A 115,343-nucleotide genomic window follows, 5' to 3' on the forward strand; every position below is an offset into this window, starting at 1 on the left:
ACAAGCCTATTTTTAAAAATAATTTCTGACTGCTCACCTTTTAATCATTGCGCCGTTTTTTGCCGCGTTTTGATGGCTTCCGGCAGCTTCGCAAGGCTATCCACCACCCAATCCGCTGCTCTTTCCGCCTCTTCGGTCACCGGTTTTCCAGAACGCACCAGCACTTTAGTGCCCACGCCAGCGGCCTGTGCCGCCTGCATATCTTCCAGTTTATCGCCGATCATATAAGAAGCGGCCATATCGATGTGTAGATAGTCACGCGCAGAGATCAGCATCCCAGGTTGCGGCTTGCGGCAATCGCAGCGCTGGCGAAACTCGTCCACCGCCCCTTCCGGATGATGCGGGCAATAATAGATGCCATCCAGATCAACGCCGCGATCGGCCAGCGACCAGTCCATCCATTCGGTCAGGGTTTCAAACTGGGCTTCAGTGAACTTACCGCGAGCGATGCCGGACTGATTCGTCACCAGCACCAGCGCGAAGCCCATTTCTTTTAATTCGCGCATCGCGTCAATCACGCCATCGATAAAGTCAAACTGGTCAATCTCATGAACATAGCCGTGATCGACATTAATAGTGCCGTCACGGTCGAGGAAAATAGCGGGCAACGATTTAGCCACCGGTAGAACTCCTGCATATAAAGTAATGCGCGTAGTATCGCATGTTTCTTTCTATGAGAAACAACTCATCGCGCACAGCAGATTGATTTAGACGTCTGGATGCCTTAACATCCATTTCATGTACGGTCATCCGCCGTATCTGGCAAAACAAAATGCCACGGCTCACTCTCATACGATAATAAATAGCTAATGATCAAACTTTCGAATATCACCAAAGTGTTCCAGCAGGGGAACCGCACCATACAGGCGTTGAATAACGTCAGTCTGGACGTTCCCGCCGGGCAAATTTATGGCGTGATTGGCGCCTCCGGCGCAGGCAAAAGTACGCTGATTCGCTGCGTAAACTTACTGGAGCGCCCCACTCAGGGCAGCGTTCTGGTTGATGGACAAGATTTAACGGCGCTTTCCGAGTCGCAGTTGACCAAAGCCCGCCGCCAGATTGGCATGATTTTCCAGCACTTTAATTTGCTCTCTTCGCGCACCGTTTTTGGCAACGTTGCGCTGCCGTTAGAACTGGATAACGTTCCGCGTGAGGAAGTTAAACGCCGCGTCACTGAACTGTTGGATTTGGTTGGTCTGTCTGAGAAGCACGACGTCTACCCGGCTAACCTGTCTGGCGGTCAAAAGCAGCGTGTTGCTATTGCCCGCGCGCTGGCCAGCAATCCGAAGGTACTATTATGCGATGAAGCCACCAGCGCGCTGGATCCGGCGACTACCCGCTCTATCCTCGAACTGCTGAAAGACATTAACCGTCGTCTCGGTTTAACCATTCTGTTGATCACGCATGAAATGGATGTGGTTAAACGCATCTGTGATTGCGTCGCCGTGATCAGCAACGGTGAACTGATTGAGCAGGATACGGTGAGCGAAGTGTTTTCCCATCCGAAGACGCCGCTGGCCCAGCAGTTTATTCAGTCCACCCTACATCTGGATATTCCCGAAGATTACGCCCAGCGTTTGCAACCTACTGCGCAGGCAGACTCAGTGCCGCTGCTGCGTCTGGAATTCACCGGCCAGTCAGTGGATGCGCCGCTGCTGTCCGAAACCGCGCGTCGTTATAACGTCAATAACAACATTATTAGCGCCCAGATGGATTACGCTGGCGGAGTGAAATTCGGGATCATGCTGGCCGAAATGCACGGCACTTCCGGGGCAACGCAGGCGGCTATCGCGTATTTGCAGCAACATCATGTAAAAGTAGAGGTTCTGGGTTATGTCTGAAGCAATGATGTGGTTGCTGGTTCGCGGCGTATGGGAAACGCTGGCGATGACGTTTGTTTCCGGCTTCTTCGGCTTTGTGCTGGGCCTGCCGGCGGGCGTACTGCTGTATGTCACCCGTCCGGGTCAGATTAATGAGAACGCCAGCGTTTATCGCGTGTTGTCCGCGCTGGTGAATATCTTTCGCTCCATCCCGTTCATTATCTTACTGGTGTGGATGATTCCGTTTACCCGCGCCATTGTTGGCACATCTATCGGCCTGCAAGCGGCGATTGTTCCACTGACGGTCGGCGCTGCGCCGTTTATCGCGCGTATGGTCGAAAACGCCCTGCTGGAAATCCCGTCGGGGCTGATCGAAGCGTCGCGCGCGATGGGTGCCACGCCGATGCAGATTGTTCGCAAAGTACTGTTGCCGGAAGCGTTGCCGGGTCTGGTTAACGCCGCCACCATTACGCTGATTACCCTGGTCGGCTACTCCGCCATGGGCGGCGCGGTAGGCGCGGGCGGTCTGGGGCAGATCGGCTATCAGTACGGTTATATCGGTTATAACGCTACGGTGATGAATACAGTATTAGTATTACTGGTCGTTCTGGTGTATCTCATTCAAATCTCCGGCGATCGTATCGTCCGGGCTGTCACGCATAAGTAACGAACACAACATCTAAAGAGTAAGGAATCGCTATGTCTTTCAAATTAAAAACTTTCGCAGCAGTAGGCGCGTTGATTGGTTCTCTGGCGCTGGTTGGCTGTGGTCAGGAAGAAAAAGATCCCAACCACATCAAAGTAGGCGTGATTGTCGGTGCGGAGCAGCAGGTTGCTGAAGTCGCTCAGAAAGTCGCAAAAGAGAAATACGGTCTGGACGTTGAGCTGGTGACCTTCAACGATTACGTGCTGCCGAACGAAGCGCTGAACAAAGGCGATATCGACGCTAACGCCTTCCAGCACAAACCGTACCTCGATCAGCAGATCAAAGACCGTGGTTATAAACTGGTTTCTGTGGGCAACACCTTCGTTTACCCGATTGCCGGCTACTCTAAAAAAATCAAATCTCTGGATGAACTGCAGGAAGGGGCGCAGATCGCAGTGCCTAACGATCCGACCAACCTGGGCCGTTCCCTGCTGCTGTTACAGAAAGTGGGCCTGATCAAACTGAAAGATGGCGTGGGTCTGCTGCCGACCGTACTGGACGTGACTGAGAACCCGAAAAACCTGAAGATTGTTGAACTGGAAGCGCCGCAGCTGCCACGTTCTCTGGACGATGCGCAGATTGCTCTGGCCGTGATCAACACCACCTACGCCAGCCAGATCAACCTGACGCCGGCTAAAGATGGCATCTTCGTGGAAGACAAAGATTCCCCGTACGTGAACCTGATCGTGACGCGTGAAGACAATAAAGACGCAGAAAACGTGAAGAAATTCGTTCAGGCCTACCAGTCTGACGAAGTAAACGAAGCCGCGAATAAAACCTTTAACGGCGGCGCTGTTAAGGGCTGGTAATTCGTTTCTTCAATAAGTACCACATAAATATTCAGGACGGGCACACGCCCGTCTTGTTATTTGTTCAGGCACCTGATTCAATAACCTACGATTTAATTATGATTGAGGATAAATTATGCGTGCTTTACCGATCTGTTTGCTGGCACTCATGGTGAGCGGCTGTTCAATGATAAGCAGATCCCCTGTTGAACCTGTCAAAAGCACGGCAGCCCCGGCAAAAGCCGAGCCCGCGAAGCCGCAGGCCCCACGCCCTGCCCCCGTCAGAATTTATACCAACGCGGAAGATCTGGTCGGCAAGCCGTTCCGTGATTTAGGTGAAGTCAGCGGCGAGTCATGCCAGGCGTCGAATCAGGACTCACCGCCGAATATCCCTACCGCACGCAAACGCATGCAAATTAATGCATCAAAAATGAAAGCCAATGCCGTATTGCTGCACAGCTGTGAAGTGACCAGCGGTACGCCGGGTTGCTACCGCCAGGCCGTTTGCGTGGGTTCAGCGTTAAAAGTCTCGGCCAAATGAGTCAGTTCTGCCTCGAGCAGATAGGCGTTATTCGTTCGCCCTATAAAGAAAAATTCGCGGTCCCCCGCCAGCCGGGTCTTGTCACCAGCGGGGGCGGCGAACTGCATCTTCTCTCCCCTTACAACAACCCTGACGCAGTGCGTGGTCTGGAAGCGTTCAGCCATATCTGGGTGGTGTTTATTTTTCATCAAACCATGGAAGGCGGCTGGCATCCTACCGTGCGCCCTCCCCGGCTTGGCGGTAATGCACGGATGGGCGTGTTCGCGACCCGTTCCACTTTCCGCCCTAATCCGGTTGGCATGTCGCTGGTTTCGCTGGAAGGGATCCGCTGCCATAAAGATGAGGTGATACTGCAATTAGGCGGTCTGGATCTGGTTGACGGCACGCCGGTCATTGATATCAAACCCTATCTGCCGTTCGCCGAAGCACTGCCGGATGCCCGTGCAGGCTACGCCCAACAGGCACCCGACGCCGCGATGGCGGTCTATTTTACTGATGACGTGCAACATCAAATCCGCCAACTTGATGCGCGCTATCCTCGCCTGGAACAGTTTATCCGTGAAGTTCTGGCTCAGGATCCGCGTCCGGCCTATCGTAAAACGGAAGATCCCGGTAAAACCTACGCTGTCTGGCTGCTGGATTTCAACGTCCGCTGGCGCGTAACCGATACGGGTTGCGAAGTGTTTGCGCTCGAAGCGCGTTAATTTCGCACCCTTCTCTTTTGGCAATCCGGCCTCGCTGGTAAACTAATTCACTTTACTTAAGTCAGGCCATTTGCCTGTATCTGAACCATCTAATGGAATCGTAATAATGCGTACTAGCCAATATATGCTCTCCACTCTGAAGGAGACACCCGCCGACGCCGAGGTTATCAGCCATCAGCTGATGCTGCGCGCCGGGATGATCCGCAAGCTCGCCTCCGGGTTATATACCTGGCTGCCGACTGGCCTGCGCGTCCTGAAAAAAGTCGAAAACATCGTGCGTGAAGAGATGAATAACGCCGGTGCTATCGAGGTGTTGATGCCAGTGGTTCAGCCAGCAGACCTGTGGGAAGAGAGCGGGCGTTGGGAGCAGTACGGCCCGGAATTATTACGTTTAGTCGATCGCGGCGAGCGTCCGTTTGTCCTCGGCCCGACTCATGAAGAAGTCATCACCGATCTGATCCGTAACGAACTGAGCTCGTATAAACAGCTGCCGCTCAACTTCTTCCAGATCCAGACCAAATTCCGTGACGAAGTTCGTCCGCGTTTCGGCGTGATGCGTTCGCGCGAATTCATCATGAAAGACGCTTACTCTTTCCATACCTCGCAGGAGTCGCTGCAGGCGACGTATGACGCCATGTACGAGGCGTACAGCAAAATCTTCACCCGTATGGGTCTGGATTTCCGTCCGGTTCAGGCGGATACCGGCTCTATCGGCGGCAGCGCCTCGCACGAGTTCCAGGTGCTGGCACAGAGCGGCGAAGATGACATCATTTTCTCTGATACTTCCGATTACGCCGCCAACATCGAACTGGCTGAAGCCGTTGCGCCGAAAGCGCCGCGCGCGCCAGCGACCCAGGAAATGCATCTGGTCGATACGCCGAACGCGAAAACCATCGCCGAGCTGGTTGAGCAGCATAACCTGCCGATCGAGAAAACAGTGAAAACCCTGCTGGTGAAATCAGTAGAAGGCAGCGCTTATCCGCTGGTCGCGCTGTTAGTGCGTGGCGACCATGAGCTGAACGAAGTTAAAGCAGAGAAGCTGGCCCAGGTGGCGAGCCCGCTGACCTTCGCAACCGAAGCGGAAATCCGCGCGGTGGTCAATGCAGGCCCTGGCTCACTCGGCCCGGTGAATATGCCGATCCCGGTGGTTATCGACCGTTCCGTGGCTGCAATGAGCGATTTCGCCGCTGGCGCCAATATCGACGGCAAACACTACTTCGGCATCAACTGGGATCGCGATGTGGCGACACCGGAAGTGGCGGATATCCGCAACGTAGTGGCAGGCGATCCAAGCCCGGACGGCCAGGGCACACTGCTGATCAAGCGCGGTATCGAAGTGGGCCATATTTTCCAGTTAGGCACCAAATATTCCGAAGCGCTGAAAGCTTCCGTTCAGGGCGAAGATGGTCGCAACCAGACGCTGACCATGGGTTGCTACGGCATCGGGGTGACGCGCGTAGTGGCTGCTGCGATTGAACAGCACCACGACGAGCGCGGCATCGTATGGCCGGACGCCATCGCGCCGTTCCAGGTAGCGATCCTGCCGATGAACATGCATAAATCTTTCCGCGTTCAGGAACTGGCCGAGAAACTCTACAGCGAGCTGCGCGCGCAGGGTATTGAAGTACTGATGGACGATCGCAAAGAACGCCCGGGCGTGATGTTTGCGGATATGGAGTTGATCGGTATCCCGCACACCGTGGTGATTGGCGACCGCAACCTCGACAGCGACGAGATCGAATATAAGTATCGTCGTGAAGGCGAAAAGAAAATGATCAAGACCGGTGAGATAGTGAATTATCTGGTCAGCCAGATTAAGAAGTAAACCTGACGCCCTGCACCCGCAGGGCGTTTTTTTAGCGGCGATTACTCATCGCAATCCGCACCAGGCTTGAACGCGCCAGCGTTATCCGCCACCAGCGTTTTCTGCATTGCCCCGCTATCCGGATTAGCCTGCAACACGAAATGCGCTTCGATATGCAGCAGCACCGGTTTCATTTCCCCTTGCTGCACGGCAGCAAACCCCCGCTCCAGTTGTGCGTTATTTACCACCGGGAAACGTTTACCGGTGACGCAGTCTGTGAACACCGCTGCATCGGCCATATAAAAATACATGCCTTTCATCGCCATCGGCGTGGCGGGCAGCGTGGCGTTAGAGGGCTTAAGCGTGTAGTTCAGCTGCGATTCAATGGGGTTGCCCTCGCGATCGAGCATCTCGAGGTTTTCACCCTTCACGCGAAAATAGAGCTTTTCACCGTCAGTATCGGTGAGCACCAGCCTGTCAGCGGTCCGCGCCCATTTCCCCCATGACGCGAACTGGGTCGGCTGCGGCGCGCCCAGGTAACGCTGGTTCATCACCCAGGTACCGTCTTTCTCCAGAAACAGCGAAGTGTCGATACCTGCGCAATCGGCACAGGGCAGCAGGCCGCGAAAGCTTTGCTGCATCGCTTTGGCTTCCAGCGGCTGGACGGCCTGTAATGGCTGGCTCTCGCTGCGGTTATTACAGCCGATCAATAAAAACACCCCGCAGGCGATGGCGGCGGAGATAAGCGGAGTTTTTGACATCATATCCCTGATTTTCATTGTTATTTGCCTCAGTTAGTCTGACGTGCGGCGGATTTTCGCCCGTAGCGCTTTGGTGGTAGATTTTTGCGCTTTCGACGTCAGGCGTCTCTCTTTTGACGCACGTGTGGGTCTTGTTGCTTTTCGATGCTTTTGTTCAGCAGTAAGTTCCCGTACCAGCGCAATAAAGCGAGCAAGCGCGGCTTCGCGATTCATTTCCTGGCTGCGGTACTCCTGCGCTTTGATGATGACGATCCCTTCCGCAGTAATTAAATGGTGACTGGCTGCCAACAGACGCATTTTATAACTCTCCGGCAGGCTGGAGGCGGCGATATCGAAGCGCAAATGGATCGCCGTCGACGCCTTATTCACATGCTGTCCGCCCGCGCCCTGGGCGCGTATCGCGCTGAAGGTAACTTCATCATCGGGTATAGAAACGGTACGCGAAAAAACAATCATTCGGGCAGATGCCAGTTATCCAGAGTAATTTCCAGATTATTCTCACCTTCCGACAGCCAGATCAGTCCATCCTGCAGCGTAGCCTGTATCACCATGCTGCGCGACGCCAGGGCGCTCAGCTTCGCCAGTTGCGCATCATCCAGATACCAGATGGTCAGATTATCGTAAGTGCGGAACTTATTCTGGTTCTGCTGCCGCCAGATGTCTGCCGCCCGGCGGTTGTAGGTAAACAGCGCCACCTGGGCCGCCTGACTACAGGCTTTTTTCAGGCGTCGCTCATCCGGCAGGCCGAGCTCGATCCACAAATCGATACCCAGATAGTCGTTGCGCAACCACAATTCGGGCTCCTCTTCCGCGCTGAGTCCACGGGTAAACTGCAGGCGCTCGTCGGCGTATTTGATCCACGCCAGCAGGCGCAGCATCAAACGCTCCTCCGTTTCCGACGGATGACGCGCCAGCGTCAGGCTGGCGTCCAGAAACTGGTTTCTGTCCATGTCGGCAACATTCACGGTTGCTTTATAAATCGTTGCTTTTAAAGCCATAGGTCCCCCGAAAGACATTCGGCGGCTATTGTAGCGAAATTAGCGCGCCCGCGCCCGCCTCACCCGCCGCTTCGAACAGAATTCCCTGCTATGGCTGTTAATGCCGCCAGAGCGAGTATGGTATAGTCACCTTGCTAAACAGAGTTAATATTCGTAGGCTTAGACTTGCATCCCACGATTCAGTCTGTAGTCAGGACTCTGACAGGAGGGCATGTGGAAAAGTATTGTGAGTTAATACGCAAGCGATACGCCGAGATCGCCAGCGGTGACCTGGGATACGTTCCCGACGCGCTGGGTTGCGTATTGAAAGTATTGAATGAAATGGCTTCAGATGAAGCCCTTTCTGAGTCGGTCCGGGAAAAGGCGGCATATGCCGCCGCGAACTTACTGGTGAGCGATTATGTCAATGAATGAAACTTATCAACCCATCAATTGTGATGACTATGACAATCTCGAACTCGCCTGCCAGCATCATCTGGAATTAACGCTGGAATTGAAGAGTGGGGAAGTACTGAAGGCGCAAGCCAACGATCTGGTTTCTCGTAAAAACGTCGAATATTTGATCATCGATGAAGCCGGCACCTCACGCGAAGTTCGCCTCGACAAAATCGCCAGCTTCAGCCATCCGGAAATTGGTACCGTGGTGGTTAGCGAAGGCTAGCGCACAATTCATACAACGAGGGCAGCCTGATGGCTGCCCTTTTTTATGGCTTCTGGCTGGCGTAATACGCTGCCAGGTTATCGATATCTTCGTCAGATAAACCGCTGACATAGGCTTTCATCACTTCCGCCTGGCCACCGCTGCGCTCGCCTTTTTTATACGCGTGCAGGGAGTGCGCCAGATACTCCTCATGCTGTCCCGCCAGGTTCGGATACAGCGGAACAGAGACATTGCCCGTCGCGCCATGGCAGGACACACACATCATCGCTTTTTGCTCCCCCGCTTTCGGGTCGCCTTTGGCTAAAACCGGCAGGCTACAGGCCAGTAAGCCTACTAAAACCGCACTACGCATCGTCATTGTTATTCTCCTTTCTGCCAGTCGATATGCCAGCATGCATGATCCTGAGCCTGCCCCTGACGCGTAACGAAAATGCCTGGAGCGGCAATTAATTGCTCACCGTAAAACAGCAGCGGCGTGGTATCGCGTCGCCAGGGCGGCACGGACAGCTCCTGCCACAACTTCTTAAGGCTTCGGCTGCGCTCGCGCCCGACGATGTGCCAGTTGCCAGGCGCATGAAAGCGCACCGAAACCTGTTCATCCTGCTCTGGAGCCCGAACAGCATAGCCTGTCTGCGCCACGCGTAATATCCCTAATTCGAGTGGGAGCTTTAACGGCGCATAGGGCGACGGCCAGGCAATCACCTGTTTTCCCGGCACGGCCTGACGTGCGATCCACCATAGCTTCCCTTGATAGCGCCGCACGTCATACGCGCCGATTTGCAGGCGCGGCGCAGCGTCTTCCCGGCTCAGCGCGACTTCCTGCCAGATCCGTTCCAGCATGGCGCGCGACGGCGGCGGCGCATCCAGTTGGGTGAGCCAGCGGCGCAATAGCGCATTGCGGCGGATTTGGCTTATCTCATGCAAAGGCGCAATTGTCAGGCTACCCTCCGGCGTCACCAGCGAGGCCAGTTCGTCAGTTAACAGTTCATCCAGCAGGGCTTCCTGCTCGCCGCACAGCGCCGCGCTGCGGGCAACGCTACGGGCAAAGTGCGGCCAGCGGGCCTGAAGCAGCGGCAGAACGCGCAGGCGCAGGAAGTTACGATCGTAGCGATCGTCCTGATTGCTGTCGTCGTCGATCCACGCAAGCTGGTGCGCATTAGCATAGGCTTCAAGCGCTTCACGAGAGGTATTTAAAAGCGGGCGAACCAGAACATTATCCCCAAACGGCAGGGTTTTCGGCATCGCCGCCAGACCTGCAGGCCCGCTGCCGCGCTTGAGCGCCAGCAGCACCGTTTCGCACTGATCGTCGAGATGCTGCGCCGTGACCAGCGCCTCGTCCGGCTGGATTATCTGCGCAAAAGCGGCATAGCGCGCGGAACGAGCCTGCGCCTCAATACCCGATCCATCGTTTGGCAAGCTAACGCGAATAACCTCCAGCGGCACTGTCCAGCGCTCGCAAATCGCCTGGCAATGCGTCACCCACTCATCGGCAAAGGCGCTAATACCGTGATGAATATGCACGGCCCGCAGCTGGAGATCGTGCTGCTGGCGCAGATCCGCCAGTTGGTGCAGCAGCACGGTGGAATCCAGCCCGCCGCTGAACGCCAGCAGCACTTTGCGATAGTGACTATCCCACTGGATCATTCCTCATACAGCTCCAGCGGCAATCCATCGGGATCGTTAAAAAAGGTGAAGCGCTTATCGGTGTAAGGATCGACGCGGATCGGCTCGCAGGGAACGCCCTGCTGTTCCAGATGCGCCACCGCGTTATCCAGATCCGCCACGCTGAAGGCCAGATGGCGCAGCCCGCAGGCTTCCGGGCGGCCTGGCCGCCTGGGAGGGAACGGGAACGAAAACAGTTCGATGACGTATTGCCCGTTCAGCGCCAAATCCCCTTTCCAGGAATCCCGCGCTTCGCGATAGGTTTCGAACTGGAGAGTGAACCCCAGAATATCGCAGTAAAACGCCTTACTGCGCGCATAATCAGTCGCGATAATAGCGATGTGATGAACCTTTTTTAAACCCAGCATACATTCTCCTTGTTGGCGTTAAGCCTTCGCGCCATCGCTACTGTTTTAAAACTCTGACCCGGTAAATGCCATCTTCGCCGAGCTTCGCGCCATGAATATCGGTTTCGAAACCCGGATAATGGCGGCCAATCGAGCAAAGCATCAGCAGAAAATCGAGCACCGCGCGGCTTTCCTGCGTCACCCGCTCACCAGGCATCACCAGCGGTACGCCGGGAGGATACGGCAGGATCATGTTGGCGGAAACCCGATTAATCAGATTATCCAGCTCCACGGTTTCGATATTGCCTTTCACCTGCTGCTGATACATCTGATGCGGCGTAAGCTGCATTTCCGGCAGGACATCGAACGCCCTGAGCATCAGTTGCGGCAGGTCGTGCTGTTTGATCAGCCGATGAATGCCCTGCGCCAGATCCTGAATACGCATATTGCGGTAAAAGTCCGGATCTTCAGCATACAGATCCGGCAGCATGTTTTTCACCCGCAGGTTTAAATCGTAGGCGCGTTTGAATTCCATCAGCCCACGCAGCAGCCCCATGGCGCGGGTTTTGTCGATGCCGATGCTGAACAGAAACAGCAGATTGTACGGGCCGGTTTTCTCCACCACCACGCCGCGTTCATCGAGAAACTTCGCGACCAGCGCAGCAGGAATGCCCTCTTCCGCCATATTGCCGTGTTCATCCATGCCCGGCGTCAGGATGGTGACTTTCACCGGATCGAGGAACATATGGTTTTCATCGGCATGGGTAAAACCGTGCCAGTCTTCGCCGGGGGCAATCGGCCAGCAGTCCGCTTCTTCAATCGCCTCGGGCTGCCAGATATCGTAAAACCAGCCGTCGGCCTCTTCACGCAGCCGCTGGACTTCTTTACGGAAATGCAGCGCGCGCTCCACCGATCGGTTGATCAAGCGCTTACCCGGATTACCGCGCAGCATCGCCGCCGCGGTTTCAATGGACGCCACCAGCGGATAGCTCGGCGAGGTAGTGGTATGCATCATATAGGCTTCGTTGAAGGTTTCTTCGTCGTAGTCGCCTTTAATATGGATCAGCGCGGCCTGGGAAAAGGCCGCCAGCATTTTGTGGGTCGACTGGGTTTCGAAGATCACTTTGCCCGGCGTGCGTTCGCCGCTCATACCGCCCTTGCCGCTATAGATGGGATGAAAATGGGTATAGGGCACCCAGGCGGAATCAAAATGAATCGACGGCACCTCGAGAGTCTGTTTGATCCAGTTGGTGTTATACAGCAGGCCATCGTAGGTGGAGTTGGTGATCACCGCGTGAACCGGCCACTGGGCGTCAGGCGTCTCACGCACTTTTTGGGCGATAGCATCGCGGGAAAATTCCCGCTTCGGAATGCCGCCGAGAATGCCCAGCGCGTTACGCGTCGGCTTCATCCACAGGGGGACAATGTCGCTCATCATCAGCAGGTGGGTCAGGGATTTATGGCAGTTGCGATCCACCAGCATAGTACTGCCGGACGGCGCGGCGTACATGCCGACAACTTTATTCGAGGTAGAGGTGCCGTTGGTCACCATATAGCTTTGTTCAGCGCCAAAGGTGCGGGCCACGTACTCTTCGGCCTCCAGATGCGGGCCGGTATGGTCAAGTAGCGACCCCAGTTCGGTCACTGAAATAGACACGTCGGATTTGAGCGTGTTGCCGCCAAAGAAATCGTAAAACAGGCAGCCCACCGGGCTTTTTTGGTAAGCCGTCCCGGCCATGTGCCCCGGAGTACAGAAAGTATATTTCCCCTCGTGGACATATTTGAACAGCGCCCGGGTAAACGGCGGCGTAATGTTATCGATATATTCATCGGTGTACTGACGAATACGCTGGCCAATATCCTCAGCGGCGCCCAGACCATACTCAAAAAACCAAATCGCCATGCGCATCTCATGCGCGCTGACGTCCATGGTTGAGTGAGTATTGATAAAGGCGTACAGCGGCAGATATTCATTAAGCTGATTAATATCGCTGCACAACTCGATACCGTGCTCGTCCCAGTCGAAAACCACTCCGCAAATACGCGGGTTATGTTCAATCAGCTTCAGGAGATCGAGATTGTTCTTTGGCCAGATTAACTGAAAGCCCTGTCCTTGCAGCGCCTGTGCCAGTTCCTGCATCGGCTCGTCTTTATAGAAGACCCCCTGCGGCCCCATGATGGCAATAATATTCAACACTCACCTCCTGGCAAAAAATTCATCCTTAAGCATAGTTTACGCATCCTGTCCGCCAGGCGGCGAATAAAAAAAGGGCCGCTTACGCGACCCTTTTCAGAATGTGTGACTCGCCCATCAGGCGTAGCCATAGCTCATCAGACGCTGATAACGACGATCCAGCAGTTCATCTTTGCTCAGTACATCGAGATCCGCCAGATCTGCCAGCAGCTGCGCTTTGAGGGATCCCGCCATCGCTTCCGGATTACGGTGCGCGCCGCCCAGCGGCTCCGGGATCACGGTATCGATCAGCTTCAGCTCTTTCAGACGCGGCGCGATAATGCCCATCGCATCGGCGGCAATCGGCGCTTTGTCAGCGCTTTTCCACAGAATAGACGCGCAGCCTTCCGGCGAAATCACCGAATAGGTGCTGTATTGCAGCATATTGACTTTGTCGCCCACGCCAATCGCCAGCGCGCCGCCGGAACCGCCTTCACCGATCACGGTGCAGATGACCGGCACTTTCAGGCGCGACATTTCACGCAGGTTGCGCGCGATAGCCTCGGACTGGCCGCGCTCTTCCGCGCCCACGCCCGGATACGCGCCCGGGGTGTCGATGAAGGTGATAATCGGCATGTTAAACCGTTCAGCCATTTCCATCAGACGCAGCGCTTTGCGGTAGCCTTCCGGCGCCGGCATACCAAAGTTACGACGGATCTTCTCTTTGGTTTCGCGGCCTTTCTGGTGACCAATGACCATCACCGGCCGATCGTCGAGACGCGCAATGCCGCCGACGATAGCTTTGTCATCCGCATAGGCGCGATCGCCAGCCAGTTCGTCGAAATCGTCGAAAGCTAAACGCAGATAATCAAGGGTATAGGGGCGTTGTGGATGGCGCGCCAGCTGCGCAACCTGCCATGCCCCCAGGTCGGCGAAGATTTTACGCGTCAGTTCTACGCTTTTTTCACGCAGACGATGCACTTCTTCGTCGATGTTAATATCCAGTTTTTCATCCTGACGGCTTACTGCGGTCAGGGAATCGATTTTCGCTTCCAGCTCGGCAATCGGCTGTTCGAAATCAAGGAAATTCAGACTCATAATATTCCTGTATTAGTCAAACTCCAGTTCCACCTGCTCCGAACCTATCAGGCCACGCAGATCGTTAAGTAAACGATCGCTCGGAGAGACACGCCACGTTGCGCCAAAACGCAACCTCGCGCGCGCATCCGCCCTCTGATAGTAGAGATGTACTGGAATGGTTCCCGAACGATGGGGTTCCAGAGACTGACGGAGTCGGTTTAAAAGCTGGTCATCAATTTGCCTGTCCGTCAGCGAGATAGCAAGCCCACGCGCATACTTTTCGCGGGCGTCTGCAATGTCCATCACTTCGCGAGCGGTCATTTTAAGGCCTCCGCTGAAGTCATCAAAGCTGACCTGTCCGCTGACGATTAGGATCCGGTCTTGTTCCAGCAGATGCTGGTATTTCTCCAGCGCATCGGTGAATAACATCACCTCAAGACGCCCGGAGCGGTCATCCAGGGTACAGATGCCGATACGATTGCCGCGCTTGGTGACCATAACCCGCGAAGCAATCACAAGCCCCGCAGCCGTGATAACTTTACCACGCTCTGTCGGGTGCATATCTTTGAGACGCATGCCGCCGACATAGCGTTCGATCTCTTTCAGGTACTGGTTGATGGGGTGCCCGGTCAGGTAAAGCCCCAGGGTTTCCCGCTCGCCGTCCAGTACGGTCTGCTCAGGCCATGGCTGGCAGTTGGCGTAAGACTTTTCAATCTGTTCCGGCTCTTCCGCCAGTACGCCAAACATATCCGCCTGGCCGATGGCTTCGGCTTTCGCGTGCTGATCCGCCGCTTTTAGCGCATCGCCCAACGAGTTCATCAGCGCGGCGCGGTGCGGGCCAAGGCGGTCGAACGCGCCGGACATGATGAGCTTTTCCAGCACCCGGCGGTTGAGCTTTTTGGTATCGGTGCGCGCGCAGAGATCAAACAGCTCGCGGAAATATCCGTCTTTATTACGCGCCTCGATAATGGCCTCAATCGGCCCCTCGCCCACGCCTTTAATCGCGCCAATGCCGTAAACAATCTCCCCGTCATCATTCACGTGGAAATGATACAGCCCGGAGTTAATGTCCGGCGGCAGGATTTTTAGCCCCATGCGCCAGCACTCATCCACCAGCCCAACCACTTTGTCAGTGTTATCCATATCCGCCGTCATTACCGCCGCCATAAACTCCGCCGGGTAATGCGCCTTCAGCCAAAGCGTTTGGTAGGATACCAGAGCATAGGCCGCCGAGTGCGATTTGTTAAATCCATAACCCGCGAATTTCTCCACCAGGTCGAAGATTTTCATCGCCAGTTCGCCGTCGACGCCGTTATTTTTCGCGCCCTCTTCAAACACCGAACGCTGTTTGGCCATCTCTTCAGGCTTCTTTTTACCCATGGCGCGGCGCAGCATATCCGCGCCGCCGAGGGTATAGCCCGAGAGCACCTGGGCAATCTGCATCACCTGTTCCTGATACAGGATGATGCCGTAGGTCGGCTCCAGTACCGGTTTCAGGCTCTCATGCTGCCACTGGATATCCGGATAGGAGATCGCTTCGCGCCCATGCTTACGGTCGATAAAGTTATCAACCATGCCCGACTGTAGCGGTCCCGGTCGGAACAGCGCCACCAGTGCGATCATGTCTTCGAAGCAGTCCGGCTGCAGGCGTTTAATCAGATCCTTCATGCCGCGCGATTCAAGCTGGAATACCGCGGTGGTTTCCGAGCGTTGCAGCATATCGAAGCTTTTCTTGTCATCCAGCGGAATAGCGGCGATGTCGATAGGCTCCAGCCCCTGCTTCGCCCGCCGCGGGTTGATCATCTTCAACGCCCAGTCGATGATGGTCAGCGTACGCAGCCCCAGGAAGTCAAACTTCACCAGGCCCGCGTATTCCACGTCGTTTTTATCAAACTGGGTGACCGGGTGCTGGCCCATTTCGTCGCAGTACAGCGGGGCGAAGTCGGTAATTTTGGTTGGCGCTATCACCACGCCGCCCGCGTGCTTACCGGCGTTACGGGTGACCCCTTCCAGTTTACGCGCCATGTCGATCAGCGCCCGGACCTCTTCATCGGCCTCATAAATTTCAGGCAGCTGCGGTTCGGCTTCGAATGCCTTCGCCAGCGTCATGCCCGGATCGGGCGGCACCAGCTTGGAAATGCGGTCAACGAAGCCGTAAGGATGGCCCAGTACGCGGCCCACGTCGCGGATCACCGCTTTCGCGGCCATGGTTCCGAAGGTAATAATCTGCGAAACCGCCTCGCGCCCGTACATCTCCGCTACGTGATCGATAACCCGATCGCGCTTCTCCATACAGAAGTCGACGTCGAAGTCGGGCATCGACACACGCTCCGGGTTCAGGAAGCGTTCAAACAGCAAGTCGAATTCCAGCGGATCGAGGTCGGTGATTTTCAGGGCGTAGGCCACCAGCGAACCCGCGCCGGAGCCACGGCCTGGGCCTACCGGCACGCCGTTATCTTTCGACCACTGGATAAACTCCATCACGATCAGGAAGTAGCCCGGGAACCCCATCTGGTTGATAACCTGAAGTTCGATATCCAGACGCTCATCGTATTCCGGTCGGCGCTTCGCCCGTTCTTCCGGATCCGGGAACAAAAACGCCAGACGCTCCTCCAGCCCCTCTTTTGACTTCGCCACCAGGAAATCCTCGGTGGTCATATCGCCGGTGGGGAACTGCGGCAGGAAATACTCGCCGAGGCGTACCGTCACGTTACAGCGGCGGGCAATCTCAACGCTGTTTTCAAGCGCTTCCGGGATATCCGCGAACAGCTCGCACATTTCCTCTTCGCTGCGCATGTACTGCTGCGTCGAGTAGTTGCGCGGGCGCTTAGGGTCGTCCAGGGTAAAGCCGTCATGAATGGCAACGCGGATTTCGTGGGCATCAAAATCGCCGGCATCGATAAAGCGCACGTCGTTGGTGGCGACAACCGGCACCCCCTTCTCTTCCGCGAGCGCGACGGCGGCGTGCAGATAACGCTCTTCATCGGCGCGCCCGGTGCGGATCAGCTCCAGATAAAACCGGTCGGCAAAATGTTCCTGATAGAAGCTCAGGCACTGATCCACCAGCGCCATATTCCCGCGCAGCAAACTTTTACCGACGTCGCCATTGCGCGCGCCGGAGAGCAGGATCAGCCCGTGATTGAGCTCCGCCAGCCATTCGATGTCGATAAACGGCCCTGCCGCCCCATAGCCGCGCTGGTAAGCGCGGGAAATCAGCAGCGTCAGGTTCTGATAGCCGTCATTGTTGGCGGCCAGTACGGTAATTTCGTTCAGTTCGTCGCCCATAATCGGGTTACGGACGTTGAAATCCGCGCCGATAATCGGCTTCATGCCCGCGCCGTGTGCGCCCCCGTAAAACTTAACCAGACCACACAGGTTGGTGAAGTCGGTGATCGCCAGCGCAGGCATCCCCAGCGAGGCCGCCTTTTTCACCAGCGGTCCCGTCTTGGCAAGCCCATCGATCATGGAATAGTCACTGTGCACCCGCAGGTGTACAAAACGAGGTTCAGCCATCTCAGTATCCGAATAACTCTGTGCGTGGTGCTTAAGACACCAGATTGAGAGCGCGTTTCACCGGCGCGAAACTGCGGCGGTGAAATTCTGTCGCGCCGTGCTCAGCCAGCCTTTCCAGATGGAAGGCGGTAGGATAGCCCTTGTGTTGAGCAAAACCGTATTGCGGGAAGCTGATGTCCAGCGCCGTCATTTCCGCATCGCGCGTAACTTTGGCAAGTATTGATGCTGCGCTGATTTCCGCCACCCGGCTATCGCCCTTGACCACCGCCAGGGACGGCATCGGCAATGGCGGGCAGCGGTTTCCGTCGATCAACACATATTCCGGCGTCACCGAAAGCCCGGCAACCGCGCGCTGCATCGCCAGCATGGTGGCGTGCAGAATATTCAGCTCGTCGATTTCGTGCGGCTCCGCCCGGCCCAGGCTCCAGCACAGCGCTTTTTCAGTGATTTCATCGAACAGCGCCAGGCGGCGCTTTTCCGATAATTTTTTGGAATCGGCAAGACCCGGGATTGGACGGCTGGGATCTAAAATCACCGCCGCCGTGACCACTGCGCCCACCAGCGGGCCGCGGCCCACTTCGTCGACGCCCGCGACCAGATGGGTGTGCGGATAGATAAATTCGATCATTGCGCTAACTCCAGTACCGCATCCGCCGCCTGCTCGTCAGCATTGCAGCGAATTTGCTGATGCAACTGGCGGAAGGTTTCATGCATCTGTTCACTCTTCGCGCCACGATCTAACAGCGGCAGCAATGCGGCGTACAGGTTCTGAGGGGTGCATTCATCCTGAAGCAGTTCTTTAACCAGTTCGCGTCGCGCCAGTAGATTCGGCAGCGAGACATAATCGGTTTTGACCAGGCGCTTCGCCAGCCAGAAGGTGAACGGCTTCATGCGATAGCCAACCACCATCGGGCACTTCGCCAGCATACACTCCAGCGCGGCGGTGCCTGACGCCAGCAGCGCGGCATCGCTGGCGATCATCGCTTCGCGCCCCATGCCGTCCAGCAGGTGGACAGGCATGCCCGGCGCCACGTCCTGCTTAATCTTTTCAAACTGCTCGCGACGCTTCGCATTCACCAGCGGCACCACCACCTGCAAATCGGGGAAGCGTTCGCGCAACAGCAACGCAGTTTTCAGGAAGTCGGCGCTAAGCATTTCGACTTCCGCACCGCGGCTACCGGGTAACAAAGCCAGGCAGTGCGCATCCTGAGGAATGCCGAGCGTTGCTCTGGCCGCCTGCTTATCCGGATCCAGCGGCATCGCATCGGCCATGGTGTGGCCGATAAATCGACACGGAACATTGAATCGATCGTAAAACGCTTTTTCGAAAGGCAGAAACGCCAGCACCAGGTCGGTGGCTCTGCCGATTTTGAAAACCCGTTTTTGACGCCACGCCCACACTGACGGGCTGACGTAATGAATTGTTTTGATGCCCTGTTTTTTCAGGTTGCCTTCGAGGGTAATGTTGAAATCCGGCGCATCGATGCCGACAAACACGTCAGGCTTAAGCTCGGTGAAACGGCGGGTGAGATCGGCGCGAATATGCAGCAGGCGGCTAAGGCGGCCCAGCACTTCAACTACCCCCATCACGGCCAGCTCTTCCATTTCGTACCAGGCTTCGCAGCCTTCTGCCTGCATACGCGGCCCGGCGACGCCCACAAAGCGCGCGTCCGGGATGCGCGCTTTTAACGCGCGGATCAGGCCAGCACCAAGAATATCGCCGGAGGTTTCTCCGGCGACGAGGGCAATCGTTAAGGGTCGTTTTTCAGCCATTAACGAATCAGACCGCGCGTTGAACGTTCAAAGAACTCGGTGAACGCCTGCACTTCGGGATGTTGTTCCGCCAGCGCAGCGATTTCCGGTTTTGCTTCATCCAGCGTTTTGCCGCTGCGGTACAGCAGTTTATACGCGTTGCGGATCGCGATGATCGCTTCACGGCTAAAGCCGCGGCGCTTCAGCCCTTCGATGTTGACGCCAAACGGCGTCGCATGGTTACCCTGGGCAATCACATACGGCGGAACGTCCTGCGCGACGCCGGAACAGCCGCCGACCATCACGTGGGCGCCAATGATGCAAAACTGATGTACTGCGGTCATGCCGCCGATAATGGCGAAATCGCCCAACGATACGTGCCCGGCCAGCGTCGCGTTGTTGGCCAGGATGCAGCGGTCGCCCACGGTGCAATCATGCGCAACGTGCGCGTTGATCATCAGCAGGTTATCGCTACCTACCTTTGTCAGGCCGCCGCCTTGCTCGGTTCCACGATGAATGGTGACGCTTTCGCGGATGCGGTTACGGTCGCCGATCTCCACACGGGTTGGTTCGCCAGCGTATTTTAGATCCTGGTTTACTTCGCCAATGGATGCGAACTGATAGATCTCATTATCACGGCCAATTTTGGTATGGCCGTTAACGACGACATGAGACTTCAGAACAGTACCTTCACCGATCTCAACATGTGGACCGACGATGCAAAACGGACCAATGTGAACGTTAGCGCCGAGAACGGCACCGTCTTCCACAATGGCAGAGGGATGAACAAAGGCAGTTTTATCAATCACGTATCAGCTCTCCCGGCTGCGCGCGCACATCATCGTCGCTTCGCAGACAACTTTGCCATCGACCAGTGCGACGCCTTTAAAGCGCGTCAGGCCGCGGCGGGTTTTCTCAAAGGTGACTTCCATAATCATCTGGTCGCCCGGCACTACCGGACGTTTAAAACGTGCTTCATCGATGCCCGCAAAGTAGTAAAGCTCGCCCGGTTCCAGTTTACCCACGCTTTTGAATGCCAGGATACCGGTGGCCTGCGCCATCGCTTCCAGAATCAGCACACCTGGGAAAATCGGTTTACCAGGGAAGTGGCCCTGGAAAAACGGTTCGTTTACCGTAACGTTTTTGACTGCCCGCAGGAAGCGACCTTCTTCAAAATCCAGCACGCGATCCACTAAAAGGAACGGGAAACGGTGCGGCAGAAGCTCTAAAATCTCTTCGATGTGCAGAGTATGAGTGTCAGTAGTCAAGATACTGGTCCTGTCTAAATATACTAAATGGCAATAATAACACGGCCTGCGGCAATCCGGAGAATGCCAACAGGCCGCTTAACTTTGTCGTTTGCAGGCGTTAGCCAGAGGGCGTTATTCGTCTTTAATGACTTTCCGCTCAACAGCCTTCAGGCGTTTATTCATTTCATCAATGTTCATTACCAACGCTGCTGTTTTACGCCAAACCTTATTCGGCTGTAGCGGAATACCTGAAGAGTACACGCCAGGCTCGGAAATAGGACGCATCACCATACCCATACCGGTCACGGTAACTTTGTCGCAAATTTCCATATGACCGTTGATCACGCTGGCACCGCCAATCATGCAGTAACGACCAATTTTCAGGCTGCCTGCCATGATGACGCCACCTGCAACTGCGGTATTGTCGCCAATCACGACGTTATGCGCAATCTGGCACTGGTTATCAATGATCACGCCGTTGCCGATAATGGTGTCATCCAGCGCGCCTCTATCAATGGTGGTGCATGCGCCGATCTCAACGCGATCGCCAATAATCACCCGGCCAAGTTGGGGGATCTTAATCCAGTTACCACGATCGTTAGCGTAGCCAAAGCCATCCGCGCCGATCACAGTGCTGGACTGGATCAGGCACTGTTCGCCGATCTGGATCTCATGATAAAGAGTGACATTCGCCCACAGACGCGAACCCGCGCCAATGCGTGAATTTTTACCCACGAAGCAACCCGCGCCGATAATAACGTTATCGCCCAGCTCAACGCCGGATTCGATTACCGCATTCGCGCCAACAGAGACGTTGTCGCCCAGTTTCGCGCTGGCGTCAATCACCGCGCTGGGTGCGATATTCTGCGCAGGCTGAGGCGTGGTATCAAGAATTTGGGCCATATGCGCATAGGTCAGGTAGGGGTTCTTCACTACCAGCGCCGCGCTTTTGGCAAAAGGGAGATCGTCTGCGGTCATGACTACGGCAGACGCCTGGCATGCAGCCAGATGTTCACGGTAACGGGGGTTTACCATGAAGGTGATTTGCCCCTCACCCGCAGACTGCATTGAAGCAACGCCGGTGATGACGATATCGCCATCACCGTGCAGCTCTGCATCCAACTGTTGGGCTAAATCAGCCAGTCGAATTGAAGGCATTACTTATTTAACCTGTTTCAGTACATCAGCGGTGATGTCTTTCACATCGCTACCGTTATAAACAACGGTATTGGCGTCCAGCACCAGATCGACATCCTGATCGGCAGCCACTTTCTTCACAGCCGCCTGAATACGGGAAACCAGCTTGCCGCGTTCTTCGTTAGAACGGCGCGCACGATCCTGCTCGAACTGCTGGGCTTTAGTACCGAAAGCCTGGCGCTGAGTCATGATGTCTTTTTCCAGCTTAGTACGATCGCTCGCCTTCATCGTGGAACCATCACGCTGTAAACGCTGCATTTTGGTCTGCAGATCGCTTTCCTGACGTTGCAGTTCGCTGCCACGACTTTTGAACTCATTTTCCAGCGTTTTAGATACGCCAGTATTCTGAGCAACCTGCTGAAACAGATTTTGCATGTTTACAACTGCAACTTTATCAGCCGCCTGAGCGGATGCTGCCATTGCTAAACCGAGACCTGCAGCACATAACCACTTTTTCACAATAAACTCCTTACCATCCCATTAGTACCCGAAGGTACCGTTCTTTGCGTGGCCTGACGGGTGAAACACCCGCCAAAAGTCATCGCTACACTGCTAATGCATTCCTTCGCAACAAACAATTACCAGGTCTTACCGATGTTAAACTGGAACTGTTCTGCACTGTCTCCATCATACTTTTTAAACGGCTGCGCATAAGAGAACACCAACGGACCCAGCGGTGACATCCACTGCAAGGCAATACCCGCTGACATGCGGATATTGGCGGGATCGCTGTAGTCCGGAACGCCTGCCGCACGCATTTCTGCGGTGTTGTCCCAGTTGGTATCCCATACGGTGCCCGCATCAACGAACAGCGAGGTACGCACCGAGTTCGCGTATTTATCGCTGAGGAACGGCGTCGGGGTGATGAATTCCAGGCTGGCGACACCCATCGCGTTCCCGCCTACCGCATCGTCAGAAGAACAGTATGCGCTATTTTCGCAGTTATCTTCGTTCGGACCTTTATAAACTGCTTTAGGACCGATGTTATTCGACTGGAAACCACGTACGGTGCTGGAACCGCCTGCATAGAAGTTTTCATAGAACGGCATTTCTTTGCCGCCCAGACCGTCGCCATAGCCCCAACGGGTGCGTCCCAGGACTACCCATTTGTGGTCATCATCAATCGGCACATAGGTCGCCGTATCGAGAGTGAGCTTATAGAACTCGTTATCAGAACCTGGAATGGTCACTTTGCCGTTCAGGTTAACGCGCGAGCCTTCAGTCGGGAAGAAACCGCGGTCCAGCTTGTTATAAGTCCAGCCATAGTTAAAGGTGAAATCGTCGGCGGTAAAGCCGCGATCGCTACCGCCTTTCTGACCGAGCGAATCAAGATAACGATCCATCGCCACCTGCGGCTGCATGTTGGAAAGGTCGTTATGGACGTAGCCTACGCCTGCACGCAACGTGTTGTATTCATTGATTGGGAAGCCCAACGTGCCGTCTACACCATAACTTTTGTTGGTATATGAGGACAGATCGGCATCGTCCGCTTTAAAGTCGTTATAGAAAATGCGTCCGCCAAGACTAACACCATCCACGGTGAAGTATGGGTTAGTGACGGAGAATTCAGAATAGGTTTGATAATCGTTTTTGGTGCCGTTAATACCGACTGAATAGCCGGTACCTAACCAGTTATCCTGCTGTACGCCAACCTGGAAGCTGACGCCGCTTTCGGTACCGTAACCCACGCCGAAGTTGAAGCTACCGGTGTTACGTTCTTTAACCTTATAGACCACGTCTACCTGATCCGGCTGGCCTGGTACGCGCTGGGTATCGGTGTCCACGGTTTCAAAATAGCCCAGGCGGTTCAGACGCTCTTTACCCTGATCGACCAGATCGCTGCCCAGCCATGCGCCTTCCATCTGGCGCATTTCACGACGCAGGACTTCATCTTTAGAGGTGTCGTTGCCTTCAAAGCGGATTTTGCGCACGTAAAAGCGGTTACCCGAGTCCACGTTGACATGCAGTTTAACCGTTTTGTCATTCTCATTAATTTCAGGCTGAGTTTGCACGCGCGGGTAGGCGTAGCCGTAGCGACCAAGAAGCTTTTTAATGTCGTCTTCCATTTTGGTCACTTTGGTGCCGTTGTAGAGTTCGCCCGGCTGCATTTTGGTCAGCGTTTCAATTTCCGCCGAGTGACCAGCCAGGTTGCCGCTCACTTCCACGCCTGAAATTTTGTATTGATCGCCTTCGGTGACGTTAACAGTCACGTAGATGCTCTTCTTGTCCGGCGTCAGGCTAACCTGAGTCGAATCGATATTGAAGCGCGCATAGCCGCGATCCAGATAGTAGCTGCGCAGGGTTTCAAGGTCGCCCTGCAATTTTTGCTTCTGGTATTTACGGTCGCCCACCACGTTCCACCAGGGCACTTCATCGCGCAGCTGGAAGTGAGAGATCAGCTCTTCGGTGGTAAACGCATGGTTGCCCACGATGTTGATTTGCTGGATGGTTGCGGAAACGCCTTCCTGGAACACCAGTTTCAAATCCACGCGGTTACGCGGCAACGGGGTCACAACGGCTTTTACGCTGGCGCTGTATTTACCCACGCTGTAGTAGAAATCTTCCAGACCTTTTTCGATGTCGGAAAGGGTAGTGCGGTCAAGAGATTCACCGACGCGAACGCCGGAAGCCTCCAGGTTCTGCTTCAGCATGTCGTCTTTAACCGACTTGTTGCCGGAGAACGTGATGCTGGCAATGGTCGGCCGTTCTTTTACCTGAACAAGCAGCGTATCGCCGTCGCGCAATACGCGGACGTCTTCAAAGTTGCCTGTGGCAAAGAGCGAACGGATCGTGTTACTGATGTCTTCATCATTAACCGTATCACCGACGCGGACCGGCATGCTGAGGAGGGCCGCACCAACGGCGACTCGCTGCAGTCCTTCGAAATGAATATCTCTCACTACGAAACCGTCTGCACCGTATACAGTAGCGCTGCTGAACAGCAGCGACGCTATGAGCAATTTTTTAATCGCCATCGTTGTAATGCGCTCTTCCTAACCTGGCTCTCTATAACCGAGAGAAATCATTGAAAAGTGCAAGCCCCATTAACAGCACCAGCAAAATCGAGCCAATGCGATAACTAAAGTCTTGAACTCGCTCGGAAACCGGCCCGCCCTTCAGCTTCTCTATCGCTAAAAAGAGCAAATGCCCACCGTCCAAAACGGGTAACGGGAACAGATTGATAATCCCTAAGTTCACGCTGATCAGCGCTAAGAACATCAGGTAATAGATCAACCCATACTCCGCTGACATCCCTGCCCCCTGAGCAATCGAAATTGGCCCACTGAGGTTGTTCAGTTTGACATCACCGGTTATCAATTTCCCCAGCATATTGACCGTCAGCTTCATCAACTGCCAGGTTTTATCCGTGGCTTCGATAATAGCGGCAAACGGCCCATACTGGCGCACTGTTTTATACTCTTCTGGCAGCGGGATCACTTTCGGCACTACGCCGGCAAACCCTTCCGCCTTCCCATTACCGGATTTTGTATCCGGAATCAGGGTTAATGACAAGGGACTCCCCTGCCGTTCAATCTCTACTACCAGCTTTTGCGCCGGGTTGTCGCGCACCAGCGTGACGAAAGCCATCCAGTTTGCCAGCGGCTGACCATCGACTTTAACGATCCTGTCGCCCGCTTGCAAACCCGCTTTGCTGGCAGCTGAATCAGCCTGGACTTCAGCCAGCACCGGTTCAATCTTCGGTCCGTAAGGTCTGATGCCTAATGACGCCACCGGATCTTCTTTGTCAGGCTCGAAATGCCAGTTCTTGAGATCCAGCGTTTTGTTAGTTTGTTGCGTACTGCCAAACGGCCCCACGCCCAACGTCACGTTGTCATCGCCGATTTTCGCCACCAGCTCAAGACGAACGCTATCCCAGTCAGGCGTTTCGATACCCTCAACGGACTTAAGTTCCATGCCTGGCGCAATTTGTGCCTGCGCCGCGATGGAGTTGGGCGTTATTTCACCAATTACAGGCTTAACGCTGGGAATGCCGATCATAAAAACCAGCCAGTAGGCGACGATAGCGAACAGGAAGTTGGCTATCGGACCTGCGGCGATGATTGCCGCACGCTGGCCGACGGTTTTGTTATTGAATGCCTGATGGCGCATTTCCGGAATGACCGTTTCAACGCGCTCATCCAGCATTTTGACATATCCCCCGAGGGGGATAACGGCGATAACGTATTCTGTGCCATGACGGTCGGTACGCCGCCACAGGGCTTTACCGAAGCCGATAGAGAAGCGTTCGACGCGAACGCCCGCTTTGCGAGCCACCCAGAAATGGCCAAACTCATGCACAGTAATTAGAACACCCAGCGCGATGATGAAAGCGGCCAAATTCCAGAGAATGCTCAGCATAGATTATTCCGTTAAATCGTTCTGAAAACTAACAGCATCAGACACGCAAACACCGGCACAGCAGCCGTCAGGCTGTCGATACGATCGAGGATACCGCCGTGGCCGGGGATAAGATTCCCACTGTCCTTAATACCCGCTTCGCGTTTAAACATACTTTCGGTGAGATCGCCAAGCACCGAGGCCAGCGCGGCCACCACCGAGCATATCAGCAACGTCGACGGCGCGACTTCCAGATTTACCACCACGCCATAAATCCAGGAAATCACCGCGGCGGTAAACAGGCCACCAATAAATCCTTGCCAGGTTTTACCGGGCGAAACCTTAGGAGCAAGCTTATGTTTGCCAAAGAGTTTTCCGAACATGTACGCGCCGGAATCCGCGCCCCACACCAGAATCATCACGTACAGCAGCCAAATAGCGCCGTAGTAATGGTTGGCGTCGTAATGCCAGCCGCGCAGCGCCACCATGCCCCAAAAAAACGGCACGATAGTCATTAATCCGAAAACCAGCCGCAGAGCTTTAGAGTTGCGCCAGAAGGCGGCGGATGCCGGATAAAAAAGCACCAGCAACAAAGCAGCAACCCACCAGAAAAGGGACAGCCACAATGAGCCCTCAACAACCGCGATATCGACGCCATAGTGGTATTCAGGCAGCGTGAACAACATCAATGCAAGCAGCAGGCCACAAAGCACCGCCAGCCACACCCGTTGCGTACGGTTAACAAACCCGCTCAGTTGCCCCCACTCCCAGGCTGCCAGCATGCATACCACCAACGTGGTGATCGCAAAGCCAATCAGCGGCAAAAAGAACAGTGCGGCAATGACGACCGGAATTAAAATGAAAGCAGAAATCAGGCGATACTTCAGCAAAAGCTACCCCCATCAGGCTTCATTGTCACCGGACGCAGTCCCACCAAATCGACGCTCACGATTGGCAAAGGCATTCAATGCACCTTCAAAGTCTTGTTCATCAAAATCAGGCCAAAGAACATCGGTAAAATAAAGTTCCGCATAGGCGATCTGCCAAATCAGAAAGTTACTGATACGATGCTCTCCCCCTGTCCTAATCACTAAATCTACGGGAGCCAGCTCATGCATACAGATCTGCTCGCTGAGCAAATCCTCACTGATCTGATCCGGGCGCAACAGCCCTTCCTGCACTTGCTCAGCTAAACGCCGCACTCCCTGAATAATATCCCAACGTCCGCCATAATTCGCGGCGATGTTGAGCGTAAGGCCGGTATTTTTACTGGTTAAGGCTTCGGCTTTATGAATACGCTCTTGCAAACGGGTATTGAATCGACTGGTGTCGCCAATGATGCGCAACCGGACGTTATGACGATGTAAGTTCTTGACTTCACTATCTAACGCCCACACAAACAGCTCCATCAAGGCGCTAACTTCCTGAGCCGGTCGATTCCAGTTTTCACTGCTGAATGCATACAGAGTCAGCGCATCGATACCATGATTTGCAGCAAACGAAACGGCGCGGCGAACCGACTTAGCCCCCGCTTTATGCCCAAAGGCGCGGATTTTCCCCTGCCGTTTCGCCCAGCGCCCGTTGCCATCCATAATAATAGCCACATGGCGGGCGCCTGAAGCAGGCAGATTTTCGTTTACTGGTTGATTCGCAGACAACATAACGCGTTCTTTTTCCCCGATAAGGAGTAAACGGTACTCAGAAATACTGAAGCCTCTACACAAAAACGCCGTGTTTACCACGGCGAACCCGGCCTTCACAGCCTTTTACCCCCAATTAGGGTGGCGCAGACTATATCACTGAAGCCAGACGCTAACAAATAACATGGCTTTTGTGGGATGAATAATCATCAGCTTGCGAAGCGCATCACTTCCTGATGCGCAACCTTGCGCGCTTCCTCATCAACGCCTAACACTTCATCCACTGAGCGCGGTTCAGACAAGAGCATCGTGCCTAACACCTGGGCATTCAGCGCAGCAATGTCAGTGAAGCGAATCTGCTGATCGAGGAAAGCCTGAACGGTAATTTCATTCGCGGCATTCAGGGCGGTGGTGGCCGCCTGACCTTGTTCAAACGCGTCCATCGCCAGCTTCAGGCACGGGTAGCGTTGGTAGTCTGGTTCAACAAAGCTCAACGGGCCCGCTTTGCAGAAATCCAGCGGTTTCACCCCGGAGCTCACGCGCGCCGGCCAGGCCATGGTATGGGCGATGGGGGTACGCATATCCGGCTCCCCCAGCTGTGCGAGCACGCTGCCATCCACATAGCGAACCATCGAATGAATCACGGACTGAGGATGAATTAACACTTCCATACGGCTGGCTGGCGCATTGAAAAGCCAGCGGGCTTCAATATATTCAAGACCTTTGTTCATCATCGTGGCGGAATCGACGGAAATTTTACGCCCCATCGACCAGTTCGGATGCCGACAAGCCTGATCCGGCGTCATTCCCGCCAGTTCAGCCAGTGCGGTCTCGCGAAAAGGCCCGCCCGACCCGGTAAGGATAATCGACGAAATGCCGTTTTCCTCAAGGTCAGCGTACCCCAGCTGACGCTGGATTGTTTCCGGTAAACTCTGAAAAATGGCGTTATGCTCGCTGTCTACCGGCAGAAGGCGGGCGCCGCTCTGCTTGACGGCATCCATAAACAGCCGGCCACAGGTAACAAGTGATTCTTTATTCGCCAGCAGGATCTGCTTACCGGCGCGGATGGCGGCAAGCGTAGGCAATAATCCCGCCGCGCCGACAATCGCCGCCATGACCTGGTCGACGTCATCAAGCGCCGCCATATCACAGGCCGCCTGCCGTCCGGAAAGCACCTCAGTTGCACTCCCCTTTTCACGCAGCAACGCTTTCAACGCCGATGCGCTGGCTTCGTCATCCATCACCGCAAAGCGTGGAGTGAATTCGAGGCACTGCTCAGCCATGCGCGTTACGTTTTTACCCGCCACCAGCGCGGTGACGGCAAACTGCTGTGGATTGTGGCGAACAACGTCAAGGGTGCTGCAACCGATAGATCCGGTAGAGCCAAGAATGGTCAAATGCTTCATCAGGCGCTCGGTGAGGAAAAGGGAAAAGTCATCACGCAAGTTACACGTGGTCTAAATGCAAAACGCCGTAAGAAAACACCGCTAAGCGGCTTTCCTGTACGGCGTTCACATTCGCAAGGCGAGAAATTAGAACTGCATTAACTCAGTTTCTTTCTCTGCCAGCGCGGCATCTACTTTCTTGATAGCGGCATCAGTAGCTTTCTGAACGTCGTCCTGGGAACGGCGGTCATCATCTTCACTGATTTCTTTATCTTTCAGCAGCGCTTTTACTTTATCGTTAGCGTCACGACGCACGTTACGCACCGCAACACGCGCCTGCTCGGCTTCTCCACGCACTACTTTGATCAGATCTTTACGACGCTCTTCGGTCAGCGGAGGCAGTGGAACACGGATATCAGAACCGGCAGAACTTGGGTTCAGACCGAGATCAGACGCCATAATCGCTTTCTCAACCGCCGGGCCCATCGAACGATCAAACACGTTGATCTTCAGCGTGCGGGTGTCTTCTACCGTCACGCTTGCCAGCTGACGCAGCGGCGTTGGCGTGCCGTAGTACTCTACGATAATACCATCCAGCAGGCTTGGAGAAGCACGGCCAGTACGGATTTTGCTGATTTGGTTTTTGAATGCTTCGACGCATTTTTCCATACGCACTTCAGCATCTTTTTTGATTTCGCTAATCACGTTACGAGTCCTTGAAAACTGGTAGTTGGGCAGGCCACACACGCTCGCCTGACGACGTGAAACGCAGTGTGATAAGTATAGCCCGATTAATTCATGGCACCCGGCAGATAATCCGCCAACTGAACCGACAATGAAACGGAATTTTACCCGGAATTGTCGCTTACGGAAATTATTCCGTGATTAATGTGCCTTCTTTTTCGCCCATCACAACCCGACGCAGCGCGCCCGGCTTGTTCATATTGAACACGCGGATCGGCATTTTGTGGTCACGTGCCAGCGTGAACGCGGCGAGATCCATGACTTTTAATTCTTTTTCCAGCACTTCCTGATAGCTCAGTTGATCGTACAGGGTCGCTGCCGGATCCTTCATCGGATCGGCGGAGAATACGCCGTCCACTTTAGTGGCTTTCAGCACCACGTCGGCTTCGATTTCGATGCCGCGCAGGCAGGCTGCGGAGTCGGTGGTGAAGAAAGGATTGCCGGTGCCTGCAGAGAGGATCACCACGCGGTTGTTGCGCAGCAGGCTGATGGCTTCCGCCCAGCTGTAATTATCGCACACGCCGTTCAGCGGAATGGCAGACATCAGGCGCGCGTTAACATAGGCGCGGTGCAGCGCATCGCGCATCGCCAGGCCATTCATCACGGTAGCCAGCATCCCCATATGATCGCCGACTACGCGGTTCATGCCCGCTTTCGCCAGACCCGCGCCACGGAACAGGTTACCGCCGCCGATCACCACACCGACCTGGACGCCGAGCTCAACCAGCTCTTTAACTTCCTGCGCCATGCGATCCAGTATGCTCGCATCAATACCGAAGCCTTCTGCTCCTTGCAGCGCTTCGCCACTCAGCTTGAGCAGAATGCGTTTATAGACGGGTTTTGCATTGGTAGCCATGTTTCTTTCCTGGAACTGTCAACGAATGGGATGGTTTGGAGACGACATGATATGCCGCTTTTCAGTCCGCGCGCACTGGGAGCAAACTGAATATTCTACTGATAAAACAGAGCCGCCCTCAGGCGGCTCCTTACTGCATTAAGACTGCTTGGACATGGCAGCAACTTCTGCTGCAAAGTCAGTCTCAACTTTCTCGATGCCTTCGCCCACTTCGAAGCGGATGAAGCCAGTCACGTCAGCGTTGTGCTCTTTCAGCAGCTGAGCAACGGATTTGCTCGGATCCATAACGAAAGGCTGGCCAGTCAGAGAAACTTCGCCGGTGAATTTCTTCATGCGGCCTTCAACCATTTTCTCTGCGATTTCTTTCGGCTTGCCAGACTGCATGGCGATGTCCAGCTGAACCTGGTACTCTTTTTCTACCACTTCAGCAGACACGTCTTCCGGCTTAACGAATTCCGGCTTGCTTGCAGCGATGTGCATAGCCAGCTGTTTAACCAGTTCTTCGTCAGCGCCTTTAGCAGCAACCAGAACGCCGATACGCGCGCCGTGCTGGTAAGAACCCAGAACGTCGCCTTCCAGGGAAGCTACGCGACGGATGTTGATGTTCTCGCCGATTTTCGCAACCAGGGCAACACGCTCTTCTTCGAACTGTGCTTTCAGAACTTCAACGTCAGTGATTTTGCCAGCAACCGCTGCGTCCAGAACTTTGTTCGCGAACGCCTGGAAACCACCGTCTTTAGCAACGAAGTCAGTCTGGCAGTTAACTTCCAGAATGATGCCGTAGTTGCCGTCGATCTTGGTGATGATCACGCCGTCAGCAGCAACGTTGCCTGCTTTTTTCGCCGCTTTGATCGCGCCGGATTTACGCATGTTTTCGATTGCCAGCTCGATGTCGCCGTTCGCTTCGGTCAGCGCTTTTTTGCAATCCATCATGCCTGCGCCAGTACGCTCACGCAGCTCTTTTACCAGGGATGCGGTAATTTCAGCCATTCTTAAATCCTCGGGAGATTTGATCTACCCGGCGGTTAACGCCAGGCAGATATAAAAGAGAAAAAGGGGCCATAAAAAGGCCCCTATCTATACACGGTCAAATAAGGGCTAAAACCTTATTATTCAGCTTCTACAAAGCTTTCTTCAGCCTGAGAAGCCAGGTCCTGAGAGCGTGCTTCGCGAACGGTGGTCGCTACCGCGTTCAGGTACAGGGTTACAGCACGGATTGCATCGTCGTTACCCGGGATAACGAAATCAACGCCATCCGGATCGGAGTTGGTATCAACGATTGCAAATACCGGGATACCCAGGTTGTTTGCTTCTTTAATCGCGATGTGTTCGTGGTCAGCATCGATAACAAACAGAGCGTCCGGCAGGCCACCCATGTCTTTAATACCGCCCAGGCTGTTTTCCAGTTTTTCCAGCTCACGGGTACGCATCAGCGCTTCTTTCTTGGTCAGCTTGTCGAAAGTACCGTCCTGAGACTGAGTTTCCAGATCTTTCAGGCGTTTGATGGACTGACGAACGGTTTTCCAGTTAGTCAGCATGCCACCCAACCAGCGGTGGTTTACGAAGAACTGGTCGCAGCTTTCGGCAGCTTCTTTCACAGCTTCGCTTGCAGCGCGTTTAGTACCAACGAACAGGATTTTGCCTTTGCGAGCAGCAATTTTGTTCAGCTCAGCCAGGGCGTCGTTGAACATCGGTACAGTTTGCTCAAGGTTGATGATGTGAACTTTGTTACGCGCACCGAAGATGAACGGCTTCATTTTCGGGTTCCAGTAACGGGTCTGGTGACCGAAGTGAACACCAGCCTTGAGCATGTCGCGCATGGAAACAGTTGCCATGTTTAAAACCTCTATATAAAAGTTGGGGTTATGCCTCCACGTATCCCATATTACCGACCCCGAAGGGCACCCCGGAATATGTGCCGATACGTGTGTGTTATTACACATAGTGAGAATGTCGCTTCTGCGCCGCAGCGTGTAGTAAATGCGGAACAGAAGTCCGGCGCGCTTTATACCATAAAACCCGTTAAGACACCAACAGTAGTTCACGCTGCGTTAGCCAGATTAAATCTCAATTTGGCTCAGCCCTGCCGCCCTGTTAACATTGTTATTACTTGCTTAAATCTTGTCGACGTAACGACAACTGCGGACGTTATTCATGGCTATTTCTATTAAAACCCCTGACGAAATCGAAAAAATGCGCGTCGCCGGCCGCCTTGCCGCCGAAGTGCTGGAGATGATTGAACCTCACGTTAAGCCAGGGATCAGCACCGGCGAGCTCGACCGGATCTGCAACGATTACATCGTGAACACCCAACACGCGGTCTCCGCGTGCCTCGACTACCACGGTTTTCCGAAATCGGTCTGTATCTCGATTAACGAAGTGGTATGCCACGGCATTCCGGACGATGAAAAACTGTTGAAAGACGGCGACATCGTCAATATCGACGTTACCGTGATCAAAGACGAATACCACGGCGATACCTCGAAAATGTTTATCGTCGGCAAACCGACCATTCTGGGCGAGCGCCTGTGCCGCGTCACCCAGGAGAGTCTCTATCTGGCGCTGCGCATGGTGAAACCGGGCATTCGTCTGCGCACCCTGGGCGCGGCGATCCAAAAATTCGTCGAAGCGGAAGGCTTCTCCGTGGTGCGTGAATATTGCGGACACGGCATTGGCCGCGTGTTCCACGAAGAGCCGCAGGTGCTGCACTACGATGCTGACGATGGCGGCGTGGTGTTGCAGGCCGGTATGACCTTTACTATCGAGCCGATGGTCAACGCGGGCGATTACCGCATCCGCACCATGAAAGACGGCTGGACGGTAAAAACCAAAGACCGCAGCCTGTCTGCGCAATACGAGCACACCATTGTCGTGACGGAAACCGGTTGCGAGATCCTGACGCTGCGTAAGGATGACACTCTCCCGGCCGTACTGACCGCCGACGCGTAAGCGCACATTAATGGCCCTGTCTCAGGGCCGTTTTTTTTATCCTCTATGCCGTATTCCGCTGTTGCCCATCACAAAATGATCCTTTCTATTTGCGCGTAACTTTTTTACTTTGTTGTCACAGTCCCGGGTTCCCTGAATCGTTGGGCAAACTAATTTCCTTTGGGGTGGCGCCATGAGTAATACCTTACCTGAACCTTTCGTCAGCACCATTATCCCCACCCTGCCCGGCCAGCCTGATAACCCAGGCGTCTGGCCGCAGGCGGACCTGCACTGCCAGGCTATCAAAGCGCATATCGACCAGTTCCAGCAGTGGCTGGCCAGCGCCTTTGACAGTGGGTTGTCCGCAGAAACGCTGATTGAGGCGCGGACTGAATTTATCGACCAGTTGTTGCAGCGGTTGTGGATTGAATACGGCTTCGGTGAACTGAGCGAAGCGGCGTTAGTCGCGGTGGGCGGCTACGGGCGCGGCGAGCTGCATCCTTTGTCCGACATCGATTTGCTGATCCTGAGCCGCAAGCGGTTAAGCGAGGCGCAGTCCCTGAAAGTTGGCGAGCTGCTGACCCTGCTGTGGGACGTGAAACTGGAAGTGGGCCACAGCGTGCGCACCCTGGAAGAGTGCCTGCTGGAGGGGTTATCCGATCTCACCGTCGCCACCAACCTGATTGAATCCCGATTGTTAACTGGCGACGTGGCGCTGTTCCTGGAATTGCATAAGCATATCTTTTCAGAAGGTTTCTGGCCTTCCGAGCGCTTTTTCGCCGCCAAGGTCGATGAGCAGCAGGAGCGCCATAAACGCTACCACGGCACCAGCTACAACCTTGAGCCCGACATAAAAAGCAGTCCCGGCGGCCTGCGCGATATCCACACCTTACAGTGGGTGGCGCGGCGGCACTTTGGCGCGACGTCGCTGAGCGAAATGGTCGGCTTCGGCTTTCTGACCGAGGCCGAACGCAACGAGCTGGACGAGTGCCAGCACGTATTGTGGCGCATTCGCTTCGCGCTGCATCTTGAGCTTAACCGCTATGACAACCGCCTGCTGTTCGATCGCCAGCTCAGCGTAGCCCAGCGCCTGCACTATCAGGGCGACGGCAATGAGCCCGTCGAGCAGATGATGAAGGATTTTTACCGGGTGACGCGCCGGGTCGGCGAACTCAACCATATGCTGTTGCAGCTGTTTGATGAGGCGATTCTGGCGCTGCCCGCTGATGAAAAGCCGCGTCCGCTGGATGATGACTTCCAGCTACGCGGCACGCTTATCGATCTGCGCGATGAGAACCTGTTTATCCGCGAGCCGCAGGCCATTCTGCGCATGTTTTACGCCATGGTGCGTAACCGCGACATCACCGGCATTTACTCCACCACGCTGCGCCATCTGCGCCACGCGCGTCGTCATTTAACGGAGCCGCTGTGTTATATCCCGGAGGCGCGCAGCCTGTTTTTATCGATGCTGCGCCACCCGGGCGCGGTGAGCCGCGGGCTGCTGCCCATGCACCGCCACAGCGTGCTCGGCGCCTATATGCCGCAGTGGTCGCATATCGTCGGCCAGATGCAGTTCGACCTGTTCCACGCCTATACGGTGGATGAACACACCATCCGGGTGATGCAGAAACTGGAGAGCTTCGCGCTGGAAGAGACGCGCCAGAAGCATCCTTTATGCGTGGAGCTCTGGCCGCGCCTCACCCACCCGGAGCTGATCCTGATTGCCGCGCTGTTCCACGATATCGCCAAAGGCCGGGGCGGCGACCACTCGGTGCTGGGCGCGCAGGACGTGCTGAAGTTCGCCGAACTGCATGGCCTGAACTCGCGGGAAACACAGTTGGTGGCCTGGCTGGTGCGTCATCATCTGCTGATGTCGGTCACCGCCCAGCGCCGCGATATTCAGGATCCGGAAGTGATCAAGCAGTTTGCCGAAGAGGTGCAAACCGAAAACCGCCTGCGCTTCCTGGTGTGTCTGACGGTGGCGGATATCTGCGCCACCAATGAAACCCTGTGGAACAGCTGGAAGCAGAGCCTGCTGCGCGAACTCTATTTCGCCACTGAAAAACAGCTGCGGCGCGGGATGCAGAACACGCCGGACATGCGCGAGCGGGTGCGTCATCATCAGCTTCAGGCGCTGGCGCTACTGCGCATGGACAATATTGATGAAGAAGCGCTGCACCGCATCTGGGCCCGCTGCCGGGCCAACTATTTTGTGCGCCACAGCCCGAACCAGCTTGCCTGGCATGCCCGCCACCTGCTGCAACACGATCTCAGCAAGCCGCTGATCCTGCTAAGTCCGCAGGCCACGCGCGGCGGCACCGAAATCTTCATCTGGAGCCCGGACCGTCCTTACCTGTTCGCCGCCGTGTGCGCGGAACTCGACCGGCGCAATCTCAGCGTCCATGACGCGCAGATCTTCACCACCCGCGACGGCATGGCGATGGATACCTTTATCGTGCTGGAGCCGGACGGCAAACCGCTGGCGGCGGATCGCCACGAAGCGATTCGCTATGGCCTGGAACAGGCCATTACCCAGCGCACCTGGCATCCGCCGCAGCCGCGTCGCCAGGCCGCCAAACTGCGCCACTTTACCGTTGAGACCGAGGTCAATTTTCTGCCGACCCACACCGATCGGAAATCGTTTATGGAGCTGATAGCCCTCGATCAGCCAGGGCTTCTGGCGCGCGTCGGCCAGGTGTTCGCGGACCTGGGAATTTCGCTCCACGGGGCGAGAATCACGACAATTGGGGAGCGAGTAGAAGATTTATTTATAATCGCAAATGCGGACCGGCGTGCCCTTAATAATGCGCTGCAACTAGAGGTGCAACAACGGTTGACAGCCGCCCTCAATCCAAACGATAAAGGGTAACGAATTTTTTTACGCAATATGGAAAGAGACAATGCAGCAGTTACAAAACGTTATTGAAGCCGCTTTCGAGCGTCGCGCCGACATCACTCCCGCGAATGTGGATACCGTCACCCGTGAAGCGGTGAACCAGGTTATCGCGCTTCTTGATTCCGGCGCGCTACGCGTGGCGGAGAAGATCGACGGCCAGTGGGTGACGCATCAATGGCTGAAAAAAGCGGTGCTGCTTTCTTTTCGCATCAATGACAACCAGGTCATCGACGGTGCGGAAAGCCGCTACTTCGATAAAGTGCCGATGAAATTCGCCGACTATGACCAGGCGCGTTTCCAGAAAGAAGGTTTCCGCGTGGTGCCGCCCGCAGCGGTGCGCCAGGGTGCGTTTATTGCCCGCAACACCGTGCTAATGCCGTCCTATGTGAACATCGGCGCATACGTGGATGAAGGCACCATGGTCGATACCTGGGCGACCGTGGGCTCTTGCGCGCAGATCGGTAAAAACGTTCACCTGTCCGGCGGCGTAGGCATCGGCGGCGTACTGGAGCCGTTACAGGCCAACCCCACCATCATCGAAGACAACTGCTTTATCGGCGCGCGTTCTGAAGTGGTGGAAGGCGTGATCGTGGAAGAAGGTTCAGTGATTTCCATGGGCGTGTACATCGGCCAGAGCACCCGTATTTATGACCGTGAAACCGGCGAAGTGCATTATGGCCGCGTTCCGGCTGGCTCCGTCGTGGTCTCCGGCAACCTGCCTTCGAAAGACGGCAAATACAGCCTATACTGTGCGGTAATCGTCAAAAAAGTCGATGCCAAAACGCGCGGCAAAGTGGGCATTAATGAGCTGCTTCGCACTATCGACTAAAGATGAATAAAAAAGGCGGGATAACCCGCCTTTTTTGTACCCGGTTGTGGCATTAACGAATTATTTCATTAATTATTTCTGGGTTAATGTTTCGCTAAGGATACCGCTATGTACGATAATCTGAAGAGTCTGGGGATCACCAATCCTGAAGAGATTGACCGGTACAGCCTCCGGCAGGAAGCCAACAACGACATCCTGAAAATCTACTTTCGTAAGGATAAAGGCGAGTTTTTTGCCAAGAGCGTGAAGTTTAAATATCCGCGCCAGCGCAAAACCGTGGTGGCTGATGGCGTAGGGCAGGGTTACAAAGAAGTGCAGGAGATCAGCCCAAATCTGCGTTACGTGATCGACGAGCTGGATCAAATCTGCATGCGCGACCGTACTGAAGTGGATCTGAAGCGTAAAATTCTCGACGATCTGCGTCATCTGGAAAGTGTGGTGACCAATAAGATCAACGAAATCGAAGCCGATCTGGAAAAACTTACCCGTAAATAATTCTCTCAGGGCGGGTATTCTCCCCCGCCCTGCTTTCCTCTGTTAGCGTTGTTCGTCGAGCTGTAACGCAATATACAGCAGTAACCTGTCGTCAAAATTCCCCAGATCCAGCCCGGTCAGTTCCGAGATCCGGTTCAGACGGTATTCCAGCGTATTGCGATGGATAAACAGCGCCTTGGACGTCGCCAGCGGCTGTACGTTGTGACGAAACCACGCGGTCAGGGTGCGACGCAGCAGGCCGTTGTTGTCCATCGCTTTCAGCTTCGCCAGCGGGCGCGCCAGCTCATTGGCTTGCCAGCCGCCGCGCAAACTGTCCAGCAGCACCGGCAGCATCAGATCCTGATAGAAATAGCTGCGCACGTCCGGCATGCGCTGTTTGCCGACCATCATGGTCGTGCGCGCGGTACGCCAGGAGCGGGCAATGCTGCCTGGCCCGGTAAAGTAGTTGCCGAGCGCCACGCGAAAACGCAGATGCCCGCTCTCTTTCATCCGGGCGATCAGCTGCTCGACGCGGCGACGGTGATCTTCCGCATCCCAACGACCAAAGGCATTGAGCGCGGGCTTCAGTACCACCATTTCGGTCAGCGAAACGATCGCCACCAGATTATTGCGTTCGGGCGTGGTGAGCGCGGTTTGCAACTGTTGCAGCTCCGCCATGGCGCTGTCGACGCCGAGCTGGCCGCTGTCCACCTCCACCACGGCGACCACGCGGGGCTGGTTCAGATCGATACCTAAACGCTGCGCCCATTCCATCAGCGCCGGGGTATGCTCTTCGGTCTGGATCAGGTTCATCACCAGCTCTTCGCGCAGACGGGTATCCTGCGCCAGCATGTGCATCAGACGCGACTGCTCAAGCATCATCTCGGCCGTCATGCACACCAGCTCGCCGTACTTGCGCAGATGCACCGGATCGCCCGTCAGGCCGATCACGCCGACAATTTCCCCTTCAATACGCAGCGGCAGGTTAATCCCCTGACGCACGCCGTGCAGGCTGCGCGCCACCGCATCGTCGATATCCACCACGCGGCCCTGAGAAAGCACCAGCAGCGCGCCTTCGTGCAATTCACCAATACGCTCCTGGTCGCCGCTGCCGATGATACGCCCGCGAGCATCCATAACGTTGATATTGGTATCAATGATGCGCATCGTGCGTGACACGATATCCTGCGCCATTTTGGTATCAAGATGCCAACCCGCCATTGTGCCCCTCCGCTCAATCAATGGTTCAGAATAAGGCACAAAAAAACCCCGCGCATTGGGCAAATGCACAATGCGCGGGGCCAGACTATGGAGTTGTGGAAAGGGTCACAAAAAACCCTTCAACCATTACTGCATCAGCAGGTAAAGCGTGGTATCGCCGCGTTTTACGTTCAGCGCCAGCACCGACGGTTTGCTGTCGAGAATTTTGCGCAGTTCAGCGATGTTTTTCACCGGCTGCTGGTTAGCACCCAGGATAATATCGCCTTTTTTCAGGCCGATACGCGCCGCCTGAGAACCGGTTTTCACGCTATTCACCACCACGCCCGGATTATTGCCAGTCTGGTTGCTCATCTCCGCGCCTTCAATCCCGTTGAAGATGGAAGAAGAATCCACCTGGTTCTGGCTGCTCTGCTGGAGTTCCAGCGTCACCGACGTCGGTTTGCCGTCGCGCAGCAGGCCCAGAGTGAGTTTACTGCCCACCGGCATGGTGCCAACCTGAGCGCGCAGTGCCGCGAAGCTGTTAATCGGCTTGTCGTTCAGCGAGACGATCACGTCGCCCGCCTTCACGCCCGCTTTGGCCGCAGAGGAGTTCGGCATCACCTGGCTGACGAACGCGCCGCGCTGGGCATCGACCTTCATGGCTTTCGCCAGTTCGGAGTTCAGCTCAGTCCCCATGATGCCCAGTTCGCCACGGCGCACCTGACCGTATTCCACCATCTGGCTGGTCAGGTTTTTCACCATGTTGCTCGGGATGGCGAAGCCGATACCAATGTTGCCGCCGTCCGGCGCGAGGATCGCGGTGTTAATCCCGATCAGTTCGCCGTTCAGATTAACCAGCGCGCCGCCGGAGTTACCCCGGTTGATCGCCGCATCGGTCTGGATAAAGTTTTCGTAGTTTTCAGCGTTCAGGCCGCTACGGCCCAGCGCCGACACAATCCCGGACGTCACGGTCTCGCCGAGGCCAAACGGGTTACCGATCGCCACGGTGTAGTCGCCGACGCGCAGCGCGTCAGAATCGGCCAGTTTAATCGCCGTCAGGTTTTTCGGATCCTGGATTTGGATCAGCGCGATATCGGAACGCGGGTCCTTACCGACCATTTTGGCGTCCAGCTTGCGGCCATCGCTGAGCTGTACTTTGATGCTGGTGGCGTTATCTACCACGTGGTTGTTGGTGACCACATAGCCTTTGGCGGCATCAATGATAACGCCGGAACCCAGCGCCATAAATTTCTGCTGCTGACCGCCTTGCGGACCGGCACCGCCGCCCTGGCAGAACGGCGAACTCTGGAACGGCGAACCGTCCTGGCAGAACGGCGAGTCGTCGCCGAAGAACTGCTGGAAGTTACGCGGAAGGCGCGGGTTGTTGACCGCCGTGGTTCCTTCCACATTAATGCTCACCACTGAAGGCATGACTTTTTCAAGCATCGGCGCCAGGCTTGGCATCGGTTGAGCAACCGATGCCGCCGAGGCGGTTTCAGCAGCGACAGCGGAGACAGGACTTAATGCCAGGCCCATGCTCAGAGCCAGCGCACTCAATGCTAACGTGGTTTTTTTCATCTGTTTCATTCTCAATTAATTAGTCAGGCAAAATTGCTGTGAACGTGACTATCAGAGTGATTTTAGCGCGTGAAGTTCCACGGCTGAATTTCTTGAAAAGTAAAAATTTATTGGCCGTCTTTACAAAACTTTCGGATATTATTCTACCGCCATCAGCTTGCGGTATTCATCCCATGCATAAAGATCGGTCATGCCGCTAATATAATCCTGGATAAGACGACAACGATAATAATATTCCCAAACCGGAAAAGCAGCATCATTACGATTAACGTGACTCATTGCTTCAATATAGGCCAGGCGGTGCCGCCCCGACAATTTATGAAATAGCCGGGTTTCAATGGGTAAGCGTCGGCCACTGGCCTCTTCCACTAATAACCGGAAGTCGTCTGCGCCCAGCAGCAACAACGGTTGATATATATCTAACAGTCCCTTAATCACCCGGTAACCCTGTAATTCGAGCTGTTCAACATCCGGATGGCTAAATACGTGGCGCACCGCGACATTTTTATAAAGCTTCAGGAGGCGGCTATATGGGCTGTCATCTTCCAGCAGCGCATGATTAAAACAGCCCGGGAAAATGGTCGGTAAATTATCAATAAAACGCTGAGCCGCATAGGGCACCAGTTTATTCAGCGTGTTCACCCTTAAATACATAAAGAACTGATCTTCCACGCTACGCTGCATGGAATTGGTCATCGATTTATCCCAGGCGTTTTGCACCACCTGGGCAAACAGATCGCCAGACTGATGGTCGCCCCAGGCGTCGCGCAAATGCTGGTACAGTTGCTCGGCGCTGAAAATGCGTTTCTCCACCGCGTCTTCTAAATCCGCAACGCAATAGGAGATGTCATCAGCGGCTTCCATAATCCACGTCAATGGAAATCGGCAGTATTCATCCAGTGAGAGTTCTTTACGTAACCGTACAATGTACTCTTCTTCCGAGAGGTAAAAGCCCGGTTTTTTCATCAAATAGCTGTGGCTTTCCGGCGTGGGGCCGGTAAACCAGGCGGGGCGGGTATATTTTAAAATCCCCCCGACCTGCGCCCAGGTGAGATTCATGCGCAGCAGCGTATGCACCAGCCGGATGCCCTGGGCATTGCCTTCAAACTGGCAAATATCATTGCGCACTTTACGCCGCAAAGCGTTCAGCGCGTCCTCGCCTTCGTGCAGTTGCAACACCGCCACCTGGCAGCGATCGCCGCTGAGCGGCTGGCTGGTGGCGTCGGCTGGCACCAGCCGCTGGCGAAACCAGTCGTTTATCGCCGCTTCGCCAAAGTGGCCAAACGGCGGATTACCGATGTCATGCATCAGGCAGGACATCTCCACAATACTTTCGAACGGACCGGTGAGCTCATCTAACCCGTACTCCGCCAGCAGCCTGCGCTCCTTCAGGCGGCTGAGCACCTCTTTGGCGATATAGCGGCCTACCTGCTGTACTTCCATGGAATGGGTCAAACGGGTGCGCACCGCAGCGTTGCGCTCAAGGGGAAACACCTGGGTTTTCTGCTGGAGGCGACGAATGGCGGGAGAGTTAACGATGCGTCCGCGATCGCTTTCAAAAATGCGCACAATTTCATGCTCGCTTTTCACGCCCTGCGGCGAGCGGTAGCGGCGACGCCAGTTAATCTTATTGCGAAAGTCGAACTCAGCCATAAGCCCTCCAGCTCTTAATCAGAAGCGAATTATTTCCCTGCCATTGCCATGATAGACTATGCCCCTGAATCTAACATTTAGCGAGTATCTCTATGAAAGCAGGCATCATTGGCGCAATGGAAGAAGAAGTCACCCTTCTGCGCGACAAAATCGAAAACCGTCAAACCCTGAACATTGCCGGTTGCGAAATTTATACCGGAACCTTAAACGGAACCGACGTGGCGCTGCTGAAATCGGGAATTGGTAAAGTGGCGGCGGCGATGGGCGCAACCCTGCTGCTGGAACACTGTAAACCTGACGTCATTATCAATACCGGCTCCGCGGGCGGCCTGGCGCCGACGCTGAAAGTGGGCGATATCGTGGTGTCGGAAGACGTGCGCTATCACGATGCCGACGTTACCGCGTTCGGCTACGAATACGGCCAGCTGCCGGGCTGCCCGGCAGGCTTTAAAGCCGATGAAAAGCTGATTGCCGCAGCCGAAGCCTGCATTCAGAAACTGGATCTCCACGCGGTGCGCGGCCTGGTGGTGAGCGGCGACGCGTTTATCAACGGCGCGGAAAACCTGGCGAAAATCCGCCAGCATTTCCCGAATGCGATTGCCGTTGAAATGGAAGCTACCGCCGTGGCGCACGTGTGCCATAACTTCGGCGTGCCGTTCGTGGTGGTGCGCGCCATTTCCGACGTGGCGGATCAGCAATCCCATCTCAGCTTTGACGAGTTTCTGGCGGTGGCGGCGAAGCAGTCCAGCCTGATGGTTGAAACGCTGCTCCAACAGCTCCAGCATGGCTAAGTTCAAACGCTTCGGGGCGCTGTGCGCCCTTTTACTGCTTCCGGCGTGGCTGTTTGCCGCGCCGCGCGTCATTACCCTTTCGCCGGGCAACACCGAACTGGCGTTTGCCGCAGGCATTACGCCCATTGCCGTCAGTTACTATTCCGACTACCCGGAAGCCGCCAAAAAGCTTGAGCAGGTGGCCAACTGGCAGGGCATGAACTTTGAACGTATCGTGGCGCTAAAACCGGATCTGGTTGTCGCCTGGCGCGGCGGCAACCCGGAGCGCCAGGTTAACCAGCTAAAAGCGCTGGGTATCGAGGTGCTGTGGCTCGATCCGCTGACCGTGGACGATATCGTTGCCGCACTGCGCCAACTGGCAAAATGGAGTCCAACGCCCGAACAGGCCAACGCCGCCGCCGACAAGCTGGCTACGGAATTTGCCGCGCTGCGAAAACAGTACGCCGATAAACCAAAAACCCGGGTTTTTCTCCAGTTCGGCGATCACCCGCTGTTTACCTCCGGAAAGTCCTCCCTGCAAAATCAGATTCTGGAAGTGTGCGGCGGTGAAAACATCTTTGCCGACAGCCGCGTACCCTGGCCGCAGGTCAGCCGCGAGCAGGTGCTGATGCGTAAGCCGCAGGCCATTGTGGTGGCCGGTGAACAGCGCAATATCCCAAAAACATCGCAATTTTGGCATGACCAGCTCAAAGTTCCGGTTATTGCCCTTCACGACGACTGGTTTGAACGGTCAGGCCCGCGTATTATCCTCGCCGCAAAACAGCTCTGCCAGGCAATGGCGGAAACAACAAACTGAGGGTGAGCAATGCTGGTCTATTGGCTGGATATCATTGGTACTGCCGTTTTTGCTATTTCAGGGGTTTTACTGGCCGGTAAGCTGCGGATGGATCCGTTCGGCGTACTGGTACTGGGCGTGGTGACTGCCGTGGGCGGCGGCACCATCCGCGATATGGCCCTCGCCCACGGCCCGGTATTCTGGGTAAAAGATCCGACCGATCTGGTGGTGGCGATGGTCACCTGTATGCTGACCATTGTGCTGGTGCGCCAGCCGCGCCGTCTGCCGAAATGGGTGCTACCGGTGCTGGATGCGGTTGGGCTGGCGGTGTTTGTCGGCATCGGGGTGAACAAAGCCTTTATGGCCGGGACCGGCCCGCTGGTGGCGGTGTGTATGGGCGTACTGACCGGCGTGGGCGGCGGGATTATCCGCGACGTGCTGGCGCGCGAAGTGCCGATGATCCTGCGCACCGAAATCTACGCCACCGCCTGTATTATCGGCGGCATTGTTCATGCCAACGCCTTCTATCTGTTCGGCATGCCGCTGGAACAGGCCAGTATGGTGGGCATGGTGGTAACGCTGGCAATCCGGCTGGCGGCGATCCGCTGGCACTTAAAGCTGCCGACCTTCGCGCTGGATGACCGCGCCTGAAAACAAAAAAGCCGTGATGCAATCACGGCTTTTTTTATCGGCGTTATGGCTCAGATACTGAATGAAGAACCGCAGCCGCAGGTGCTGGTGGCATTCGGGTTAGTCACCACGAAGCGAGAACCTTCCAGCCCTTCGGTGTAATCCACCGCGCCGCCCACAAGATATTGCAGGCTCATCGGATCGACCACCAGCGCGACACCCTGTTTTTCAATGGTCATGTCGCCTTCGTTGATCTGGTCATCAAAGGTAAAACCATACTGGAAGCCGCTGCAACCGCCACCGGTGATATACACACGCAGTTTCAGGTTCGGGTTCTCTTCATCGGCAACCAGGCTTTTTACTTTATTGGCTGCTGCATCGGTAAATTGCAGAGGCAGCGCTACGTCATCACTCATTATTTGCTCCCATTGATACGGCGATTCGGGTAATTAACCGAATGCTGGAGGCGGTCCCGGGAAAGAAACGGCCAGAAGTATGACGGATATCACCCAATCTTTTGGTCATTATCTAATACCCTGGTAAATCGTTCAAGTATTCTCCGGTCGGGCAGCCTGCTGCCGCTCCGCTTCCTGTTTCGCGAGCGTACGCGCGAGGATCGTGGAATAGAGCGGCTTGCCGCCCAGGAACTGCGCCAGCAGTGTGGCACCCAGGCAGGTAATAATCATTGGCAATATGAGCTGATAATTGTCGGTCATTTCCAGAACCAGCACGATACCGGTCAGCGGCGCGCGCACCGACGCGGCGAACAACGCCCCCATTCCGGCGATGGCAAAGGTGCCCGGCTCCAGCTGCCACGCCGGGAACCAGGCGATACAGGCCATGCCGAACGCGGTGCCCAGCAGCGTCCCCAGCGCCAGCATCGGCGCAAAAATGCCGCCCGGCGCGCCAGAGGAAAAGCACAGCACCGTAGTGATGATGCGGGTGATAAAGATAAACAGCAGCATCCCGACGGTAAAATTGCCCGCCGCCGCAATGGGGATCAGATTAAAGCCGCCCCCCGCCGCGCTGGGCTCGATCAGCCCCAGCACGCCGCACAGCCCGCCGATTAATCCGCCGATCAACACCCACCGGGTGATATTGCCGCCGTGGATGCGGGCGAAGATATCCTGCGCTTTCAGCACCAGCGCGTTAAACAGCGGCCCGACAATGCCAAAAATCATCCCCAATACCAGATACAGCCACAGGGTATGGATCGGCGCGTTGGAGAGTTGACCGACATCGATAATCGCCGTTTCGCCGTTAAACACGCGAAACACAATGCTCGACATAATCACGCCGGTGAACACCGCCTTAATGGAAATCAGGCTGTAGCGAAACTGCGGGCGCATCTCTTCGATGATAAACAAGATGCCCGCCAGCGGCGCGTTAAAGGCCGCAGAAAGGCCCGCCGCCGCGCCGGTCGCCAGCAGCGTATGGCGCGCCTCTGCGCTGCGCATGCGGAAAACATCCAGCACCATGCGCCCGATATTGCCGCCGATCTGCACGGTCGGCCCTTCGCGCCCCAGCACCATGCCCGCGCCCAGCGTTCCCATGCCGCCGAAAAACTTCACCGGCAACACGCGCCACCAGCGCACCGGGCGTAATTCTTCCATCGCGCCTTCGATTTCCGGGATGCCCGAACCGCCGGCTTCCGGCGCAAAACGGCGCACCAGCCAGTAGCCGAACATCGCCAGCAGCGCCGAAACGATAAACGCCAGCGGCCAGACCAGCCATGCACGGTCTGCGGTGCTGGCCAACAGCATCATGCGGTTTAACTGCACCCACTCGACGGCTTTATCAAACGCCACGCCCGCCAGACCGGTGAGCGTGCCGACCACGGCGGCCATCAACAGGATCGCGACGGGGGTTTTATCGCGATTAAGCAATTGCCGGATCCGCTCGCGCCGCGTCAGGCGGATAAACTGCTGTGCTTCAAACGAGGAGTTCTCAGAGTTCATACATCATCATTTTTAGGTAGTTTTTTAACGCGCGGCATTTTACTCGCCCTGAAGCCAGGCGTCGCGAGGAAAATCCCTTCGAATTATGATGCTTTAATCGGGCAAAACTTTTATTACCTTCCGTGGATCCCTTAGAATAGCCCGTTGTTACCCATTCCACGAATCAGGAGCCGATTCATGAGTAAGTCTGAACATCTCTACGCTGCCGCACGCGAGCTTATCCCTGGCGGGGTTAATTCACCGGTCCGCGCGTTTACCGGCGTAGGGGGCACACCACTTTTCATTGAGCGCGCCGATGGGGCTTACCTGTATGACGCCGACGGAAAAGCCTATATCGACTACGTGGGCTCCTGGGGTCCGATGGTGCTGGGACATAACCACCCCGCCATCCGCAACGCGGTCATCGAAGCCGCCCAGCGCGGTTTAAGCTTTGGCGCGCCCACCGAGATGGAAGTCAACATGGCGCAGCTGGTGACCGAACTGGTGCCGACGATGGATATGGTGCGGATGGTGAACTCCGGCACCGAAGCCACCATGAGCGCAATCCGCCTGGCGCGCGGTTACACCCATCGCGATAAAATCATCAAATTCGAAGGCTGCTATCACGGCCACGCCGACTGCCTGTTGGTGAAAGCCGGGTCCGGCGCGTTGACGCTCGGCCAGCCAAACTCGCCGGGCGTCCCGGCGGATTTCGCCAAACACACCCTGACCTGCACCTACAACGATCTCGCCTCGGTGCGCGAGGCGTTTGAGCAGTATCCGCAGGACATCGCCTGTATTATCGTCGAGCCGGTTGCCGGCAACATGAACTGCATTCCGCCTCAGCCGGACTTCCTGCCGGGCCTGCGTGCGCTGTGCGACGAATTCGGCGCGCTGCTGATTATTGATGAAGTGATGACCGGCTTCCGCGTGGCGCTGGCGGGCGCGCAGTCTTATTACGGCGTGGAGCCGGATCTGACCTGCCTGGGTAAAATCATCGGCGGCGGTATGCCGGTGGGCGCGTTCGGCGGACGCCGTGAAATCATGGAAGCGCTGGCGCCAACCGGCCCGGTTTACCAGGCGGGAACGCTGTCCGGCAACCCGATTGCTATGGCGGCGGGCTACGCCTGTCTGACCGAAGTGGCCCAGCCGGGCATTCACGCCACCCTGACCGACCTGACTACCCGTCTGGCGGAAGGCCTGCGCGAAGCGGCGCAGGAGGCAGGGATCCCGCTGGTGGTGAACCACGTCGGCGGCATGTTCGGCCTGTTCTTTACCGATGCGCCGAGCGTGACCTGCTATCAGGACGTACTGGGCTGCGATGTCGAGCGCTTTAAGCGCTTCTTCCATCTGATGCTGGAAGAAGGCGTTTACCTTGCGCCGTCGGCGTTTGAAGCAGGCTTTATGTCCGTAGCGCACAGCGAAGAAGATATCGATAACACCATTGACGCGGCGCGTCAGGTGTTCGCCAGGTTGTAATACTCAGGCCCGCGCTATCCGGCGCGGGCCGCTTTCTTTTAGCGTTGCAGATGCACGCGTAATCCGCTCTCCCCTTCCGCCAGTTCCGGCCTCAGGATTAACGACGGGATCAGGTAGTCGCCGAAGTTCTGTCGACGAAACGGCAGCGGGGCTGTTTGTTCCAGGGTTTTCATCCGCGCCTCCAGCTTCTCGCACTCCACCTGAAAACGCGCATCGTCCATCTTATGGGCGCGATAAATCACGTGCGGCGGCAGCACATCGAAACCCGGATACCACAGCATCCCGTGGTGGATGGGAAACAGAATGTCGTCGATCCCGCCGTTGATGCCGCGCGGGTGGTAATGGCTCTCCCAGCCGCCCGCCGTGATCACCAGCATGGCGCGCTTGCCGGTCATATTGCCCTCGCCGTAGCGGTCGCCCCAGTGGCTATCAGAATGTTCGCCCACGCCATAGGCAAAACCGTAAGCGTAGACGCGCTCAAACCAGCCCTTCATTATGGCGGGCATCGAGAACCACCACAGCGGGAACTGAAAAATCACCGTATCCGCCCAGCGCAGTTTTTCCTGCTCGCGGGTGATATCCGGGGTCTGTAATCCCTGTTCGTAACCCCGTTTTGAATCCTCCGCCGGATCGAACGGCTTGCCCTGGCGATCGCGGGTAAAGTCCGCCGCATCCAGCGGGGCCTTCCAGTTCATGGCATACAGATCGGACACCTGGACCTGATGGCCCAGCGCGGTTAGCTGCGTCACCATAGCCTGTTTTAGCGCCCCGTTTAGCGACTGGGGTTCCGGATGGGCATAGACAATCAGTACATTCATATTCATTTCTCCTGATGAAAAGTGACGCCAGCATCGCTCTTCGACAGGTATAGTGGAAATGAATAGCCTATATATCAGGTATAGCGATGAACAATCTCACTGGTCTGGATCTGAACTTACTTCTGACGCTGGATGCGCTGCTTACCGAGCAGAACGTCACGCGCGCGGCGGCGCGGCTGCATCTTTCTCAACCCTCGGTCAGCGTGCAGTTAGCTAAACTCCGCGAATCATTAGGCGATCCGCTGCTGCTGCCGGGGCCGCGCGGCATGCGCCCTACCGCCAGGGCCGACGCGCTGCGCGAGCCGTTACGTCAGGCGCTGCGGGCGCTGGATCATGCCATCGCCTCACCGCAGCCCTTCGATCCTGCACAGGCGTCCATTACCTGGCGCATCGCCGCCTCGGATTACAGCGAATATTCCGTCCTGCTGCCCGCGCTGGACGGGCTGCGCCAGGCCGCCCCGCACTGCCGTCTGGCGCTGCTGGAAATCCCCTCAACCCGGCTCTCCGCTGCGATGGAGCATGACAAACTGGATCTGGCGATTTTTACCCGCACCGGCGCGCCGCCGGAACTGCGTAGCCGTTTCCTGTTCGATGAAAATTACCGGCTGGTGTGCCGCCACGATCATCCTGAACTGCAACGCGCGCCGGATCTGGCGCAGTTTTGCCAACTGGAGCATGTGATTGTCTCGCCGGACGGCGGCGGTTTTGCCGGCAGCACCGACGAGGCGCTGGCGAAACTGGGGTTAAGCCGCAACGTGGTGCTGTCGGTGCCGCACTTCAGCTTTGTCAGCGCCGTGTTGAGCCGCACCAGGCTGGTGGCGATGTTGCCGGAACGGCTGGTGCGCGACGATCCGGCGCTGCGCGTGCTGGACGCGCCGATTGAGATCGCAGGGTTTGAGAAGATGATGCTCTGGCCCGAGCGGGTACACCGCGACCCGGCGCATCAGTGGCTGCGCGAGTTTATCGCCCGTGCGGTTTCGGCAGAATAAGGCCCCTTCCAGAACGAAAGAGGCCGGCTCTTTTAACGGCTCTGCTTACGCAGCAGATACACAAAGTACGGCGCGCCGATAAAGGTCGACAGCAACCCGGCGGGGATCTGGTACGGGAACATCACCATTCGTCCGCACCAGTCGGCGACCACCAGCAGCAGCCCGCCAAGCAGCGCGGAAATGACCAACTGCGGCAATGCGCGACGGAACCCCATCATCCGGGTGATGTGCGGGGCCATCAGCCCGACGAAACTCAGCGGGCCGATAGTCATGGTCGCCGCCGCCGTCAGGCCCGACGCCAGCATCAGCAACGCCACGCGCGATGGCGTGAGCGCCAGCCCCACCGCCCGCGCCGTATCGCCGCCCAGCGGCAGTACGGTCAACCAGCGGCGGCACAGCGGCGTCAGCGCCAGCAGCGCCAGCATCACGATAAAACTGTACACCGCGTGCTGGCCGGTCACGCTGTAGGTCGACCCGGAAATCCAGGTGATGACTTTCGCCATCCGCGGATCGCCGCTGGCCTGCAGCATCATCAGCAGCATGGTGAAGGCGGTACTTAACGCCATCCCGGCGAGCAGCATCCGGTGCGGAGAAAACCCGCCGCGCCCGGCGGCGATCATGATAATCAGCAGCGTGGCGGCAGCGCCCAGACTCCCGGCAGGCAGCAGCCAGCCATAGGCGTCTCCCGGCACCAGGAACAGCATCAATACCACGCCAAACGCCGCGCCGGAGCTGATGCCCAGCACTTCCGGGCTCGCCATGGCGTTGCCGGTCAGCCGCTGGATAATGCAGCCCGCTACCGCCAGCATGCAGCCTGCGGTCATCGCCGCCAGCACGCGCGGCCAGCGCCACGGCAGCAGGTCGCGCAACAGATCGCCGCTGGCCCAGGTCCAGCCGTGCGCATCACGGCCAAACGTCAGGGCAACGGCAATCAGCAGCAGCAGCGCCCCAAGGCCCGCCAGGCTGAAGAGCAGCACGTGCTGGCGCTCGCCAGGAATATGATCGCCCGCGTCAAGCGACGGCGCGCTCTGGGTGCGCAGGCGCGGCAGCAGCCACAGCAGCAGCGGCGCGCCGATTAACGCCGTCACCGCGCCGGTGGACACTTCCATCCACACCCGCGTCAGCCAGACAATCATCTGATCGGAGAGCCACAGGATCAGCGCGCCAATCAGCGGCGCGAGGATCAGCCGGGACAGCAGGCGGCGCGCGCCGAGCATTTTCGCCAGCAGCGGCGCAAACAAGCCGATAAAACCGATAATCCCCACGGCGTTAACCAACAGGGCACTAATCGCGATAGCCAGCACCAGCGCCGCCAGGCGCGCCATGGAGAGCGCCAGACCCAGATTGCGCGCCACGCCGTCATCGAGGCCCATCAGGGTAAGCGGGCGCAGCAGCAAGAGCGTCAGCATCACGCCGCCCAGCAGTTGCGGCCACAGCCGGGAGACAATGCTCCAGTCGGTCTGGTTCAGCGCCCCGGTGCTCCATAAAAATACGCTTTGCAGCTGGTCGTGATGGAAAATCACAATCAGCTGATTCACCGCGCCGCAGTACAGGCTGACCACCAGCCCCGCCAGAATCAGCGTGATGGGCGACAGGCGTTTATTCCAGGCGACGCCGAAAACGATCAGCCCCACCAGCGCCGAGCCCGCCAGCGCGGCGAACTGCGAAGTCATATAGCCGCCGGGCAGCGCCCACAGCGTGGCGATGGCAACGCCCAGTTGCGCGCCCGTCGCCACCCCAAGCGTGGTCGGCTCCGCCAGCGGATTGCGCAGCACCTGCTGGAACAGCACCCCTACCAGGCCCAGCCCTGCGCCAACCAGCAGCGACAGCGCCAGGCGCGGCAGCGCGCTGTAGTGGAACAGCATTTGATCGAGGACATCCTGGCTGGGGTGCCACAGCGCTGCGCTCCACTGGTCGCGCGGCAGTTGATGATTGAGGTTAAACCAGGTGAGCCACAGCCCGGCCAGAAACATCACCGACAACAGCACCGGCGCGAGCAGATTGCTTTTGGCCCTCATGCTTTGCCTCCCAGCGCCGCATCCAGTACCCGGCAGAAATGCATCGACGACAGGGTCGCGCCGTAGAACCACACGGCGGGCACGCGCTGGAAGCGCTGCTGGCGGATAAACGGCATCGCGTTCCACAGCGGGGTGACGGCGATACGTTTCATCAGGGCGTCATCGCCGTGTTCAAAGCACAGCACATCAGCGTCTTTTATCGCCGCCAGCCGTTCGATACCCACCACGGCGCTGCCCCAGAAATTGGTTTCGCCGTGCCAGGCGTTGGGAATGCCCATCACATCCATTACCTGCTGGAACAGGCTGTTTTCGCCAATCACCAGCACGTGGCGCTCGTCCATCAGGGTCATCATCAGGATCGGACGATTTCCCCGTCCGGCAAAGCGCGGTTTCATCTGCGCCAGATAAGCGTCAAACGTATCCAGATGCGTGTGCGCCGCCCGGGAAAGCCCCAGCAGTTCGCCCATCTCCAGCAGCGAGTTGCGCGCTTTGGTCAGGGGTTGTTTCCCGTCGCTGAAGCTGAAGCCGCGCCCCGGCGCGATAGGCCGTAACGTCTCTTCTGACGGGCCATAGCCTGTGGACCAGACCAACATTGACGGTTTCATTTGCGCCAGCAGTTCAAGATTCGGCTCGGTACGCAGCCCGACGTCGATCACCGTGTCCGGCAATGCAGGCTCATTGACCCACATTTTGTAGTTAACAATATCGGCCACGCCGTAAGGCATCACGCCAAGCGCCATCAGCAGTTCAACAGGCAGCCACTCCAGCGCCACCACGCGATGCGGGTCGACCGTTGCGGCGCGGGCGGAACCCATTTGCCACAGCAGCGGCGACAGCGCCATCGCCGTCACCAGACGACGACGGGAAATCAGGGTTAACAGGGAATCAGACATCAGTAGACAAAGCTCACCGGGGCCGCGCCCGCAGGATGGGGCAGTATCCCCATAGGAATACCGTAAATGCGTTCCAGGGTTTCGCTCTGCATCATGGCGGCAGGGTCGCCCTGGGCAATCATTTCGCCGCCGCGCAGCGCCACCAGATAATCACAGTAGCGCGCCGCCATGTTGATATCGTGCAGCACGGCGATCACTGTTAAGCCTTTTTGCTGGCTCAGGCGATGGATCAGCGCCAGCACGTCCACCTGGTGGGCGATATCCAGCGCCGATGTCGGTTCATCCAGCAATAAACAGCGGCTGTCCTGAGCCACCAGCATCGCAATCCACACCCGCTGGCGTTCGCCGCCGGACAGGCTGTCCACCAGACGATGGGCGAACGGCTTCAGCCCTACCAGCTCGATAGCCTCTTCCACTTTCTCACGATCGGCCACGCCGAAACGCCCTAACGCGCCGTGCCACGGATAACGGCCAATCGCCACCAGCTCGCGCACCGTCATGCCTTCGGCGGGCGGCAGTTGCTGCGGGAGATAGGCCACCTGGCGGGCAAAGGCTTTGCTGGTCCACTGGTCGAGCGGCAAATCGTTGAGCAGCAGATCGCCGTCGGACGGCTTCTGATGGCGGCCAAGCATTTTCAGCAGGGTGGATTTCCCGGAACCGTTATGGCCGATCAGGCCCGTCACTTTACCGACAGGAAAGGTCAATGAGAGCGGGTGAAGCAGGGTTCGGCCTGGCACCCGGAAGGTGATATCGCGCAGAGAAAAAGTGGTATCGGGATGCGTCTGTTTATCCTGCATAGTCATCAACTTGATAAAGGGCACGGCGAACCGTGCCCGAAAACGGATCAGAAACGGAAGGTGGCGGTCGCGACAACCTGACGTTCCGCGCCCCAGAAGCAGCCATAGGTGTTGAAGCAGCTGGCGACGTATTCACGATCGAACAGATTGTTGACGTGCAACGCCACGTTGGAGCCCGCCATGCCTACACGCGCCAGGTCGTAGCGGACCAGCGCATCCACCAGGGTGTAGCTGCCGACTTTAAAAGAGTTCGCCGGATCGCCGTAGCTGGCGCTGGTATAACGCACGCCGGTGCCCAGGGTCAGGCCGGAGAGCGGGCCGTCAAACATCGTGTAATCACCCCACAGCGATGCCATGTGTTTTGGCACCTGAGCCGGGGTGTTGCCTTTGTAGTCGGTGTCGGTGGTGTATTCCGCATCGGTATAGGTGTAAGAACCCACCATGTTGATGCTCGCAGAAAGCGCCGCTTTGGCCTCCAGTTCAACGCCGCGCGCGCGGATTTCGCCGCCTTCAACCGAGAAGAATGAGCCCGCAGGATCGGCCATCAGGTTGTTGGTTTTGGTGAGCTGGTACACCGCGCCGGTCAGCACGATCGGACGGTCTTCCGGAACGTACTTCACGCCCGCTTCGTACTGTTTGCCTTTCGACGGCGCGAAGATGCTGCCATTCTGGCCTACGGTAGAGGCCGGTTCGAACGACTCGCTGTAGCTGAAGTACGGGGTCACGCCGTTGTCGAACAGGTAGTTTACGCCGCCGCGCCAGGTGAACTCGTTATCATTGCGCGAGTGCTGGATATTCGCTTCACGATCCAGCGAATCCTGCTCCGCCCAGTCGTAACGGCCGCCCAGCGTCACCAGCAGTTTGTCCCACTGCGCCTGATCCTGCACGTAAACGCCGGTCTGTTTCTGCTTGTTCAGCACCCGGTACGCCGCGCCTGGGCCAGGGTGAGCGTCGAAATCAAAATCGCTGCGGTCGAGGTTATAGATATCCGATGACGCCACGGAACCTGCCCAGCCAAACCAGGAGTTGATGTCGTTACGCATGCGCATGAAGTCGACGCCGGTCAGCAGGGTGTGGTCCACGGAGCCGGTAGCAAAGGTGCTTTGCAGTTGGGTATCAACCGCGAAGTTCTCTAATTTCTCGTAATCGTCCACATAACGGCGGGTCAGGGTGTGGTCCCATTCTGACGGCGCGATGGTTGCGCATGGGCTGTTATCCGGATCGCCGGTGTACAGCGGATCGGAACACATCCCATAACCGTAAACGCTTTTTTGCGAGGTTTTGTTCTGCGCGTAACGCAGGTTCTGACGCACGGTAAAGGTGTCGTTAAAGCCGTGTTCGAAGCTGTAACCCACCATTTTCTCGTTACGCGAGTAGGTGTTGTTTTCCGCGCCTTCGTTGAAATCGGTCGGCAGGCGGCTGCCGTTCGGCAGCGTGGTTACCGTGCCCTCTTTCGGCAACCAGCCGTAATAACCCGTTTCCGGTTCGTTCTGGAAGTAAGAGAGGAACGTGAAGTTAGTTTTGTCATCCGGACGCCAGCTAAACGACGGCGCGATGGCGTAACGCTGCTCTTCCGCGCCCTGCTGCTGGGCATTCGCCGAACGCGCCAGGCCGGTTAAGCGATACGAGTAAACCCCGTCGTCATCCAGCGCATCGCTGAAATCAAAACCAGTCTGATACAGGCTATCGGTGCCCATCTTGAACTGGACTTCGTACAGCGGCTCGGTGGTCGGACGCTTGCTGACCATGTTCAACAGGCCGCCCGGGTTGCTCTTGCCGTACAGCACGGAAACCGGGCCGCGCAGCACTTCGGCGCGCTCCAGCATATACGGGTCAATCACCGCATCGTTATAGAAGTTGCCCTGCATCTTCAGGCCGTTCAGATAGTTATTCTGGCTCTGGCCGTCGGAGGCGAAACCGCGAATGATCAGGTAGTCATAAGTGTTGGATGCGCCACGGGTTCCCACAGCCACGCCCGGCGTGTAGCTCAGGGCTTCCTTCACGGATTTCGGCTGGTGCAGCGCCATCTCTTCGGCGGTGACCACGGAAATGGACTGCGGTGCCTTCTGGATAGGCGTATCCGTTTTGGTGGCGGTGGCAGACTGTCTGGCCGCGATGGTAGCCGCCGGGCCCCATGCGCTTTCCTGCGGAGCCGCTGCGGTAACGGTGATGGTGTCTTCTTTTTGAGTGGTGTCAGCCGCAAAAACCGGAGCAGAAATGCTGCCGACTGCTGTGGCTATCATCACTGCGATTTTACGCAGTGAGGTACTGACTGGCTGAGCAGTGTCTGGACGCGCCATTGGATTTTCTCTACGTGAATATGACGAATGATAACGTAAACGATAATTATTATTATGCCCGCAGGATAATATGCGAAACGGTGTTTATATAGCAAGCAGCACACATCCCTGATTTCGCTAAGGGAACAAGAAATAATCACCTTGCTAAATGTGGGTTATATACGGGTATTGCAGGGGTTACCGGGATGTGAAAAAACGTGGGAATGGCGGCGTTCAGAGACACGAAGGGCGGGAAAATCCCGCCCTTTATTAAGGGTGCTACGGCGTTAGTTGCCGCCGAACATATCTTTAATCCAGCCTGCTACGCCATCGCTTTTCTGCTCCTGCGCCGGTGCCTGCTGTTGTTGCTGAGGCTGCTGTTGCGGCTGCGATGACTGGTCAAACGGGTTACCCGACGGCTCTACCGGGCGGCTCTGCTGGCACAGCGCATCCGGGTTGGTGGTCCATACCGGCAGCGAACGCACCCCGCCGCCACCGCACAGGAAGTACCCCTGATCGTCCACGCCCATATTGACGATATCTTCCGGCGGCGTCAGATCCAGCGCGATGGGCGACTGGTTGCTGAGGTAGCGCTGGTAAATCGACATCGCACCGCTGGCCCCGTACAGTTTGGTCGGCTGGTTGTTGTCACGTCCTACCCAGGTGATCACCACTTCACGCCCGTCGATACCGGCAAACCAGGTATCCACCTGATTGTTAGTCGTACCGGTTTTCCCGGCCAGATGCAGGCCAGGGAATTTCGCGCCCAGTTGACGACCGGTCCCGCGCTGCACCACCTGTTGCATGGTCCACAGCGTCATGTAGGCTGCCTGCGCCGGGACAGCGCGTTCAGACTGCGGGAAGCTCTGGAACAGCGGGGTGCCGTCTTCGGCAATCACCGAACGCACCGCTGACAACGTGGCGCGGTTACCGCCGCTGGCGATGGTCTGGAACGCTTGCGCCACTTCAATCGGCGTCAGGTTCAGCGCGCCCAGCAGCATCGCCGGAACCGGGTTCAGTTGGTCTTTCGGCACGCCCAGCTTCAGCCAGGTCTCGGTGACCGCAGGCAGGCCAATCGCCATCCCCAGGTTCACCGTCGGCACGTTCATAGAGCGGGTCAGCGCATCCACCAGCATCACCTGGCCGCTGTAACGGCGATCGTCGTTCTGCGGCGACCACACCTTGCCGTTCGGCTGAGGCAGTGAGATCGGCGCATCGGCAATCCAGGTGTTCAGGCGGTACTGGTTCGGCTGGCTAAGCGCGGTGAGATAGGTCGCCGGTTTAGCCAGTGAGCCGATAGAACGGCGGGCCTGCATGGCGCGGTTATACCCGGCAAACTGCGGATTCGCCCCGCCGACCATCGCGCGCACTTCACCGCTAAAGCGATCGACCACCACCATCGCGGTTTCCAGATCGCTCAGCTTACGCTGCTTAATCAGCGCCGGAATGCCTTCGATAGCGGCTTTTTCCGCCGCGTCCTGCGCCACCGAGTCAAAGGTGGTGAAGATCTTCACGCCGGAGAGATCTTTTATCTTATCGCCCAGTTTGGTTTGCAGCTCCTGACGCACCATCTGCATAAACGCCGGCTGCGGAGAGATCACCCCACCGCGCGGTTGCACGCCCAGCGGACGGGCGCTCAGCATGTCATACAGCTCCTGGTCGATAACCTTCTGTTCCTGCAACAGACGCAGCACCAGGTTACGGCGCTCCAGCGCCATTTTCGGGTTACGCCACGGGTTGTAAATCGACGCGCCTTTTACCATGCCCACCAGCAGCGCCTGCTGGTCAAGGCTTAGCTCGTCGACCGGGCGGCCAAAGTAATACAGGCTGGCCAGCGGGAAACCACGAATTTCGTTATCGCCGCTCTGGCCGAGATACACTTCGTTCAGGTACAGCTCAAGGATGCGGTCTTTGCTGTAGCGCGCGTCCATGATCAGCGCCATATAGGCTTCGTTGGCCTTACGCCACAGGGTGCGCTCGCTCGACAGGAACAGGTTTTTCGCTAACTGCTGGGTCAGCGTACTCGCCCCCTGAACGGCGCGACCGGCTGTCAGGTTCGCCAGCACCGCACGGCCAATTGAGTAGAGGCTAATGCCGTCATGCTCGTAGAAATGGCGGTCTTCGGTCGCGATCAGCGTATCCACCAGCAGGTCCGGGTAGCCGCTGCGCGGCACGAACAGACGCTGCTCGCCGTTCGGCGAAGAAAGCATCGTGATCAGACGCGGATCGAGGCGGAAGAAGCCAAACTGGCGCTTGCTGTCGAGGTTCTCAATGGTCTCCAGACGATCTTTGCTGAACGTCAGACGCGCGCGCACCTGCCCTTCTTTACTGTCCGGGAAGTCGAACGGGCGACGGATCATCTCGATGCTGTTGGCCTGCACGGTAAACTCGCCCGGGCGCGTCATCCGCGTCACCTGGCGGTACTGCGTCGCCTCCAGCAGTTGCACCATCTCCTGCTTGCTGACGGGCATATCCGGCTCAAGGTTGACCATCCGGCCATAGACCGCGGCGGGCAACTGCCACACTTTACCGTCGATGCGGCTGCGGATCTTCTGATCGAGATAAACGCCGTAAATCACCAGCGCCACGATCAGCACCAGTAAAATTTTCAGTAACAGCCAGAGCCAACGGCGTTTTCTCTGCGGCTTTTTCCCTTTGCCTTTCCGTGGGGGCATCGGCTCCTCGTCTGCATCGTCTTCATAATCGTCGTACTCATCATCTCTGAGACGACGACGGGTTACTTTCTGTTTCACCGGACGTGAAGGTCGCCCTTTGCGCCCGATGGGTTCGCGGTCATTCCCCGCCATGCTTTCTCTCCACTACGTTCAGGCGCGAGGGCCTGATTCTTGGTTCTTTCACGTCGCCGCGAAAGAAGAAATCTCTCAAAAGTCCCGCATCTGTTTACGGCTGATGCTTTTTGGTGCGCCGCGTCGGCAACGCGCTGGCAGGGTCGTCCGGCCAGACGTGTTTTGGATAACGCCCCTTCATCTCTTTTTGTACTTCCCGGTACGATCCCTTCCAGAACGCGCTCAAATCACGGGTGATTTGCAGCGGACGCTGGGCGGGCGACAGCAGCTCCAGCGTCAGCGGAATACGTCCTTCGGCTATCGCTGGCGTCGCTGCCTCGCCGAACATTTCCTGCATTCGCACCGCCAGCGCCGGCGGATTTTCCTGATGGTAGCGCACGGCGATCCGGCTTCCGGTGGGCACAGTGTAATGAGTTGGCAACGCACTATCCAGACGTTGGCGCTGCGACCACTCCAGCAGATTGCCGAGCGCCGCGCTTAAATCGACGTTCTGCAAGGCGCGCAGCGAGTGCACGCCATTGAGTTGCGGCAGCAGCCAGCGCTCAAGTGTAGCCAAAAGTGCCGAATCTGAAACATCCGGCCACGGATATTCCGGCAGCCATTGCGCAGCGCAGTGTAAGCGTAGCCGCAATTGCTCGGCTTGCGGGCTCCAGTTGAGCACCGCCAGCCCTTTCTCACGGATGCCGTTGAGCATCGCCTGATGTAACTCTTCTTCCGAAGGACGCGCCAGCAGCTGGTTTTTTACTACCAGTTGGCCGATTTGCTGGCGGCGAAACGCTTTCAGCGTTCCCTGCGCCTCGTCCCACTCCACGCTGTCCTGCTGGCGCAGCAGCTGCGGGCACCGGGCGATCAGCGCGTCGATATCCAGCGCCAGCGCCTGCAACATGCGCGCGTCCGGCGAATGGCTGCCCTGCAACAGCAGCGGCGCGATCAGCCATTCGTGGCGGGTCAGCGCATCGTCAGGATCGAGACGCGCCCCCATGCCGTTGGCGAGCTGGTAACGTCCGTCCAGCCCGCGCCGCCGGGCGATGCGGTCGCTAAACGCGATCGCAAGCAGTTGCGGCGCAAGGGTGATATCCCGCGCGCCGCCCCGGCTATCCATACGTTTCAGCAGCTGTTGGCTACGGCTCTGCCAGTTTTGCTGGCTGCGGGAAAACAGGCTGGCTAAATCGCTGTTGCCGGTGCGCGGCGGCTCTTCGAGCAGCGCGGCAAGCCAGGCGGCGGTGGCCTTTTCATCGGCAGATCCCGACGCCGCCAGCATCGCCGCCAGCCGCGGATCGTTGCCGAATTTCGCCATCTGCTGGCCGCGCGCGGTTAATCGCCCTTCCTTTATTGCGCCTAACTGTTCGAGTAACGCGCGGGCAGCGGCGAGATTGACCTCAGGCGGCTTGTCCAGCCAGTTAAGCTGCGCCACATCCTGGCAGCCCCACTGCAACAACTCCAGCCATAACCCGCTGAGATCGCTTTGCAGGATTTCCGGGTCTGCCTGGGCGGCTGCGCGCTCGCCCTGCTCTTTGGCGGTGAGATGCAGGCAGATGCCCGGCCCCAGCCGCCCGGCGCGTCCGGCGCGCTGGATCATCGATGCCTGGCTGATCCGCTGGGTGATAAGCCGCGTCAGGCCGCTGCGCGGATCAAAGCGCGCCACGCGTTCCAGAGTGCTGTCCACCACCAGGCGAATACCTTCGATGGTTAAACTGGTTTCGGCGATATTGGTCGCCAGCACCACTTTGCGTAACCCGGCGGGCGCGGGAAGGATCGCTTTACGTTGCTCGCTTAGCGGTAATGCGCCGTACAGCGGGCACAACAGCACATCGCGCGAAACGCGTTCGGCCAGCTGTTCCTGCACCCGCTGGATTTCCGCCACGCCGGGCAAAAACAGCAGCAGCGAGCCGGCTTCTTCCCGCAGCAGCTGCGCCGTCGCGATGGCAATCGCCTCTTCGCTACGCAACGAGCCGGGTAACGGCTGCCAGCGCCGCTCCACCGGGTACGCGCGCCCCTCTGACGCCACAACCGGCGCGTCGGGCAGCAGCGCTTCCAGACGGGCATTGTCGAGGGTGGCGGACATAATCAGCAGTTTGAGATCGTCGCGCAGTCCCTGCTGCACATCCAGCAGCAGCGCCAGCGCCAGATCGGCCTGCAAACTGCGCTCGTGAAATTCATCAAGGATCACCAGGCTGATGCCGGTCAGCTCCGGATCCTGCTGGATCAGACGCGTCAAAATCCCTTCGGTCACCACTTCAAGGCGCGTTTTCGGCCCGACGCAGGTTTCGCCGCGCATCCGGTAACCCACGGTTTCACCGGGCGCTTCATCCAGCAATTCTGCCAGCCGCTGGGCGACGTTGCGCGCCGCCAGGCGCCGCGGCTCCAGCAGGAGAATTTTGCCGTTGAGATCCGCCGCCTTCAGCAGCTCTAGCGGCAGCCAGGTGGATTTGCCCGCGCCGGTGGGGGCACTGAGCAGCACCTGCGGGGCGGATTGCAGGGCATCCAGCAGACGGGGTAAAACGGCGGCGACCGGCAATGAGGACACAGAGAGCTCCCTGGGGTTCACATCAAAAGGGTTAACATTAAAACGGGCGCATTGTAGCATCCCCACAAACCATTACCGAGAACTGCCATGTCTGAGCCCAAACGGCTATTTTTTGCCCTTGAGATACCCGCGCCGATCCAACAGCAGGTGATCCAGTGGCGCGCCGCGCAGTTCGCCCCGGAGGCGGGCCGCCCCATCGCGGCGGCGAATCTTCATCTGACGCTGGCGTTTTTAGGGGAAATCAGCGAACAAAAGCAGCAAACGTTGATGGCGCTCGCCGGGCGTATCCAGCAGCCAGCGTTTACCCTGACGCTGGACGATGCCGGGCACTGGCCGCGCTCGCGGGTGGTGTGGCTGGGTAGCCGCCAGCCGCCGCGCGGATTATTGCAACTGGCGAATCTATTGCGCGCCCAGGCCGCGCGCAGCGGCTGTTATCAGAGCCCGCAGCCGTTTCATCCGCACGTGACGCTGCTGCGTAACGCCGCGCATCAGGTCGCTATCCCCGCGCCAGGTTTTCACTGGACCTTTCCGGTGACGGAATTTGTGCTTTACTCATCGCAGTTCAGCCAGGGACGCACCCAATACCAGCCGCTGGCGCGCTGGTCGCTGGAATAAAAAGGACCGATTATGGAATTTTCTCCCCCGTTGCAGCCCGCCACGCTGATTAAGCGCTACAAACGTTTTCTGGCCGATGTGGTAACGCCCGAAGGCGCGCTGCTGACGCTGCACTGCCCCAATACCGGCGCGATGACCGGCTGCGCCACGCCGGGCGATACGGTCTGGTATTCCACATCGCCCAACCTGACGCGTAAGTATCCGCACACCTGGGAGCTCACCCAGACTCAGCAGGGGCATGTCATCTGCGTCAACACCCTGCGCGCCAACCAACTGGTGAAAGAGGCGATCCAGGAAAACCGGCTGGGGGAATTTTCTGACTATCCCACGGTCTTAAGCGAAGTTAAGTACGGCGCAGAGCGCAGCCGTATTGATTTCATGTTGCAGGCAGGTTGCAAGGTTAACTGCTATATTGAAGTGAAATCAGTGACGTTATCGGATAATTCGCAAGGGTATTTTCCCGACGCCGTGACGGTGCGGGGCCAAAAGCACCTGCGTGAATTGATGAGTGTGGTGGAGAACGGCGAACGCGCCGTCCTGCTCTTCGCCGTATTGCATTCGGCGATTGAACGGGTCTCTCCGGCGCGCCACATCGACCCCCGATACGCAATGTTGCTCAGTGAAGCACAGCAAAAAGGGGTGGAAATCGTTGCCTGGAAGGCGACGTTAACCGCCGAGAAAATGCAATTAACGATACCCGTACCGGTCTGTCTGTAATGCCGGTTAACCGTTTGAGTCATTATTGTTTCAGGCGCATGCGCAAATACGCTTTTCCTCACAGGGTTGTCAAGTGTAACGTTTATACAATTGCTATCCCGAAAAGCTTCTGCTATTTATAGCGGCCTGATTTTTCCCCCGACAAGGGGATCGATAGTGCGTGTTAAGGAGAAGCAACATGCAAGAAGGGCAAAAACGTAAAACATCGTCCCTGAGTATTCTCGCCATCGCTGGGGTGGAGCCGTATCAAGAGAAGCCGGGCGAAGAGTATATGAATGAAGCCCAGCTGGCACACTTCAAGCGCATTCTTGAAGCATGGCGTAATCAACTTAGGGATGAAGTCGATCGCACCGTTACGCATATGCAGGATGAAGCGGCTAACTTCCCGGATCCGGTTGACCGTGCCGCCCAGGAAGAAGAGTTCAGCCTCGAACTGCGTAACCGCGACCGTGAGCGTAAACTGATCAAGAAAATCGAGAAGACTCTCAAAAAAGTAGAAGACGAAGACTTCGGCTTCTGCGAATCATGTGGAGTGGAAATCGGCATTCGTCGTCTTGAAGCACGTCCGACCGCGGACCTGTGCATTGACTGCAAGACGCTGGCCGAAATCCGCGAAAAACAGATGGCTGGCTAAGCACAGCCCATATCCATTAATAACAAAGGCGGGGTCTCTCCCGCCTTGTTTTTTAGCGCTATGTCCACAGCTTATATCGGGCGTTTTGCCCCTTCTCCTTCTGGTGAACTCCACTTCGGCTCGCTGATCGCCGCGCTGGGCAGCTATTTGCAGGCCCGCGCGCAACACGGCGTCTGGCTGGTGCGCATCGAAGATATCGACCCGCCGCGCGAAGTGCCCGGCGCTGCCGACACCATTTTACGCCAGCTTGAACATTACGGCCTGCACTGGGACGGCGAGGTGTTGTACCAGTCCGCGCGCCATCATGCCTATCGCGAGGCACTGGCCTGGCTGCGCGAACATCAGCGCAGCTATTACTGCGCGTGTACCCGCAGCCGGATCCAACAAATCGGCGGGATTTACGACGGCCACTGCCGCGATTTACATCACGGCCCGGAAAACGCCGCCGTGCGGTTACGCCAGACCCAGCCGGTGATGCGCTTTACCGACCGGCTGCGCGGCGAGATTGTCGCCGACCCGGCGCTGGCGCGGGAGGATTTTATTATTCATCGCCGCGACGGGCTGTTCGCTTATAACCTGGCGGTGGTGGTGGACGATCATTTCCAGGGCGTTACCGAAATCGTACGCGGCGCGGATTTGATTGAACCCACGGTGCGCCAGGTGTCGCTGTATCATCAGTTCGGCTGGCAGCCGCCTGCCTGGTTCCACCTGCCGCTGGCGCTTAACGCCGACGGGAATAAACTGTCGAAACAGAACCATGCTCCAGCCCTGCCGCACGGCGATCCAAAACCGATGCTGGTTGCCGCCTTGCAGTTTTTGAACCAGCCTGTCAGAGAGCACTGGCGGGATTTATCTACCGAGGCGCTGCTGCGCGAAGCGGCGATTAACTGGTCTCCTCAACGCATCCCCGTGAATCCAGCATTCTCAAATGCGTTGCGCTGAGCTATGATTAGCCGCTATTTTTTGTCCAGAGTCTGACACACTACCGAGGTGCACCATTTTTACCCGAGTCGCTAATTTTTGCCGCAAGGTGTTAAATCGCGAGGAAAGCGAGGTTGACGTTACCGTCAGCCAGCCCACGATTACCGTTATCCCGCGCGAACAGCACGCTATTTCCCGCAAAGATATCAGTGAAAACGCCCTCAAGGTGATGTACCGCCTGAATAAAGCGGGCTATGAAGCCTGGCTGGTCGGCGGCGGCGTGCGTGATCTGTTGCTGGGCAAAAAACCGAAAGATTTCGACGTGACCACCAACGCCACGCCGGATCAGGTCCGCAAACTGTTCCGTAACTGCCGCCTGGTAGGCCGCCGTTTCCGCCTGGCGCACGTGATGTTCGGCCCGGAAATTATCGAAGTGGCGACCTTTCGCGGTCATCATGAAGAAAATGTCAGCGATCGCGCCATTTCCCAACGCGGCCAGAACGGCATGCTGCTGCGCGACAACATTTTCGGATCCATCGAAGAAGACGCCCAGCGCCGCGATTTCACCATCAACAGCCTGTATTACAGCGTGGCGGATTTTACCGTGCGCGATTACGTCGGCGGGTTGCAGGACCTAAAGCTCGGCATCATCCGTTTGATTGGCGATCCGGAAACCCGCTACCGTGAAGATCCGGTGCGCATGCTGCGCGCTGTGCGTTTCGCCGCCCGTCTGGATATGCAGATTAGCCCGGAAACCGGCGAGCCGATCCCGCGTCTGGCGACGCTGTTGAACGATGTGCCGCCCGCGCGCCTGTTTGAAGAGTCGCTAAAGCTGTTGCAAATGGGCTATGGCTACAATACCTATTTGCTGTTGCGTGAATATTCGCTGTTCCAGCCGCTGTTCCCGACCATCACCCGCTTCTTTACCGAACAGGGCGACAGCCCGATGGAGCGGATCATCGCTCAGGTGTTGAAGAACACCGACACCCGCATTCACAACGATATGCGCGTTAACCCGGCGTTCCTGTTCGCCGCGTTGTTCTGGTATCCGCAAATTGAGACCGCGCAAAAAATCGCCCAGGAGAGCGGCCTGAGCTGGAACGACGCTTTCGCGCTGGCGATGAACGATGTGCTGGATGAAGCCTGCCGTTCGCTGGCGATCCCGAAACGCATCACCGCGCTCATCCGCGATATCTGGCAGTTGCAGCTGCGCATGTCGCGTCGTCAGGGTAAACGCGCCTGGAAGCTGATGGAGCATCCAAAATTCCGCGCCGCCTACGACCTGCTGGAACTGCGCGCTGAAGCCGAGAACAACGCCGAATTGCAGCGTCTGGCCCGCTGGTGGGGTGAGTTCCAGGTTTCCGCGCCGCCTGCTCAGAAAGATATGCTCAACGATCTGGATGATGAACCGGCTGCGCGCCGTCGTCCTCGCCGCCCGCGCCGTCGTGCGCCGCGCCGTGAGGGCAATGCGTGACCCGCGTTTATCTCGCTATCGGCAGCAACCTTGCGTCCCCGCTTGAACAAGTGAATGCTGCCCTGGCGGCGCTGGCTGACATCCCCGAAAGCCAGCTCGTCGCGGTTTCCGATTTTTATCGCACCCCGCCGCTCGGCCCGCAGGATCAGCCTGACTATCTCAACGCCGCCGTGGCGCTGGAAACTACGCTGGCCCCGGAAGTGCTGCTGGATCACACCCAGCGCATCGAACGCCAGCAGGGGCGCGAGCGCAAAGCCCACCGCTGGGGGCCGCGTACGCTTGATCTGGATATCATGCTGTTTGGCGAAATGCAGATCGCGACTCCCCGCCTGACCGTTCCGCATTACGACATGAAAAACCGCGCCTTTATGTTGCTGCCGCTGGCGCAAATCGCCCCGGATTTACGCTTCCCGGATGGCGATAAATTGTCCGTTCTGCTGGCAAATCTTGATCATTCCGGCATTTCCCGCTGGTAGTTGCCTTGCCCCTGAACCCCGGCTACTCAGCCTGAAAAGTATCGTTTACACTGTTCGCCATTTTCAGTTCAGGGGACAGCCATGAAACCAACCACCATCGCCCAGCTCTTACGTCTCAAGGCCAGCGGCCAGAAATTCGCCACCATCACGGCTTATGATTTTAGCTTCGCAAAACTGTTTGCCGACGAAGGCATTGGCGTGATGCTGGTGGGCGACTCGCTGGGAATGACGGTACAGGGGCATGATTCCACCCTGCCCGTCACCGTTGACGATATCGCCTATCATACCCGCGCGGTGCGCCGCGGCGCGCCGAACTGCCTGCTGCTGGCCGACCTGCCGTTTATGGCCTACGCCACGCCGGAACAGACCTTCGCCAACGCCAGCGTGGTGATGCGCGCCGGGGCCAACATGGTGAAAATCGAAGGTGGCCGCTGGTTGGTGGATACCGTGCGGATGCTGACCGAACGCGCCGTGCCGGTGTGCGGCCACCTGGGCCTGACGCCGCAGTCGGTCAATATCTTTGGCGGCTATAAAGTGCAGGGCCGCGATGAAGCCGCCGCGCAAACGCTACTGGACGACGCGCTGGCGCTGGAAGCCGCCGGAGCGCAGTTGCTGGTGCTGGAGTGCGTGCCAGTTGAACTGGCGCAGCGCGTCACCGAGGCGTTACGCATTCCGGTGATCGGTATCGGCGCGGGCAACGTCACCGACGGGCAAATCCTGGTGATGCACGACGCCTTCGGCATCACCGGCGGTCATATCCCAAAATTCGCGAAAAATTTCCTGGCCGACGCGGGCGACATGCGTGCCGCCGTGCGCCAGTATATTACTGAGGTCGAATCCGGGGTTTATCCGGGCGAAGAACACAGTTTCCACTGACAGGAGTATGGGTTGTGCTGATTATTGAAACCGTATTGATGCTGCGCCAGCAGATTCGCCGTCTGCGCCTTGAAGGCAAACGAATTGCGCTGGTGCCGACCATGGGAAACCTTCATGACGGTCATATGACGCTGGTTGATGAAGCGAAAGCGCGCGCCGATGTGGTGGTGGTCAGCATTTTCGTTAATCCAATGCAATTCGATCGCCCTGACGATCTGGCGCGCTACCCGCGCACGCTGCAGGAAGATTGCGAAAAGCTGAACCGCCGCGGCGTGGAATTCGTTTTTTCTCCGACGCCGGAAGAGGTGTATCCGCGCGGCATGGGCGAACAAACCTATGTCGACGTGCCGGGTATCTCCACTATTCTTGAAGGCGCGAGCCGTCCGGGGCATTTTCGCGGCGTCTCCACCGTGGTCAGCAAGCTGTTTAATCTGGTGCAGCCGGATATCGCCTGCTTCGGCGAGAAGGATTACCAGCAGCTGGCGCTGATCCGCAAAATGGTCGCCGATATGAGCTACGACATTGAGATTGTCGGCGTGCCAACCGTGCGGGCCAAAGACGGCCTGGCGCTCAGCTCGCGCAACGGCTATCTGACCAGCGACCAGCGTAAGATCGCGCCGGGGCTGAGCCAGGTGATGAACGGCATCGGCGAAAAATTAAAGGCTGGCGAACGCAACGTGGAAGAGATGCTGGCAGCCGCCGCGCTGGAGCTGAACGAAAAGGGCTTTCGCAGCGATGATTTACACATCCGCGACGCCGATACCCTGCTGGAGCTGACGCCGCAAAGCCAGCGCGCCGTGGTGCTGATGGCGGCATGGCTCGGCCAGGCGCGTTTGATTGATAACCTGACGGTCGAACTGGCGTAACGGAGCGGGGATAGACAGCGTTTGTAAAACGGGCAATACTGCCCGGGTAAAATTCCTGGAGCGGGGTCGCCCCGCTCTGACAGTGTGGGTGTTAACAGGGTTAAATTTATGATTCGTACAATGTTGCAGGGCAAACTGCATCGCGTCAAAGTGACTCAGGCAGACTTGCACTATGAAGGTTCCTGCGCCATTGATCAGGATTTTCTTGAAGCCGCTGGCATTCTGGAATACGAAGCCATCGATATTTATAACGTGACCAACGGCAAGCGTTTTTCGACCTACGCCATTTCCGGCGAGCGCGGTTCGAAAATCATTTCCGTCAACGGGGCGGCGGCGCACTGCGCCGATGTGGGCGATATTTTGATTATCGCCAGCTACGTCACCATGCCGGATGAGCAGGCCCGCAGCTGGCAGCCCAAAGTGGCGTATTTTGACGGCGACAACGAGATGAAACGCACCGCCAAAGCGGTTCCGGTTCAGGTTGCCTGATTTTTTTGCGCCCGTTCGCGGGCGCTATCACCCCTGGGGCTGATTGCTGATCGTCCGCGCCATATCCTCCAGCGAATCGGTTCTCAGAATATACAGCCGCTTCAGCAAATACGGGTTGTCCCCGGGCTTCACCTTCCCTTTCACCGTTGTGACCGCTAAATGAAATCCCGCGTCATGTGCCGCTTTAATCGCCTTCTGGTCGTAACCGCCAAACGGATACGACAGATACAGCACGTGCGGGTTGAACTGCGCCAGCGCCCGGCGCGAACGCTCAAAATCAAACAGGATATTGTGATAGCTGCGGCTTAGCAGGATCGGATGGCGCAGGCCGTCGATGCGGTGCAAAAAGTGGGTATGGGACTGCACATCAAACACGTCCTGTATGGATTGCAGCTCAGAGACGCTCATAAACTGCAGGGATTTTGGATCCCACTTTTGCGGATGGCGCTTAATGCGCGAAGAGATAATAAACGCCGTGGCGCTAAACCCGTACTGCTTCAGCACCGGATACGCATAGCGCGATACCGACTTCAGGCCATCGTCGAAGGTAATCGCCACCGCTCGGGCGGGCAAATTCATACGGTTTTTCACGTAGCCTTCCAGTTGATACAGGGAAAGCGTGGTGTAGCCCATATCGCGCAGCCAGGTCATCTGGTTGCTGAAAGCGCGTAACGACGTGGTCGTGGAAGTATGGCGAAAACGGGTGTTCTCTTCGTCGCGCAGAATATGGTGCCAGGTCAGTACCGGAATGCCGTTATCTTCCTGCGCCTCCAGGCTACTGACCCACGCCAGCCGGTTGCCGATGCGGATCTGGAACCAGGTGTGGTTAAGCCGGTCTTTAAGTTTGGAAATAATCGGATAGCGCAGATTTTCGGCCAGCACGCCCAGCGGTTCGCTTTTATTGTCCGGCTCGTTATACAGCGTGACGGCCTGCCAGGTCAGCAGATTCTGGTTGCTGAGGGGCTTATTAAGATCCCCCAGCCGATCCTGAATCCGCAGTTTGCCCGGCGCCGGTTTGAGATGCCGTTTATCAATAAACCCGGTGCCAAAGCCAAAGCTGAATTCGTAGTAATCGGCTGCGGTCGGCACCACATCCAGCACCTGACCCTGTTCAATTCTGCCCACGGAAATGACGCGATTGCCGATATGCGCCCAGATATCCGCGTCTTCCGTGGTTTGCATATAGCGCGGCGGATTAAAGGTCGGATTAACCAGAATCGCTCCGGCCTGTGCGGTAAACATCAGCACAAAGCAAAAAATAAGGCGTGTCAGCATAGGGAATCGCAGCGGTGAAGGAATTTGCGCTTATTTTGACAAAAAGTGCCTTTTACACCAAGCGGTAAACCGTCTGTCAGGCAGAATGCAGTAATACGAAAGGGGGATTTTTTTGTTGCTGGTGCCAGAGACTACTGACGCCCTCGCCACCCCGCTCGACGAAGGTATGGCGAAACGCGCGGCTGCTTAAGCAAAAGCGCAGGGGATAAAGCTCGGTAAGAAGATTGAGGGTTACACCGGAAATCACTTCACAATTATCGTGTTTGTGGCTCATTAACGCGGCTACCCGGTACGGCGCGCCACCGTTGCAGTCGGTAAGAAAAATTACGCCGTCTCCGGAGTCCGCATGGTGCAGCGCATCGCACATCATGCGGCTGAGCATATTGGTGCCGATGCCGTGCCAGTAATTCACCACCCGACACTGGGGAATATGGCCAAAGCGTTTTTCAAGTTGTTCCAGCATGCATTGCGCCTTGTCGTCATGACAGGCGATGACCCATCCCAGCATTCGCAGCTCCTTATCCAAAAGAAGTAGTTTAGCGAAGTAACGAACCCCTGTTGTGATACGAATCATGGGAAAATAAAAGGCCTTCAAACTGAAGGCCTCGTTTTATGTAAAAACGTTACAGGATTAGGTACGCAAGCCGCGACCGCGCTGGATCAAATACCAACAGAGGATATAAAACGCGAGGATAAACACCACCAGCACGCCCAGGGTGAAGCCGAGCGGCACATCGTTAATCCCCAGGAAGCCGTACCGGAACCCGCTGATCATATACACGATGGGGTTGAGGTGAGACAGCGCCTGCCAGAACGGCGGCAGCAGCGTCAGGGAGTAAAACACCCCGCCCAGATAGGTTAACGGCGTCAGCACGAAGGTCGGGATCAGGCTGATATCGTCGAAGGTGGTGGCGAAAACGGCATTCAGCAGACCGGCCAGCGAGAACAATATGGCGGTAAACAGCAGCGTAATGCCGACAAACAGCCATGAATGCACCTGAAACGGCACGAAAAACAGCGAAATCGCAGTCACCAGGATACCGACGCACAAACCGCGCGCCACGCCGCCGCCGACATAACCAATAATGATCACGTGGGTCGGCACGGGAGCCACCAACAGCTCTTCAATATTGCGCTGGAATTTGGCGCTAAAGAACGATGATGCCACGTTGGCGTAAGCGTTAGTGATCACCGCCATCATAATCAACCCCGGCACGATAAATTGCATATAGGTAAAACCATGCATTTCGCCGATGCGCGAGCCAATCAGGTTGCCGAAAATAATAAAATAGAGCGTCATGGTGATGACGGGCGGAACCAGAGTCTGGACCCAGATACGCATAAAACGGTGGATCTCTTTAGTCCAGATGCTTTTCAGCGCCACCCAATACAGCTGCATCATGCGTGGTCTCCTTGCTTTTCATTCACCAGAGTCACGAACAACTCCTCCAGGCGGTTGGCTTTATTACGCATACTCAGGATCTGAATGCCCTGTGCGGTCAGTTGGTTAAAGACGCTGTTAATGCCCTGCTCGCGCAACACTTCCACTTCCAGCGTCGAGGTGTCCACCAAGCGATACTGGTAGCCTTCCAGCTTCGGCAGCGGGCTGCGCGGCGCTAAATCGAGGATAAAAGTCTCTGATTTCAGCTTGGCAAGCAGCGACTTCATCGAGGTGTTTTCCACCAGCTCACCGCGCTGGATAATGCCGATATTGCGGCACAGCATTTCCGCTTCTTCCAGATAGTGGGTGGTGAGAATGATAGTGGTGCCTTTGTCGTTGAGATCTTTCAGGAATCCCCACATCGAACGGCGCAGCTCGATGTCCACCCCGGCGGTAGGCTCGTCGAGGATCAGCAGTTTCGGCTCGTGCATCAGGGCGCGGGCAATCATCAACCGACGCTTCATCCCGCCGGACAACATCCGTGCACGTTCGTTGCGTTTTTCCCACAAATCGAGCTGATTCAGGTACTTTTCGCTGCGCTCAACCGCTTCTTTGCGCTCAACGCCGTAGTAACCCGCCTGGTTAACCACAATCTGCTGCACCGTCTCAAACGGGTTGAAGTTAAACTCCTGCGGCACCAGGCCCAGCTGGCGCTTGGCGTTGACCACGTCTTTTTCGAGATCATAACCAAACACCCTCACGCGGCCTGACGTTTTGTTCACCAGCGAACTCACTATCCCTATAGTGGTAGATTTACCGGCGCCATTCGGCCCGAGCAGCGCGTAGAAATCTCCCGCCTCTACCTGTAAGTCAATGCCGCGTAAGGCTTTCACGCCGCCGGGATAGGTTTTTTTTAATTCTTCCAGTTCCAATGCAATTGTCATGGATATACAGTTACCTTGTATCGCACAAAAGTTATGGTGTTTAAAAAATAATTGAGTTGCCTTATATTACATCAACGCAATCCCACGGTTACAGGTTGTTAACCTAAATGAAAGATATCGATACACTCATCAGCAATAACGCTCACTGGTCCAAAATGCTGGTGAACGAAGATCCTGGTTTTTTTGAACGCCTTTCTCAAGCGCAAAAGCCGCGCTTTCTGTGGATCGGCTGCTCCGATAGCCGCGTTCCCGCCGAACGCTTAACCGGCCTTGAGCCGGGTGAACTGTTTGTACACCGTAACGTCGCCAACCTGGTGATCCATACCGATCTTAACTGCCTTTCTGTAGTGCAGTATGCGGTGGATGTTCTTGAAGTTGAACACATTATTATTTGTGGGCACTACGGCTGCGGCGGCGTACAGGCTGCGGTTGAAAATCCGGAGTTGGGCCTGATTAACAACTGGCTGCTGCATATCCGCGATATCTGGTTCAAACACAGCTCTCTGCTGGGCGAGATCCCGCAGGAACGCCGTCTGGATACGCTGTGCGAGCTGAACGTGATGGAACAAGTGTACAACCTTGGGCACTCCACCATTATGCAATCTGCCTGGAAACGCGGACAGAAAGTCACTATCCACGGTTGGGCCTACGGTATTCACGATGGTCTGCTGCGCGACCTGGACGTGACCGCCACCAGCCGCGAAACGCTGGAGCAGCGTTATCGCAACGGCATCTGCAACCTGACGCAGACGCACACCAGCCATAAATAAGACTAAAGGGGCCGCGGCCCCTTTGTTTATTCGTCCAGTAAAACGACTTTGCCGATGTACGGCAAATGGCGATAGCGCTGGGCATAATCGATGCCGTACCCCACCACGAATTCATCGGGAATAGAGAAGCCGATAAACTCCACTTTCACATCCACTTCGCGACGCGACGGCTTATCCAACAGCGTGCAGATCGCCAGGGATTTCGGCTCGCGCAGGCTTAAAATCTCGCGCACTTTTGACAGAGTGTTCCCGGAGTCGATGATGTCTTCTACGATCAGCACATCTTTGCCACGAATATCTTCATCCAGATCTTTTAAGATTTTCACATCACGGGTCGTGGACATGCCGCTGCCGTAACTCGACGCGGTCATAAAATCGACCTCATGTCCAACCTGCACTTCACGGCACAAATCGGCCATAAACATAAACGAACCGCGCAACAGGCCCACCAGCACCATCTCACTTCCGCTGTCGCGATAGCGTTCCGTTATCTGACGCCCAAGTTCGACAATACGCGCTTTAATCTCCGCTTCGGAGATCATCACTTCAACAGTATGTTTCATATCGCTAACCATATGATTTAAGAACTAAATCATTAAATACTGACGTTTATTTCACCAGCATTAATTCGTAAGGCAGGCAGTATAACAGTAATTAGCGTGTCGGGACCTATTCTGAAAAAAAGCTCTTTTTGTGATTAAGATCACACATGTTAATAACTATAATTACTTGCTACTAAAATATTACGAGTGTGATTATGGCGGAAATAAAACATAAACAATCATCACTAATTGTGGTGTTAACAGCCCTGTTCGCAGTTCTGTGCGGGCTGTATTTATTAATTGGCGGGGTGTGGTTAGTCACATTAGGCGGTTCCTGGTACTACCCGATTGCGGGCCTGGTGATGCTTGGCGTTGCCTGGCTGCTGTGGCGCGGCAAACAGTCGGCGCTCTGGCTGTATGCGGCGCTGCTGCTCGCGACCATGCTGTGGTCAATCTGGGAAGTCGGCTTCGACTTCTGGGCGTTGACCCCGCGCTGCGATATCCTGGTGTTCTTCGGCATCTGGCTGATCCTGCCGTTTGTCTGGCGAAAACTGCCGGTGATCTCGCGCCCTGCTCTTCCCTCAATGATGGTGACGCTGATTATCACCGCCGGTATTCTCGGATGGGCCATTTTCAACGATCCGCAAGAGATCGACGGCACCCTGAAAACCGATGCGGCGGCAGCCACCACTGCCGCGCCGGCGATCCCGGACGGCGACTGGCCTGCCTACGGTCGTAACCAGGAAGGGCAACGCTTCTCTCCGCTTAAACAGATTAACGCGGATAACGTTCATGAGCTGAAAGAAGCCTGGACCTTCCAGACCCGTGATGTGAAATTGCCCACCGACCCGGGCGAAATCACCAATGAAGTGACGCCGATTAAAGTGGGCGACACGCTGTACCTGTGCAGCGCGCACCAGCGTTTGTTCGCGCTTGATGCGGCCACCGGGAAAGAGAAATGGCACTTCGACCCACAGCTGAACGCCAATCCGTCGTTCCAGCACGTGACGTGCCGCGGCGTGTCTTATCATGAAGCGCGCGCCGACAGCGCCAGCCCGGATGTAGTGGCGGACTGTCCGCGTCGTATCATTCTGCCGGTCAACGATGGCCGTCTGTTTGCCATCAACGCCGACAACGGCAAGCTGTGCGAAACATTTGCCAATAAAGGCATTCTCAATCTGCAAACCAACCAGCCGGTGACCACGCCGGGCATGTATGAGCCGACGTCGCCGCCGGTTGTGACCGATAAAATTATCGTCATCGCCGGCGCGGTGACCGATAACTACTCGACGCGTGAGCCGTCCGGCGTGATCCGTGGTTTTGATGTCAATACCGGCGATCTGGTCTGGGCGTTCGATCCGGGAGCCAAAGACCCGAATGCGATCCCCTCGGATGAGCATCATTTCTCCCTGAACTCCCCGAACTCCTGGGCGCCTGCCGCCTACGATGCGCAACTGGACCTGGTCTATCTGCCGATGGGCGTGTCCACGCCGGATATCTGGGGCGGCAACCGGACCGAAGAGCAGGAGCGTTACGCCAGCTCGATTGTGGCGCTGAACGCCTCCACCGGTAAGCTGGCCTGGGCTTATCAGACCGTCCACCACGATCTGTGGGATATGGATATGCCTTCCCAGCCGACGCTGGCGGACATTACCGACAAAAACGGCAATGTGGTTCCGGTGATTTATGCGCCGGCGAAAACCGGCAACATCTTCGTGCTGGATCGTCGTGACGGCAAACTGGTCGTTCCGGCGCCGGAAAAACCGGTTCCGCAGGGCCCGGCGAAAGGCGACCGCCTCTCACCGACCCAGCCGTTCTCTGAGCTGAGCTTCCGACCCACCAAAGATCTGAGCGGCGCGGACATGTGGGGCGCCACCATGTTCGACCAGCTGGTGTGCCGCGTGATGTTCCATCAACTGCGCTACGAAGGGATCTTCACCCCGCCGTCTGAGCAAGGCACGCTGGTCTTCCCGGGTAACCTGGGGATGTTCGAATGGGGTGGTATTTCCGTCGATCCGAGCCGTCAGGTGGCGATTGCCAACCCGATCGCCCTGCCATTCGTGTCGAAACTGATGCCGCGCGGCCCGGATAACCCGATGGAGCCATCGGAAACCCCGCACGCCGCCAGCGGTCAGGAAACCGGGATCCAGCCGCAGTACGGCGTGCCGTATGGCGTCACCCTGAACCCGTTCCTGTCGCCGTTTGGTCTGCCGTGTAAACAACCGGCCTGGGGTTACATCTCTGCGCTGGATCTGAAAACCAACGAAGTGGTGTGGAAAAAACGTATCGGGACGCCGCGCGACAGCCTGCCGTTCTCGCTGCCGTTCCCGCTGCCGTTTAACCTCGGGATGCCGATGCTCGGCGGGCCGATCTCCACCGCCGGTAACGTATTGTTTGTTGGCGCAACCGCAGATAACTATCTGCGCGCTTACAACATGACTAACGGTGAAAAACTGTGGGAAGGCCGTCTGCCAGCAGGTGGCCAGGCCACGCCGATGACCTATGAGGTTAACGGTAAGCAGTATGTGGTGATTTCCGCCGGGGGCCACGGCTCGTTCGGAACGAAGATGGGCGACTATATTGTTGCCTTCGCGTTGCCGGATGACGCGAAGTAATCCTCAACGTTAAACAACAAGGCCGCGAATGATTCGCGGCCTTTTTTGTTTTACGCGACGGTAAAGCCCAGCATCATGCCGGTATCCTCATGTTCCAGCAGATGGCAGTGCGCCATATAGGCCTGCTCCGCCGACGCCGGATGATCGAAACGCACCAGCACCTCGCTGCGCGCGCCTTCCACCCAGACGGTATCTTTCCAGCCTGCGCGATGCGCGGCGGGCGGCTTGCCGTTTTCACTCAGGATGCGGAACTGGGTGCCGTGGATATGGAACGGGTGCATCATCATGTCGCCCTCCCCGGAAATGGTCCAGCGCTCATACTGCCCGCGCTGGGCGGCAAAGGCCGGTTTCGCCATATCAAACGCCAGCCCGTTAATTTTATTGGCGTGATGGAAATCCATACTCTGGTGGCCCATGCCGCCATGGTTCATCTTGCCGTGGCCCTCCATGCCGTGGTGCATGCCCATACCGGCCAGCGCCTGTTTGCCGTATTTTTGCTCCAGCGCCTGCATCCCCATCATGTCGAGCATCGGGTCCATCATCAGCTGTAGCCAGCGCTCTTTGGCGTTGGCGCTGTCAGGTATCGCGGGCATATCGACCAGTTTGTCAGGCAGTTCGCCGGATGTGGTCACCACCAGCGGCTGAATGCGCACTACCGGCACTGGCTTATCAAACGGCGCGACGGTCATGCCGATCTGTTTCACCGGCAGCGTCACGATATCGAACGGCGTGTTGTCGCGGTTTTCCACCAGCACTTCAAAACGCTCGCCCATGATCATCGGCAGTTCGGTCACTTTGACCGGCTCGGCCAGAAAGCCGCCGTCGCTGGCGACCACATACAGCGGACGACCATCGCTGGCGGCGATGTTCAGCGAGCGGGCGTTACAGCCGTTCAGCAAACGCAGGCGCAGCCAGCCGCGCGGCGCGGCATGTTGCGGATACGCCGCGCCGTTACACAGCAGCGTGTCGCCAAACCAGCCTACGGCGGCGCTCATCATATCCAGTTGATAATCAATCTGGCCGTCGGCCCCGAAGCGTTTATCCTGGATAATCAGCGGGACGTCATCAATGCCCCACTGCTGCGGCAGACGCAACAGGCGGCTATCGTTGTCTTCAATCAGCACCAGACCTGCCAGCCCCATCGCCACCTGGTGCCCGGTTTTGCCGTGTTGATGCGGGTGGAACCAGCAGGTGGCGGCACGCTGCTGCGGCGTAAAAGAGACGGTGCGGGTTTCGCCGGGTTTAATCACGCCCTGCGGGCCGCCGTCGACTTCGCCGGGCACTTCCAGACCATGCCAGTGCAGGGTGGTTTCTTCCGCCAGGGTGTTATGAATATTCACGGTGACGGCTTTTCCCTGGCGCAACTGGAGCGCCGGGCCGAGCAGATTGCCGTTGTAGCCCCAGGTGGCCGCCGCTTTGCCGTTAAACAGCGTCTGCCCCGCCTGAATGGTCAGGCGGATGCGGCTTTCTGCATCGGCAGATAACAAATTAGGAACAGGTAAAGCGGGACGGTCGGCGGCGAGGGCAAAGCGGCTCCACAGCGGTAACGCGCTCGCTGCGCCCAGCACGGCGGAATATTTTAAAAAGTCGCGGCGATGCATGTCGATTTCCTTATGGTTCGCAGGCGTAATTTTGAGCATAAACCCTCCCCTAAGCGGAAGGTCAAGCCAACGGCATAATAATAAAGATCGTCGTGAAATGCGGAATTGTGCTAACTTTCTCACTTCAGAGAGGAGTTCCAGGCGCGATGATGAAGTGGGTCAGATTGGTGTTGCTCGGTGGGTTGCTCGGATTCTCCGCCAGTAGCTTTGCATTAAGTGAGTCTGAAGCCGAAGATATGGCTGATCTTACGGCGGTTTTTGTATTTCTGAAGAACGATTGCGGCTATCAAAATTTGCCCAACGGCCAAATCCGACGCGCGCTGGTGTTTTTCGCTCAGCAGAACCAGTGGGATTTAAGCAATTACGATAGCTTCAATATGAAGGCGCTCGGCGAAGACAGTTACCGCGATCTCAGCGGCATCGCCATCCCTACCGCCAAAAAATGTAAAGCCCTGGCACGCGATTCCCTTAGCCTGCTCGCCTACGTCAAATAATTCCCTCCGTTCGGCCTGAAGCCCCTGGCGTTCAGGCTGCATACCTCTCCCGCCTTCCGTTGATGAAATATTGACCGTGCATCAGCGTAAGATGTTAGCTATCATGTTGCGCCATTTTTCCATGAATGTTAACGAAAGAGGGTTCTGCCAATGGCCGAAGCAAAAGTGTGGCAGGAAACGCTGCACGACCAGTTTGGACAATACTTTGCCGTTGATAATGTGCTGTATCACGAAAAGACCGACCACCAGGATCTGATTATTTTCGAGAACCGCGCATTTGGCCGCATCATGGCGCTGGACGGCGTCGTGCAAACCACCGAGCGCGATGAGTTTATCTATCACGAAATGATGACCCACGTGCCGCTGCTGGCACACGGCAACGCAAAGCACGTGCTGATTATCGGCGGCGGCGATGGCGCAATGCTGCGTGAAGTGACGCGCCATAAAAACGTCGAAACCATCACCATGGTGGAGATCGACGCGGGCGTCGTGTCGTTCTGCCGTCAGTACCTGCCTAACCATAACGCCGGAAGCTATGACGATCCGCGCTTCACGCTGGTGATCGACGACGGCGTTAACTTCGTCAACCAGACCACACAAACGTTTGACGTGATCATCTCCGATTGCACCGATCCCGTCGGTCCCGGCGAAAGCCTGTTTACCTCGGAGTTTTATCAGGGCTGTAAACGCGCGCTGAATCCGGGCGGGATTTTTGTGGCGCAAAACGGCGTCTGCTTTTTACAGCAGGATGAAGCCGTCGGCAGCCATCGTAAACTCAGCCACTATTTCGGGGACGTGAGTTTTTATCAGGCGGCGATCCCAACCTATTACGGCGGCATTATGACCTTCGCCTGGGCCACCGATGACCCCGCGCTGCGCCAGCACGATCTGAAAACCATCCAGACGCGCTTTGCCGATGCCGGTTTACCCTGCCGCTACTACAACCCGGCAATCCACGCGGCCGCTTTCGCTCTGCCGCAATACTTGAACGACGCGCTGGCTCGCCACGCATCCTAAGGAGGTGAACAAAATTGAAAAAGCTTAAACTGCATGGCTTTAATAACCTGACCAAAAGCCTGAGTTTTTGTATCTACGATATTTGCTACGTCAAAACGGCGGAAGAGCGCGATGGCTACATCGCTTATATCGATGAATTGTATAACGCAAACCGTCTCACCGAGATCCTGACGGAAACCTGCTCCATCATCGGCGCGAACGTGTTGAATATCGCGCGCCAGGATTATGAGCCTCAGGGCGCCAGCGTGACCATTCTGGTCAGCGAAGAGCCCGTCGACCCGAAGCTGGTCGATAAAACCGAACACCCCGGTCCATTGCCCGAAGCGGTGGTGGCCCACCTGGATAAAAGCCATATCTGCGTCCACACCTACCCGGAAAGCCACCCGGAAAACGGGCTGTGCACCTTCCGCGCGGATATTGAAGTGTCAACCTGCGGTGTGATCTCCCCGCTTAACGCGCTGAACTACCTGATCCACCAGCTGGAATCCGATATCGTGACCGTGGATTACCGCGTGCGCGGCTTTACCCGTGACGTCAACGGCATGAAGCACTTCATCGACCATGAGATCAATTCGATTCAGAACTTCATGTCTGAAGATATGAAAGCGCTGTACGACATGATGGATGTGAATGTGTATCAGGAGAATATCTTCCACACCAAGATGCTGCTGAAAGAGTTCGATCTGAAGCACTACATGTTTCACACCAGACCGGAAGATTTAACTGAACAAGAGCGCAAAGACATTACCGATATGCTCTGGAAAGAAATGCGCGAGATTTACTACGGACGTAATATTCCGGGCATGTAAGAAAATATGCAGGCGCTCTGCGGAGCGCCTGCGTCAATCATCCCTTGCAGGGATTGCCCTACCGTCTGTTACCCGTGATTAAGGCTGCACCAGCGTCAGGGCGACGGATTGCGCTTTCAATTCGGTCTGAACGGCCAGCGGTAAATTCACATCGGTAATGACGTCGGTAAACCGACTGAGAGAGGCGACATTAAACAGTGAATGCGCGCCATATTTACTGCTGTCGGCCAGCAGGACCTTACGCTGGGCGTTAGCAATGATTTCCTGCTTCAGCCCTGCTTTGTCCTCGGTCGGCGTGGTCACGCCCTTTTCCATACTCCAGGTGTTACAGCTCATAAAAGCGATATCAGGGTAGACACTGCGCAGCATCTTACGGCCAAATTCACCAATGCAGGACTGGCTGCTGTCATCAATCCGTCCGCCCACTATCGTCACTTCTATCTGCCGGAATTCCGATAAAAACAAAGCAATATGCAGATCGACAGTGATAACGCGTAACGGAAGATGGGTTAAACACTTTGCCAGTTCCAGCATGGTCGTACCGGCATCAAGCACCACGGCATCACCGGCATGGACCATGGAGGCCGCATAGCGTGCGATCGCCCGTTTTTCAGCGGGCGATCGCAGTTGTTTCTCGTTGGTGGTCGGTTGAGCAGGTTCAAAGCGTCGTAACGCAACACCGCCGTGGCTGCGACTGATCACCCCCTGTTCATCCAGTTTGATCAAATCACGTCGGATTGTTGCCGGGGATGCGTCAACGGCATCCACCAGTTGATCCACGGTTACCAGCGTATGGTTTTTCAAATACGCCACAATCTGATCCAGACGGTGTTGTCCTTTCATAACAGGAAATTACGCCAGTTGCATTGCCAGTTTGATCGATACGGCCATGCTCTCAGATTTTGCTTTTCCCGTCCAGGCGATATCAAATGCCGTCCCGTGATCGGCAGAGGTGCGGATAAACGGTAGGCCCGCAGTAATGTTGACGCCATCGTAAAAACCGAGCAGCTTCAGCGGGATATGGCCCTGATCGTGGTACATCGCCACCACCATGTCATATTGTCCTTCATACGCCTGTAAAAACACGGTGTCCGGTGGGCACGGACCGTAAACATCCATCCCTTTCGCCTTCATGTTCTCAATTGCCGGACCGACAATACGAATTTCCTCATCGCCAAACAGCCCGTTTTCACCGGCATGCGGGTTCACCCCGGCCACCGCAATCCGCGGATGGGCGAAACCCACGCGTTTCAGAAAGGTATCCGCAATGCCAATCACCGTTTCCACCCGCTGACCATTCAGGGTATCGAGGAATTTACGCAGCGCAATATGGGTAGAAACATGGATAACTTTCAGTTTGTCGGTGTAAAGCACCATTGCATAGTCGCGGCTTTCGGTGAGCGTTGCCAGCAGCTCGGTGTGACCCGGGAAGTGATGACCCGCAAGATGCAGCGCTTCTTTGTTCAGTGGGGCAGTGGCAATGGCATGGACCTCGCCACTCATGGCCAGCTCTGTGGCGCGTTTTACGCAGCGAAAAGCCAGATCCCCCGCCTGCGCCTGCACTTTGCCGGGTTCCAGCGCCTCCGGCTGCGCCAGCGGCTCATCGATGACATGAATGACGCCCGGCGTGAAGCGGGCATCCGCGACCCGGTTAATTGCGCAAAACGTCACGCCCTCAGCCAGGCCTTTGGCCTGCAACCGCTTCAGGGTTTGCAGACATCCCACCACCACCAGCGGCGCGCCGGTAAATTCACTTTCACTGAGCGCTTTAACAATAATTTCCGGGCCGATCCCCGCAGGGTCGCCCATCGTAATCGCAATTGTTTTAGTTACCACTGTACATCTCCTCAATAAAATAAAGCGCATCACAAAGGGTACTGTCTGAACCGAATCCTCCTGCTTTGGTAATGACCGGCAGATCGTCAATTTCGCTGTTCACAAACGTTCCGCACGGAATGCAGGGGGCCACTTCACGTTGAATGCGATACCCTTCCGCACCCAGCGCGCTGGCTACTGCGGTGGCGATATCCCCTCCGGTCAGGAACAGGCCGCCGATCCGCGCCTGCTCAATAATGCGTAACGTGATTATTCCAAGGCGCTGACTCAACAGTTCACCAAGCTGCTGACGACTCATCCCCACCTGGCGACACAGGGTGTCAATCATCTCCCGATCTTCCGCACGCCGACTGGTACGTAAAATCGTGTGCTGCTGATGGCTCAGCAGCGAACAGGCCTGCTCCACCACCGAGGCCATCTCCTGTTCGACATGCGTGGATGCCAGCCGGGAGGCATCAATATCAACAACCTTCGCGCGCTCCTGACACAGCGCTTTGTCGACCTGACGTCGCGTGGCTTCGCTCATTGAGCCCGCCACCACCAGCACCGGCAGTTCTTGTTTCTCCTGCATAAACATTCTGACCGGCAGGGCATTGGCAAGCCCGGCCGCGCCAACCAGCAGCGGCAGCTGTTTTTGTTCACAAATAGCCTGCGCAATTAACGACAGATCGCGATCTTCCACCGCGTCTACCACTACCATGCATTCGCTTTCTGCCGCAAAGGCGCTCAACAGCGCGCTCAGCCGGCCGCGCCGGACGTCTTCAAGCGAGACTTCGTGTACCGGAATGTCACTTTGCAACCCCACCAGTTCCGCAATGCGCGAAGAGATAATCGGCGTTTTGGGATCGCTGGCAAATTCGGTCTCCAGTAAAGGGATGCCGTTGACCAGACACAGCCCATCACGGGTGGTGCGCCCGGCAGCGGGGATCGCCGCGGCAATCACCGCCAACTGACGGTGAGCGGCCCGCATCGCGGCGGTGACCTCGGCCCCGACGTTACCCCGGAAGGTTGAGTCGATTTTTTTATACACCAGCGGCACGCTGGCGCTTTCGCACCACGGCGCTAACGCCTGTTGCACGGCCTGTTCGGCTTGCGCCGCCGGAATCGCCCGGCTTTCCGTGTTGATCACCAGCACATCAGCTCGGCGCGAAGGCTTCTGCGCCGGGGTGAGCATCACCTCCGTGCGCGCGCCTTTCTTCGCCAGTTGCACGCCGGTATCGTTAGAGCCCGTAAAGTCATCGGCAATGACGATCATTTTCATGCTTTATTCTCCTGAACTGCCCGACGCGCCTGACGTTTTGCCACCCACGAGGTAAGAATCGGCGTCAGGATCGCTGTGGTGATCACCGACGCGGCAATCAGTGGCGCGGCGGCGGCGGCAACTTCCGCCAGCGAAGGGTCAGCCTGCGCGATTGCCAGCGGCGTCGCGACGGCGTTACCCGCAGTACTGGAGGCTGCCGCACCAGCAATTCCACTCCCGCCAACCAGACGGTCTGCGCGGATATTAAAGAAACCGCCAATGAAAGTGGTCAGCACGCCGAGCAGGATGCCCGCCAGGCCGCCCTGCAGCAGCATCTCCAGGTTAATGCCAGCGCCAAGCGCAAACGCGAAGAAAGGAATGAGCAGCGGACCGCCTTTGGTCAGAAAATCGCGCATGTTGTGATCGAGGTTACCGAGGATCATACCCACCACCAGCGGGACGAGCACCGCGACCAGCGCCATGATCGGAATGTTTGCCATCCCCGCCGCCCCCAGGGCGATCATCGTAAAGAATGGACCGTCATTAAGAGACAAAATGGAGATCGCACCGACATCACGTTCGTTGCCAAATTCACCGACCAGTGCGGCATACAGCCCGCCATTGGAGTTACTCATCGCGGCAATGATCGCCACGCCGCTTAAGCCAAAGATCCCCTCTGCGCCGAACAGTTGCTCAACGCCCAGACCGATCGCAATCGCGACCAGCAGCTTAGTCAGCGTAATAGTACCGCCCTGCAATAACGCCTGAGGCGCCGCCTTCACGCTGATCCCGGCGCCCATACACAGCAGGAATGCGCCGATCAGCGGCGCAGCGCCATTTTTAAACAGTGCGGTGGTAAACCCACCGATCTCCAGCGCCTGCGGGGCAAAGGTATTGATAATGGCACCGATAACCAATGGCACGACCATCATGCCGCCTGGTACGCGTTCTATAGACTTTTTAATGTTCATGGCTTTCCCGCCTGTTGTCATGTTGTGATTAAATAAAATCATAAAGATTATATTTAATCAATCAAAAATCACAAATGCGCCAGATCACCGTTTTAAAAAGATTAATAAAAATCAAAACAAGCGTTACCAGCAAAAAAAAGCCGGGCGCAAACGCCCGGCTCAATTGATGATTGAAATCACTCAGGATTGATGGAGAAATTCCCGGTAGGCTTTCACCACCTGAAGAAAATCCTCCACGCCGCACAGCGACAGGCTCTCTTCATCGTAGTAGCTCATCCCTTCTTCCATCTCATCGCCAGAAAAGGCCAGCTGATTGGCGCGCACCATTACCTCTTCGCCATCCAGCCACAGCGTGTATTCATGCCCGGCGCGTTGCCACTGGCGCTCGCTGCCGATGACCGCCTGCGCCGCCTGCTCCACTTCATCCAGCAGCGCCAGGTTCTCCTTCACTTCCTCATTAAACCAGTGACCAATCGCTTCATGGCCCATCGACATGCGTACTCTCACCGTACCGGTAACGTCGCGCAGAAATTCATGATCCATAGTGTTTTCCTCTGCTACACGCCGGGCAAACTGCGCCCGAATCTTCTTATCTGTAATTATCGCAGCACGGCAGCAGAAAAACAGCGCAACGGGCAGAGGTATTGAGAAAAAAGCCAGCCGGGATGACTGTGCTATCCTAGAGATCTTCTTAAGGCCTTAAATCGTCATCAGTTATGCAAAAAGTGAAAATGTCATTGTCCCCAGTCCTGCTGTTTATCTCCCTCGCCTTGCCATTTTCCGCCGCGTATGCGGGCGAAGCGGTGCGGCTCGACTGCCTGACCCGCCAGAATATGCTGATCTCCTTTTTTAAGTATCACCTCACCACCCTGCAGTGGGGCAAACATTTTCAGATTGCTTCTGGCGCGCATAAAGATCACACCAAATCGGGGGTACCTTACAAAACCTACTCGTTTCGCAACGGCGATGATGTGGTCTATTTCCCGGAAAATGAGCGCTGGTTCATTATTTATGCCGATCAGAAAAAGCCGGAGCGCTGCCGCGTTGAAGAGAGCTTTACCTATCCGGTGGTAAGCCTGCCGCGCTACAGCGGCAAAGAGGATGCCCTGTCGTAGGGCATAAAAAAGGGAAGCGCTGAGGCTCCCCTTTTCATTACACGAAAGATCAGACTGCCGTCTGGAAAATCACCCCGTCCGCTTTCTCGGTGTACTGAGAAAGCTGGTCGAAGTTCAGATAGCGATAGGTATCCGCGGCGGTTTTATCCACCTGGGAAACAAACGTCTGGTACTCTTCCGGCGTCGGCAGTTTGCCGATCAACGCCGCCACGGCAGCCAGCTCCGCTGACGCCAGGTAGACGTTCGCGCCGGTGCCTAAACGGTTCGGGAAGTTGCGGGTAGAAGTCGATACCACGGTCGCGCCGTCCGCCACGCGCGCCTGGTTACCCATGCACAGTGAACAGCCCGGGATCTCAATACGCGCCCCGCTCTTACCGAATACGCTGTAGTAGCCTTCTTCAGTCAGCTGCGCGGCGTCCATACGGGTCGGCGGCGCAACCCACAGACGGGTCGGCAGCTGGCCTTTATGGGTATCCAGCAGTTTGCCCGCCGCGCGGAAGTGACCGATGTTGGTCATACAGGAACCGATAAACACCTCGTCGATCTTGTCGCCCTGTACGTCAGACAGCAGACGCGCATCGTCCGGATCGTTCGGCGCGCAGAGGATTGGCTCTTTGATATCCGCCAGATCGATTTCGATCACCGCCGCGTATTCCGCATCGGCATCGGCTTCCATCAGCTGCGGATCCGCCAGCCACTTCTCCATGCCCTGGATACGACGCTCCAGCGTACGGCGGTCGCCGTAGCCCTCCGCAATCATCCACTTCAGCAGCACGATGTTGGATTGCAGGTATTCTTCGATCGGCTCGCGGTTCAGTTTGATGGTGCAACCTGCCGCAGAACGCTCGGCAGAGGCATCGGTCAGTTCGAACGCCTGCTCCACTTTCAGATCCGGCAGACCTTCGATTTCAAGAATGCGGCCAGAGAAGATGTTTTTCTTGCCTTTCTTCTCAACGGTCAGCAGACCCTGTTTGATGGCATACAGCGGGATCGCGTGAACCAGGTCGCGCAGGGTGATGCCCGGCTGCATTTTGCCTTTAAAGCGCACCAGCACCGATTCCGGCATATCCAGCGGCATGACGCCGGTCGCGGCGGCAAACGCCACCAGACCTGATCCCGCCGGGAAAGAGATACCAATCGGGAAACGGGTATGGGAGTCACCGCCAGTGCCGACGGTGTCCGGCAGCAGCATACGGTTCAGCCAGGAGTGGATCACGCCATCGCCCGGACGCAGCGACACGCCGCCACGGTTCATAATGAAGTCCGGCAGGGTGTGGTGCGTGGTGACGTCAACCGGCTTCGGATAGGCAGCGGTATGGCAGAAGGACTGCATCACCAGATCCGCAGAGAAGCCCAGGCACGCCAGATCTTTCAGTTCATCACGGGTCATCGGACCGGTGGTGTCCTGAGAGCCTACAGAGGTCATTTTCGGCTCGCAGTAAGCGCCCGGACGGATGCCCGCAACGCCGCAGGCGCGGCCCACCATTTTCTGCGCCAGAGAATAGCCGCGGTTGCTTTCCGCTACGTCTTTGGCCTGACGGAATACGTCGCTGTGCGGCAGACCCAGCGCTTCACGCGCTTTCGTGGTCAGGCCACGGCCGATGATCAGCGGAATACGGCCACCGGCGCGCACTTCATCCAGCAGCACATCGGTTTTCAGCGCAAAGCTCGCCAGCAGATCGCCGGTCTGGTGATTGCGCACTTCGCCTTTATAGGGGTACACATCAATCACATCGCCCATATTCAGGCTGGAAACATCCACTTCGATCGGCAGCGCGCCGGCATCTTCCATGGTGTTAAAGAAAATAGGCGCGATTTTGCCGCCCAGCACCAGGCCGCCGCCGCGCTTGTTCGGCACGTTCGGAATATCGTCGCCCATAAACCACAGCACCGAGTTGGTGGCGGATTTACGGGAAGAACCGGTACCGACCACGTCGCCCACATAGGCCAGCGGGTAGCCTTTCTGTTGCAGGGCTTCGATCTGTTTGATCGGGCCAACTGCGCCGGGCTGATCGGGCTCGATGCCTTCACGGGCGTTTTTCAGCATCGCCAGGGCGTGCAGCGGGATATCCGGACGCGACCAGGCATCCGGCGCCGGAGACAGGTCATCGGTGTTGGTTTCACCGGTCACTTTAAAGACGGTAACGGTAATTTTTTCATCCAGCGTCGGGCGCGACAGGAACCATTCGGCGTCCGCCCAGGACTGCATCACCTGCTTCGCGTAGCGGTTGCCCGCTTTGGCTTTTTCTTCCACGTCGTAGAAGTTATCGAACATCAGCAGCGTATGGGACAGCGCTTTCGCAGCAATCGGCGCGAGTTTGTCGTTTTCCAGCGCGTCCACCAGCGGATGGATGTTGTAACCACCCTGCATGGTGCCTAACAGTTCGATGGCTTTTTCAGGCGTGACCAGCGGGGAGGTTGCTTCGCCTTTGGCAATTGCAGCGAGGAATCCGGCTTTAACATAGGCGGCTTCATCAACGCCCGGCGGTACACGGTTGGTCAGCAGATCTAACAGGAATTCTTCTTCGCCCGCGGGCGGATTCTTCAGCAGCTCGACGAGCGCGGCCATTTGGGTTGCATCTAAGGGTTTTGGAACAATCCCAACGGCTGCACGTTCTGCTACGTGCTTACGGTATTCTTCTAGCACGACGGTTCTCCTCGCTCTCATTGTCATATGCGGCAGGCGATTCTCTTCACGCTCCTGTGAGACAGCAGTTTGTAGGGTAAATGCCCGATATCGCGTCGGGCAGCATAGCAGGATTTTGAGGGGGTGTTAATCTGTTTACAAAAAAGCAACATAAAAAGATTGGCTGAATCGTTAAGTATGGTATAGCGCAATAAAGCGGCGTTTTGCGGATACAAAAAAACCGCTTTTCAGCGGTTAGTTTGTGCCATGCGGCGGTAGCAGGCACCGGTCCGGCGGCAGTGATTTGTGGCCCCCCCCTCACGCGGCGCACTCTTATCCGCTCAGAAAATGAACGCGCGCAAAAAACAGTCTGATTCCACTCGCTTATTAACAGCGCAGCAGCAAATCCATCATCGCTTATAATTTGTGTAATAAATGCTCACATTCTTTATCCGGACTTAATGGCGCGATTCACCCTTTAAGTCAAAAAAGCAAAATACGGGTGAATATACTCGCGGCAACCTCATCGCCTTACGGCTGGCCTTCGTCGGAGTCATCTATGAAATTGCCCTTTAAGCCACACCTGCTTGCACTGTTGTGCAGCGCCGGGCTATTAGCCGCCTCCGGCGTGCTATATGTAAAAAGCCAGACGCCGCCCGTCACGCCCCCACCGACATCTCAACCCGCGCCCGCTCAGGCGCAGCCTGCATCCGCCGCACCGGTTGCCGCCGCCTACACCACCGCGCAAATCGATCAATGGGTCGCGCCCGTGGCGCTGTATCCGGATGCGCTGTTATCGCAGGTGCTGATGGCGTCAACCTATCCGGCGAACGTCGTACAGGCGGTGCAATGGTCGCGGGATAACCCCTCGCTTCAGGGGGATCAGGCGATTCAGGCGGTGGCGAGCCAGCCCTGGGACCCGAGCGTAAAATCACTGGTGGCGTTCCCGCAGTTAATGGCGCTGATGGGTGAAAACCCGCAATGGGTGGAAGACCTGGGCAATGCCTTTCTGGCCCAGCCCCAGGACGTGATGAATGCCGTGCAAAAGCTCCGCGCGCTGGCGCAGCAAACCGGCGCGCTGAAGTCAAACCAGCAGCAGACGGTGACGCAAACGCCGAAAATTGCCGTTGCCGCCTCCGCACCGCAAAACACCGGGGCCGGGAAAACCACCGTGGTTACCAGCGCGCCTGCCGAGACCATCATTAAAATCGAACCCGCCGATCCGCAGGTGGTGTATGTCCCTACCTACAACCCGAGCACCGTGTACGGCACCTGGCCCAACGCTGGCTATCCGCCTGTCTATTTACCGCCCCCTCCCGGCCAGCAGTTTACCGAAAGCTTTGTGAAGGGCTTTGGCTACAGTCTGGGCGTAGCGACCACCTATGCGCTGTTCAGCAGTATCGACTGGGATGACGATGACGATCATCACCATCACGATCATGACGATGACTATCATCACGGTCATGGCGACGGGTATTACCGCAACGGCAATAACATCAATATCAACGTGGATAACTACAATCGGATATCCGGTGAACATCTTACCGGCGGCGATCGGGTCTGGGCCCACAACCCTGCCTATCGGGATAACGTGCCGTACAGGAACGACGCCGTTGCCGCGCGTTTCCATCAGACCGACGTGGCGGGCGGCTTAAGCGCTACGCAAAATACGGCCGTTCCACGGGATGGGCAGCGGCAGGCGGCAATGCAGCAGCTTCAGCAATCCACAGGGCACAAGGTCAACGCATCTCAGCCTGCGACGCGTGACGCCCAGCGTCAGGCCGCGTCAAAACAGCTTAATCAGATCGCCCAGCGAAATAACTATCGCGGCTACGACAGCGCAAATAACAGCGAACGCCGTGAAGCGGCGAAGCAGCATCTTAAAAACCCCACCGCGCAGCAGCAGCAACGCCGGGACGCGGCGAAAAATGAGATGCAGCATCCCACCGCTCAGCAGCAACAGCGCCGGGACGCGGTGCAACAGCATCATGCCACTATTACCCCGGAACAGCGCCAGCAGCGGCGCGAAACGTTAAACGCCAACGCCTTTAGCGGCAACGACAGCCGTTCGCCGTCCTGGCAGGCGCAGCAGCAGCGGGGGATCCAGAGCCGCCAGCACGAAATGGCGGATCGGGAGCGCCTTTCCCATGCCCGGGAAAACGCCCCGCGTCATCGCGAATTTCATCGTCAGTAAGCAGGAGCGAACATGAAAAACCGAATGACTCTATGTGTCCTTCCCCTGCTTTTACTGCCTGTTCTTGCCCAGGCGCAGCAGTATTTCAACACGCCGGAAGAAGCGGCGAACGCGTTCGCCGTTGCGATAACCCAACAAGATGATGCAGAGCTCACCAACTTGCTGGGCAATGACTGGCGAGAGTTTTTACCGCCTGAAGGCGTCGATCCAGAAGCCGTAGCGCGCTTTACCCGGGACTGGAAAGTTAGCCATCGCATCGAGCAAAAAGATAACGTTGCGCATCTCAACGTTGGCCGTGAGGGCTGGCAACTACCGCTACCCATTGTTAAAGCCGAAAACGGCTGGCGATTTGATATGAAAGGCGCGGCGGATGAGATCCTGACCCGGGCGATTGGCCGCAACGAGCTCTCCGCGATCCAGGCGATGCATGCTTATGTCGATGCCCAGCATAGCTTTTACCAAATGAATCAGGAATATGCGCAAAAATTTGTCAGCAGCGAAGGTAAAAAAGACGGGCTTTACTGGCCCGCTCAGCCAGGCGAGGCGCCCAGCCCGTTAGGGCCGTCATTCAGTCCGGTGCAGCCCGGTATGGGCTATCACGGATACCATTTCCGCATTATTACCGCCCAGGGTAAGCACGCAGAGGAAGGTGAGAAAAATTACGTGCAGGACGGGAAAATGGTCGGCGGATTCGCGCTCATCGCCTGGCCGGTTGAGTACGGCAAAACCGGCATCGCCACCTTTATGATTAACCAGCAGGATGGGATCTGGCAGACGGATTTGGGCCCGCAAACCGAAGAAAAAGCCAAAGCGATGACGCGTTTTGACCCCGGTAGCGAATGGCAAGCGGTTAATCTTTAAATAAAAAAAAGCGGCCATTGAGCCGCTTTTTATCATTTGAGACGAAGCATTATTTCTTCTTCGCTTTCGGGTTCGGCAGGTCGGTGATGCTGCCTTCAAACACTTCTGCCGTCAGGCCAACAGACTCGTGCAGAGTCGGGTGAGCGTGGATGGTCAGCGCGATGTCTTCAGCGTCACAGCCCATTTCGATCGCCAGACCGATTTCACCCAGCAGCTCGCCGCCGTTGGTACCGACAATCGCACCACCGATAACGCGGTGAGTTTCTTTGTCGAAAATCAGTTTGGTCATACCGTCTGCGCAGTCGGAAGCGATAGCACGGCCGGAAGCTGCCCACGGGAAGGTGGCGGTTTCATAGCTGATGCCTTTCTCTTTCGCTTCTTTCTCAGTCAGGCCAACCCATGCCACTTCTGGCTCGGTGTAGGCGATTGACGGGATCACTTTCGGATCGAAGTAGTGCTTCATGCCAGCGATAACTTCGGCGGCAACGTGGCCTTCATGCACGCCTTTGTGCGCCAGCATCGGCTGACCGACGATATCGCCGATAGCGAAGATGTGCGGCACGTTGGTGCGCAGTTGTTTGTCCACGCGGATGAAGCCGCGGTCGTCCACTTCCACGCCCGCTTTGCCGGCGTCGAGGTTTTTACCGTTCGGCACACGGCCGATAGCCACCAGCACCGCATCGTAACGCTGCGCTTCGGCAGGCGCTTTTTTGCCTTCCATGGAAACGTAAATACCGTCTTCTTTGGCTTCAACGGCAGTCACTTTGGTTTCCAGCATCAGGTTGAATTTCTTGCTGATGCGCTTGGTGAAGACTTTAACGATGTCTTTATCGGCAGCCGGGATCACCTGATCGAACATTTCAACCACGTCGATCTCTGAACCCAGCGCGTGGTACACCGTACCCATTTCCAGGCCGATAATACCGCCGCCCATTACCAGCAGGCGCTTCGGTACTTCTTTCAGTTCCAGCGCATCGGTGGAGTCCCATACGCGCGGATCTTCGTGCGGAATAAACGGCAGTTCAATCGGACGGGAACCCGCCGCGATGATGGCGTTGTCGAAGTTGATCACGGTTTTACCGTTTTCGCCTTCCACTTCCAGGGTGTTGGCCCCGGTAAATTTACCCAGACCGTTGACCACTTTCACTTTGCGGCCTTTCGCCATGCCAGCCAGACCACCGGTCAGCTGATTGATGACTTTTTCTTTCCAGGTACGAATCTTGTCGATATCGGTTTTCGGCTCGCCGAAGACGATACCGTGCTCAGCCAGCGCTTTGGCTTCTTCGATAACTTTAGCGACGTGCAGCAGCGCTTTAGAAGGGATACAGCCGACGTTCAGACAAACACCGCCCAGGGTGTTGTAACGTTCTACGATGACGGTCTCCAGACCTAAATCAGCGCAACGGAAGGCCGCAGAATAACCTGCCGGGCCTGCCCCAAGTACCACGACCTGAGTTTTGATTTCAGTACTCATCATGACCTCTGTAATTTATATCCGGCGGGTCTGACGCTATTGTTGTTACGCCCATCATCCACCGGGACGTTCTATCCGCCCGTATTTTACAAAATTGTTAACAATTTTGAAACAACAAAACGGCAAACGATTTGTCCTTTGTTCCTGATAACCGCATAAAGCCTCATGAGATTATCAGAAAAAAGCCGGCCGTCAGGCCGGCTTTTTCGATTACATCACCAGGCGGCGAATGTCGCTCAGCATGTTGTTGATGATGGTGATGAAACGCGCACCATCAGCACCGTCGATCACGCGGTGGTCGAAGGACAGAGAAATCGGCATCATCAGACGCGGAGTAAACTCTTTACCGTTCCACACCGGTTCCATCGCGGACTTGGACACACCGAGGATAGCCACTTCCGGCGCGTTGACAATCGGCGCGAAGTGGGTGGTGCCCAGGCCGCCGATGCTGGAGATGGTGAAGCAACCGCCCTGCATTTCGCCAGCGGTCAGCTTGCCATCACGCGCTTTCTTAGAAATCACGGTCAGCTCGCGGGACAGCTCGGTAATGCTCTTCTTGTTCACGTCTTTAAACACCGGAACAACCAGACCATTCGGGGTATCTACCGCCACACCGATGTTGATGTATTTCTTCAGCGTCAGCTTCTGGCCGTCTTCGGACAGGGAACTGTTGAAGCGCGGCATCTGCTCGAGAGCAGCGGCAACGGCTTTCATGATGAAGACAACCGGGGTGAATTTCACGTCCAGTTTGCGCTTCTCAGCTTCGGCGTTCTGCTGTTTACGGAACGCTTCCAGATCGGTGATATCGGTTTTGTCGAAGTGAGTCACGTGCGGGATCATCACCCAGTTACGGCTCAGGTTCGCGCCAGAGATTTTCTGGATGCGGCCCAGTTCAACTTCTTCGATTTCGCCGAACTTGCTGAAGTCCACTTTCGGCCACGGCAGCATGCCAGGGATACCGCCGCCGGTGGCAGCAGCAGGTGCGGATTCAGCGCGTTTAACAGCGTCTTTCACATAAGCCTGAACGTCTTCGCGCAGGATACGGCCTTTACGACCGGTGCCTTTCACTTTCGCCAGGTTAACGCCGAATTCGCGCGCCAGGCGGCGGATCAGCGGGGTCGCGTGAACATAAGCGTCGTTTTCAGCGAATTCCGTTTTGCCTTCCGCTTTAGCCGGTGCAGCGGCCGGTTTTTCTGCTTTCGCAGCCGGAGCCGGTGCAGCCGCTTCCTGCTTAGCAGCCGGAGCCGCGGCAGGCGCAGCGCCTTCCACTTCGAAGATCATGATCAGGGAGCCGGTAGACACTTTGTCGCCGGTGTTGATTTTGATCTCTTTCACGGTGCCTGCGAACGGTGCCGGAACTTCCATAGAGGCTTTGTCGCCTTCTACGGTGATCAGTGATTGTTCAGCGGCCACTTTATCGCCCACTTTCACCATCACTTCGGTCACTTCAACTTCGTCACCGCCGATGTCCGGTACATTTACTTCTTTAGAACCGGATGCCGCCGCCGGAGCGGAAGCCGCCTGCTCTTTGACTTCAGGTTTTGCAGCCGCAGCCGGCGCAGCGCCTTCCACTTCGAAGACCATGATCAGGGAGCCGGTGGAGACTTTGTCGCCGGTGCTGATTTTGATCTCTTTCACCTTGCCCGCGAACGGAGAAGGGACTTCCATAGAGGCTTTGTCGCCTTCTACGGTGATCAGTGACTGCTCAGCGGTCACGCTGTCGCCCACTTTGACCATGATTTCGGTGACTTCAACTTCGTCGCTGCCGATATCCGGTACGTTAACGTCTTTCACGCCACCCGCTGCGGCAGGTGCTGCCGCCGGTGCCGCTTCTTTCTTCTCTTCTGCCTTGGCAGGTGCAGCGTCAGCTGCACCGTCGGCGGAATCGAAAATCATAATCAGTTTGCCGGTCTCGGTTTTGTCGCCGACAGAGACTTTGATCTCTTTCACGACGCCAGCCTGCGGAGACGGCACTTCCATAGAGGCTTTGTCGCCTTCTACGGTGATCAGCGACTGTTCAGCTTCAACTTTGTCGCCCACTTTGACCAGGATCTCGGTGATTTCAACTTCATCAGCCCCGATGTCCGGTACGTTGATTTCGATAGCCATTATTCTTTTACCTCTTACGCCAGACGCGGGTTAACTTTTTCTGCATCGATGTTGAATTTGGTGATTGCGTCAGCAACCACTTTCTTATCGATTTCGCCACGTTTAGCCAGTTCGCCCAGGGCCGCTACCACCACATAGGAAGCGTCAACTTCGAAGTGGTGACGCAGGTTTTCACGGCTGTCAGAGCGGCCGAAACCGTCGGTACCCAGTACGCGGTAATCATCAGCCGGTACATACGTACGAACCTGTTCAGCAAACAGTTTCATATAGTCAGTGGAAGCCACTGCCGGCGCATCGTTCATCACCTGAGCGATGTACGGAACGCGCGGGGTTTCCAGCGGGTGCAGCATGTTCCAGCGCTCGCAATCCTGGCCGTCACGCGCCAGTTCGGTGAAGGAGGTCACGCTGTAAACATCGGAGCCCACGCCGTAGTCTTTCGCCAGGATCTGCGCTGCTTCACGCACGTGACGCAGGATAGAACCGGAGCCCAGCAGCTGAACTTTGCCTTTGCTACCTTCGAGGGTTTCGAGTTTGTAGATACCTTTACGGATACCTTCCTCAGCACCTTCCGGCATGGCCGGCATGTGGTAGTTTTCGTTCAGCGTGGTGATGTAGTAGTAAATGTTCTCTTGCGCTTCACCGTACATGCGTTGCAGACCATCGTGCATGATCACTGCAACTTCGTAGGCGTAAGACGGATCGTAAGAGATACAGTTCGGGATAGTCAGCGACTGAATGTGGCTGTGGCCATCTTCGTGCTGCAGACCTTCGCCGTTCAGGGTGGTACGGCCGGAAGTACCGCCGATCAGGAAGCCGCGCGCCTGTTGGTCACCTGCTGCCCAGCACAGGTCGCCGATACGCTGGAAACCGAACATGGAGTAGTAGATGTAGAACGGGATCATCGGCAGATCGTTGGTGCTGTAGGAGGTCGCCGCCGCCAGCCAGGAAGACCCTGCGCCCAGCTCGTTGATGCCTTCCTGCAGGATCTGGCCTTTCTCGTCTTCTTTGTAGTACGCAACCTGCTCACGGTCCTGCGGGGTGTACTGCTGGCCGTTCGGGCTGTAAATACCGATCTGACGGAACAGACCTTCCATACCAAAGGTACGCGCTTCGTCAGCGATGATCGGAACCAGACGGTCTTTGATAGACGGGTTCTTCAGCATCACGTTCAGGGCACGAACGAAAGCGATGGTGGTGGAGATTTCTTTGTTCTGCTCTTCCAGCAGCTGTTGGAAATCTTCCAGCTTCGGCAGCTCGAGCTTCTCAGTGAAGTTCGGAATGCGGCTCGGCAGGTAGCCGTGCAGTTTTTCACGCTGGCCGTGCAGGTATTTGTGTTCTTCAGAACCTTCCGGGAAGGTGATGTAAGACAGTTTTTCGACCTGCTCGTCGGTCACCGGCACATTGAAACGGTCGCGGATATAACGCACGCCGTCCATGTTCATTTTCTTCACCTGGTGAGCGATGTTTTTACCTTCGGCGGTATCACCCATGCCATAGCCTTTAACGGTATGGGCCAGGATAACGGTCGCTTTGCCTTTGGTTTCCTGCGCTTTTTTGAATGCAGCGTAGATTTTCTTCGGATCGTGGCCGCCACGGTTCAGGGCCCAGATTTGATCGTCAGTCCAGTCGGCAACCAGTGCGGCAGTTTCCGGGTATTTACCGAAGAAGTGCTCGCGAACGTACGCGCCGTTTTTGGATTTGAAGGTCTGATAGTCGCCGTCAACGGTTTCGTTCATCAGTTGGATCAGTTTACCGCTGGTGTCTTTACGCAGCAGTTCGTCCCAACGGGAACCCCACATCACCTTAATGACGTTCCAGCCAGCGCCTGCGAAGATGCCTTCCAGTTCGTTAACGATTTTGCCGTTACCGGTTACCGGGCCATCCAGACGTTGCAGGTTACAGTTGATGACGAACACCAGGTTATCCAGTTTTTCACGGGTCGCGATAGTGATCGCGCCTTTGGATTCCGGCTCATCCATCTCGCCGTCGCCCAGGAAGGCGTAAACGGTTTGCTGGGAGGTGTCTTTCAGACCGCGGTGTTCCAGATACTTCAGGAATTTAGCCTGATAGATCGCGCCGATCGGGCCCAGGCCCATAGATACGGTCGGGAACTGCCAGAATTCCGGCATCAGTTTCGGGTGCGGGTAAGAAGACAGACCATTGCCATGCACTTCCTGACGGAAGTTGTTCATCTGCTCTTCGGTCAGACGGCCTTCCAGGAAAGCACGTGCGTAAACGCCCGGAGAGATGTGGCCCTGGAAGTACACCAGGTCGCCGCCGTCTTTGTCGTTGCGGGCGCGGAAGAAGTGGTTGAAGCACACATCATACACGGTCGCGGAAGACTGGAAAGACGCCATGTGGCCGCCAAGCTCCAGGTCTTTTTTAGACGCGCGCAACACGGTCATGATGGCGTTCCAGCGAATAGCCGAGCGAATACGACGTTCCAGCTCCAGATTACCCGGGTATTCCGGTTCATCTTCAACGGCAATAGTGTTGATGTAGTTGCCAGCTCCGGTACCAGCGGCAACCTGTACGCCGCCTTTACGGGCTTCGCTCAGGAGCTGGTCAATCAGATACTGAGCACGCTCAACACCTTCTTCACGGATTACCGATTCGATCGCCTGTAGCCAGTCGCGAGTTTCAATCGGATCCACGTCATTTTGTAAACGTTCTGACATGGGGGGTATTCCTTATCTATCTAATACGTTGATTTAGCTGGAACCTGTCCCATTGCATTTTCATGACGTTATTGCTCACAAAAACACAATAAGACAGGTTCTGCGTTTAGTTGCCGCGCTCTAAAAGTTGGCGCTCAATTCGCACTGTTTTCTTACTCTGACGAGCCGGAAAAAGCGCTTAGTCCTTTCGTTGCTGTAGGCGGCGCAGTGAACGTTCACGACGACTGTGCTCACGGCTGCGGTCCAGCAATATCTCCTCAATAAAAGCGAGATGGCGATGCGACGCTTCTCGCGCCTGCTCCGGCTCTCTCGCCATAATCGCCTCGAATATACGAGAACGATGGTTGCTTACCAGCGGGAGCATTTCCCGGCGGGCATACAGCAATTCAAAATTCTGTCGAACGTTTTGGGCCAGCATTGGCTCCATGCAGCGCAGTAAGTGTAGTAGCACAACGTTGTGTGCAGCTTCGGTGACTGCGATTTGATACTGCATAACGGCGTCGGATTCGGCATCCAGGTCGCCGGATTGCTGGGCAAGCTCAATGGCCTGGTGGAGTTCACGGATACGCTCAAGGTCTTCGTCAGTGCTGCGAAGCGCGGCGTAATACGCGGCGATGCCCTCAAGGGCATGACGGGTTTCCAGCAGATCAAATTGAGATTCAGGGTGATCGGTCAGCAGCTCGACCAGCGGGTCGCTGAAGCTCTGCCATAGTGTGCTTTGAACAAATGTCCCGCCTCCCTGGCGACGAAGCAGTAATCCTTTGGCTTCGAGACGCTGAATCGCCTCTCGGAGTGAAGGACGCGATACGTCGAACTGTTTCGCCAGTTCGCGTTCCGGTGGGAGTTTTTCGCCAGGACGCAAGGTCCCTTCCAGGATGAGAAACTCCAGTTGCTGCTCAATCACATCGGATAGTTTTGGTTGGCGGATTTTGCTGTAGGCCATTATTCCCTGTCTCTGCCATTAGCCCGGAGTCAATTGGTATGACCAATTTCACATTCGTGACGCTAAAGTAACAAAGTATTCACCTTCTGTCCATCCCGGTTTTGATTGAAATCAGTAAAGCAGCCACATTTTAACAACCCTACAGAAATAACGTTTCATTAATGTAACTTTGCACAAATGAGACATTTACCACCAAAGCGGTAGTTTTAACCTTAATGAAACGTGAATATTTGCGATCTGAACCGATTCACCCGATTAAATTGTGAATATAAATGCGTCATTTACGTATAAATTGAAAAAGCAGGCGGGAAAGAATAATAACGAGGCGATTTACAAATGGTTTCTTTTTATTCACTTCTTCTGCATCCGCGTTAAAACCAGGTGCATTCAACTGCGCTTACCACTATTCTTGGCGCTGTGGTAGAGGTATAGGGAAAATTAAGCCTTCCACTTCGTAAATAAAAAAATACACCTATCGGAATATACAACTTACAACGGTGATTTTTCACACCGATTATAACCGCACACGAGGTTCTATGATGGAAGGTCAACACGACACGCTGAAGCGCGGCCTGAAAAACCGCCATATTCAGCTAATCGCGCTGGGAGGAGCAATCGGCACGGGCCTGTTTCTGGGCAGCGCCTCTGTTATCCAGTCCGCAGGGCCAGGTATTATCCTGGGCTACGCTATTGCGGGTTTTATTGCCTTTTTGATTATGCGTCAATTGGGCGAAATGGTAGTAGAAGAACCTGTCGCAGGCTCCTTCAGCCACTTCGCTTATAAATACTGGGGCGGATTTGCTGGCTTCGCTTCCGGATGGAACTACTGGGTACTGTACGTTCTGGTCGCGATGGCGGAATTGACCGCCGTGGGTAAATACATTCAGTTCTGGTGGCCGGAAATCCCGACATGGGTCTCTGCCGCCGTCTTCTTCGTGCTGATCAACGCCATCAACCTGACCAACGTAAAAGTGTTCGGCGAGATGGAATTCTGGTTTGCCATCATCAAAGTTATCGCGGTTATCGCGATGATCCTGTTTGGCGGCTGGCTGCTGTTCAGCGGCACGGCAGGCCCACAGGCCACCGTACGCAACCTGTGGGAACAGGGTGGCTTCCTGCCGCACGGCATCTCCGGGTTGGTGATGATGATGGCAATCATCATGTTTTCCTTCGGTGGGCTGGAGCTGGTGGGCATCACAGCCGCTGAAGCCGACAACCCGGAGCAAAGCATCCCGAAAGCCACCAACCAGGTTATTTACCGTATCCTGATTTTCTATGTGGGTTCCCTCGCGGTACTGCTGTCGCTGATGCCGTGGTCACGCGTTACCGCCGACACCAGCCCGTTCGTGTTTATCTTCCATGAGCTGGGCGACGCGCTGGTGGCGAACGCGCTCAACATCGTGGTGCTGACGGCGGCGCTGTCGGTCTATAACAGCTGCGTATACTGCAACAGCCGTATGCTGTTCGGCCTGGCGCAACAGGGCAACGCGCCGAAAATGCTGCAAAAAGTGGATAAGCGCGGCGTGCCGGTCAACACCATTCTGATCTCCTCGCTGTTTACTGCGCTGTGCGTACTGATTAACTACTTCGCACCGGAAGAGGCTTTCGGCCTGCTGATGGCGCTGGTGGTTTCCGCACTGGTGATCAACTGGGCGATGATCAGCCTGGCGCACATGAAATTCCGCCGCGCCAAACAACAGCAGGGTGTGAAAACCCGCTTCCCGGCTATCTTCTACCCGATGGGCAACTGGCTGTGCCTGGCCTTTATGGCCGCGGTGCTGATCATCATGCTGATGACCCCGGGCATGGCGATTTCCGTCTACCTTATCCCGGTATGGCTGGTGATCCTGGCTGTGGGTTATCTGTTTAAACAGAAAGGCGCGAAGGTCGCGAAAGCGCACTAATTACGCTGCGCTATAACGAAAAAATGCCTGGGTTTCCCAGGCATTTTTTATTGCTAAAGCCGCTGTTACACCAGCGTGCCGTAAATCGTCAGCAGCGCGACCACCACGACAATCACCAGCGTCGTTTTTTTGGCCATCGATACCGCCGCTTTCGGGGTTTCGATCTTATCCAGATGCGGTTCGCGCGCCAGTGAGAACTGCGCCAGACGCGTCAGCACCTGATACTGCGACGTGTGGCGGTCGGCCAGCGACGCGAACCACGCGGGCAGCGCCCGTTCGCCATGGCCCAACAAGGCATACACCACGCCCGCCAGACGTACCGGGATCCAGTCCACCACGTGCAGAATGCTGTCTACGCCGGAATAAAGCCGCTGCTGCGGCGAATGGTGGCGCGCCAGCCAGGATTGCCAGGCGCGCAGGAAGGCGTATCCGGTAAGCAGCACCGGCCCCCAAATCCCGCCAACAATAAACCAGAACAACGGTGCCAGATAAAAACGGAAGTTAATCCACAGCAGCGCGTTTTGCAGCTCGCGCAGATATTCACGCTCATCGCACTCGTGCGGAACGCCGTGAATCAGCGTCAGTTCCGCCGACATCGCCTCCCTGGCATGGCTGTCGCCCTGGCTCGCCGCTTTCAGATAGGCATGATAGTGCAGACGCACCTGCCCTGCCCCGATGCACAGCAATCCCAGCAAAATCCAGAACACCAGCAGCGGCACATTGAAAAACAGCCCGTACAGGGCGCGCAGGCAGAGCCAGACAATCAGCATGGCCAGCAGCGTCATGCCGAGCGTGCGCCACCAGGAAAAATGGTGGATCCGGCGGAATACGCCTTCCAGACGGCTGTCCAGTTGCCAGCGCTCGCCCAGCTTGAATAAGCGCTCGGCAATGAGCACCAGCAGCAAGGTGAATAACGTCATGACACCTCCTTATTTGTCGGGCAGTCGACCAGGGCGCGGAAGCGTTGCCAGTCGAAGGCCGGGCCGGGATCGGTTTTGCGCGTCGGCGCGATATCGCTGTGCCCGGTCATATGCCGCGCAATGTTCGGATACTGTTTGATTAACGTGCGCGTCAGCGCCGCCAGCTGCTGATACTGCGCATCGGTATAGGGCAAGGTATCTGTGCCTTCCAGTTCAATACCAATAGAAAAATCGTTGCAGCGCTCGCGGCCCTGATACACAGAAACGCCCGCATGCCAGGCGCGCTTATCAAAGGGGACATACTGAACGATTTCGCCGTCGCGGCGAATCAGGCAATGCGCGGATACGCGCAAATGAGCGATATCAGCGAAGTAAGGATGGGCGTCGGGATCTAAAGTTCCGGCGAACAGCGCGTCAATCCACGGCCCGCCAAATTCACCCGGCGGCAAACTGATATTGTGTACCACCAGTAACCCAGGTTGTTCATCATCTGGCCGACTATCCTGATGAGGCGAGCACTGATGCCTCACGCCCTGTAGCCAGCCCCCGTTAACCTGCATGCGGCGACCTCCTTTTTATGGTGCTGAAACACGCTTCAGAGTAGCATGTTTACCTCTCAGGATTAGCCACCAATTTGGAGTTTTATGATGTCGCCTCGCCGTTATAATCCCGATCACCGACGTGACGTTCTGCTCGATCGCATTAATCATGATATCCCGCAAATTATCGCCGCCGCGCTGCGTGAAGATCTGGGCGGTGAAGTTGACGCCAACAACGATATTACGGCGCAGCTGTTGCCTGAAGACCAACAATCCCACGCGGTGGTGATCACCCGCGAAGCCGGAGTGTTTTGCGGCAAGCGTTGGGTCGAAGAGGTGTTTATTCAGTTGGGCGGCGATGTGAAGGTCATCTGGCACGTACAAGACGGCGACAGCCTTGTGCCCAACCAGCCGCTGTTTGAGCTGAAAGGCCCGTCGCGCATCCTGCTGACCGGCGAGCGCACCGCGCTCAACTTCGTGCAAACGCTTTCCGGCGTCGCCAGCCTGGTGCGCAGCTATGTCGATTTGCTTGAAGGCACCCAAACCCAACTGCTGGATACCCGCAAAACAGTGCCCGGCCTGCGTACCGCGCTGAAATACGCGGTGCTGTGCGGCGGCGGCAATAACCATCGTCTCGGCCTGAGCGACGCGTTTCTGATCAAAGAAAACCACATTATTGCCTCGGGATCGGTGCGCAAGGCGGTGGAAAAAGCTTTCTGGCTGCATCCGGACGTCCCGGTGGAAGTAGAGGTGGAGTCGCTGGAAGAGCTGGATGACGCCCTGAAAGCGGGCGCGGACATCGTGATGCTGGATAACTTCACCGTTGACGATATGCGCGAAGCGGTGAAGCGCACCAACGGCCAGGCGCGCCTGGAGGTTTCCGGCAACGTGACCAAAGAGACCCTGCGCACTTTCGCGGAAACCGGCGTGGACTTTATCTCCGTCGGCGCGTTGACCAAACACATACAGGCGCTCGATTTGTCGATGCGTTTTCGCTGATCGCCAGCCGGGGGGGCGCCTCCGGCTCCAGTGAAATTTGCGAGCTGTATTCCTGCAAAATGTCTCTGCTTTGCAACGGCTGAAATAGCCTGGAAAGCCGCTTCAAAAGCGGTAATTTCTCACTCGTTTGCGTGTTCGCGCTCTGCGACAGTGGCGTCCCCACATCAAGGAGCGCGTTATGAACAGACAACACGGTTTTACCCTGATTGAACTGATGGTAGTGATAGGCATCATCGCCATTCTCAGCGCCATCGGTATTCCCGCCTACCAGAACTACCTGCGCAAAGCCGCGCTGACAGACATGCTGCAAACCTTTGTGCCGTACCGGACCGCCGTGGAGCTGTGCGCCACAGAAGGCGGCGGCCTCAGCAGTTGCGATGCCGGCAGCAAAGGCATTCCTTCACCCAAAACCACGCGCTACGTTTCCGCCATGAGCATCGCGGCGGGCAAAGTTACGTTAACCGGCCAGGAGAGCCTCAACGGGCTGACCGTCACGCTGACGCCCGTCTGGAGCAACAGCGAAGGCGTCAGCGGCTGGCAGCGCAGCTGCGACAGCGGAAGCGACGGCGCGCTGAAACAGGCTTGCGAAGAAACTTTTCGCTTTAACGCCGAATAAGGATGCGCCATGGATCGTGAATTCCTACTGGCGCTGTGCAAGCGCCATCATGCCCAACTGCTGGATCTCACTGACGCTGAGGTGCGTATCGCCCTCAGCGAAGGGCCGAGCGTAGAGCTGCTGGATGCTTTGCGCTTTGCCACGCAGCGGCAGATCAAAATTGAGTGCTGGAGCGCCGAACAGCTGGAAAAACACCAGCAGCAGGCGCAGCCCGCGTTACCAGACGACAATACGTCCGCCGTCGCCTGGCTTGATGAAACTCTGCTGCACGCGCTCAAGCGACGCGCCTCCGATATTCATATTGAGCCCGGCGACGCCCAGTGGCGGGTACGGCTGCGGGTTGACGGCGTGTTGCACCCTTTTGCCACCCTGCCAACAGAGCTGGCCCAGGCGGTGATGGCGCGGCTTAAAGTGCTGGGCGAGCTGGATATCGCCGAACGCAGGCTGCCGCAGGACGGGCAGTTCTCGGTGCCGCTTCAGGGGAAACCGGTCTCTTTTCGCCTCTCCACCCTGCCCTGCCGGAGCGGTGAAAAGGCGGTGCTGCGGCTGCTTGAGCAAAACGATCGTCCGCTGGCCGTCGAGTCGCTGGGCATGCTGCCGGTCCAGCAGGCTGATTTTTACCGCGCCATCAGCGCGCCGCAAGGCCTGATTCTGGTGACCGGCCCGACGGGGAGCGGCAAGACGATTACCCTGTATAGCGCGCTGGGTGCGTTAAATAGCCCGGAGATCAATCTGTGCAGCGTGGAAGACCCCATCGAAATTCCGCTTTCCGGTCTGAACCAGACCCAGGTCAATACCAAAGCGGGGCTTAACTTCCAGAACGTACTGCGCGCCCTGCTGCGTCAGGACCCGGACGTGGTCATGGTGGGCGAAATCCGCGATGGCGAAACCGCCGAAATCGCCATCAAAGCCGCGCAAACCGGCCATCTGGTGTTATCAACGCTGCACACCAACTCCACGGTAGAGACCATTACGCGGCTGGAGCAAATGGGCATTGCGCGCTGGATGCTGGCCTCGGCGCTGGAAATCATTATCGCCCAGCGGCTGGTGCGCAGGTTGTGTCCGCACTGCCGGGTGCGTTTAGCGCAGCCCGCAGCCCTGCCGAGCGCCTTCTGGTCAAGCCCGCTCTCTGCATGGGAAGCGAAAGGCTGTGCCCAGTGCTATTCCGGCTTTTACGGACGCGTGGCGCTGTTCGAAGTGCTGACACTGGAACCGGGGTTACGCCAGGCGATCGTTGATGGCGCACCGGCGCAGCAGATTGAACAGCAGGCGCGCGAACTGGGCATGGTGACGCTGTTTGAACATGGACTGGAGGCGGTGGAACAGGGGCTGACCACGCTACAGGAGGTTTACCGAGTGCTGGGGATGCCCCATGAATGAGCGCCGCTTATGGCAGTGGAGCGGTCTGGACGATGGGGGCGCGCCCTGCGGCGGGTTGTTGTGGGCGGCAGATCGCGCAACGGCGCTTCAGCAGCTGTATCAACAACATATCTGGCCCCTGAAGGTAAAGCGCCAGACCGTTGCTCGCCAGTACTGGAACCTGACCTATAAAATCCACTTTATTCGCCAGTTGGCGACCCTGTTGCAGGCGGGTATCGCCCTGCCCCAGGGGCTGGCGATGCTGGCGGAACAGCATTCCCGCGCGCAGTGGCAGGCGCTGTTACAGGATCTGGCTCAACAGGTGATCCAGGGCGTGCCGTTTTCCGACGCGCTGAAGGCGTGGCCCAGGGTGTTTCCGCCGCTGTTTATTGCCCTGATCCGCACCGGGGAAATTACCGGCAAGCTCGACGAGTGCTGCCAGCGCCTGGCGGTTCAACAAGAGGAACAACAGGCGCTGAGAAAGAAGGTGGTCAAAGCGCTACGCTATCCGGGCATTATCTTTGCGATGGCGCTGCTGGTCACTGTCGGCATGGCGGGGTTCGTGCTGCCGGAATTCGCCGCGATTTATCGCGCCTTTAACGCCCCGCTACCGGCGTTAACCCAGGGCGTGATGGCGTTCTCTGCGTTTATCACCGGTAGCGGGCACTGGCTGGCGCTGCTAACAGCCGCGCTGATCATCATTATCCTGCGCTGGCGCCGTAACCCACACTGGCAGTGGCAGGAACAAAACCTGCTGCTGCGCCTGCCGCTGGTGGGCGAACTGGTACGCGGGCAGCGCTTGAGCCAGATTTATACCATCCTCGCCATGACCCAACAGGCGGGCTTGCCGCTGTTGCAGGGGCTGGAGGCGGTGGTGCAAACGCTCACGTCGCCGTTCTGGCGACAGATGCTGGAGCGTATCATGCTGAAAATCGCCGATGGCGTGCCGTTCTGGAAGACGCTGGAAGAGGAAAAGGGTTTTACGCCGCTGTGCCGACAACTGATTTATACCGCTGAAGAAACCGGGTCGATGGATTTGATGCTGGCGCGGCTGGCGCACTGGCATACCGGGCAAACCCATGAGCGGGCCGACTCCCTCTCTTCCACGCTGGAACCGCTGATGATGATAGTGATTGGGCTGATCGTCGGCACGCTGGTGATAGCCATGTATTTACCGGTATTCCAGATGGGAGACGCCATGAGCGGCGCAGGCTAGCGGCATAAAAAAAGCAGAAGGTCGCCCCTCTGCTCTTTGCCGTGCTAAACCAGCCAGTTACAGGCTGTTGAACACGCGGTTCTCTTGTTCCTGAACGCGAATAAAGGTGGTGCGTTTGGTCAGCTCTTTCAGGCGTGACGCGCCCACATAGGTGCAGGCTGAGCGCAGGCCGCCCAGGATGTCGAGGGCAGTGTTTTCTACCGGACCACGCAGCGGCAGCTTCACGGTTTTGCCTTCTGCGGCACGGTATTTGGCAACGCCGCCCACGTGACGGTTCATGGCGGATTCCGAGCTCATACCGTAGAACAGCATGAATTTTTCGCTGTTCTCTTCCACGACGGTGCCGCCGCTTTCGTCGTGGCCCGCCAGCATCCCGCCGAGCATCACGAAGTCCGCGCCGCCGCCGAAGGCTTTGGCAACATCGCCCGGCGTGGTGCAGCCACCGTCGCTGATGATCTGGCCGCCCAGGCCGTGGGCCGCGTCAGCGCATTCAATTACGGCGGACAGCTGCGGATAGCCCACGCCGGTTTTCACGCGGGTGGTACACACGGAGCCTGGGCCGATGCCGACCTTGACGATATCCGCGCCGGAGAGGATCAGCTCTTCACACATCTCGCCGGTCACTACGTTACCTGCGATGATCACTTTGTTCGGCCAGGCTTCACGCGCTTTGGTCACAAACTGGACGAAGTGCTCGGAATAACCGTTCGCCACGTCGATGCAGACGAAATTCAGGCCCGGGTTGAGCGCCAGGATCTGTTTGGTTTTTTCAAAATCGGCATCGGAGGTGCCGGTAGAAACGATGGCATGCTTCAGCACGTTGGCATCCACACTCTCGATAAACTGTTGCCACTCTTCAACGGAGTAATGCTTATGCACCGCTGTCAGAATATCGAACCCGGCCAGAGCTTTCGCCATACCGAAGGTGCCGACTGTGTCCATATTAGCGGCAATAACAGGTACGCCAGACCATTGGATACCAGAGTGCTTGAAGGTGAATTCACGGGCCAGTTCGACATCGGAACGGCTTTTGAGGGTAGAGCGTTTAGGGCGGATAAGAACGTCTTTAAAACCTAACTTCAGATCTTCTTCAATACGCATGAGCGAATTCCTGGTAAATGGCGATGAACACGTAAATATTACTCGATGGATTTCAAGTGGCAGGAAGGCGGCAAGCCCTCGAAACCCCGGGAGCTTACAGAAGCACGTGACTGGGATGAGGGGTGCGCGGTCAACGCGCCTGCGACTTAAAAGACGACGAGTATAAGCGGCGGTACAACTACCAACTCCAGTGACGCTATCATACGCACTAATTGTGGCGCCGCAAGACTGCGAAAACGCTCTTTTTTACGCTACAATCCTATAAATTTATCTGCCGCCAGGCAGAAATCGCCCTCAGATGAACAAGATTTTTTTCATATTTCGCGGGCCTTTTGCAAGGCCATGAAAAGACAGGCGATAACTTGTTAATTCAATAATCGGGATTGGTTTATGGTTTACACAGTAGCGATAACGGGCGGCATCGGGAGTGGGAAAACCACCGTAGCCAACAAGTTCGCGCAACTGGGGATTACCGTTATTGATGCCGATATCATTGCCCGACATGTCGTTGAACCCGAAAAACCCGCGTTGAAATCCATCGTCCAGCATTTTGGCCAGGCGATGCTGCTGCCCGACGGCACGCTGAATCGCCGGGAACTCCGCGAACGTATTTTTGCTGATCCCCAGGAAAAAGCCTGGCTCAACGCCTTATTACACCCGCTGATCCATCAGGAAACCCAGGATCAAATGGCGCGCGCTGCATCCGACTACGTGCTGTGGGTGGTTCCGCTATTGGTGGAAAACCAGCTGCATAAAAAAGCCGACCGGGTGCTGGTGGTCGATGTCGATCCTGAAACTCAGATAATACGCACTATGCAACGTGATAATGTGTCACGTACGCATGCCGAACAGATCATCGCCGCCCAGGTAAGTCGCGAAGCGCGCTTAGCCGTCGCCGATGACGTAATAGACAATAGCGGTAGGCCAGACGCCGTTGATGCCGAGGTGAAGCGCTTGCATCAACGCTATTTGCAACTGGCCGCACAAGCCGTGCAACAGGAAAATCAGTAATGCACAACCACATACTCTTTGAACATCCGCTGAATGAAAAAATGCGCACCTGGCTGCGTATTGAGTTTCTTATTCAGCAGGTGATGTCACGCCTGACCGTGACCGATCATGCTTCAGCCCTGCATTTTTTTCGCAATACCGGCGAATTGATGGATGTGTTTGAGCGCGGCGATGTCCGTACCGAAATGCTGAAAGAACTGGAACGCCAACAACGCAAATTACAAAACTGGGCCGAAGTGCCGGGCGTGGATAACGATCGCATTCAGGCGCTGCGCAAGGAGCTGAAAGAACACAGCGTGGTACTGATGGCCGCACCACGTCTCGGCCAGGCGCTGCGTGAAGATCGCCTGATCGGCCTGGTGCGCCAGCGCCTTAGCATCCCCGGCGGTTGCTGTAGTTTTGATTTACCGAGCCTGCATTTCTGGCTGCATATGCCACAGGAAGCGCGCGACGCCCAGGTCAGCCGCTGGTTCAGCAGCCTTGATCCGCTGCGTTTCGCGCTGGAAAAAGTGCTCGATCTCATTCGCCACTCCGCGCCGTTCCGCAAACAGACCAGTCTGAACGGCTTTTTCCAGGATAACGGCGACGATGCGGATCTCCTGCGCCTGAAACTGAATATGAGCGACGAACTGTATCCGCAGATTTCCGGGCATAAGAGCCGCTTTGCCATCCGCTTTATGCCGATTGACAGCGAAAATGGCCGCGTGCCTGAGCGTCTGGATTTTGAACTGGCCTGTTGTTAAGGAGGCAACATGACGGAAACCACCACGGTAAACTGCCCGACCTGCGGAAAACCGGTTATCTGGAATGAAACCAGCCCGTTTCGCCCGTTTTGCTCAAAGCGCTGTCAGTTGATTGATTTAGGCGAGTGGGCGGCGGAAGAAAAACGCATCCCCAGCCAGAGCGATTTAAACGACAGCGACGACTGGAGCGAGCAGGATCGCTAATAAAAAACCGGGGTGGTATGGAGTAATACCGCCCCGGTTGTGTTTCGTATGACGCGGGTCACTTAACGCGCGCGGGCATCCGCAATCAGACGCGCCACCACGGGCTCATTGGCGGGTGGAAACGCCGCCGCATCCAGCGCGCTGGATGCAACCCATTCCCCGGGCTGCCCCTCTTTCCCCCAGGGTTCCCCTTGCCACGCTTCAACCAGGTAAAACCACAGCGTGATATGCCGGTCCGGGAAGGCGTATTCCAGCGTTTCGTAAAGTGACGGCTGTTCGGCGGCGATACCGACCTCTTCCTGTAGTTCGCGGATCAGCGCCTGCTCCGGGGTTTCGCCCGCTTCAATCTTACCGCCGGGAAACTCCCATTTATTCGCCATGTGAGCATCAGCGGCACGACGGGTAATAAAAATCGCGTTATCGGCGTTGCGGATAATACCCACGGCAATCTGTAGTGTTTTCATATTCAGATCGCTTTATTTCAGGCTGGTGACCAGCTTCGTGCGCTGATCTTCCAGGGAAATCACGCGCTGGCACACATCACGACCAAACTGCTGAAAGTCCTGCTCCTGGGTTTTCCACTCATTCTGGATTGCCGTCTGCAACCCGCCCAGGCTGCCCAGCACGCCCTGCAACGGATTCCCGCCGCCCTTCAGCACCGCTTTGGCGCCCATTTCGTTGATGCTGTCCTGCAGGATGCCGCCCATCGCCTGGTTTACCAGCTGCTGACCGTCGGCACGCACCTGGTCAATGGCCTTATAGTGGAACGTCAGCCCGTCGCTGCGCTGTTCGATAATGCGGTTCATCTGCGCTTTAAGCTGGGCATCAAGGCTGGTCAGACGGTTACGCATATTGCTGCTTGCGCCGACTTCCTGAGTAATTACCCGGTCCAGCGCCACGCGTCCTTTTTCTACGCGGCTTAACGCGCCCTGCTGGATCCAGGGTAAATCGGTCCGTAAGGCTTTCTGATAGTTCAGCGCCTGCTGACGCTGCGCGGCGGTCAGGTTTTTCTGCTGGCCGTTAAACTGTACGCTGCCGTCGGGGCCAATCACCAGGTTGCCGTTTTCGCCAACCACCTGCACGGTTTGCGGGTTGAGCACCACATCGTCACGCGGTGTGACGCTGCATTTGTATTCGGCCTGAGCCTGCATCGCCGTGACCAGCAATGCGCCCAGAAGCACTTTACGCATCATATCGACTCCCTATAAAGCAAAACGGGCCAATAAATCGGCCCGTTATCAATTAACTCAATCCCACCACACATCGAACAGATCGCTTAAGCGGATCTCTTCAAGCTTACGATCTTCAAGCCACTTGCGTACCCGCGCCTGATCTTCTTCGGTGCACTTACCGATTTCCTGCTTGCAGATCAGGCCTTCCCAGGCGAGATAACCACTGCCGTCAAAGGCCAGGCCGTTTGGCTCGATCACTTCGTTGATCAGATCATCAACGGTTTTATCCACCACCTCTTCGCTGGTGCCTTCCGGGAAACGCCAGGCTACCGAGAATCCCAACTCCTGAAACTCATCGATATGCATCTTTTTACGCAAACGACGGCTGCGGTTCTTTGCCATTATTTCACCCTCTCGAACATTAAGTCCCATACGCCGTGACCAAGACGATGGCCACGCTGTTCAAATTTGGTTACCGGACGCGATTCCGGGCGCGGTACATAGTCGTTGTTTTCTGACTGGTTCTGATAACCTTCTACAGACGACATCACTTCGAGCATATGTTCGGCATAAGGTTCCCAGTCGGTCGCCATATGGAACACGCCGCCGAGCGTTAATTTGCTCTTCACCAGCTCCGCAAACGGGCCCTGAACAATGCGCCGCTTGTTATGGCGCGCTTTATGCCACGGATCCGGGAAGAACAGTTGCACCATGTTCAGGGAATTATCCGGGATCATGGTTTGCAGCACTTCGACCGCGTCGTGGCACATCACGCGCAGGTTTTCCACGCCCTCTTCATGCGCCAGGCTCAGGCATGCGCCCACGCCAGGTGAGTGTACTTCGATGCCCAGGAAATCCTGATGCGGATTGGCTTTTGCCATCGCCACCAGCGAGGCGCCCATGCCAAAGCCAATTTCCAGGGTAACCGGCGCAGTGCGGCCAAACAGCGCGGTAAAGTCGAGCGGTGCGGGAGTGAACTCAACGCCCATCACCGGCCAGTAGTTATCCAGCGCGTGCTGTTGGCCTTTGGTCAGGCGCCCCTGACGGCGGACAAAGCTGCGGATGCGGCGCAGCGGGCGGCCGCTTTCATCAAATTCCGGTGAAATGACGTCGTTATTCATGGTTTCAATCTGTGTCAGTGAATGGAAAAGCAAACCGGCATTATCCAAAGATAGTCCCGGGATGCAAGCACAGGAAAGTTCCGGTTTACAGCCTTTTCGCTCTGTGCTGCAATCTGGGCCCTGAAACTCTAAGCCGGATGCCACGCGTTCATGATGCAAGCGCAGCAATTTTCTCGCCAGGTGCTCGACTGGTACGACAAATATGGGCGTAAGACCCTCCCCTGGCAGATCGAAAAAACGCCTTACAAAGTATGGCTGTCCGAAGTGATGCTGCAACAAACGCAAGTCGCCACGGTTATTCCCTATTTCACCCGCTTTATGGCGCGCTTCCCTGACGTCACCGATCTGGCCAACGCGCCGCTGGACGAAGTGCTGCATTTATGGACCGGGCTCGGTTACTACGCCCGCGCCCGCAACCTGCATAAAGCGGCGAAAAGGGTCGCCGAACAGCACGGCGGCGTGTTCCCACAAACCTTTGATGACGTAGCTGCGCTGCCCGGCGTGGGCCGCTCCACCGCAGGCGCAATCCTCTCACTGTCGCTGGGCCAACACTTTCCTATCCTTGATGGCAACGTCAAGCGCGTGCTGGCGCGCTGCTACGCCGTGGAAGGCTGGCCGGGCAAGAAAGAGGTAGAGAAAAAACTCTGGTCGCTGAGCGAAGCCGTTACCCCTGCCAAAGGCGTGGAGCGCTTCAATCAGGCGATGATGGATTTAGGCGCGATGGTTTGCACCCGCTCGCGCCCGAAGTGCGAGATTTGCCCGCTCCAGGTCGGCTGCGTGGCTTATGCCACGCAAAGCTGGGCCCGTTATCCGGGTAAAAAACCGAAGCAGGTGCTGCCAGAAAAGGTCGGCTATTTTCTGCTGATGCAGCAGGGCGACACCGTACGCCTGACCCAGCGCCCGCCGGTTGGACTCTGGGGCGGACTGTTTTGTTTCCCGCAGTTTGACAGCGAGCAGAGCCTGCGCGACTGGCTGGCGAAACGTAACATTAAGGCCGATACTCTGACGCAGCTTAACGCGTTCCGCCATACTTTCAGCCACTTCCACCTGGATATCGTACCCATGTGGCTTTCTGTGTCCTCGCAGGCGTCTTGCGTGGAGGAAGAGAGCGCACTCTGGTATAACCTGGCACAGCCGCCCTCCGTTGGGCTTGCCGCCCCGGTTGAGCGTTTGTTGCAACAATTACATGCGGAGCCGGTTGTGACACAACCCCTTCGCCACGATAGTGAGGACTAACGATGAGCAGAACGATTTTTTGTACCTACCTGCAGCGCGACGCCGAAGGCCAGGATTTCCAACTCTATCCGGGCGATCTGGGCAAGCGCATCTATAACGAGATTTCCAAAGAGGCCTGGAAGCTGTGGCAAACCAAGCAAACCATGCTGATTAACGAAAAGAAACTCAACATGATGAACCCGGAGCACCGCAAGCTGCTGGAGCAGGAAATGGTTAACTTCCTGTTCGAAGGGAAAGACGTGCACATTGAAGGCTATACGCCGCCAGAACAACAATAAGGGCCTTTGGCCCTTTTTTGACAACACAATTTCAATAACACAACGCACTCCCTTAATGATGAAAAAATTACTCGCGCTGGCTTTGATTGCGCCGTTACTCATCTCGTGCTCCAGTAAAAAAACGGAAACCTATAATCCGGAACTGGAAAAAGATACCAACGGTTTTGACATCCTGATGGGGCAGTTCGCCCATAACATTGAGAACATCTGGGGATTTAACGAAGTCCTGATCGCCGGGCCGAAAGATTACGTTAAGTACACCGACGGCTACCAGACCCGCAGCCACATCAACTTTGACCAGGGGACCATCACGGTCGAGACCATCGCGGGCACCGATCCCGCTGCCCGCTTGCGTCAGGCGATTATCACCACCCTGCTGATGGGTGACGATCCGGGTTCTATCGACCTCTATTCCGATGTGAACGACATACCCATTTCCAAACAGCCGTTCCTGTATGGGCAGGTAGTGGATAATACCGGTGAGCCTATCCGCTGGCAGTGGCGCGCGGCGCGTTTTGCCGACTACCTGCTGCAAACCCGCATGAAGAGCCGCAGTAACGGTCTGCGCGTGATCTACAGCATCACCATTAATCTGGTGCCGAACCACCTTGATAAGCGTGCCCATAAGTATGTGGGGATGGTGCGCCAGGCATCGCGTAAATATGGAGTGGATGAGTCGCTGATCCTGGCGATTATGCAGACCGAATCCTCGTTTAACCCCTATGCGGTCAGCCGTTCCGACGCGCTGGGCCTGATGCAGGTGGTGCAGCATACCGCAGGTAAAGACGTGTTCCGCTCACAGGGTAAATCGGGCACGCCGAGCCGCAGCTACCTGTTCGATCCGCAAAGCAATATCGACACCGGCACCGCCTATCTGGCGATGCTGAATAATGTCTATCTCGGCGGTATTCAGAATCCAACCTCACGCCGATACGCGGTGATCACCGCCTATAACGGTGGGGCGGGCAGCGTGCTGCGGGTGTTCTCTAACGACAAAATCAAGGCGGCCACGATTATTAACAGCATGCAGCCGGGGGATGTGTATGAAACCCTGACGACGCGGCATCCGTCCGCTGAATCACGGCGTTATTTATATAAAGTGGACACGGCGCAAAAGAGCTATCGTCGTCAGTAACTTTCGTTAAATGTTATATCCCTCACATCCACCGTGAGGGATATTTTTTTGTCACGCCTGGCTTGAAGTGGCATTTCTTCATTCGAAACTATTACCTCCATCACATTTCGCATCTGCAAGCCGGATTTTTTTGCAGAATTATGTCGTAGCTAACAAAAAGCATAGTGGCTGCAATGCTAAAATCCGCGCAATTCACAACCTTCAATGTTTTTAATTCAACATAATTTCGGTTTCTCGTGTGAGGAAAATAACATGAATTATAAGCTGCAGCTGAAAGTGCTCTCGTTTCTGCAGTTCTGCTTGTGGGGAAGCTGGCTGACCACGCTCGGCTCCTACATGTTCGTTACCCTGAAGTTCGACGGCGCGTCTATTGGCGCGGTGTACAGCTCACTCGGGATCGCGGCGGTGTTTATGCCGACGCTGCTGGGGATCGTGGCGGACAAGTGGATCAGCGCGAAATGGGTGTACGCATTCTGTCATCTGGTCGGCGCTGCGACGCTGTTTATGGCGGCCAATGTCACCACGCCCACCGAGATGTTTGTGGTGATCCTCATTAACTCGTTGGCCTATATGCCGACGCTGGGCCTGGTTAACACCATCTCCTACTACCGTTTGCAGCAGGCCGGGCGCGATATCGTTACCGACTTCCCGCCTATCCGTATCTGGGGCACCATCGGTTTTATTCTGGCAATGTGGGCGGTGAGCTTCTCCGGCTACGAACTGAGCCATATGCAGCTGTATATCGGCGGGGCGCTCTCTCTGGTGCTGGTGCTGTTTACCCTGACCCTGCCGCACGTGCCGGTGTCTAACCAGCAGAAAAACCAGAGCTGGTCGACCATGCTGGGCCTGGACGCGTTCGCGCTGTTGAAAAACAAGCGCATGGCGATCTTCTTTATCTTCTCCATGCTGCTGGGCGCGGAACTGCAAATTACCAATATGTTTGGCAACACCTTCCTGCACAGCTTCGATCAGGATCCGCTGTTCTCTGGCAGCTTTATTGTGCAACACGCCTCGGTGCTGATGTCGATTTCGCAGATTTCCGAAACCGTGTTCATCCTGACCATTCCGTTCTTCCTGAGCCGTTACGGCATCAAGAAAGTCATGCTGATCAGTATCATCGCCTGGATGCTGCGCTTCGGCCTGTTCGCCTACGGCGACCCGAGCCCGATGGGCACCGTGCTGCTGGTTCTGTCGATGATCGTTTACGGCTGCGCCTTCGACTTCTTTAACGTCTCCGGTTCGATGTTTGTTGAACAGGAAGTAAAACCGGCCATCCGCGCCAGCGCCCAGGGCATGTTCCTGATGATGACCAACGGCTTCGGCTGTATCCTCGGCGGCGTGGTAAGCGGTAAAGTGGTTGAGCACTACACCCTGAACGGTATTACCGACTGGCAAACCGTGTGGCTGATCTTCGCGGGCTACTCGCTGGTTCTGGCCTTCGCATTCGTGGTGCTGTTCAAGTACAAACACGTGAAAGCGCCGGTTGCAGGCGTTCCGCACAGCGCCTGACAGCCCACCTGAAAATGAAAATGCCGACCACAGGGTCGGCATTTTTTTAGCCTTTCAGCACATTTCCGTAGAGCCGTTTAATCCCGTCAGCATCGGTTTCGCTGTACACGCCCTGAAGTTCCGGCGAGAAACCTGGCAGCAAATTCACGCCCTCTTCCAGCGCCAGGAAGTAACGCTGCACCGCCCCGCCCCATACTTCGCCCGGCACTACGCACAGTACGCCTGGCGGATAGGGCAGCGCCCCCTCCGCCGCGATGCGCCCTGCGGCTTCGCTGATGCGTACCAGTTCCACGTTGCCACGGATAAACTCACGGTTGGCGTCCTGCGGATTCATCACCACCTGCGGCAGTTCGGCTTTGCGGAACATCGCTTTTTGCAGATCTTTGACGTTAAAGCTGACGTACAGGTCGTGCATTTCCTGGCACAGCTGGCGCAGCGTATAGCCCTTGTAGCGTAGCGAATATTTTTGCCAGATGGTCGGTAGCACCTCTGACAGCGGCGAATCCTGCTCGATGTGGCGCTCGAACTGCGCCAGCAGCGCCACCAGATGGGCCATCTTCTGCGGGTTTTCCGCCGGGGTCAGCAGGAACAGGATCGAGTTGAGATCGGCTTTTTCCGGCACCAGACCGTTTTCGCGCAGGTAGTTCGCCAGAATGGTAGCCGGTACGCCGAATTCAGCATACTCGCCGGTTTGCGCGT

At 56.5% G+C, this 115,343-nt stretch carries 107 protein-coding genes (1 of these 107 running past the window's edge); 46 read left to right on the plus strand and 61 right to left on the minus strand.

All coding sequences use genetic code 11. From position 1 onward, the window contains the following. Positions 1-44 precede the first annotated feature (44 nt). On the minus strand, positions 45-620 hold the full coding sequence (gene gmhB / locus GV764_RS14795; protein WP_161660804.1) for a D-glycero-beta-D-manno-heptose 1,7-bisphosphate 7-phosphatase: 576 nt from the start codon (positions 618-620) through the stop codon (positions 45-47). 189 nt (positions 621-809) lie between these two features. Between gmhB and metN the strand changes: the two genes are divergently transcribed. The 6 genes from metN (at position 810) to proS (ending at position 6,384) form a co-directional block, all read left to right on the plus strand. After that, positions 810-1,841, plus strand: coding sequence for a methionine ABC transporter ATP-binding protein MetN (gene metN, locus GV764_RS14800; RefSeq protein ID WP_161660805.1), 1,032 nt, complete (start codon positions 810-812; stop codon positions 1,839-1,841). After that, positions 1,834-2,487: a methionine ABC transporter permease MetI gene (locus GV764_RS14805; RefSeq protein WP_002437008.1), complete on the plus strand. Its 654-nt coding sequence runs from the start codon at positions 1,834-1,836 to the stop codon at positions 2,485-2,487. The genes metN and GV764_RS14805 overlap by 8 nt, the downstream gene beginning before the upstream one ends. Positions 2,488-2,519: 32 nt before the next feature. Beyond that, positions 2,520-3,335: a methionine ABC transporter substrate-binding lipoprotein MetQ gene (gene metQ / locus GV764_RS14810; RefSeq protein ID WP_125293580.1), complete on the plus strand. Its 816-nt coding sequence runs from the start codon at positions 2,520-2,522 to the stop codon at positions 3,333-3,335. A gap of 115 nt (positions 3,336-3,450) precedes the next feature. Continuing rightward, positions 3,451-3,855, plus strand: coding sequence for an Rcs stress response system protein RcsF (gene rcsF / locus GV764_RS14815; protein ID WP_161660806.1), 405 nt, complete (start codon positions 3,451-3,453; stop codon positions 3,853-3,855). Continuing rightward, the gene (gene tsaA, locus GV764_RS14820; protein WP_161660807.1) at positions 3,852-4,559 is read left to right on the plus strand and encodes a tRNA (N6-threonylcarbamoyladenosine(37)-N6)-methyltransferase TrmO; all 708 of its coding nucleotides are present in this window, start codon (positions 3,852-3,854) and stop codon (positions 4,557-4,559) included. Before rcsF ends, tsaA begins: the two co-directional genes overlap by 4 nt. Positions 4,560-4,665: 106 nt before the next feature. Next, positions 4,666-6,384, plus strand: coding sequence for a proline--tRNA ligase (gene proS / locus GV764_RS14825; RefSeq protein ID WP_161660808.1), 1,719 nt, complete (start codon positions 4,666-4,668; stop codon positions 6,382-6,384). A gap of 41 nt (positions 6,385-6,425) precedes the next feature. Here the strand turns inward: proS and nlpE are convergent, their stop codons facing one another. The 3 genes from nlpE to GV764_RS14840 are packed head-to-tail and all read right to left on the minus strand — an operon-like array spanning position 6,426 to position 8,122. Continuing rightward, the gene (nlpE, locus tag GV764_RS14830; protein WP_161660902.1) at positions 6,426-7,124 is read right to left on the minus strand and encodes an envelope stress response activation lipoprotein NlpE; all 699 of its coding nucleotides are present in this window, start codon (positions 7,122-7,124) and stop codon (positions 6,426-6,428) included. 33 nt (positions 7,125-7,157) lie between these two features. After that, on the minus strand, positions 7,158-7,580 hold the full coding sequence (arfB, locus tag GV764_RS14835; protein ID WP_125293585.1) for an alternative ribosome rescue aminoacyl-tRNA hydrolase ArfB: 423 nt from the start codon (positions 7,578-7,580) through the stop codon (positions 7,158-7,160). Continuing rightward, entirely contained in the window at positions 7,577-8,122 is a 546-nt protein-coding gene (locus tag GV764_RS14840) for a YaeQ family protein (RefSeq protein ID WP_161660809.1), read from the minus strand. Before GV764_RS14840 ends, arfB begins: the two co-directional genes overlap by 4 nt. Before the next feature lie 213 nt (positions 8,123-8,335). Between GV764_RS14840 and GV764_RS14845 the strand changes: the two genes are divergently transcribed. After that, positions 8,336-8,536, plus strand: coding sequence for a YaeP family protein (locus GV764_RS14845; protein ID WP_125293587.1), 201 nt, complete (start codon positions 8,336-8,338; stop codon positions 8,534-8,536). Next, positions 8,523-8,783 carry a Rho-binding antiterminator gene (gene rof / locus GV764_RS14850; RefSeq protein WP_161660810.1) on the plus strand — a complete coding sequence of 87 codons (261 nt, stop codon included), beginning with the start codon at positions 8,523-8,525 and terminating at the stop codon, positions 8,781-8,783. The genes GV764_RS14845 and rof overlap by 14 nt, the downstream gene beginning before the upstream one ends. Positions 8,784-8,826: 43 nt before the next feature. Here the strand turns inward: rof and GV764_RS14855 are convergent, their stop codons facing one another. The 21 genes from GV764_RS14855 to rpsB all read right to left on the minus strand — a co-directional run bounded on the left by GV764_RS14855 (position 8,827) and on the right by rpsB (position 32,555). Next, the gene (locus GV764_RS14855; RefSeq protein WP_408938957.1) at positions 8,827-9,141 is read right to left on the minus strand and encodes a c-type cytochrome; all 315 of its coding nucleotides are present in this window, start codon (positions 9,139-9,141) and stop codon (positions 8,827-8,829) included. 2 nt (positions 9,142-9,143) lie between these two features. Further along, a complete protein-coding gene (gene tilS, locus GV764_RS14860) occupies positions 9,144-10,427 on the minus strand; it encodes a tRNA lysidine(34) synthetase TilS (protein WP_161660811.1) in 1,284 nt (427 codons plus the stop codon). After that, positions 10,424-10,813, minus strand: coding sequence for a VOC family protein (locus tag GV764_RS14865; protein WP_161660812.1), 390 nt, complete (start codon positions 10,811-10,813; stop codon positions 10,424-10,426). The genes tilS and GV764_RS14865 overlap by 4 nt, the downstream gene beginning before the upstream one ends. Before the next feature lie 37 nt (positions 10,814-10,850). Then, the gene (locus GV764_RS14870; protein ID WP_161660903.1) at positions 10,851-12,986 is read right to left on the minus strand and encodes a lysine decarboxylase LdcC; all 2,136 of its coding nucleotides are present in this window, start codon (positions 12,984-12,986) and stop codon (positions 10,851-10,853) included. Between the two features lie 117 nt (positions 12,987-13,103). Continuing rightward, positions 13,104-14,063, minus strand: a complete 960-nt coding sequence (gene accA / locus GV764_RS14875) for an acetyl-CoA carboxylase carboxyl transferase subunit alpha (protein ID WP_161660813.1) — start codon at positions 14,061-14,063, stop codon at positions 13,104-13,106. Positions 14,064-14,075: 12 nt separating this feature from the next. After that, the gene (dnaE, locus tag GV764_RS14880) at positions 14,076-17,558 is read right to left on the minus strand and encodes a DNA polymerase III subunit alpha (RefSeq protein ID WP_161660814.1); all 3,483 of its coding nucleotides are present in this window, start codon (positions 17,556-17,558) and stop codon (positions 14,076-14,078) included. Positions 17,559-17,589: 31 nt separating this feature from the next. Continuing rightward, on the minus strand, positions 17,590-18,186 hold the full coding sequence (gene rnhB / locus GV764_RS14885; protein WP_161660815.1) for a ribonuclease HII: 597 nt from the start codon (positions 18,184-18,186) through the stop codon (positions 17,590-17,592). After that, the gene (gene lpxB, locus GV764_RS14890; protein ID WP_161660816.1) at positions 18,183-19,331 is read right to left on the minus strand and encodes a lipid-A-disaccharide synthase; all 1,149 of its coding nucleotides are present in this window, start codon (positions 19,329-19,331) and stop codon (positions 18,183-18,185) included. Before lpxB ends, rnhB begins: the two co-directional genes overlap by 4 nt. Beyond that, positions 19,331-20,119, minus strand: coding sequence for an acyl-ACP--UDP-N-acetylglucosamine O-acyltransferase (gene lpxA / locus GV764_RS14895; RefSeq protein ID WP_161660817.1), 789 nt, complete (start codon positions 20,117-20,119; stop codon positions 19,331-19,333). Before lpxA ends, lpxB begins: the two co-directional genes overlap by 1 nt. Positions 20,120-20,122: 3 nt before the next feature. Continuing rightward, a complete protein-coding gene (gene fabZ, locus GV764_RS14900) occupies positions 20,123-20,578 on the minus strand; it encodes a 3-hydroxyacyl-ACP dehydratase FabZ (protein WP_002436969.1) in 456 nt (151 codons plus the stop codon). Between the two features lie 114 nt (positions 20,579-20,692). Further along, positions 20,693-21,718, minus strand: a complete 1,026-nt coding sequence (gene lpxD / locus GV764_RS14905) for a UDP-3-O-(3-hydroxymyristoyl)glucosamine N-acyltransferase (RefSeq protein WP_161660818.1) — start codon at positions 21,716-21,718, stop codon at positions 20,693-20,695. Between the two features lie 3 nt (positions 21,719-21,721). Next, positions 21,722-22,216 (minus strand): molecular chaperone Skp, encoded by a 495-nt coding sequence (gene skp / locus GV764_RS14910; RefSeq protein ID WP_161660819.1) that lies wholly within the window; start codon positions 22,214-22,216, stop codon positions 21,722-21,724. Between the two features lie 119 nt (positions 22,217-22,335). Next, entirely contained in the window at positions 22,336-24,732 is a 2,397-nt protein-coding gene (gene bamA / locus GV764_RS14915) for an outer membrane protein assembly factor BamA (protein ID WP_161660820.1), read from the minus strand. Between the two features lie 31 nt (positions 24,733-24,763). Then, positions 24,764-26,116 (minus strand): sigma E protease regulator RseP, encoded by a 1,353-nt coding sequence (gene rseP, locus GV764_RS14920; RefSeq protein ID WP_161660821.1) that lies wholly within the window; start codon positions 26,114-26,116, stop codon positions 24,764-24,766. 11 nt (positions 26,117-26,127) lie between these two features. After that, positions 26,128-26,985, minus strand: coding sequence for a phosphatidate cytidylyltransferase (gene cdsA / locus GV764_RS14925; RefSeq protein WP_161660822.1), 858 nt, complete (start codon positions 26,983-26,985; stop codon positions 26,128-26,130). 12 nt (positions 26,986-26,997) lie between these two features. Next, complete coding sequence (gene ispU, locus GV764_RS14930) at positions 26,998-27,756, minus strand: (2E,6E)-farnesyl-diphosphate-specific ditrans,polycis-undecaprenyl-diphosphate synthase (RefSeq protein WP_161660823.1); 759 nt, start codon at positions 27,754-27,756, stop codon at positions 26,998-27,000. A gap of 188 nt (positions 27,757-27,944) precedes the next feature. Then, positions 27,945-29,141 (minus strand): 1-deoxy-D-xylulose-5-phosphate reductoisomerase, encoded by a 1,197-nt coding sequence (gene ispC, locus GV764_RS14935; RefSeq protein WP_161660824.1) that lies wholly within the window; start codon positions 29,139-29,141, stop codon positions 27,945-27,947. A 126-nt stretch (positions 29,142-29,267) separates the two neighbouring features. After that, a complete protein-coding gene (frr, locus tag GV764_RS14940) occupies positions 29,268-29,825 on the minus strand; it encodes a ribosome recycling factor (protein ID WP_002436957.1) in 558 nt (185 codons plus the stop codon). A gap of 169 nt (positions 29,826-29,994) precedes the next feature. Continuing rightward, on the minus strand, positions 29,995-30,720 hold the full coding sequence (gene pyrH, locus GV764_RS14945; RefSeq protein WP_125293603.1) for a UMP kinase: 726 nt from the start codon (positions 30,718-30,720) through the stop codon (positions 29,995-29,997). 138 nt (positions 30,721-30,858) lie between these two features. Then, on the minus strand, positions 30,859-31,710 hold the full coding sequence (gene tsf / locus GV764_RS14950; RefSeq protein WP_008501911.1) for a translation elongation factor Ts: 852 nt from the start codon (positions 31,708-31,710) through the stop codon (positions 30,859-30,861). Positions 31,711-31,829: 119 nt separating this feature from the next. Then, complete coding sequence (gene rpsB / locus GV764_RS14955; RefSeq protein WP_002436951.1) at positions 31,830-32,555, minus strand: 30S ribosomal protein S2; 726 nt, start codon at positions 32,553-32,555, stop codon at positions 31,830-31,832. 319 nt (positions 32,556-32,874) lie between these two features. On the opposite strand from rpsB, the gene map reads away from it, so the two are divergent. The 4 genes from map (at position 32,875) to GV764_RS14975 (ending at position 37,868) form a co-directional block, all read left to right on the plus strand. Next, positions 32,875-33,669 carry a type I methionyl aminopeptidase gene (gene map, locus GV764_RS14960; RefSeq protein ID WP_161660825.1) on the plus strand — a complete coding sequence of 265 codons (795 nt, stop codon included), beginning with the start codon at positions 32,875-32,877 and terminating at the stop codon, positions 33,667-33,669. Between the two features lie 172 nt (positions 33,670-33,841). Further along, the gene (glnD, locus tag GV764_RS14965; RefSeq protein WP_161660826.1) at positions 33,842-36,517 is read left to right on the plus strand and encodes a bifunctional uridylyltransferase/uridylyl-removing protein GlnD; all 2,676 of its coding nucleotides are present in this window, start codon (positions 33,842-33,844) and stop codon (positions 36,515-36,517) included. Between the two features lie 31 nt (positions 36,518-36,548). Then, a complete protein-coding gene (dapD, locus tag GV764_RS14970) occupies positions 36,549-37,373 on the plus strand; it encodes a 2,3,4,5-tetrahydropyridine-2,6-dicarboxylate N-succinyltransferase (RefSeq protein WP_161660827.1) in 825 nt (274 codons plus the stop codon). A 108-nt stretch (positions 37,374-37,481) separates the two neighbouring features. Continuing rightward, positions 37,482-37,868: a DUF3461 family protein gene (locus GV764_RS14975; RefSeq protein ID WP_125293607.1), complete on the plus strand. Its 387-nt coding sequence runs from the start codon at positions 37,482-37,484 to the stop codon at positions 37,866-37,868. 42 nt (positions 37,869-37,910) lie between these two features. Here GV764_RS14975 and GV764_RS14980 read toward each other — a convergent pair whose 3' ends face one another. From GV764_RS14980 to dgt, 3 genes are all read right to left on the minus strand, one after another. Beyond that, the gene (locus GV764_RS14980; RefSeq protein ID WP_125293608.1) at positions 37,911-39,068 is read right to left on the minus strand and encodes a CdaR family transcriptional regulator; all 1,158 of its coding nucleotides are present in this window, start codon (positions 39,066-39,068) and stop codon (positions 37,911-37,913) included. A 126-nt stretch (positions 39,069-39,194) separates the two neighbouring features. Further along, positions 39,195-40,625, minus strand: coding sequence for a serine endoprotease DegP (gene degP, locus GV764_RS14985; RefSeq protein WP_161660828.1), 1,431 nt, complete (start codon positions 40,623-40,625; stop codon positions 39,195-39,197). A gap of 138 nt (positions 40,626-40,763) precedes the next feature. Then, positions 40,764-42,278 carry a dGTPase gene (gene dgt, locus GV764_RS14990; protein WP_161660829.1) on the minus strand — a complete coding sequence of 505 codons (1,515 nt, stop codon included), beginning with the start codon at positions 42,276-42,278 and terminating at the stop codon, positions 40,764-40,766. A gap of 92 nt (positions 42,279-42,370) precedes the next feature. On the opposite strand from dgt, the gene mtnN reads away from it, so the two are divergent. From mtnN to GV764_RS15005, 3 genes are read left to right on the plus strand one after another with little or no spacing between them, the layout of a single operon-like run. Then, positions 42,371-43,069 (plus strand): 5'-methylthioadenosine/S-adenosylhomocysteine nucleosidase, encoded by a 699-nt coding sequence (gene mtnN, locus GV764_RS14995; protein ID WP_161660830.1) that lies wholly within the window; start codon positions 42,371-42,373, stop codon positions 43,067-43,069. Continuing rightward, complete coding sequence (gene btuF, locus GV764_RS15000) at positions 43,062-43,865, plus strand: vitamin B12 ABC transporter substrate-binding protein BtuF (protein WP_161660831.1); 804 nt, start codon at positions 43,062-43,064, stop codon at positions 43,863-43,865. Before mtnN ends, btuF begins: the two co-directional genes overlap by 8 nt. A gap of 9 nt (positions 43,866-43,874) precedes the next feature. Continuing rightward, positions 43,875-44,495 carry a TRIC cation channel family protein gene (locus GV764_RS15005; protein WP_161660832.1) on the plus strand — a complete coding sequence of 207 codons (621 nt, stop codon included), beginning with the start codon at positions 43,875-43,877 and terminating at the stop codon, positions 44,493-44,495. 50 nt (positions 44,496-44,545) lie between these two features. Here GV764_RS15005 and erpA read toward each other — a convergent pair whose 3' ends face one another. Further along, complete coding sequence (gene erpA, locus GV764_RS15010) at positions 44,546-44,890, minus strand: iron-sulfur cluster insertion protein ErpA (RefSeq protein ID WP_125293614.1); 345 nt, start codon at positions 44,888-44,890, stop codon at positions 44,546-44,548. 132 nt (positions 44,891-45,022) lie between these two features. Next, entirely contained in the window at positions 45,023-46,432 is a 1,410-nt protein-coding gene (gene clcA / locus GV764_RS15015) for a H(+)/Cl(-) exchange transporter ClcA (protein ID WP_161660833.1), read from the minus strand. Between the two features lie 177 nt (positions 46,433-46,609). On the opposite strand from clcA, the gene hemL reads away from it, so the two are divergent. Beyond that, positions 46,610-47,890: a glutamate-1-semialdehyde 2,1-aminomutase gene (hemL, locus tag GV764_RS15020; protein ID WP_161660834.1), complete on the plus strand. Its 1,281-nt coding sequence runs from the start codon at positions 46,610-46,612 to the stop codon at positions 47,888-47,890. Between the two features lie 38 nt (positions 47,891-47,928). Here the strand turns inward: hemL and GV764_RS15025 are convergent, their stop codons facing one another. Next, the gene (locus tag GV764_RS15025) at positions 47,929-48,708 is read right to left on the minus strand and encodes an NAD(P)H-dependent oxidoreductase (protein ID WP_161660835.1); all 780 of its coding nucleotides are present in this window, start codon (positions 48,706-48,708) and stop codon (positions 47,929-47,931) included. A gap of 86 nt (positions 48,709-48,794) precedes the next feature. On the opposite strand from GV764_RS15025, the gene GV764_RS15030 reads away from it, so the two are divergent. Continuing rightward, the gene (locus GV764_RS15030; protein WP_161660836.1) at positions 48,795-49,697 is read left to right on the plus strand and encodes a LysR family transcriptional regulator; all 903 of its coding nucleotides are present in this window, start codon (positions 48,795-48,797) and stop codon (positions 49,695-49,697) included. Between the two features lie 32 nt (positions 49,698-49,729). On the opposite strand, the gene fhuB is transcribed toward GV764_RS15030, so the two are convergent. From fhuB to hrpB, 6 genes are all read right to left on the minus strand, one after another. Beyond that, positions 49,730-51,715 (minus strand): Fe(3+)-hydroxamate ABC transporter permease FhuB, encoded by a 1,986-nt coding sequence (fhuB, locus tag GV764_RS15035; protein WP_161660837.1) that lies wholly within the window; start codon positions 51,713-51,715, stop codon positions 49,730-49,732. Then, positions 51,712-52,608: a Fe(3+)-hydroxamate ABC transporter substrate-binding protein FhuD gene (gene fhuD / locus GV764_RS15040; protein ID WP_161660838.1), complete on the minus strand. Its 897-nt coding sequence runs from the start codon at positions 52,606-52,608 to the stop codon at positions 51,712-51,714. The genes fhuB and fhuD overlap by 4 nt, the downstream gene beginning before the upstream one ends. Then, positions 52,608-53,405: a Fe3+-hydroxamate ABC transporter ATP-binding protein FhuC gene (gene fhuC, locus GV764_RS15045; RefSeq protein WP_161660839.1), complete on the minus strand. Its 798-nt coding sequence runs from the start codon at positions 53,403-53,405 to the stop codon at positions 52,608-52,610. Before fhuC ends, fhuD begins: the two co-directional genes overlap by 1 nt. A gap of 47 nt (positions 53,406-53,452) precedes the next feature. Then, positions 53,453-55,705, minus strand: coding sequence for a ferrichrome porin FhuA (gene fhuA / locus GV764_RS15050; protein WP_161660840.1), 2,253 nt, complete (start codon positions 55,703-55,705; stop codon positions 53,453-53,455). A 266-nt stretch (positions 55,706-55,971) separates the two neighbouring features. Then, positions 55,972-58,491 (minus strand): bifunctional glycosyl transferase/transpeptidase, encoded by a 2,520-nt coding sequence (gene mrcB / locus GV764_RS15055; protein ID WP_161660841.1) that lies wholly within the window; start codon positions 58,489-58,491, stop codon positions 55,972-55,974. Positions 58,492-58,585: 94 nt separating this feature from the next. Next, the gene (gene hrpB / locus GV764_RS15060; protein WP_161660842.1) at positions 58,586-61,018 is read right to left on the minus strand and encodes an ATP-dependent helicase HrpB; all 2,433 of its coding nucleotides are present in this window, start codon (positions 61,016-61,018) and stop codon (positions 58,586-58,588) included. Between the two features lie 87 nt (positions 61,019-61,105). Between hrpB and thpR the strand changes: the two genes are divergently transcribed. The 9 genes from thpR to panD all read left to right on the plus strand — a co-directional run bounded on the left by thpR (position 61,106) and on the right by panD (position 68,086). Further along, on the plus strand, positions 61,106-61,633 hold the full coding sequence (thpR, locus tag GV764_RS15065; protein WP_161660843.1) for an RNA 2',3'-cyclic phosphodiesterase: 528 nt from the start codon (positions 61,106-61,108) through the stop codon (positions 61,631-61,633). 12 nt (positions 61,634-61,645) lie between these two features. After that, entirely contained in the window at positions 61,646-62,350 is a 705-nt protein-coding gene (gene sfsA / locus GV764_RS15070) for a DNA/RNA nuclease SfsA (RefSeq protein ID WP_161660844.1), read from the plus strand. 178 nt (positions 62,351-62,528) lie between these two features. Continuing rightward, complete coding sequence (gene dksA, locus GV764_RS15075; protein ID WP_002436912.1) at positions 62,529-62,984, plus strand: RNA polymerase-binding protein DksA; 456 nt, start codon at positions 62,529-62,531, stop codon at positions 62,982-62,984. Positions 62,985-63,044: 60 nt separating this feature from the next. Continuing rightward, the gene (gene gluQRS / locus GV764_RS15080) at positions 63,045-63,926 is read left to right on the plus strand and encodes a tRNA glutamyl-Q(34) synthetase GluQRS (protein ID WP_161660845.1); all 882 of its coding nucleotides are present in this window, start codon (positions 63,045-63,047) and stop codon (positions 63,924-63,926) included. 55 nt (positions 63,927-63,981) lie between these two features. Further along, the gene (pcnB, locus tag GV764_RS15085) at positions 63,982-65,379 is read left to right on the plus strand and encodes a polynucleotide adenylyltransferase PcnB (RefSeq protein ID WP_328515174.1); all 1,398 of its coding nucleotides are present in this window, start codon (positions 63,982-63,984) and stop codon (positions 65,377-65,379) included. Continuing rightward, entirely contained in the window at positions 65,376-65,855 is a 480-nt protein-coding gene (gene folK, locus GV764_RS15090; protein ID WP_161660846.1) for a 2-amino-4-hydroxy-6-hydroxymethyldihydropteridine diphosphokinase, read from the plus strand. Before pcnB ends, folK begins: the two co-directional genes overlap by 4 nt. An 81-nt stretch (positions 65,856-65,936) precedes the next feature. Further along, positions 65,937-66,731: a 3-methyl-2-oxobutanoate hydroxymethyltransferase gene (gene panB / locus GV764_RS15095; protein WP_125293630.1), complete on the plus strand. Its 795-nt coding sequence runs from the start codon at positions 65,937-65,939 to the stop codon at positions 66,729-66,731. Positions 66,732-66,745: 14 nt separating this feature from the next. Further along, a complete protein-coding gene (gene panC / locus GV764_RS15100) occupies positions 66,746-67,597 on the plus strand; it encodes a pantoate--beta-alanine ligase (protein ID WP_161660847.1) in 852 nt (283 codons plus the stop codon). A gap of 108 nt (positions 67,598-67,705) precedes the next feature. After that, on the plus strand, positions 67,706-68,086 hold the full coding sequence (gene panD / locus GV764_RS15105) for an aspartate 1-decarboxylase (protein ID WP_002436899.1): 381 nt from the start codon (positions 67,706-67,708) through the stop codon (positions 68,084-68,086). A 27-nt stretch (positions 68,087-68,113) separates the two neighbouring features. Here panD and GV764_RS15110 read toward each other — a convergent pair whose 3' ends face one another. From GV764_RS15110 to GV764_RS15125, 4 genes are all read right to left on the minus strand, one after another. After that, complete coding sequence (locus GV764_RS15110) at positions 68,114-69,361, minus strand: polysaccharide deacetylase family protein (RefSeq protein WP_161660848.1); 1,248 nt, start codon at positions 69,359-69,361, stop codon at positions 68,114-68,116. A 76-nt stretch (positions 69,362-69,437) separates the two neighbouring features. Further along, positions 69,438-69,869, minus strand: coding sequence for a PTS sugar transporter subunit IIA (locus GV764_RS15115; protein WP_161660849.1), 432 nt, complete (start codon positions 69,867-69,869; stop codon positions 69,438-69,440). A gap of 123 nt (positions 69,870-69,992) precedes the next feature. Continuing rightward, entirely contained in the window at positions 69,993-70,763 is a 771-nt protein-coding gene (locus GV764_RS15120; RefSeq protein WP_161660850.1) for an ABC transporter permease, read from the minus strand. Then, positions 70,760-71,686, minus strand: a complete 927-nt coding sequence (locus GV764_RS15125; protein ID WP_161660851.1) for an ABC transporter ATP-binding protein — start codon at positions 71,684-71,686, stop codon at positions 70,760-70,762. The genes GV764_RS15120 and GV764_RS15125 overlap by 4 nt, the downstream gene beginning before the upstream one ends. A 107-nt stretch (positions 71,687-71,793) precedes the next feature. Between GV764_RS15125 and can the strand changes: the two genes are divergently transcribed. Next, positions 71,794-72,456: a carbonate dehydratase gene (gene can / locus GV764_RS15130; RefSeq protein ID WP_161660852.1), complete on the plus strand. Its 663-nt coding sequence runs from the start codon at positions 71,794-71,796 to the stop codon at positions 72,454-72,456. 26 nt (positions 72,457-72,482) lie between these two features. Here the strand turns inward: can and hpt are convergent, their stop codons facing one another. After that, positions 72,483-73,019 (minus strand): hypoxanthine phosphoribosyltransferase, encoded by a 537-nt coding sequence (gene hpt / locus GV764_RS15135; RefSeq protein WP_167509364.1) that lies wholly within the window; start codon positions 73,017-73,019, stop codon positions 72,483-72,485. Positions 73,020-73,213: 194 nt separating this feature from the next. Between hpt and GV764_RS15140 the strand changes: the two genes are divergently transcribed. Then, positions 73,214-75,613 (plus strand): glucose/quinate/shikimate family membrane-bound PQQ-dependent dehydrogenase, encoded by a 2,400-nt coding sequence (locus tag GV764_RS15140; RefSeq protein WP_161660853.1) that lies wholly within the window; start codon positions 73,214-73,216, stop codon positions 75,611-75,613. Positions 75,614-75,663: 50 nt separating this feature from the next. On the opposite strand, the gene cueO is transcribed toward GV764_RS15140, so the two are convergent. Continuing rightward, positions 75,664-77,214: a multicopper oxidase CueO gene (cueO, locus tag GV764_RS15145; RefSeq protein ID WP_161660905.1), complete on the minus strand. Its 1,551-nt coding sequence runs from the start codon at positions 77,212-77,214 to the stop codon at positions 75,664-75,666. A gap of 146 nt (positions 77,215-77,360) precedes the next feature. On the opposite strand from cueO, the gene GV764_RS15150 reads away from it, so the two are divergent. The 3 genes from GV764_RS15150 (at position 77,361) to speD (ending at position 79,534) form a co-directional block, all read left to right on the plus strand. After that, complete coding sequence (locus tag GV764_RS15150) at positions 77,361-77,708, plus strand: YacC family pilotin-like protein (protein WP_125293639.1); 348 nt, start codon at positions 77,361-77,363, stop codon at positions 77,706-77,708. A 150-nt stretch (positions 77,709-77,858) separates the two neighbouring features. Continuing rightward, positions 77,859-78,725 (plus strand): polyamine aminopropyltransferase, encoded by an 867-nt coding sequence (gene speE / locus GV764_RS15155; protein ID WP_161660854.1) that lies wholly within the window; start codon positions 77,859-77,861, stop codon positions 78,723-78,725. Positions 78,726-78,739: 14 nt separating this feature from the next. After that, positions 78,740-79,534 (plus strand): adenosylmethionine decarboxylase, encoded by a 795-nt coding sequence (gene speD, locus GV764_RS15160; RefSeq protein ID WP_161660855.1) that lies wholly within the window; start codon positions 78,740-78,742, stop codon positions 79,532-79,534. 78 nt (positions 79,535-79,612) lie between these two features. Here speD and GV764_RS15165 read toward each other — a convergent pair whose 3' ends face one another. From GV764_RS15165 to yacL, 5 genes are all read right to left on the minus strand, one after another. Continuing rightward, positions 79,613-80,377 carry a DeoR/GlpR family DNA-binding transcription regulator gene (locus tag GV764_RS15165; RefSeq protein WP_161660856.1) on the minus strand — a complete coding sequence of 255 codons (765 nt, stop codon included), beginning with the start codon at positions 80,375-80,377 and terminating at the stop codon, positions 79,613-79,615. Between the two features lie 9 nt (positions 80,378-80,386). Then, positions 80,387-81,370, minus strand: a complete 984-nt coding sequence (locus GV764_RS15170; protein WP_161660857.1) for a D-threonate 4-phosphate dehydrogenase — start codon at positions 81,368-81,370, stop codon at positions 80,387-80,389. Beyond that, entirely contained in the window at positions 81,360-82,631 is a 1,272-nt protein-coding gene (gene dtnK, locus GV764_RS15175; protein WP_161660858.1) for a D-threonate kinase, read from the minus strand. The genes GV764_RS15170 and dtnK overlap by 11 nt, the downstream gene beginning before the upstream one ends. Next, positions 82,628-83,581 carry a 2-keto-3-deoxygluconate permease 1 gene (locus tag GV764_RS15180; RefSeq protein WP_161660859.1) on the minus strand — a complete coding sequence of 318 codons (954 nt, stop codon included), beginning with the start codon at positions 83,579-83,581 and terminating at the stop codon, positions 82,628-82,630. Before GV764_RS15180 ends, dtnK begins: the two co-directional genes overlap by 4 nt. A gap of 180 nt (positions 83,582-83,761) precedes the next feature. Continuing rightward, positions 83,762-84,124, minus strand: coding sequence for a protein YacL (yacL, locus tag GV764_RS15185; protein WP_161660860.1), 363 nt, complete (start codon positions 84,122-84,124; stop codon positions 83,762-83,764). Between the two features lie 188 nt (positions 84,125-84,312). Between yacL and GV764_RS15190 the strand changes: the two genes are divergently transcribed. Beyond that, positions 84,313-84,696 (plus strand): hypothetical protein, encoded by a 384-nt coding sequence (locus GV764_RS15190; protein WP_201743211.1) that lies wholly within the window; start codon positions 84,313-84,315, stop codon positions 84,694-84,696. Between the two features lie 49 nt (positions 84,697-84,745). Here GV764_RS15190 and acnB read toward each other — a convergent pair whose 3' ends face one another. Further along, positions 84,746-87,343: a bifunctional aconitate hydratase 2/2-methylisocitrate dehydratase gene (gene acnB, locus GV764_RS15195; protein ID WP_161660862.1), complete on the minus strand. Its 2,598-nt coding sequence runs from the start codon at positions 87,341-87,343 to the stop codon at positions 84,746-84,748. Between the two features lie 538 nt (positions 87,344-87,881). Here acnB and GV764_RS15200 point away from each other — a divergent pair. Further along, complete coding sequence (locus GV764_RS15200; RefSeq protein ID WP_161660863.1) at positions 87,882-89,516, plus strand: DUF3300 domain-containing protein; 1,635 nt, start codon at positions 87,882-87,884, stop codon at positions 89,514-89,516. A gap of 12 nt (positions 89,517-89,528) precedes the next feature. Beyond that, the gene (locus tag GV764_RS15205; protein ID WP_161660864.1) at positions 89,529-90,377 is read left to right on the plus strand and encodes a DUF2950 domain-containing protein; all 849 of its coding nucleotides are present in this window, start codon (positions 89,529-89,531) and stop codon (positions 90,375-90,377) included. Positions 90,378-90,426: 49 nt separating this feature from the next. Here the strand turns inward: GV764_RS15205 and lpdA are convergent, their stop codons facing one another. The 4 genes from lpdA to pdhR all read right to left on the minus strand — a co-directional run bounded on the left by lpdA (position 90,427) and on the right by pdhR (position 97,581). Further along, positions 90,427-91,851: a dihydrolipoyl dehydrogenase gene (gene lpdA / locus GV764_RS15210; protein ID WP_161660865.1), complete on the minus strand. Its 1,425-nt coding sequence runs from the start codon at positions 91,849-91,851 to the stop codon at positions 90,427-90,429. A 210-nt stretch (positions 91,852-92,061) separates the two neighbouring features. After that, positions 92,062-93,960: a pyruvate dehydrogenase complex dihydrolipoyllysine-residue acetyltransferase gene (aceF, locus tag GV764_RS15215; protein ID WP_161660866.1), complete on the minus strand. Its 1,899-nt coding sequence runs from the start codon at positions 93,958-93,960 to the stop codon at positions 92,062-92,064. Positions 93,961-93,974: 14 nt separating this feature from the next. Continuing rightward, positions 93,975-96,638: a pyruvate dehydrogenase (acetyl-transferring), homodimeric type gene (gene aceE, locus GV764_RS15220; RefSeq protein ID WP_161660867.1), complete on the minus strand. Its 2,664-nt coding sequence runs from the start codon at positions 96,636-96,638 to the stop codon at positions 93,975-93,977. Between the two features lie 178 nt (positions 96,639-96,816). Beyond that, positions 96,817-97,581: a pyruvate dehydrogenase complex transcriptional repressor PdhR gene (pdhR, locus tag GV764_RS15225; protein ID WP_125293654.1), complete on the minus strand. Its 765-nt coding sequence runs from the start codon at positions 97,579-97,581 to the stop codon at positions 96,817-96,819. A gap of 536 nt (positions 97,582-98,117) precedes the next feature. Here pdhR and aroP point away from each other — a divergent pair. Continuing rightward, positions 98,118-99,485, plus strand: a complete 1,368-nt coding sequence (gene aroP / locus GV764_RS15230; RefSeq protein WP_161660868.1) for an aromatic amino acid transporter AroP — start codon at positions 98,118-98,120, stop codon at positions 99,483-99,485. 65 nt (positions 99,486-99,550) lie between these two features. Here the strand turns inward: aroP and ampE are convergent, their stop codons facing one another. Then, positions 99,551-100,405: a beta-lactamase regulator AmpE gene (ampE, locus tag GV764_RS15235; protein WP_161660869.1), complete on the minus strand. Its 855-nt coding sequence runs from the start codon at positions 100,403-100,405 to the stop codon at positions 99,551-99,553. Continuing rightward, positions 100,402-100,965, minus strand: coding sequence for a 1,6-anhydro-N-acetylmuramyl-L-alanine amidase AmpD (gene ampD / locus GV764_RS15240; protein ID WP_161660870.1), 564 nt, complete (start codon positions 100,963-100,965; stop codon positions 100,402-100,404). The genes ampE and ampD overlap by 4 nt, the downstream gene beginning before the upstream one ends. A gap of 87 nt (positions 100,966-101,052) precedes the next feature. Here ampD and nadC point away from each other — a divergent pair, with 87 nt between their 5' ends. From nadC to hofC, 4 genes are all read left to right on the plus strand, one after another. Further along, positions 101,053-101,943: a carboxylating nicotinate-nucleotide diphosphorylase gene (gene nadC, locus GV764_RS15245; RefSeq protein ID WP_161660906.1), complete on the plus strand. Its 891-nt coding sequence runs from the start codon at positions 101,053-101,055 to the stop codon at positions 101,941-101,943. A 178-nt stretch (positions 101,944-102,121) separates the two neighbouring features. Continuing rightward, positions 102,122-102,559: a prepilin peptidase-dependent pilin gene (gene ppdD, locus GV764_RS15250; RefSeq protein ID WP_161660871.1), complete on the plus strand. Its 438-nt coding sequence runs from the start codon at positions 102,122-102,124 to the stop codon at positions 102,557-102,559. 9 nt (positions 102,560-102,568) lie between these two features. Next, positions 102,569-103,939 (plus strand): type II secretion system protein GspE, encoded by a 1,371-nt coding sequence (gene gspE, locus GV764_RS15255; protein WP_161660872.1) that lies wholly within the window; start codon positions 102,569-102,571, stop codon positions 103,937-103,939. Continuing rightward, the gene (gene hofC, locus GV764_RS15260; protein ID WP_161660873.1) at positions 103,932-105,134 is read left to right on the plus strand and encodes a protein transport protein HofC; all 1,203 of its coding nucleotides are present in this window, start codon (positions 103,932-103,934) and stop codon (positions 105,132-105,134) included. Before gspE ends, hofC begins: the two co-directional genes overlap by 8 nt. 57 nt (positions 105,135-105,191) lie before the next feature. Here the strand turns inward: hofC and GV764_RS15265 are convergent, their stop codons facing one another. Continuing rightward, positions 105,192-106,235, minus strand: a complete 1,044-nt coding sequence (locus GV764_RS15265; RefSeq protein ID WP_161660874.1) for a GMP reductase — start codon at positions 106,233-106,235, stop codon at positions 105,192-105,194. Between the two features lie 390 nt (positions 106,236-106,625). On the opposite strand from GV764_RS15265, the gene coaE reads away from it, so the two are divergent. The 3 genes from coaE to yacG are packed head-to-tail and all read left to right on the plus strand — an operon-like array spanning position 106,626 to position 108,193. Beyond that, positions 106,626-107,246 carry a dephospho-CoA kinase gene (gene coaE, locus GV764_RS15270; RefSeq protein ID WP_161660875.1) on the plus strand — a complete coding sequence of 207 codons (621 nt, stop codon included), beginning with the start codon at positions 106,626-106,628 and terminating at the stop codon, positions 107,244-107,246. Beyond that, positions 107,246-107,989, plus strand: a complete 744-nt coding sequence (gene zapD / locus GV764_RS15275; RefSeq protein ID WP_161660876.1) for a cell division protein ZapD — start codon at positions 107,246-107,248, stop codon at positions 107,987-107,989. Before coaE ends, zapD begins: the two co-directional genes overlap by 1 nt. Before the next feature lie 9 nt (positions 107,990-107,998). Then, positions 107,999-108,193 carry a DNA gyrase inhibitor YacG gene (gene yacG, locus GV764_RS15280; protein ID WP_161660877.1) on the plus strand — a complete coding sequence of 65 codons (195 nt, stop codon included), beginning with the start codon at positions 107,999-108,001 and terminating at the stop codon, positions 108,191-108,193. Between the two features lie 62 nt (positions 108,194-108,255). Here the strand turns inward: yacG and mutT are convergent, their stop codons facing one another. The 4 genes from mutT to trmB are packed head-to-tail and all read right to left on the minus strand — an operon-like array spanning position 108,256 to position 110,486. Next, positions 108,256-108,657 (minus strand): 8-oxo-dGTP diphosphatase MutT, encoded by a 402-nt coding sequence (mutT, locus tag GV764_RS15285; RefSeq protein ID WP_161660878.1) that lies wholly within the window; start codon positions 108,655-108,657, stop codon positions 108,256-108,258. Positions 108,658-108,669: 12 nt separating this feature from the next. Continuing rightward, complete coding sequence (locus tag GV764_RS15290; protein ID WP_161660879.1) at positions 108,670-109,386, minus strand: YggN family protein; 717 nt, start codon at positions 109,384-109,386, stop codon at positions 108,670-108,672. 54 nt (positions 109,387-109,440) lie between these two features. Beyond that, positions 109,441-109,767, minus strand: coding sequence for a YggL family protein (locus tag GV764_RS15295; RefSeq protein WP_161660880.1), 327 nt, complete (start codon positions 109,765-109,767; stop codon positions 109,441-109,443). Beyond that, positions 109,767-110,486, minus strand: a complete 720-nt coding sequence (gene trmB / locus GV764_RS15300; RefSeq protein ID WP_161660881.1) for a tRNA (guanosine(46)-N7)-methyltransferase TrmB — start codon at positions 110,484-110,486, stop codon at positions 109,767-109,769. Before trmB ends, GV764_RS15295 begins: the two co-directional genes overlap by 1 nt. Positions 110,487-110,636: 150 nt before the next feature. On the opposite strand from trmB, the gene mutY reads away from it, so the two are divergent. The 4 genes from mutY to GV764_RS15320 all read left to right on the plus strand — a co-directional run bounded on the left by mutY (position 110,637) and on the right by GV764_RS15320 (position 114,644). Then, the gene (gene mutY / locus GV764_RS15305) at positions 110,637-111,722 is read left to right on the plus strand and encodes an A/G-specific adenine glycosylase (protein WP_161660882.1); all 1,086 of its coding nucleotides are present in this window, start codon (positions 110,637-110,639) and stop codon (positions 111,720-111,722) included. A 2-nt stretch (positions 111,723-111,724) separates the two neighbouring features. Beyond that, on the plus strand, positions 111,725-112,000 hold the full coding sequence (locus tag GV764_RS15310) for an oxidative damage protection protein (protein WP_002436827.1): 276 nt from the start codon (positions 111,725-111,727) through the stop codon (positions 111,998-112,000). Between the two features lie 58 nt (positions 112,001-112,058). Then, a complete protein-coding gene (gene mltC, locus GV764_RS15315; RefSeq protein WP_161660907.1) occupies positions 112,059-113,135 on the plus strand; it encodes a membrane-bound lytic murein transglycosylase MltC in 1,077 nt (358 codons plus the stop codon). A 252-nt stretch (positions 113,136-113,387) separates the two neighbouring features. Further along, complete coding sequence (locus GV764_RS15320) at positions 113,388-114,644, plus strand: nucleoside permease (protein ID WP_161660883.1); 1,257 nt, start codon at positions 113,388-113,390, stop codon at positions 114,642-114,644. 46 nt (positions 114,645-114,690) lie between these two features. Here the strand turns inward: GV764_RS15320 and GV764_RS15325 are convergent, their stop codons facing one another. Next, positions 114,691-115,343 carry the end of an ornithine decarboxylase gene (locus tag GV764_RS15325; protein WP_161660884.1) on the minus strand. Its footprint extends 1,483 nt past the window's final position, so the window shows 653 of its 2,136 coding nt (coding positions 1,484-2,136); its start codon lies beyond the right edge, outside the window; its stop codon occupies positions 114,691-114,693.

The sequence above is a fragment of the Atlantibacter hermannii genome, assembly GCF_009907385.1.
Taxonomy (GTDB): Bacteria; Pseudomonadota; Gammaproteobacteria; order Enterobacterales; family Enterobacteriaceae; genus Atlantibacter; species Atlantibacter hermannii_A.

Bases quoted from the DNA above. Each gene is read 5' to 3' on its own strand.
- GV764_RS14840 (WP_161660809.1), bottom strand. From the start codon at position 8,122: ATGGCTTTAAAAGCAACGATTTATAAAGCAACCGTGAATGTTGCCGAC.
- GV764_RS15025 (WP_161660835.1), bottom strand. From the start codon at position 48,708: ATGAATGTACTGATTGTCTATGCCCATCCGGAACCCCAGTCGCTAAAC.
- arfB (WP_125293585.1), bottom strand. From the start codon at position 7,580: ATGATTGTTTTTTCGCGTACCGTTTCTATACCCGATGATGAAGTTACC.
- tsf (WP_008501911.1), bottom strand. From the start codon at position 31,710: ATGGCTGAAATTACCGCATCCCTGGTAAAAGAGCTGCGTGAGCGTACT.
- lpdA (WP_161660865.1), bottom strand. From the start codon at position 91,851: ATGAGTACTGAAATCAAAACTCAGGTCGTGGTACTTGGGGCAGGCCCG.
- mtnN (WP_161660830.1), top strand. From the start codon at position 42,371: ATGAAAGCAGGCATCATTGGCGCAATGGAAGAAGAAGTCACCCTTCTG.
- ampD (WP_161660870.1), bottom strand. From the start codon at position 100,965: ATGCAGGTTAACGGGGGCTGGCTACAGGGCGTGAGGCATCAGTGCTCG.
- trmB (WP_161660881.1), bottom strand. From the start codon at position 110,486: ATGAATAACGACGTCATTTCACCGGAATTTGATGAAAGCGGCCGCCCG.
- rpsB (WP_002436951.1), bottom strand. From the start codon at position 32,555: ATGGCAACTGTTTCCATGCGCGACATGCTCAAGGCTGGTGTTCACTTC.
- cueO (WP_161660905.1), bottom strand. From the start codon at position 77,214: ATGCATCGCCGCGACTTTTTAAAATATTCCGCCGTGCTGGGCGCAGCG.
- can (WP_161660852.1), top strand. From the start codon at position 71,794: ATGAAAGATATCGATACACTCATCAGCAATAACGCTCACTGGTCCAAA.
- bamA (WP_161660820.1), bottom strand. From the start codon at position 24,732: ATGGCGATTAAAAAATTGCTCATAGCGTCGCTGCTGTTCAGCAGCGCT.
- GV764_RS14975 (WP_125293607.1), top strand. From the start codon at position 37,482: ATGTACGATAATCTGAAGAGTCTGGGGATCACCAATCCTGAAGAGATT.
- dtnK (WP_161660858.1), bottom strand. From the start codon at position 82,631: ATGAAAATGATCGTCATTGCCGATGACTTTACGGGCTCTAACGATACC.
- metN (WP_161660805.1), top strand. From the start codon at position 810: ATGATCAAACTTTCGAATATCACCAAAGTGTTCCAGCAGGGGAACCGC.
- panB (WP_125293630.1), top strand. From the start codon at position 65,937: ATGAAACCAACCACCATCGCCCAGCTCTTACGTCTCAAGGCCAGCGGC.
- GV764_RS15110 (WP_161660848.1), bottom strand. From the start codon at position 69,361: ATGCTGACACGCCTTATTTTTTGCTTTGTGCTGATGTTTACCGCACAG.
- zapD (WP_161660876.1), top strand. From the start codon at position 107,246: ATGCACAACCACATACTCTTTGAACATCCGCTGAATGAAAAAATGCGC.
- dnaE (WP_161660814.1), bottom strand. From the start codon at position 17,558: ATGGCTGAACCTCGTTTTGTACACCTGCGGGTGCACAGTGACTATTCC.
- thpR (WP_161660843.1), top strand. From the start codon at position 61,106: ATGTCTGAGCCCAAACGGCTATTTTTTGCCCTTGAGATACCCGCGCCG.
- GV764_RS15205 (WP_161660864.1), top strand. From the start codon at position 89,529: ATGAAAAACCGAATGACTCTATGTGTCCTTCCCCTGCTTTTACTGCCT.
- tsaA (WP_161660807.1), top strand. From the start codon at position 3,852: ATGAGTCAGTTCTGCCTCGAGCAGATAGGCGTTATTCGTTCGCCCTAT.
- GV764_RS14865 (WP_161660812.1), bottom strand. From the start codon at position 10,813: ATGCTGGGTTTAAAAAAGGTTCATCACATCGCTATTATCGCGACTGAT.
- GV764_RS15030 (WP_161660836.1), top strand. From the start codon at position 48,795: ATGAACAATCTCACTGGTCTGGATCTGAACTTACTTCTGACGCTGGAT.
- degP (WP_161660828.1), bottom strand. From the start codon at position 40,625: ATGAAAAAAACCACGTTAGCATTGAGTGCGCTGGCTCTGAGCATGGGC.
- GV764_RS15265 (WP_161660874.1), bottom strand. From the start codon at position 106,235: ATGCGTATTGAAGAAGATCTGAAGTTAGGTTTTAAAGACGTTCTTATC.
- lpxB (WP_161660816.1), bottom strand. From the start codon at position 19,331: ATGGCTGAAAAACGACCCTTAACGATTGCCCTCGTCGCCGGAGAAACC.
- mltC (WP_161660907.1), top strand. From the start codon at position 112,059: ATGAAAAAATTACTCGCGCTGGCTTTGATTGCGCCGTTACTCATCTCG.
- mrcB (WP_161660841.1), bottom strand. From the start codon at position 58,491: ATGGCGGGGAATGACCGCGAACCCATCGGGCGCAAAGGGCGACCTTCA.
- mutT (WP_161660878.1), bottom strand. From the start codon at position 108,657: ATGAAAACACTACAGATTGCCGTGGGTATTATCCGCAACGCCGATAAC.
- GV764_RS15290 (WP_161660879.1), bottom strand. From the start codon at position 109,386: ATGATGCGTAAAGTGCTTCTGGGCGCATTGCTGGTCACGGCGATGCAG.
- fhuC (WP_161660839.1), bottom strand. From the start codon at position 53,405: ATGCAGGATAAACAGACGCATCCCGATACCACTTTTTCTCTGCGCGAT.
- mutY (WP_161660882.1), top strand. From the start codon at position 110,637: ATGATGCAAGCGCAGCAATTTTCTCGCCAGGTGCTCGACTGGTACGAC.
- GV764_RS15320 (WP_161660883.1), top strand. From the start codon at position 113,388: ATGAATTATAAGCTGCAGCTGAAAGTGCTCTCGTTTCTGCAGTTCTGC.
- GV764_RS15120 (WP_161660850.1), bottom strand. From the start codon at position 70,763: ATGATGCAGCTGTATTGGGTGGCGCTGAAAAGCATCTGGACTAAAGAG.
- panD (WP_002436899.1), top strand. From the start codon at position 67,706: ATGATTCGTACAATGTTGCAGGGCAAACTGCATCGCGTCAAAGTGACT.
- GV764_RS14855 (WP_408938957.1), bottom strand. From the start codon at position 9,141: ATGACGATGCGTAGTGCGGTTTTAGTAGGCTTACTGGCCTGTAGCCTG.
- erpA (WP_125293614.1), bottom strand. From the start codon at position 44,890: ATGAGTGATGACGTAGCGCTGCCTCTGCAATTTACCGATGCAGCAGCC.
- GV764_RS15125 (WP_161660851.1), bottom strand. From the start codon at position 71,686: ATGACAATTGCATTGGAACTGGAAGAATTAAAAAAAACCTATCCCGGC.
- GV764_RS15190 (WP_201743211.1), top strand. From the start codon at position 84,313: ATGTCATTGTCCCCAGTCCTGCTGTTTATCTCCCTCGCCTTGCCATTT.
- GV764_RS15180 (WP_161660859.1), bottom strand. From the start codon at position 83,581: ATGAACATTAAAAAGTCTATAGAACGCGTACCAGGCGGCATGATGGTC.
- aceF (WP_161660866.1), bottom strand. From the start codon at position 93,960: ATGGCTATCGAAATCAACGTACCGGACATCGGGGCTGATGAAGTTGAA.
- gluQRS (WP_161660845.1), top strand. From the start codon at position 63,045: ATGTCCACAGCTTATATCGGGCGTTTTGCCCCTTCTCCTTCTGGTGAA.
- gspE (WP_161660872.1), top strand. From the start codon at position 102,569: ATGGATCGTGAATTCCTACTGGCGCTGTGCAAGCGCCATCATGCCCAA.
- btuF (WP_161660831.1), top strand. From the start codon at position 43,062: ATGGCTAAGTTCAAACGCTTCGGGGCGCTGTGCGCCCTTTTACTGCTT.
- pdhR (WP_125293654.1), bottom strand. From the start codon at position 97,581: ATGGCCTACAGCAAAATCCGCCAACCAAAACTATCCGATGTGATTGAG.
- fhuA (WP_161660840.1), bottom strand. From the start codon at position 55,705: ATGGCGCGTCCAGACACTGCTCAGCCAGTCAGTACCTCACTGCGTAAA.
- ispU (WP_161660823.1), bottom strand. From the start codon at position 27,756: ATGTTGTCTGCGAATCAACCAGTAAACGAAAATCTGCCTGCTTCAGGC.
- hofC (WP_161660873.1), top strand. From the start codon at position 103,932: ATGAATGAGCGCCGCTTATGGCAGTGGAGCGGTCTGGACGATGGGGGC.
- dksA (WP_002436912.1), top strand. From the start codon at position 62,529: ATGCAAGAAGGGCAAAAACGTAAAACATCGTCCCTGAGTATTCTCGCC.
- metQ (WP_125293580.1), top strand. From the start codon at position 2,520: ATGTCTTTCAAATTAAAAACTTTCGCAGCAGTAGGCGCGTTGATTGGT.
- map (WP_161660825.1), top strand. From the start codon at position 32,875: ATGGCTATTTCTATTAAAACCCCTGACGAAATCGAAAAAATGCGCGTC.
- tilS (WP_161660811.1), bottom strand. From the start codon at position 10,427: ATGATCCAGTGGGATAGTCACTATCGCAAAGTGCTGCTGGCGTTCAGC.
- GV764_RS15295 (WP_161660880.1), bottom strand. From the start codon at position 109,767: ATGGCAAAGAACCGCAGCCGTCGTTTGCGTAAAAAGATGCATATCGAT.
- GV764_RS15200 (WP_161660863.1), top strand. From the start codon at position 87,882: ATGAAATTGCCCTTTAAGCCACACCTGCTTGCACTGTTGTGCAGCGCC.
- dgt (WP_161660829.1), bottom strand. From the start codon at position 42,278: ATGGCTGAGTTCGACTTTCGCAATAAGATTAACTGGCGTCGCCGCTAC.
- GV764_RS15165 (WP_161660856.1), bottom strand. From the start codon at position 80,377: ATGAAAGGACAACACCGTCTGGATCAGATTGTGGCGTATTTGAAAAAC.
- fhuD (WP_161660838.1), bottom strand. From the start codon at position 52,608: ATGTCTGATTCCCTGTTAACCCTGATTTCCCGTCGTCGTCTGGTGACG.
- GV764_RS15005 (WP_161660832.1), top strand. From the start codon at position 43,875: ATGCTGGTCTATTGGCTGGATATCATTGGTACTGCCGTTTTTGCTATT.
- nlpE (WP_161660902.1), bottom strand. From the start codon at position 7,124: ATGTCAAAAACTCCGCTTATCTCCGCCGCCATCGCCTGCGGGGTGTTT.
- dapD (WP_161660827.1), top strand. From the start codon at position 36,549: ATGCAGCAGTTACAAAACGTTATTGAAGCCGCTTTCGAGCGTCGCGCC.
- yacL (WP_161660860.1), bottom strand. From the start codon at position 84,124: ATGGATCATGAATTTCTGCGCGACGTTACCGGTACGGTGAGAGTACGC.
- pyrH (WP_125293603.1), bottom strand. From the start codon at position 30,720: ATGGCTACCAATGCAAAACCCGTCTATAAACGCATTCTGCTCAAGCTG.
- GV764_RS14980 (WP_125293608.1), bottom strand. From the start codon at position 39,068: ATGGCGGGTTGGCATCTTGATACCAAAATGGCGCAGGATATCGTGTCA.
- hpt (WP_167509364.1), bottom strand. From the start codon at position 73,019: ATGAAACATACTGTTGAAGTGATGATCTCCGAAGCGGAGATTAAAGCG.
- ispC (WP_161660824.1), bottom strand. From the start codon at position 29,141: ATGAAGCATTTGACCATTCTTGGCTCTACCGGATCTATCGGTTGCAGC.
- GV764_RS15115 (WP_161660849.1), bottom strand. From the start codon at position 69,869: ATGCTGGGATGGGTCATCGCCTGTCATGACGACAAGGCGCAATGCATG.
- GV764_RS15310 (WP_002436827.1), top strand. From the start codon at position 111,725: ATGAGCAGAACGATTTTTTGTACCTACCTGCAGCGCGACGCCGAAGGC.
- lpxD (WP_161660818.1), bottom strand. From the start codon at position 21,718: ATGCCTTCAATTCGACTGGCTGATTTAGCCCAACAGTTGGATGCAGAG.
- aceE (WP_161660867.1), bottom strand. From the start codon at position 96,638: ATGTCAGAACGTTTACAAAATGACGTGGATCCGATTGAAACTCGCGAC.
- nadC (WP_161660906.1), top strand. From the start codon at position 101,053: ATGTCGCCTCGCCGTTATAATCCCGATCACCGACGTGACGTTCTGCTC.
- yacG (WP_161660877.1), top strand. From the start codon at position 107,999: ATGACGGAAACCACCACGGTAAACTGCCCGACCTGCGGAAAACCGGTT.
- ppdD (WP_161660871.1), top strand. From the start codon at position 102,122: ATGAACAGACAACACGGTTTTACCCTGATTGAACTGATGGTAGTGATA.
- sfsA (WP_161660844.1), top strand. From the start codon at position 61,646: ATGGAATTTTCTCCCCCGTTGCAGCCCGCCACGCTGATTAAGCGCTAC.
- fhuB (WP_161660837.1), bottom strand. From the start codon at position 51,715: ATGAGGGCCAAAAGCAATCTGCTCGCGCCGGTGCTGTTGTCGGTGATG.
- proS (WP_161660808.1), top strand. From the start codon at position 4,666: ATGCGTACTAGCCAATATATGCTCTCCACTCTGAAGGAGACACCCGCC.
- GV764_RS15140 (WP_161660853.1), top strand. From the start codon at position 73,214: ATGGCGGAAATAAAACATAAACAATCATCACTAATTGTGGTGTTAACA.
- rcsF (WP_161660806.1), top strand. From the start codon at position 3,451: ATGCGTGCTTTACCGATCTGTTTGCTGGCACTCATGGTGAGCGGCTGT.
- hemL (WP_161660834.1), top strand. From the start codon at position 46,610: ATGAGTAAGTCTGAACATCTCTACGCTGCCGCACGCGAGCTTATCCCT.
- GV764_RS15150 (WP_125293639.1), top strand. From the start codon at position 77,361: ATGATGAAGTGGGTCAGATTGGTGTTGCTCGGTGGGTTGCTCGGATTC.
- rof (WP_161660810.1), top strand. From the start codon at position 8,523: ATGTCAATGAATGAAACTTATCAACCCATCAATTGTGATGACTATGAC.
- coaE (WP_161660875.1), top strand. From the start codon at position 106,626: ATGGTTTACACAGTAGCGATAACGGGCGGCATCGGGAGTGGGAAAACC.
- ampE (WP_161660869.1), bottom strand. From the start codon at position 100,405: ATGACGTTATTCACCTTGCTGCTGGTGCTCATTGCCGAGCGCTTATTC.
- GV764_RS14805 (WP_002437008.1), top strand. From the start codon at position 1,834: ATGTCTGAAGCAATGATGTGGTTGCTGGTTCGCGGCGTATGGGAAACG.
- speE (WP_161660854.1), top strand. From the start codon at position 77,859: ATGGCCGAAGCAAAAGTGTGGCAGGAAACGCTGCACGACCAGTTTGGA.
- glnD (WP_161660826.1), top strand. From the start codon at position 33,842: ATGAGTAATACCTTACCTGAACCTTTCGTCAGCACCATTATCCCCACC.
- accA (WP_161660813.1), bottom strand. From the start codon at position 14,063: ATGAGTCTGAATTTCCTTGATTTCGAACAGCCGATTGCCGAGCTGGAA.
- aroP (WP_161660868.1), top strand. From the start codon at position 98,118: ATGATGGAAGGTCAACACGACACGCTGAAGCGCGGCCTGAAAAACCGC.
- rnhB (WP_161660815.1), bottom strand. From the start codon at position 18,186: ATGATCGAATTTATCTATCCGCACACCCATCTGGTCGCGGGCGTCGAC.
- rseP (WP_161660821.1), bottom strand. From the start codon at position 26,116: ATGCTGAGCATTCTCTGGAATTTGGCCGCTTTCATCATCGCGCTGGGT.
- clcA (WP_161660833.1), bottom strand. From the start codon at position 46,432: ATGAACTCTGAGAACTCCTCGTTTGAAGCACAGCAGTTTATCCGCCTG.